The sequence below is a fragment of the Pseudonocardia nematodicida genome (genome assembly GCF_040105385.1).
In the GTDB taxonomy this organism is placed as follows: domain Bacteria; phylum Actinomycetota; class Actinomycetes; order Mycobacteriales; family Pseudonocardiaceae; genus Pseudonocardia; species Pseudonocardia nematodicida.
The window spans coordinates 285345-395808 of sequence record NZ_JBEDNQ010000007.1 but is presented as its reverse complement, the minus strand read 5'-3'; the positions used below and the strand labels follow the sequence as shown (position 1 = coordinate 395808).

Below are 110464 nucleotides of genomic sequence, written 5' to 3'. Positions count from 1 at the left end.
AAAAACCCTGACAAACAAACAACTGCGATCCGCCAACCCGACGGGGCCGGGCAACGAACCGTCAAACAATCTGGCATAAAAACGCCAAACATAGCTCGACACACTGTTGAGTTCTCAAAGGACACCCGCGCTCGGAGACCGGGCCGAGTGGCCGTCGCTCCGGGGCGTCTGAGTTGCTCCGGCTCGGAGGCAACTTTCTTATGTTACGTCTCCCTGAGGGCGAGGTCAACCCCTACCTCAGGCGGCCTGATCCCCACCGGAGTGGACATCGGGACCGTCGCCCTCGGTCCGGCTCGGGGGAACCGGCCTGTCGGCCGTCTCCGCTCTCGTCCGTCCCGTCCTGGCGACAAAGAGAAAGTTACAGCACGGGGTCGGGGGGCTCGGAACCGGGGGGTCGGTTCACCCGTCGTCGCAGGTCAACGGTCCTTCGCTCACGCTACGAGGTGTGCAGCCCCGGGGCCGGTGTCAGACTCCGCGCCGGGCACGGGTCCCGGCCCGGTAGGCGCTCACGGCCGGGGAACCGGCGACCCAGTAGCGCCAGGGGCGCTCGGCGGCGTCGGCAACGCCGACCCGGGGCCCCGTCCGTACCTCGTCGGCGACCACTCGCTCCCCCGCCCGCAACCGGACCCGCGACGACGGAGCCGTCAGGTCGAGCCCGTTGTCGTCGCGCCCCAGTCCCAGCAGTGCGGCGAGCCGGGCCGGGCCGCGGGCCAGATCGACGTCGCGACGGGCGGTCGGTCGGCGGGCCCGGGCCACCTCCGGGTCGGAGAGCAGCTCCCCCGCGCGCAGCAGCACTGCGCCGGGTTCCCCGTCGGTCAGGCAAACCACGTTCGCGCAGAAGTGCATGCCGTAGACGAAGTAGACGTAGAGGTGCCCGGCGGGACCGAACATCACGGCGTTGCGCGGTGTCGGACCGCGGTAGCAGTGCGACGCCGGGTCGTCCCGCCCCCGGTAGGCCTCCACCTCGACGAGCCGGACGGCCACCGTGCCCTCGGGGGTGTCGGCCTCCAGCACGCAGCCGAGCAGCCGCTCGGCCACCGGGAGCACGTCGCGGGCGAGCTCGGACCGGTCCAGTGACGCGCCGGGGCCCGGCCGGACGAACCGGCCGGGCCCCGGAGACGAGGACTCGGTGCTCACTCAGCGGCGGGACAGTGCGAGCTGTACGCAGGTGACGACGCCCGCCATGGCCCGCTCGATCTCGTCGAGCGGCGGCAGGGTCGGCGCGAGCCGGATCGTCGCGTCCTGCGGGTCCTTGCCGTACGGGTGGGTCGCCCCGGCCGGGGTCAGCGCGATCCCGGCCTCCTTGGCCAGCCGCACGACCTCGGAGGCGAGCCCGTCGGGCACGGTGAGGCTGACGAAGTAGCCGCCCTTCGGGTTCGTCCAGCTCACGCCCTCGGTGTCGGCGAACGCCTCGGTCAGGAGGCGGTCGACGGCGGCGAACTTGGGCGCGATCAGCTCCCGGTGCGCGGCCATGTGCGCCCGCAGGCCGGCGGTGTCGCGCAGGAAGAGCGCGTGCCGCAGGTGGTTGACCTTGTCCGGGCCGATCGTCTTCTTCGAGGTGAGCTTCACCCACCAGTCGACGTTGGCCTGCGACGCCCCGAAGAACGAGACACCCGCACCGGCGAGGGTGATCTTCGAGGTGGAGCCGAACACCAGCGGGCGGTCCGGGTTGCCGGACTCGGCGGCGAGCGTCAGCACGTCCGCGATCTCCACCTCGTCGGTGGTCAAGTGGTGCACCGCGTAGGCGTTGTCCCACATGATCCGGAAGTCCGGCGCCGCGGTCGGCATCGACGCGAGCCGGCGCACGACCTCGTCGGAGTAGACGACGCCGTCCGGGTTCGAATACTTCGGCACGCACCAGATGCCCTTGATCGACGGGTCGTCGGCGACGAGCCGCTCGACCTCGTCCGTGTCCGGACCGTCCGCCGTCATCGGCACCGTGACCAGGTCGATGCCGAGGCGCTCGCAGACGCCGTAGTGCCGGTCGTAGCCGGGGACGGGCGCGATGAAGGCGACCCGGCCGGCTTCCACCCAGCGGGTGGGGGCGCCGGGGACCGGGGACAGCAGGGCGTGCACGAGCATGTCGTGCATCAGCTCGAGGCTCGCGTTGTTGCTCGCGACCAGCTGTCCGACCGGGACCTGCAGGGCGGGCGCGAAGATCTCCCGCAGCTCGGGCAGGCCCATCAGTCCGCCGTAGTTGCGGGTGTCGGTGTCGTCCGCGGCGCGGTACTCGCCCGCGCCCGGGAGACCGAGCAACGCCTGCGACAGGTCGAGCTGCTCGGACGACGGCTTGCCCCGCGTCAGGTCGAGCGTGAGGCCTGCGGCCTTGAGCTCCTCGTACGCGGTTGCCGGGTCGGTCATGCGGTTCCTCCGGTGAACTCTCTCGCTGCGGCGACGTCGGCGCGCAGAACGTCCAGCTGCTCGGCGACCCGGTCCCCGGCCGTGCCACCCCGCGCGTTCCGCGACGCGATGGAGCCTTCCACGGTCAGGACCTCACGGACACGCGGGTCCAGTGCGGGGTGGACGGCGGCCAGCTCGTCGTCGGTCAGATCCTCCAGACCGACCCCGCGGGCCTCCGCCACCCGGACGCACCCGCCGGCGGCCTCGTGCGCGACCCGGAACGGGACGCCCTCGCGGACCAGCCACTCGGCGACGTCGGTGGCCAGGGTGAAACCGGCCGGAGCCAGCTCGGCGAGCCGGTCGGTGTGGAAGGTCAGGGTCGCCACCATGCCGGCCACCGCGGGGAGCAGGAGCTCCAGCTGGGCGACCGAGTCGAACAGCGGCTCCTTGTCCTCCTGCAGGTCCCGGTTGTAGGCCAGCGGCAGGCCCTTGAGCGTGGTCATCAGGCCGGCCAGGTTCCCGACCAGCCGGCCCGACTTGCCCCGGGCCAGCTCCGCGACGTCCGGGTTCTTCTTCTGCGGCATGATCGAGCTGCCGGTGGAGAACGCGTCGTCGAGGGTGACGTAGCCGAACTCGGCGGTCGCCCAGAGGATGATCTCCTCGGACAGCCGGGACAGGTCGACGCCGATCATCGCGAGTACGAACGCGGCCTCGGCCGCGAAGTCCCGCGACGCGGTCCCGTCGATCGAGTTCGCCGACGACCCGGTGAAGCCGAGCTCGGCGGCGACGGCCTCCGGGTCGAGCCCGAGCGAGGAGCCGGCCAGCGCGCCCGAGCCGTACGGCGAGTACGCGGTGCGCCGGTCCCAGTCCTGCAACCGGTCGACGTCGCGCAGCAGTGCCTGGGCGTGCGCGGCCAGCTGGTGGCCGAGCAGCACCGGCTGCGCGTGCTGCAGGTGGGTGCGGCCGGGCATCGCGGCACCGGGATGTGCCTGCGCCTGGGCGACCAACGCGTCGACGACGTCGAGCACCCCGTCGGCGACCCGGCGGCTCGCCTCACGCAGCCACATCCGGAACTGGGTGGCGACCTGGTCGTTGCGGGACCGGCCGGCGCGCAGCTTGCCGCCCAGGTCGGCGCCCGCGCGCTCGATGAGGCCGCGCTCGAGCGCGGTGTGCACGTCCTCGTCGCCGGGGTCGGGTCCGAACGCACCGGACTCCACGTCGGCAGCGAGCTCGTCGAGCGCCTTGTGCATGCCGGCCAGCTCGTCGTCGGACAGCAGCCCGGCCCGGTGCAGGACCCGGGCGTGCGCCTTCGAGCCACGGATGTCGTAGGGCGCCAGCGCCCAGTCGAAGTGGGTGGACTTGCTCAGCGCGGCGAGCGCGTCGGCGGGGCCGGAGGCGAACCGGCCGCCCCAGAGCGCGGCGCTCACGACGACGCCCCGACGTGACCGGCCACGCCCGGATCCCGGCGCGCGGCGCGCCGGCCGATCGTCACCGAGATGTCCGGACCACCGGAGCTGGCCGGTACGACCCGGTCCGCCATGTCAGTTCTCCTTCGTCACATCGACCGGCACGGCGCCGCCCGGAGGGGCGATGGCCGCCGTGCCCGCCGCATTCGGCAGTTCCTGCAGCCGTCGCGCGAGCTCCGCCCCGGTGCGGGGCTCGCGGGCGACGACGATGATCGTGTCGTCGCCGGCGATGGTGCCGACGACGTCGTGCAGAGCGGCCCGGTCGAGCGCGCTGGCCAGGTAGTGCGCCGCTCCCGGAGGCGTCCGCAGCACCGCAAGGTTCCCACTCGCGTCCGCGGACACCAGCAGCTCCCCCAGCAGGCGGCCGAGCCGGGTGGTGCCGCCCTCGACGCCGCGCACCGGATGACCGCCGTCCTCCGGGATCCGGTAGACCGGGGAGCCCCCGTCGGGGCCGCGCAGCTTCACCGCGCCCAGCTCGTCGAGGTCACGCGACAGCGTCGCCTGGGTGGTCTCGATCCCGTGCAGCTGGTCGAGCAGGACGATCAGCTCGGGCTGGCTGCGCACCGCCCGGTGCCACAGCACGTCCATGATCCTCGCCTGCCGGGTGACCCGGCTGGCGTTTCCCGGGCGCCGTCCACGCTCGCCATCGCTCATGCCTGCTCGGCCCGCAGCAGCCAGGTCAGCAGCGCCTTCTGCGCGTGCAGCCGGTTCTCCGCCTCGTCCCAGACCGCGCTCGCCGGACCGTCGATGACCTCGTCGGTGATCTCGTCGCCGCGGTGGGCGGGCAGGCAGTGCAGCACGATCGCGCCCGGTTCGGCGCGCCCGAGCAGCTCGGCGTTCACCTGGTAGGGCCGGAACGGGGCGACCCGGTCGAGACCGTCCTCCTCCTGACCCATCGACGTCCAGGTGTCGGTGACCAGCACGTCGGCCCCGGCGACGGCCGCGTGCGGGTCGGCGATCAGCTCCACCGATCCGCCGGTGGCCTCGCCCCGGGCCTTGGCGTCCCGCACGACGGCCGGGTCGGGCGTGAATCCGGCCGGAGCCGAGATCCGCACGTTCAGGCCGGCGGTGGTCCCGCCGAGCAGCAGCGAGTGTGCGACGTTGTTGGCGCCGTCCCCGAGGTAGGTCAGCGTCAGCCCGGCGAGCGTGCCGAAGCGTTCCCGGATCGTCTGCAGGTCGGCGAGGACCTGACAGGGGTGGAACTCGTCGGTGAGCGCGTTGACCACCGGCACGGTCGCGGCCGCGGCCATCTCCTCGATCCGCTGCTGCCCGGTGGTGCGCCAGACGATCGCGTCCACGTAGCGGGACAGCACCCGCGAGGTGTCCGAGATCGTCTCACCGCGGCCGAGCTGGCTGGTCGTACCGTCGAGGATCACCGCGGTACCGCCGAGCTGGGTGATCCCCGCCTCGAACGACACCCGGGTGCGGGTGGAGGACTTGTCGAACACGACGGCGACCGCCTTCGGCCCCTCGAGCGGGCGCTCGGCGAACCGGTCGGCCTTGAGCCGGTCGGCGAGGTCGAGGATCGCGGTCTGCTCGGCGGGGGTGAGGTCGTCGTCGCGCAGCAGGTGGCGGACCATCAGTTTCCCTGGCCTTCCTGCGCGGCCGCGGCGGCGTCGAGGATCGACGGCAGCGCGCCGAGGAACTCGTCGGCCTCGGCGTCGGAGAGGGTCAGCGGCGGCGCCAGCCGCAGCCGCTCCGGGGTGGCGTTGTTGACCAGGTAGCCGGCCTCCCGGGCGGCGACGGCGGCCTGGGCGGCGACCGGGCTGCGCAGCCCGACGCCGATGTGCAGCCCGGCCCCGGTCACGCCGCCGACCAGCGGGTGGCCCAGCCCGTCGATCCGGCTGCGGATCTCCTTGCCGAGCCGGTCGACGTGCCCCAGCAGCCCGTCCGTGGCGATCGTGTCGAGGACGGCGAGCGCGGCCGCGCAGGCGATCGGGTTACCGCCGAAGGTGGTGCCGTGCTGACCGGGCTCGAGCAGCGCCGCGGCGTCGCCGATCCCGACGCAGGCGCCGATCGGCAGGCCGCCGCCGAGCCCCTTGGCCAGGGTGACCACGTCCGGGACGACCCCGTGCGCCTGGTGGGCGAACCAGTGCCCGGTGCGCCCGATCCCCGTCTGCACCTCGTCGAGCACCAGCAGCGCGCCACGCTCGGCGGTGATCCGGCGGGCCTCGGCCAGGTAGCCCTCCGGCGGCACGATCACGCCGGCCTCGCCGAGGATCGGCTCCAGGAACACCGCCGCCGTGTCGGAGGTGACCGCGGCATCCAGCGCGGCAAGGTCACCGAACGGGATGTGCGTGACCCCGGGCGGCATCGGCTCGAACGGCGTGCGCTTCGCCGGCTGCCCGGTGAGCGCGAGCGCGCCCATCGTGCGGCCGTGGAAGGCCTCCTCGCAGGCGACGATCCCCGGCCGGCCGGTCCGCCGCGCCATCTTGAACGCGGCCTCGTTGGCCTCGGTACCGGAGTTGCACAGCAGGGTGCGGGCGTCGTCACGGCCGAGCAGCCCCTGCAGGCGCTCGGCGAGCTGCAGCGCCGGATCGGTGATGAAGAAGTTCGAGGTGTGGCCCAGCGTGCGGACCTGCTCGGACACCGCCTCGACGATCGCGGGGTGCGCGTGGCCGAGCGCGTTCACGGCGATGCCGGCGTAGAGGTCGAGGTAGCGGCGGCCCTCGGCATCCCACACGTGGGCGCCCTCGCCGCGGACCAGGGTCAGCGGAGGGGTGCCGTAGTTGTTCATCAGCGCGGTCTGCCACCGCTGTCCGTACGTGCTCATGACCCACTCCCTGCGGCTGCCCCGGTGTCTGCGCCGGGCAGCACCATCGTGCCGACGCCTTCGTGCGTGAAGACCTCGAGCAGCACCGAGTGCGGCACCCGCCCGTCGATCACGTGCGCCTGCCCGACGCCCGAGCGCACCGCGCGCAGGCAGGCCTCCATCTTCGGTGCCATCCCGCTCTCCAGCCGGGGCAGCATCGGCTCCAGCTGGTCGGCGGTCAGCGAGGTGATGATCGAGTCCGGGTCGGGGTAGTTCGCGTAGAGCCCCTCGACGTCGGTGAGCACCACGAGCTTCGCCGCGTCCAGCGCGCCGGCCAGCGCCGCGGCGGCGCTGTCGGCGTTGATGTTGTGCACCTGGCCGTCGGCGTCCGGGGCGATGCCGGCGACGACCGGGATCCGGCCGGCGGCGATGATGTCGAGCACCGCGTCCGGGTTGACCCGCGTCACGTCGCCGACCAGCCCGATGTCCACCGCCTCGCCGCCGACCAGGGCGGTCCGCTTCTCCGCGGTGAACAGCCCGGCGTCCTCACCGGACAGCCCGACCGCGAGCGGCCCGTGCGCGTTGATCAGCCCGACGAGCTCCCGGCCGACCTGGCCGAACAGCACCATCCGGACGATCTCCATCGTCTCCGGGGTGGTGACCCGCAGCCCACCGCGGAACTCGCCGGACATGCCGAGCCGGCCGAGCATGGCGCTGATCTGCGGCCCGCCGCCGTGCACGACGACCGGGTGGATCCCGGCCAGCCGCAGGAACACCATGTCCCGGGCGAAGGCCTGCTTCAGCTCGTCGTCGATCATGGCGTTGCCGCCGTACTTCACCACGACGATCCGGCCGTGGAAGCGCTGCAGCCAGGGCAGCGCCTCGGCCAGCACCGCGGCCTTCTCCCCCGCCCGCTTCAGGCGCTCGGGGGTCTCCGGGCTCGGCGCAACCTGCGGCTGCGGCTCAGGAGGAGTAGGCACTGTTCTCCTCCACATAGGCGTGCGACAGGTCGGTGGTCCGGATCTCGGCGACGTGCCCCTCGGCCCCGCCCGAGAGGCCGAGCTCGACCTCGATCAGGACGTCCCGGCCGGACAGGTCGCAGTCGGCACGGTCCCCGGCGACGACGGCGCCCTTGCACAGCAGCACCCCGTTGATCGTCACGTCGAGCCGCTCCGGGTCGAGCTCGGCGTCGGCGTAACCCGCGGCCGCGGCGACCCGGCCCCAGTTCGGGTCGGAACCGAACATCGCCGTCTTGACCAGGGCATCGCGCGCGATCGTGCGGGCAACGGTCACCGCGTCGTCCTCGGAGGCCGCGCCGGTGACCCGGACGGTGATCCGCTTGCTGACCCCCTCGGCGTCGGCCTGCATCTGCTCGGCCAGGTCGCGACAGACCCGGGTGAGCGCCGCCGTGAACACCGCCGGGTCGGCCTCGACGCCCGAGGCACCGGAGGACAGCACCAGCACGGTGTCGTTGGTGGACATCGAGCCGTCGACGTCCAGCCGGTCGAAGCTGTACTTCACGGCCTCGCGCAGCGCCGCGTCCAGCACCGGCCGGGAGACCACCGCGTCGGTGGTGAGCACGCTGAGCATGGTGGCCATCGACGGGGCGATCATCCCCGCGCCCTTGGTGGTGCCGCCGACCGTCCAGCCGGCCGGGTCGGTGACGGCGGCCTGCTTCGGCACGGTGTCAGTGGTCATGATCGCGCCGGCCACCGCGTCCCCGGCCTCCGGCGTACCCGCCAGCGCGCCGGCCGCCTTCTCCACCCCGGCCAGCAGTGCCGGACGCGGCAGTTGCTCGCCGATCAGGCCGGTGGAGCAGACCGCGACCTCGACCGCGCCACAGCCGAGCACCTCGGCCGCCTTCTCCGCGGTGGCGTGCGCGGTCTGGAAGCCCTCCGGGCCGGTGCAGGCGTTCGCGCCGCCGGAGTTGAGCACGACCACGCGCAGCGCGCCGGTGGTGAGCACCTGCCGTGACCAGAGCACCGGGGCGGCCTTCACCTTGTTCCGGGTGAACACCCCCGCGGCCTCGTTCCGGGGTCCCTCGTTGACGACCAGCGCCAGGTCGGCATTGCCCGACTTCTTGATCCCCGCGGCGATCCCGGCGGCCCGGAATCCCGCGGCTGCGGTCACGCTCACGGTGCCACTCCCGTCGTCGGCAGGCCGGTGGTCTCGGGCAGGCCGAGGGCGAGGTTCATGCACTGGACGGCACCGCCGGCGGTGCCCTTGGTCAGGTTGTCGATCGCGGAGACCGCGACCAGGCGCCGCGCGTCGGGGTCGACGGTGACCTGCAGCGCGACCAGGTTGGAGCCGAGCGTCTGAGCGGTGGTCGGCCACTGGCCCTCGGGCAGGATCCGGACGAACGGCTCCCCGGCGTAGGCCTTCTCGTAGGCCTGCCGGATCGTGGCGGCGTCGGTGGCCGGGTCGGCCAGCGGTGCCGAGCAGGACGCGAGGATGCCGCGAGGGAGCGGGGCGAGGACCGGGGTGAAGCTCACCGAGACCGGCGAGCCCGTCGCGGCGGTCAGGTTCTGCGCGATCTCCGGGGTGTGCCGGTGCGAGCCGCCCACGCCGTAGGCCGACAGCGACCCCATGACCTCGGCACCGAGCAGGTGCGGCTTCAGCGACTTGCCGGCCCCTGAGGTCCCGGTGACGGCGGTGATCACGACGTCGGACTCGACCAGGCCCGCGGCCAGGGCCGGGAACAGCGCCAGGCTGGTCCCGGTGGGGTAACAGCCCGGGACGGCGACCCGGCGGGCACCGACGAGGGACTCGCGGGCGCCGGGCAGCTCGGGCAGGCCGTAGGGCCAGTGCCCGGCGTGCTCGCCGCCGTACCAGCGGTCCCAGGCGTCGGCGTCGGTCAGCCGGTGGTCGGCACCGCAGTCGATCACCAGGGTGTCCTCGCCGAGGGCCGCGGCCAGCTCGGCGGACTTGCCGTGCGGCAGGGCGAGGAACACCGCGTCGTGTCCGGCGAGGATCTCCGGGGTGCTCTCGGCGAGCACGCGGTCGGCGAGCGGGGCCAGATGCGGCTGGTGCTCGCCCAGACGCGTACCGGCGTTCCCGCCGGCCGTCAGGGCTCCGATCTCGACGTCCGGGTGGGCCAGGAGGAGCCGGAGCAGCTCTCCCCCGGCGTACCCGCTGGCTCCCGCCACTGCGATGCGTACCACGATGGATGATTATGCACGATGGCGGAATTCCATGCAATCCGGTTTCCGCCGGCCGGCCGGATCTGCCCGCCACCCCGGCGCTGCCGCACCCTGTGGCCGCGCGCCGCGACCGTCGCGGAGGTCGCGGCGGCGGGCGATGGGTCGCGGCACCCGGCGTCACCCCGCGGGCCCGTTCGCGATCGCGACGCTCCGCGCCGGAAAACCCGGGGCCGTACGGGACCGGACCCTAGCCTCCCGCCGGTGCGCACGACCGGATGGTGGGTCCCGCGAGGCGGGGTGGTGGGGGCGGGGCCGGCCGCGGCCCTGACCCTGACGGTGCTGTTGGCGCTGCCGGCCTGCGGAGCGCGGATCGAGGGGACGGCGTGGCCGGAGGGGCAGGGGCCTGCGGTCCCACCCGGCGCGGCGACGACGGCGGCGCCCGCGCCGGAGGGGCCGCCTACGTCGTTCCGCGTTCCTGGCGCACCGGCCGCCGGGAGCCCGGAGCTCGGCGGCCCGGCCACGGGGGACCCGGAGTCCGGCCCTGGTCCGACCGGCGCACCGGACGGCCCCTCCCCGCGCGACGGGGCCCAGCGCGACGGGGCCCAGGACACCGGGGACACCGGTCCCGCGGACGGCGAACCAGCCGGCGACGAGGCCGCCGACGGCGGGGAGCGCGCCGACGACCCGTCGTCCGGTGGGCGGGGACCGGATTCATCGACGGGCACGCCGGCGCCGGAACGGTCTCCGGCCGGTCCTGCCGCACCGGACCCGCCCGCCCCGGGAACGTCCGGGGAGCCGACCCGCGTCGTCCCGCCGATCCCGGTCGGGTCCTCGCCGGGTAAGGCTCCCGCACCGCGGACCCCGACCGCTCCGGCGACCCCGCCACCACTGACCGCCGACGTCGTCGACGACGAGTGCCTGCTCGACGACGCGGCCCTCACCGGGCTGCTCGGTGCGGCGCCGGACGCGCCCGCGGCGAACGGCGTCGTCGCACGCCCGGACGGGACCCGGATCCGGGCCTGCTTCGCCGCGGGCGGGCCGGCGACGGTCTCGGTGAACGTCTACGCGGCCAACCGGGGCACCCCGGCCGAGCGCGTCCGCGCCGCGGCCGGGGCCCGGCCGCTGTCCGGCACCGCGGACGGCACCGTCGCGGCGCTGCTGGACACGGTCGCCGGCACGGCGCTGCAGGTCGGCACCGCCCGCCACCTGATCACCGTCGCGGTGGACGGGCACGCCCCGTCCGACGAGGCGTGGCGGACTGCGGCCCGCGCCGCCGTCGCACGCCTGGCCGGGCGCTGAACGCCGGCCGGGCCGGGACCGCCGCGGCGGCGGTCAGCGCAGGACGGCTCCGTGCCGGCCGGTGGCCTCGGCGACCGCGGCGTCCCGGGCGGCGTTGGCCTCCTCGCCGGTCAGCGTCCGGTCCGCGGCGCGCATCCGCAGCGAGAACGCCAGCGAGCGCTTCCCCTCGCCGACCTGGTCACCGGTGTAGACGTCGAACAGCCGCACCGACTCGAGCAGCTCGCCGGCGCCCGCGGTGAGCGCGTCGGCCAGGTCGGACGCGGCCACCGTCTCGTCGGCGACCAGCGCGACGTCGACGGCGACCGGCGGGAACGGCGACACCCGCGGCACCGGCAGGTTCTCGCGCAGCGGGATCGCGTCCAGGTCGAGCTCGGCGGCCGCGGTGCGTGCCGGCAGGCCGAGGGCCTCGACGACCTTGGGGTGCAGCTCCCCGGCGTAGCCGACGACGGTGTCCGTCCCGGTCACGACCAGCTCCGCGCACCGGCCGGGGTGCCACGGCGCCCGCTCGCCCCGCCGCGGGCGCAGCTCCACGCCCGCCGCGGCGCCGGTCAGCCGGGCCGCCTCGACGGCGTCCTCCCAGGACGCGGTCCGGCCGGTCCCCCACCAGCCGCGCGGCACGCGGTGACCGGCCAGCACGACGGCCACGTGCGTGGGCTGCGCGGGCAGCGCGGCGGTGATCGCCGCGTACTCCTCGTCGGACGGCCGCGCGGTGACGGCCGGGTCCGGCATCGCCGACGGGGTCGCGGCGGGCTGCACGACCTGCCCGACGGTGGAGAGCGCCACGTCCTCCGCGCCCCGGGAGCGGTTGCGGACCAGCATGTCGAGCAGCCCCGGGAGGAGCGTGGTGGACAGCCGGGAGCGCTCCGCGTCCAGCGGGTTGGTGACGGCGACGGTGCGGCGGCGCTCGTCGTCGGCGTCCAGCCCGAACTGGTCCCACACGCCGTCGGAGACGAACGGGAACGGCAGCACCTCGACGAGCCCGGCCTCGGCCAGCGCCCGCGAGACCGCGCGGCGGCGCCGCTGCGCGGCGGTCAGCCCGCGCCCGGGCGGGGCCGCGGGCAGCTCGGACGGGATCGTGTCATAGCCCTCCAGGCGCAGCACCTCCTCGACCAGGTCGGCGGCCTGCGCAAGGTCCGGCCGCCAGGTCGGCGGGGTCGCGACGATCTGGCCCTGCCCGTCGGGGCCGGTGTCCAGGTCGACGGTGCAGCCGACCTGGCCGAGCCGCCGCGCGGTGGCGCCGCGCGGATAGGTGACGCCGGCGACGCGGTCGGGCAGCGACAGCGGCATCCGCACCGGCGCGACGGCGGGCACGCCGCCGGAGTCGGTGCGGCCGTCGGCGAGGGTGCCGCCGCCCAGCTCGACGAGCAGCTGTGCGGCCCGCTCGGCGGCGACCGGCGGCAGCGCCGGGTCGACGACCCGCTCGAACCGCTTGGACGCCTCGCTGGGCAGCTTGTGCCGGCGGGCGGCGCGGGCGATCACGGTCGGCGAGAAGTGCGCGGCCTCCAGCAGGACGTCGACGCGCCCACCGGGCTCCAGGTCGCCGGGCGCCGGGATCTCGGTCGAGGCACCACCCATCACGCCGGCGAGCCCGATCGGGCCGGACTCGTCGGTGATCAGCAGGTCGTCCGGGTCGAGGGCCCGGGTGTGGCCGTCGAGGGTCTCCAGCTTCTCCCCCGCCTCGGCCCGGCGGACCTCGATCGTGCCGGTGACCCGGGCGGCGTCGTAACCGTGCAGCGGCTGGCCGAGGTCGAGCATCACGAAGTTGGTGACGTCGACGATCAGCGAGATCGGGCGCATCCCGGCCGACAGCAGGGCCCGCTGCATCCACCAGGGGCTCGGCGCGGCCGGATCCACGCCGTCGACCCGACGGACGACGAACCGTGGGCAGCCGGTCTCATCGGTGATCCGGACCGGCCAGGCGTCGCCCTCGGTGTCCGGAACGGCGACCCGGGCGGCCGGGTCGGCGTAGCCGGCGTCCAGCGCGGTGGCGAGCTCGCGGGCCAGCCCGCGCACGGCGAAGCAGTAGCCGCGGTCCGGCGTGACGGCCAGCTCGATCACCGGCTCGGTCAGGCCGAGGACGGCGAGCGCGTCGTCGCCGGGCTCGGCCGTCCCGGGCGGCAGCACGAGGATGCCGGCGTGGTCGGCGCCCAGGCCGAGCTCCTTCGCCGAGGCGATCATCCCGTCCGAGGTGCGGCCGTAGGTCTCGCGCCGCGCGATGGCGAACCCGCCCGGCAGCACCGCGCCCGGCTCGGTGACGACGACGAGGTCGCCCACCGCGAAGTTCTGCGCACCGCAGATCACGTACCGGTGCCGGTCACCGGAGAAGTCCACCCGGCAGTACCGGATGGGCTTCTTGAACTCGGTGAGCTCGGAGATCTCCGCGACGCGCGCGACCGTCACCGGGCCGGTGATCTCCGGGGCCGGGTGGATGTCCTCGACCTCGAGCCCGACCCGGACGAACGCCTCGCCGATCTCGTCGGGCGACGACGGCAGGTCCGCCGGGTCGATGTGCCGGGCGAGCCAGGAGGCGGACACTCGCACTGCTCAGAACTCCTTGGAGAGTGGTGACTGGGTCGGACGTCAGACGCCGAAGGCGGTGGAGAAACGCACGTCGCCCTCGACCATGTCGCGCATGTCGGGGATGCCGTTGCGGAACATCAGGGTCCGCTCGATGCCCATCCCGAAGGCGAAGCCGGAGTGCACCTCCGGGTCGATGCCGCAGGCGCGCAGCACGTTCGGGTTGACCATGCCGCACCCGCCCCACTCGACCCAGCCGGCCCCGCCCTTCTTCTGCGGGAACCAGAGGTCCACCTCGGCGGACGGCTCGGTGAAGGGGAAGTACGACGGCCGCATCCGCGTCCCCGACTCCGGCCCGAACACCGCGCGGGCGAACGCGTCCAGGGTGCCCTTGAGGTGGGCCATCGTGAGGTCCTGGTCGACCGCGAGGCCCTCGACCTGGTGGAACACCGGGGTGTGCGTGGCGTCGAGCTCGTCGGTGCGGAACGTCCGCCCCGGGCACACGACGTACACGGGCAGCTCGCGCTCGAGCAGCGACCGGACCTGCACCGGCGACGTGTGCGTGCGCAGCACCGTGCCCGAGTCCTGACCACGCTCCGGGTCACCCAGGTAGAAGGTGTCCTGCATGGTGCGGGCCGGGTGGTCCTTCCCGAAGTTCAGCGCGTCGAAGTTCAGCCAGGACGCCTCGACCTCCGGGCCCTCGGCGACCTCCCAGCCCATCCCGACGAAGATGTCGGCGATCCGCTCGGACAGCTGCGTGATGGGGTGCCGGGCGCCGCGCGGGCGGCGGTCGGTGGGCAGCGTGACGTCGACGCTCTCCTCGGCGAGCACCCGGGCGTCGCGCTCGTCGACCAGGACGGCGCGGCGCTCGTCGAACGCGGCCTGCACCTCCTGGCGGGCGGCGTTGACCCGCTTGCCCGCGTCGGCGCGTTCCGGGCCGGGCAGCTGCCCGAGCGAACGGCGGGCCATCGGGATCGGGGCCCGGTCGCCGAGGTGCGCGGGCTTGACCGCCGCGAGCATGTCCAGGTCGGCGGCGCCGTCGAACCCCGCGCGCGCGGCCTCGACCGCAGCCTTCAGCACGTCCGCGTCCAGCGGGCTCGTCACGTCGTTCCCGGGGGCGTCCGTGTTCACGGCAGCGTCGTCCTTCGCAGCGGCGTCGTCACTCATGGTGCCTTCGATCGTAGAGGGACCCCACGAGGAGGTTTCCGAACAGGTCGGCCCGGTCGGGGCGGGTCACGCGCCGGTGTGCAGCCGTGGGGCGACGCCGGCCCGGGCGCCAACCGTGCCGTACAGGCAGATCGCCGCGGCGGTCGCGAGGTTCAGCGATTCGGCGCGGCCGTGGATCGGGATCCGGATGCGGTGGTCGGCCGCGGCCAGCAGCTCGTCGCCCGGGCCGTGTGCCTCGCTGCCGAGCACCCAGGCGACCGGGCCGGCGAGCAGCGGGGTCGTCTCCGGGTCGTGCAGGTCGCGTTCGCCGCCGCCGTCGGCCACCAGGACGGTCAACCCGGCGGCCCGGCACGCCGCGAGCACACCGGCCGCGTCCCGGTCCCGGGCCAGCGGCAGGTGGAACACGCTGCCGGTGGAGGCGCGGACGGCCTTGCCGTTGTGCGGGTCGACGGTGTCGCCGGCGAGCAGGACGGCGTCGCAGCCGGCGGCGTCGGCCACCCGGATCACGGTGCCGACGTTGCCGGGGTCGGAGATCCCGGCGCAGACGGTCACGAAGCCGGGGATGCCGGACAGCGCCGTCGCGACCGGCACGTCCAGCAGGTCGCAGACGGCGACCAGCCCCTGCGGCGTGACGGTCTCCGACAGCGCGGCGGCGGCCCGCTCGGTCACGGTGAGCACCCGGACGCCGCCGGTGCGGGCGGCGGTGACGAGCTCGGGGTGGCGCTGCGCCGCGGCCTCGGTCACGAACAGCTCGTGCACCGGGCCCGCGTCGAGGGCCTCGCGGACGGCCTGGGCGCCCTCGACGAGGAAACGCCCGGCCCGATCGCGTCCGGCGCGGCGCAGCAGCTTGCGGGCGGCTGCGACGCGCGGGGTGCGTTCGGTGCCGAGCGTCTCGGTGGTGCTCGGGGTCACCTCAGGCCGCGGAGCCCTGCTCGTCACCGACGGGCAGGTTCTCCTTGGCGACCTTCACCAGCGCGGCGAAGGCGGCCGGGTCGCTGACGGCGAGCTCGGCCAGGATCTTGCGGTCGACCTCGACACCGGCGGCCTTGAGGCCCTGGATGAAGCGGTTGTAGGTCATGTCGTTGGCGCGGGCCGCGGCGTTGATGCGCGTGATCCACAGCTGCCGGAAGTCGCCCTTGCGCGCGCGACGGTCCCGGTAGGCGTAGTTCATGGAGTGGAGCATCTGCTCCTTGGCCTTGCGGTACAGCCGGGAGCGCTGCCCGCGGTAGCCGGCGGCCGACTCCAGCGTGGTGCGGCGCTTCTTCTGGGCGTTCACCGCGCGCTTCACGCGTGCCATGGGTATCTCCTGGGGTGGTGCGGCGGCCTCATGCGGGGGCGGAGGCCGTCGGGTGGTGAAAGGGGCGGAAGGTCAGCGACCGAGGAGCTTCTTGACGCGCTTGACGTCCGGCTTGGCGACGTCGACGACACCCGACAGGTCGCGCTTCTCCTTGCGGGACTTGACCTCCAGCCGGTGGCGCAGGCCGGCCTGCTGGCGCTGGAGCTTGCCGCTGCCGGTGATGCGGACCCGCTTCGCGGTCCCCTTGTGCGTCTTGTTCTTGGGCATGACGTATCCGTTCGGTGTCGGCCCCCGGCCGGACCGGGGGTCGTTCGGGTACTGCGTCCGGGCTCGCCCGCGCGAAGCGGGCGAGCCGGTTGCTCACGCCTCGGCTTCCACCGGGGCGTCGGAGGTGGCGGCGGCCGCGGGCTTCCGGCCGACCGGCTTCTTGGTCGGAGCCAGCACCATCGTCATGTTGCGGCCGTCCTGCTTGGGAGCGGCCTCGACGACGGCGATGTCCCCGATGTCCTCCGCGAGCCGCTGGAGCAGGCGGTAACCGAGCTCGGGGCGGGACTGCTCCCGGCCGCGGAACATGATCGTGACCTTGACCTTGTTGCCGCCCTCGAGGAAGCGGCGGACGTGCCCGCGCTTCGTCTCGTAGTCGTGCTTGTCGATCTTCGGCCGGAGCTTCTGCTCCTTGATCACGGTGAGCTGCTGGTTGCGCCGGGACTCGCGGGCCTTCTGCGCGCTCTCGTACTTGAACTTGCCGTAGTCCATGAGCTTGCAGACCGGCGGGCGGGCCTGGGCGGCCACCTCGACCAGGTCGAGATCGGCGTCCTGGGCCAGCTTGAGGGCGTCCTCGACGCGCACGATCCCGACCTGCTCCCCGTTCGGGCCCACGAGGCGGACCTCGGGCACGCGGATGCGGTCGTTGATGCGGGGCTCTGTGCTGATGGGGTCTCCTGAGTAATTCGCTGTTTCGCTACAACCTGGTGTGCCGGCGACGACAAGCGAAGACCCGTGGATCGACCCACGGCACGAACGTGCCGTCAGGCCGGACCATGAACCCGGACGCCGCTACGATCACGGCGCGGGTGGGAGCGGGGCTCCACTTGACGCCCGGAACATGCGGGTCAACGCATGACCGGGTGGTCGCATTCCCGAGAGTAACAGCCCCGCCGGGCCCCTCGGCACCGGGGCAGGGGCAGTATGTGACGATCTCGGGTGGTCAGAACCTACCGTTGATCGTCCGCGCCTGGCAGGTTGCAGGTCGTCCGATTCCGAGAGGAGCTCCACGGTGTCCGCCGAACCACCCGCACCGGCCGTGTCGGTGTGCATCCCGGTCTACCAGGGCGCGGAGTACCTGGACCGGACCATCCGCAGCATCCTCGACCAGGACGCCGACCTCGAGGTCGTCGTCCGCGACAACGGCAGCACCGACGGTTCGTCGGAGGTCGTGGAGAAGTTCGACGACCCGCGGGTCCGGCTGGTCCGGGTCGAGAACACGGTGCCGATGGCGGCCAACTGGGCCGCGACGGTAGACCTGGCCCGTGGCGAGCTGGTGAAGATCGTCTGTGCGGACGACCTCATCGCGCCAGGCTCGTTGAGCCGGCAGGTGCAGACGCTCAGCGCGGATCCCTCGCTCGCGATCGCCGCGGGCCGCACCGACATGATCGACGGGGCGGGCCGGATCCTGTTCCCGAACCGGCACCTGCCCAAGAGCCTGCTCGGCACCCGGTCCGCGCTCGACGTGCTGCGGACCGTCGTCCGGCACGGCGGCAACCCGATCGGACCGTCGGCGGCGCTGACGTTCCGGCGGGCCGACTACCACGCGGTCGGCGGCCTCGACGGCGGTCTGCTCTTCACGATGGACCTCGACCTGTGGGTCCGGCTGCTGCGGCACGGCGGGATGCACGGCGACGCCCGGTCCGCGGCCTCGTTCCGGATCCACGGCGGGTCGGCCTCGGCGGCCGCGTCGCGCGACGAGTTCGGCATGCAGCGCGAGTTCACCAAGCGGCTCATCGAGGACATCGAGCCGGGGATCCGGCGCCGTGACCGCGTCATCGGCATGGCGGGCAGCTACGCCGCGCTGGTGAAGCGGTACGGCCTGTTCGTGCTCGGGACGGTCCGCGAGCAGATGGACACCCGCCGGGCCTGACCGAGCTCGACCGGCCTGACCGGGCCTGACCGGCCGTCCGGGCCGGACAGCGGGCCGACGCCGGGCCCGAGCGGGCGCCCGGCCCACCCGAAGATCGCGAGACGGGTTCCGGTCGGTGCCGGAGATGGCACCTGCGGGAACCCGGAGGACGATCACTCCCCGGCTCGGGGCTCACCGCGCCCACCCCGGTCCGATGATCATCGGACCGGTTCCGGTTCGTGCCGCAGAAGGCACCTACCGGAACCCGGACGACGATCATCGCGGCCGGCCCGGTGGCACACCGCATGCTCGGCAGCAAGGCGGCAGGGTCCCGACCATCATCCCGGAGCGCGGCGGCCCCGTGCGGCCCACCGCGCGCCTCCGGCCCGGTGCCGACCGTCGCAGCGCGGCGGTGCAGCCGTGGTCACGACTTCCGGCGCCGGTCCCCGCGGAGCACAGAGCCCGAGTGTGGGTAGCAGAAGGGACCGGCCCGTCGGCAGGTGCGGCCTCCGCCGGGACGGCCCGACGGGAGCCGCAGCGCAGGCAGTGGAGTCCTGCCGGTCAGCCGGCCGCCTTCGCCGTCGTCCGCCGGCGGGAGGTCCCCGCGCCGGAGCCGGATCCGTTCGAGGACGCGCGGCGCCGTGGGCGGGCCGCCGGGCGCTCGTCCGGGACCACCAGGTCCCGTAGGAACTTCCCGGTGTGGCTCTCCGGGTGGGCCGCGATCTGCTCCGGGGTGCCCTGCGCGACGACCGTTCCGCCGCCGGAGCCACCCTCCGGCCCCATGTCGATGACCCAGTCCGAGGTCTTGATGACGTCGAGGTTGTGCTCGATGACGATCACCGAGTTGCCCTTGTCCACCAGGCCCTGGATCACGGCGAGCAGCTTGCGGATGTCCTCGAAGTGCAGCCCGGTGGTCGGCTCGTCGAGGATGTAGACCGTCCGGCCGTTGCTGCGCTTCTGCAGCTCGCTGGCCAGCTTGACCCGCTGCGCCTCACCGCCGGACAGCGTCGGCGCCGGCTGACCGAGCCGCACGTAGCCCAGACCGACGTCGACCAGCGTCCGCAGGTACCGGCTGATCGAGGTGATCGGGTCGAAGAACTCGGCAGCCTCCTCGATCGGCATGTCGAGGACGTCGGCGACGGTCTTGCCCTTGTAGTGGACCTCGAGGGTCTCCCGGTTGTACCGGGCGCCCTTGCAGACCTCGCAGGGGACGTAGACGTCCGGCAGGAAGTTCATCTCGATCTTGATCGTGCCGTCGCCGGTGCACGCCTCGCAGCGGCCGCCCTTGACGTTGAAGGAGAACCGGCCCTCGGTGTAGCCGCGGACCTTCGCCTCGGTGGTGGCCGCGAAGAGTTTGCGCACCTTGTCCCAGACCCCGGTGTAGGTGGCCGGGTTGGACCGCGGGGTCCGCCCGATCGGCGACTGGTCGACCCGGACGAGCTTGTCCAGCTGGTCGACACCGGTGATCCGGGTGTGCCGGCCCGGGACCTGGCGGGCGCCGTTGAGCCGGTTCGCCAGCACCGTGGCCAGGATGTCGTTGATCAGCGTCGACTTGCCGGAGCCGGACACTCCGGTGATCGAGACCAGCCCGCCGAGCGGGACGTCGACGTCGATCCCGCGCAGGTTGTGCTCGCGGGCACCGACGATCGTCAGCTTCCGGGCCGGGTCGAGCTCCCGGCGCTGCGGCAGCGGGATCGACTTGCGCCCGGACAGGTAGGCACCGGTCAGCGAGGTGTCGTGCGACTCCAGCTCGGCCACCGGGCCGGAGTGCACGATGTGCCCGCCGTGCTCACCGGCGCCCGGGCCGATGTCGACCGCCCAGTCCGAGTGCCGGATGGTGTCCTCGTCGTGCTCGACGACGATCAGCGTGTTCCCCAGGTCCCGCAGCCGGGTCAGGGTGTCGATCAGGCGCCGGTTGTCCCGCTGGTGCAGGCCGATCGACGGCTCGTCGAGCACGTACAGCACGCCGACCAGGCCGGAGCCGATCTGGGTGGCCAGCCGGATCCGCTGCGCCTCACCGCCGGACAGCGTGCCCGCCGCCCGGTCCAGCGACAGGTAGTCCAGGCCGACGTCGAGCAGGAAGCCGAGCCGGGCCTGGACCTCCTTGAGCACCGCACCGGCGATCATGGCCTGGCGGTCGTCGAGCACCATCCCGTTCAGGAACCGGGAGCACTCGAAGACCGACATGTTCGAGACCTGGGCGATCGACCGCTCCCCCAGCTCCTCGTGCGGCAGGGTCACCGACAGGACCTCGGGCCGCAGCCGGGCGCCGCCACAGGCCGGGCACGGGATGTCCCGCATGTAGCCCTCGTAGCGCTCGCGCTGCGACTCGGACTCGGTCTGCTCGAGACGCCGCTCCAGGAACGGCATGACGCCCTCGAAGTTGGCGTAGTACGAGCGCTCGCGGCCGTACCGGTTGCGGTAGCGGACGTGCACCTGGTCGTTGCTGCCGTTCAGCACCGCCTTCTGCGCGGTGGCCGGGAGCTTGCGCCACGGGGTGTCCATCCGGAAGCCGATCGCCGTCGACAGCCCGGACAGCAGCCGGCCGAAGTACTCGGCGTTGTGCCCGCTCGACCAGGGCGCGATCGCACCGTCGCCCAGCGAGAGGTCCGGGTCCGGCACGACGAGCTCCGGGTCGACCTCCTTCTTGATCCCGATACCGGTGCAGGCCGGGCAGGCACCGTAGGGCGAGTTGAACGAGAAGGTCCGCGGCTCGAGGTCGTCGACGGCGAGGGTGTGCCCGTTCGGGCAGGCCATCCGCTCGGAGAACCGGCGCTCGCGGCCCGGGTCGTCGTCGGGCAGGTCGACGAAGTCGAGCACGACCAGCCCGTCGGCCAGGCGCAGCGCGGTCTCGACCGAGTCGGTGAGCCGCTGCTTGGCGGTCGCCTTCACCGACAGCCGGTCGACGACGACGGCGATGTCGTGCTTCTCCTGCTTCTTCAGCTTCGGCGGGTCGGACAGCTGGTGCACGGTGCCGTCGACGAGGACGCGGGAGTAGCCCTGCGACTGCAGGGTGGAGAACAGGTCGACGAACTCGCCCTTGCGGGTGCGCACGACCGGGGCCAGGACCTGGAACCGGCTGCCCTGCTCCATGTCGAGGACCTGGTCGACGATCTGCTGCGGGGTCTGCTTGGCGATCCGCTCGCTGCACTCCGGACAGTGCGGGATGCCGGCCCGGGCGTAGAGCAGCCGCAGGTAGTCGTGGATCTCGGTGATCGTGCCGACCGTGGACCGCGGGTTGCGGTTGGTCGACTTCTGGTCGATCGAGACCGCCGGGGACAGGCCCTCGATGAAGTCGACGTCGGGCTTGTCCATCTGGCCGAGGAACTGGCGGGCGTAGGCCGACAGCGACTCGACGTACCGGCGCTGGCCCTCGGCGAAGATCGTGTCGAACGCGAGGCTCGACTTGCCCGAGCCGGACAGCCCGGTGAACACGATCATGCTGTCCCGGGGCAGGTCGATGTCGATGCCCTGCAGGTTGTGCTCGCGCGCGCCGCGCACGACCAGCCGGGGACCGTCGGGGACCGGCGACGCGCCCGGGGACAGCGCGCGGCCGACGTCTCGGCGATCGGTGCTCTGGTCGCTCACGTGCGCGCCTCCTGGCCTGGGGCGGGGTCGTCTGTTCGGGTGGCAACCCTGGTACGACGCTCCCGGCGGTCCGGACATTCCCGCGACCGGGCTCCGGCGACCGGCGAGCGTGGTGTCCACGTGCGGTCCCGATGCTAGGTCGACCCACCGACAACGACCCGGCGGGCCGGGTCCGGAGCGGGGTCCGGAGCGGTGGATGCACAGCGACACGCGCCGGTCGGTACGCCGTGCACGGTACTCGTACGCATGTTCGACGGTGCACCGGGGCCGGGGTAGCGGGTTCGCCCCACCGCGGATGTCGGTCCCGGCCGCTACTGTTCGCGCCGTGGACGTCCTGGAGAACTACACCGGTCACACCGACGCCGGCGGCGCCGCCATCCGCCGCGATCTGCCGAAGCTCAGCATCAGCAAGATCTCGGTCGGCGAGATGGACAACAACGCCTATCTCCTGGTGTGCAAGGAGAGCAACGAGGCGCTGCTGATCGACGCGGCCGCCGAGCCGAGCCGGATCGCCGACCTGATCGGCGCGGCCGACGAGCGCCCCGACCTGCGGCACCTGGTGACCACGCACCGGCACGCCGACCACTGGCAGGCCCTCGGGGCGATCGCCGGCATGTTCGAGCCGCGGCTGATCGCGCACCCGCTGGACGCGCCCGAGCTGCCCGCCCCGATGGACGAGTTCGTCGAGCACGGCGACCACATCACCTTCGGCGGCATCGATCTCGAGGTGATCCATCTGCGCGGCCACACCCCGGGCGCGATCGCGCTGCTCTACCGCGGCGACGACCGGCCGCACCTGTTCACCGGGGACAGCCTGTTCCCCGGTGGGCCGGGCAAGACGTGGTCGGCGGAGGACAATGCGCAGCTGATCGCCGACCTCGAGGAGCGGGTGTTCGACCGGCTCACCGACGACACCTGGTTCTACCCGGGGCACGGGGACGACTCGACGCTCGGCGCCGAGCGGCCGAGCCTGCCGGAGTGGAGGTCGCGCGGCTGGTAGCAGTCGCGCCACCGTCTGCGACCGGGGCCGCCCACGCCATGTGGGCGGCCCCGTCGTCTGTCGTCACAGCTCCGCGACGTCGCTCAGGCGAGAGGCGGGCCACCGCGGCGGGCCCGCCGCAGGCCGCTCCGGTGACAACGTGTCGCAAGGACGCGATACTGGTCATACCGGCCAGAGGGGTGACGTCGTGACCAACTACGAGCGTCTCTACCGGCTGGGGATCACGCCGTGGGAGCGCTATGGACGCGCCACCGCGGAGAGCACGCGAGCCCGCCTGGATCGCGAAGCGGCCGACCGCGGGCGTCCGCTCGGCCGTGCGCTCGATCTCGGGTGCGGCCGCGGGCTGCTCACCCCGGAACTGGCCCGGTGTGGCTGGGAGGCCGTCGGCATCGACTACGTCCCGGGCGCCGTCGAGGCCGCGCGCCGCAACAGCGGCGCCGGCGTCACCTACGTCGTGGGGGACGTGACCGACCTGAACTCGGCCGAGCTGGGCACGTTCGACTTCTTCCTCGACGTCGGCTGCTTCCAGGGGTTCGACGGCGAGCAGCGTCGCGCCGAGGGCCGGGGGGTGACCGCCCTCGCCGACCCCGGTGCGACCGTCCTGCTCCTCGCCTTCGGGGCGACCCGGCTGCGGCGGATGGTCGGCGGGGTGGCCCGGGGCGACGTCCAGGAGGCGTTCGCGGCGTGGGACCTCGTCGCCGTCGAACCGGCGGAGACGGATGGTCTGGGCTGGCCGATGAACCGGACGGCGCCGGCCTGGTACCGGTTCCGTCTGCGCGGATGACGGTCGGCTGCGCTACAGCTCGGCCCGTCGCCGGAACCGGATCGACTCGGTCCGCTCACGCGCCGTCACGGTCATCAGAGCTGAGGATTCGGCCGTTCGGCGGCTCATGGTGGCCCGCGAGGGCCGATGAACCCGGCGAACGGCCGCGTGGTGCGGCCCGAGCCGCGGGAGCACCGGACATGAACGGCCGCCGACACGTCCTCGCCGCTGTGCCCGTGGCGCTCCTCGCCGCGATGGGTGTCACGGCCGGGCTGGCCATGACGGCGCCGGCGAGCGCCGCACCCGCCGTCGCCGCGTCGGCGGAGAGGACGGCGCCGTCCCTGCGCCCGCTCGTCCCTCCGCCGCCCGTTCCGGACCGGTTCGGCCCGGAACCGCCCCTTCCGCGTGCCGTCGCGGCGAGGGCGGCCGCGCCGCGTGTGGTCTACACCTGCGAGCCGCATGCGGCGGCGCGGATGGACGACCCGACCCAGCCGGACGTCATCACGAACAAGGACTGCCCGGACCTCATCGCGGCGAAGGAACAGGCGCAACGCGAGTACCTCGCGCAGCTGGACTCCGAGGTGGGCACGGACCCCCGCGAGTACACCTGCTCCGACCCCACGAGTGCCGACTACGGCACGGCCGCCTGCGGCACCGACGCGGACGGTGACGGGCTGATGGACGACGTCGTCGGGTTCGGCGGCTGACCGCGACCGAACTCGCAGAATTCTCGGCGACCTCGCAGCAGCCACAGCAGCTGCGAGGTCGCCGAAGGATCTGCGAGGTGCCTGCCATGGGGCACACACCGATGAGCCCGACAGCCCGGTAGGGTCACGAACAGGAGCACCGCACCGACCCCGGAACCACCCATGTGAAACGGAGACCGGCATCGCGATGCGCGACGTCGAGGTGACGGCCTACGAGATCGCGAGCAGCCGCCCACCGTTCTGAGCGGGGCGCTGTCAGCCGGGCCCCCGAGCCCGGCGTCCCGGGCCTGGGCGACGGCCGCCGACCGGCTCCCGACCCTCAGCTTGCCGAACACGGCACTGACGTCGTTGCGCACGGTCTTCTCCGACAGCGACAGCCGTCGCGCGATGGCCGTGCTGGTGAGGCCGCGCGCCACCAGGTCGAGCACCTCACGCTCGCGGGCCGTGAGATCTCCGAACGGGACGGCGGGGCCGTCGGCCACCCGCCGTCGCACCCGCTCGGCCGCACCGTGGCCGACCACCATCGCCCCCTCGGCGAGTGCTGGCGCTGCTGTGCCTGCCGGCCACCCGGCGTCACGTCGTTGCGTGATCCATTTCTGACACCGAATCGTCACGGTCCCTGGCGGTGACAGCGACGAACGGTGGTCAACCGCTCCCGCGTGCGTGCCGACGAGCAACGAGGTGGACCGCACCCGGCGGTCCGTGATGAGCGGGAGCAGTACTCGTGAACGTCGACCGCAACGCCCTCCGCACCGTCGTCCCCGTCACCGCGATCTACCTGATGTGGACCACGGCCGCCGCGCTGGGCGTGCAGCACCCGGCGGACGACGTCGCGACCGTCCCGCTTCTCCCGGCCCCGACGACCGTGCCCGCCCTGCGCCCGCTCGTCCCACCGCCGCCGGTGCCCGAGAGGTTCGGCCCGGAGCTCCTGCCCGGAGCCCGGCGCTGATCAGCGCGGGAGGCCCGGCGGGAGGTCGGCGCCGGCGTCGCCGTACAGCTCCCGCCAGCGCCCGGCGGGCAACCGGTCGAGCGGGCGGTCGGCGAGGCCCCACGCCGCGGGGACCGCGGACGCCAGGAGCTCCGGTCCGATCAGCCCGGCGTCGTCGAGCTCGGCGAGCAGCTGGGGCACCCGGGGCGGCCCGACCCGGGCGACGGCGGCGTCCCACCCGGCCGGGGTGAGCGCGCGGTCCCGGTCCAGCAGCGCGTTCACCGTGATCTCGTAGAGGGCCTGGCTCACGACGACCAGGATGCCCGTTCGGCCGACGCCCTCGCCGCGGGGCCGGATCCGGTCGCGGACCGTGTCATCGGGGCCTCCCGGGACGCGCAGCATCGTTGCATTTTGCAAGATAGTCGCGTTCGGCAACCGGCACCCGGCGCGCGGTGTACGGATCACGGGACCCTGTTTCCTGCCCGGCGCCGCGAGCCGCTCGTCGTTGATCACCGACGGTCACCGTGACAGGGCGACCGGCCGTCGCGACTGCTCCGAAAGGCCGCTGTGCGGGGCGCGACGCGGACCTAGCGTGCCGGACCGATGAGCGCTCCCCACTCCGACGACCGCGACGACCGCGCCGCCGACCCGGCCACCGACCACGGGGCCGGGCCCGGCCGGGCGGACGGCACCGCACGTGACGGCCGGGGGCCGGCGCGTCCCGAGGAACGGCGCAACGGGCACACCGCCGCGGCGGTGATCGACGGCGCGGCGCTCGTCGAGGGCGCGGCCGTGCCGCTCCCCCGGCCGGTGCCGCCGTCGACGACCGGGCCTCCGCGTCCGCAGCACGCCGGGGCCGGACCGGGGTTCCCGGGCCCCGGTGCCGGACCGCCGGCGATGGCGCCGACCGGCCCCGTGCACGGGATGCCTCCCGGCCCGCGCACCCCGCCCATGCCCTGGCCCGCGGTCGGGCAGCCGGACGCGGGCCCGGCGCCGGTGCCGTCGGTCTACCCCGGTGGACGCCCGCCGGAGCAGCACGAGGGTCCCGCCTGGCGCCGGACGATCGCCGGGATCGGCACCGCCGGGGTCACCGGGCTCGCCGAGTCGGTGCGCGAGGCCGTCCCGCACCGGGCGGCGGCCGTGGCCGTCGGTGCGACGTTCGCGCTCGCCGTCGGCATCCTCGTCGCCGCCTACGCCGGCACGCCCGGTCCGGAGCCCGAGGAGGGGACCCTGCAGTCGGCCGCCGTCGAGACCCCGGCCCCGGTGCCGGCGGACCTGGTCGAGGGGACGTCCGCGGCCGATCCGGCCGCCTTCGGTGCCGTGCCCACGTTCAGCTCCCCCACCGGCAACATCGCCTGCCGGATGGACGAGGGCGGCGCGCGCTGCGACGTCGAGAACCGGACCTGGACCCCGCCGGACGCGAACTGTGCCGACCCCGGGCTGGCCATCGGCGGCCCGGCCGGGCCGCGGTCGTCCTGCGACGGCGGCGCGCCCGACCCGGAGCGGGGCGCGATCCTCGAGTACGGCACGCACGTCACCCACGGCGCGGTCACCTGCGTCAGCCGCCGCTCCGGCGTCGAGTGCCGGGACGGCGGCACCGGGCACGGCTTCGCGGTCGCGCGGGCGTCGTACCGGATGTACTGAGTGCCGGACGTGCCGGTGCCGGATGTACTGGGCGCGCGGAGCGTTGGGATAGCGTCACCGGACGTGACGGCGGTCGTGGAGATCTTCACCGACGGTGCCTGCGTCCCGAACCCGGGGCCCGGCGGGTGGGGTGCGGTGCTGCGCTGGGGCGAGCACGAGCGCGACCTGTACGGCGGCGAGCCCGGGACCACGACGAACAACCGGATGGAGCTCACCGCCCCGATCCGCGCGCTCGGGTTGCTGACCCGCCGCAGCGTCGTGCACCTGCACACCGACAGCACCTACGTGCGCAACGGGATCACCCAGTGGCTGCCGCGCTGGCGCTCGCGGGGGTGGCGGACCGCCGCCGGCGAGCCGGTGAAGAACGACGACCTGTGGCGCGAGCTCGCCGACGCCGTCGCCCGGCACGACGTCACCTGGTACTGGGTGAAGGGCCACTCCGGGCACCCGGAGAACGAGCGCGCCGACCGCCTCGCCGCGAAGGGCTGCGAGGAGGCCGGCGGGCGCGCTGCGCCGGCCCGTCCCCGCGCACCACGCAGCCGCCGACGCGCGACGACGTGATCGCCAGGATCGTGACGCGGCCCCGCTGGGCGGCGTTCTCGTCACGATCCCGGCGATCACCACCGGCTCGGGGGGGCAGGGGCGTCGGATAGCGTCCGGACCCGTGTCCGACAGCGCCGATTCGTTCCCCCGCATGCACGCCCGCACCCGCCGGTTCACCCTCGGCGTCCCGCGCGGGTTCACCGTCGCCCCGGACGGCTCCCGCGCACTGTTCCTGCGCAGCCGCTCCGGCACCGACCCGGTGACCTGCCTGTGGTCGGTCGACGCGGCCACCGGCGAGGAACGCCTCGTGGTGGACCCGGCCGAGGTGCCCGGCCTGCCCGGCGAGGAGGACCTGCCGGCCGCGGAGCGGGCCCGCCGAGAACGGGTGCGGGAGCAGGCCGGCGGCGTCGTCGGCTACGCGTGCGACGCCGCCGTCGAGCGGGCGGTGTTCGCGCTCTCCGGGCGGCCCTTCACCGTCAGGCTGACCGGGGAGCCGGACGTCCGGCCGCTGGAGATCGGCGGCCTCGAGGCCGTCGTCGACCCGCGGATCGACCCGACCGGGCGGCGGGTCGCCTTCGTCGCCGACCGGGCCCTGCACCTGCACGATCTCGGCGCCGGCACGACGACCCGGCTGGTCGGCCCGGCCGACGACGAGCCGGACGTCTCCTACGGGCTCGCGGACTTCGCCGCCGCGGAGGAGATGGGGCGCTACCGCGGGTTCTGGTGGGCGCCGGACGGCGAGGCGCTGCTCGTCGCGCGGGTGGACGAGTCCGGGGTGGACCGCTGGCACATCGCCGACCCCGCGCACCCGGACCGCACCCCGGTGGAGGTCCGCTACCCGGCGGCGGGCACGCCGAACGCCGTCGTCGGGCTGGAGGTCGTCGGCGTCGGCGGGGACCGCACCGCCGTCGAGCGGGACACGACCGGCTACGAGTACCTCGCCACGGCCGGGTGGGACTCGCACGGCCCGCTGATCTCGGTGCAGCCGCGGGACCAGCGCGAGGTGCTGACCCTCGCGGTCGACCCGGCCACCGGCGCGACGACGGCGCTGCACTCCCAGACCGACCCGGTGTGGGTGGAGAACGTGCCCGGCGTCCCGGCCCGCACGGCGTCGGGCGTGCTGGTGCGGGTGGCCGACGAGGGCGGCGCCCGGCGGCTGTACGCCGGCGAGGACGACCTCACCGGCCCGGACCTGCAGGTCCGCGAGGTGCTCGGGATCGACGGCGAGACAGTGCTGTTCCGCGCCTCGCCCGAGCCGACCTCGGTGCAGCTGCTGTCGGTGACCCCGGGCGAGGAGCCGCGGCCGCTGTCGGCGGCCGGGGGCGTGCACTCCGGCGTCGCGGCCGGCGGCACCCTGGTCCGGGTCTCCCAGGATCTCGACACCGCGACGCACGCGGTCCTGGTGACCGCGGACGGCGTCGAGCACCCGGTCGCCGGGCACGCGGCGGACCCGGGGTTCGCCCCCGCGGTCACGCTGCACGGGTTCGGCGAGCGGGAGCTGCGCACCGCGGTGCTGCTGCCGTCCGGGCACGTGCCGGGGACGCCGCTGCCGGTGCTGCTGGACCCCTACGGCGGCCCGCACTCCCAGCGCGTCCTGCGGTCGCGCAACGCCCACCTGACCAGCCGCTGGTTCGCCGACCAGGGCTTCGCCGTGCTGGTCACCGACGGGCGCGGCTCGCCCGGCCGGGGCCCGGAGTTCGAGCGCGCGATACACGGCGACCTGGCCGGACCGGTCCTGGAGGACCAGATCGCTGCCCTGCACGCGGCGGCCGAGGAGTACCCGGACCTGGACCTGACCCGGGTCGGCATCCGCGGCTGGTCGTTCGGCGGGTACCTGGCCGCGCTGGCGGTGCTGCGCCGCCCGGACGTCTTCCACGCCGCGATCGCCGGGGCGCCGGTGACCGACTGGGCGCTCTACGACACCCACTACACCGAGCGCTACCTCGGCATGCCCGGCGGCGAGTCCTACACCCGGTCCTCGATCGTCGAGGACGCGGCAGTCCCGCCGACCGAGGACGCCCCGCACCGGCCGCTGATGATCGTGCACGGGCTGGCCGACGACAACGTCGTCGCCGCGCACACCCTGCGGCTGTCCTCGGCGCTGCTGGCCGCGGGGCGCCCGCACCAGGTGCTGCCGCTGTCCGGGGTCACGCACATGACGCCGCAGGAGGTCGTCGCGGAGAACCTGCTGCGGCTGCAGGTCCGGTTCCTCACCGATGCGCTGGGTGCCTGAGACGGCCTGATCATCGCTAGGCTCGCGCGGTGCCGACCCCGCCGGAACCGCACGACCCCGCCCACGTCGGGCGCTATCGCATCACCGGGGTCCTCGGGGCCGGCGGGATGGGCCGGGTGCTGCTCGGCGAGGCTCCCGACGGGCGGCGGGCCGCGATCAAGCTGGTGCACCCCGAGCTGGTCGACGCCGACGGCTTCCGGGCCCGGTTCCGGCGCGAGGTGACCCTGGCGGCCCGGGCCCCCGCCGGCTGGACGGCGGCGTTCCTCGACGCCGACCCGGACGCCGATCGGCCCTGGATGGCGACCGCCTACCTGGAGGCGCCGTCGCTGCACGACGAGATCGTCCACACCGGGCCGATGTCGCCGTACCGGGCCGCCGACCTGGGCGTGGGGCTGGCCTCGGCCCTGCATGCGCTGCACGCGCGCGGGCTGGTGCACCGCGACCTCAAGCCGTCGAACGTGCTGCTGACCGGCGGCGGACCGCGACTGATCGACTTCGGGATCTCCCGGGCGGTCGACGGGACGGCGCTCACCGCGACCGGGCAGATCATCGGGACGCCCGAGTACCTGTCCCCGGAGCAGGTCACCGGCGCGCCGCGGGCCGGGACCGCGGCGGACCTGTTCGCGCTCGGTTCGCTGCTGACGTTCGTGGTCTCCGGGCGGACCCCGTTCGGCGGGGGCACGACGGCGGTGGTGCTGTCCCGGGTGGTGCACGGCGAGCCCGACCTGCCCGCCGAGCTGGGTCCGCTGGAACCGGTGGTGCGGACCCTGCTGGACAAGGACCCGGCCCGGCGTCCGGACGCCGGACGGGTCGCCGAGCTGCTGGCCGGCGGGGTGCCGGGGGCGGCCCCGGCCGGGGAGGCCGCGACGGTCGTGCTGCCGCGCGGTGCGGATCCCGGCGCACCCCCGCCCACCCTCGTCGGCGGTCCGCCGACCTCGGCCGCTCCGTCCGGGCCGGACCGGCCGCGGCCGGGCGAGCGATGGCCGGGCGAGCCGTGGCCCCCGGACCGGCCGTGGCACCGTCGCCGGTGGCCGGTCGCCGCGGCCGGTGCGCTGGTCGCGGTGGCGGCCGCGGTCGTCGTCGCGCTGGTGGTGGGGAGTGGTTCCGGATCGACCGGCACCGCGGCCGGACCGGCGTCCGGCCCGGCATCGAGCGCGCCGCCGCCGACCACCGCACCGGCACCGACCACGACCCCGGCCCCCGCGGGCGACGCCGACCTGCTGGCCGGGGCCGCCGTCGTCGACACCTCGGAGGACGCACGGTTCGGCGCCGCCGCGGACGTCCTGCGCTTCCGCTCCCCCAGCGGCAACATCGCCTGCGCGCAGGAGCCGTTCGCGGTCCGCTGCGACGTGCTCGAACGCACCTGGGAGGTGCCCCCGGTGCCGGCGTCGTGCGCGCAGGCCTACGGCACCGGGGCGCAGCTGGCCGGCGCCGCCCCCGGCTCGCTGACCTGCGTCGGTGACACGATCGCCGATCCGGCGCTGCCGGTGCTGGAGTTCGACCGGGCGTTGCGCACCGGCGAGGTGACCTGTGTCAGCCGCAGCACCGGCGTGGAGTGCCGCAACACGACGACCGGGCACGGTATCGCGGTGGCCCGCGCGTCCTACCGCCTCTACTGAGACGTCTGCCTCGACCGAGACGTCTACCCGGCCTGGACGAACCGCAGGACCGCACCCTCGGCGACGTAGAGCGCGCGACCGTCCGGCGCCACGGCGAGGCCGGCCGCGGCCCCGGCTCCGGGTATCTCGGCGACCGTGGCCAGGGTGCCGGCGTCCACGGCGGTCACCGTCCCGGCCGTCGCGTCGAGCGCGTACACGAGCCCCGGTGCGACGGCGAGCCGGGTGGCCGGGAGGTCCGGCCGGCTCGCCCGGAGCGCGCCGTCCGGTCCGGTCAGCCGCAGGCCGGGTGTCCCGTCGCCGGTGCCGGTCACGGCGAGCACGACGTCGCCGCCGGGAAGCGCGGCGAGATCGGCGACGTCGTCGGGTCCCGGCACCCCGGACGTCGTCCCGGTCCACGGTGGACCGACGGTCTGCACCCGGTTCCCACCCTCCGGGGAGGCACCGGTGACGAGCACGACGTCGTCGCCGGCGGCGTCGAGCGCGACCGGCCGGGTCGCCGGGGTCGCGGTGGCCAGGACGTCCAGAGAGTCCGGGTCCAGCGCCACCACCCGGGACGTGCGCGGATCACCGACCACGACGGCGCCGGACGACCAGGCGAGGTCCGGGGACCACACGATCTCCGCGCCCGCCGCGCCGTCCCCGACCTCGGCGGCGGCGACGACGCTCCGGTCCGCGGTGTCGACCGCGACCACCCTGGTCGGTGTGCTGGTGAGCGCGGCGTACAGCCGGGTGCCGTCCGGGGAGAGCGCGAGCGCGGCCGGGAAGTTCCCGACCTCGACCGTGCCCAGGACCCGTCCGGTGGTGTCGAGCGCGGTCACCGCGCCACCGTCCGGGTCGGCGACGTACACCCGGCCCTCCCCGGCCACGACCGCGCCGGCCCGGTGCGCCAGCGCGACCACCGGGCCCGGCGAGCTCGGGGGCGGGACCGGCGCCGTCGCGGGCGGACCGTTCCCGGGCCGCCCGGGGTCGGGCGCGACCGGGCCGGCACCCGCGTCCGCCGCCACGTCGGACGGGACCGGTCCCGGGGAATCCGCCGGGGACGCCGGCAGGAGGGCGACGACCCCGGCGACCAGCGCGGCGACCGCCGCGGCCGCGATCCCGCACCGCGTACCGACGCCCCGCCGGCGCCGGGCGAGCAGGTCCGCCGCCGACGGCCGTCGTGCCGGGTCGCGTTCCAGGCAGGCCGCCGCGACCGTGCGCCACGGCTCGGGCGTCGCGCCCGGGTCGGGCGCGCCGTGCAGGAGCCGGTAGAGCACCGCGGGGACGGTGTCGCCGGGGTAGGGCGGTGCGCCGGTCGCGGCGAACACCAGCACCGCCCCGAGAGCGTGCACGTCCGCGGCGGGCCCCGGTTCGCCGGCCTCGACCACCTGCTCCGGCGCGAGGTACGCCGGGGTGCCCGGGGTGGCACCGGTGCGGGTCATCCGGGTGTCGCCGGCCGTGTGCGCGATCCCGAAGTCGACCACGCGCGGCCCACCCCGGGTCAGGACGACGTTGGCGGGCTTGAGGTCACGGTGCACCAGCCCGGCACGGTGCATCGCGGCGACCGCCCGCAACAGCCCGGACGCGAGCCGGGCCAGCTCGCGGCCGTGCAGCGGACCGCCGTCGCGCACCCGGCGGTCCAGCGTCGGGCCCTCCAGCAGCGTCGTCGCCACCCACGGCGGGTCGCCGTCCGGGTCGGCGTCCACCACCGGCGCGGTCCAGCGGGCCGGCATCCGCCGCGCCGCCGCCACCTCGCGGCGGAACCGGGTCCGGAAGCCGTCGGCGGCGGCCCGCTCGCGGTGGACCAGCTTGAGCGCGACCCGCCGCCCCCGGGCGTCGACGGCGAGGTGCACCCGCCCCGAGGCCCCGGCGCCCAGGACCGGGCCCAACCGGTAGGGACCCACCGTCGTCGGGGAGGGCGGGTCAGGAGCGGCCATGCGGCAGAGCCTCGCACGCGATCATCCGGCACGGTCACCGTCCGGCAACACGTGTTTCCGGTTCGCCTTGCGGTCCGGTGTGCGGTGTGGCTACCTGGGGTGGTGGGGACCACATCACCCACCCACCCCGCCCAGCCGGGAGTTCCATGACCAGCGTCGACACCCAGGCCGCCCCGGGAACGGGGTTCTGGCTCTGCGAGCCCTGCGGCTTCATCTACGACCCCGCCGAGGGCGACCCGGACGGCGGCGTGCCCCCCGGAACGCCCTTCGAGGACATCCCGGACGACTGGATGTGCCCGATCTGCGGCGCCACCAAGGCGGACTTCCGCGAGCTGGAGCCGGGCGAGCTCGGGTTCTGACGCGGGTCGAGACATGAGGAGCGTACGGCCATGATCACCGGATACGACCACTTCGTGCAGCTCGCCGAGTCGCTGCAGTGGGACGAGACCGATCTCGACTTCACCGCCGACCGGAGGGCCTGGCCGCAGCTGACCGAGGACGAACGCTCCCGGCTGCTCGGCCTGATCGCCGGGTTCGTCCTCGCCGAGACCGCGGTGTCCTCCGAGCTCGGCTCCTACCAGGCCGCCGCGTCCGACGCCTCCATGCAGGCCACCTTCCGCGCCCAGGCCCGGGACGAGGCCCGGCACGCCCGCTTCTTCGACCTCGTCGCGGCCGAGGTCGTCGGCGTCGAGGGCGACAACCCGGCGCAACGGCGGGACGTCCTGCGTACCCACGTCAGCGCCGAGCTCGTCGACCTGTTCGAGTCGCGGCTGCCGGACACCGCCCGCCGGCTCGCCGAGGACCACACCGGCCTGACGTCCGCGGTCGGGCTCTACCACATGGTGATCGAGGGCGTCGTCCTGCTCGCCGGGCAGAACGCGATGCTCGACGCGCTGGAGGGTCTGTCGGTCGACCTGCCCGGCCTGCGCCGGGGCATGGAGCTGGTGCTGCGCGACGAGCGCTGGCACATCGGGTTCGGCTCGCGGGTCGTGCAGAGCGCCGACATCGGGCAGGACGAGGCCGACGTCGTGCTGGAGCAGGGCGAGACGGCCGCCAAGGTGTGGGGCGACCTCATCACCCCCGCGGCGATCGAGGCCGCGGTGAAGCAGCACCGGCGGCGGCTCAAGGCCGCCGGCATCAAGTTCTGGTGACACCCGCCCGGCCGCGGGAAACACGTGTTTCATTCTCGGCCGGGCCGCCCGGCGGCCCCACGGGAATGTCCGGCCCCGGCGACCGTCGTCGTGTCCACAGTGAACAGACCGGACCCTGCTGGTGATCATCGATGATGATCCTTCGCACGTCACGCCACATGTCGATCCGCAACCTCGGGTGACGGAACGATCACGGAAGCGCCGGAACGGTGCGGTGTCGAGCAATTCGCACCACCCCGAAATCGGTCCACAAAATCGCGACCCCGCGCCGGGACGGGCCGCATCGACCAGACCCTGAATCGCCACGGAATTGTCGGTGTAAACGGGATGTCGATCATGCGTGTCGCCGCCACCCGGCCGGCGCCCACGACCCGCCCGGCGGGCGAACGCACAGGTCGGAGTTGTGCGAGGAGCCGTCGCCCGGCACCGGCCGCGCGCGACGGGCACCTCCGGTCGAGCGGCGCCCGACCCACGGCCGACACCGGGATTCGCGCATTGCGCGCACCCCGCCCGACTCGGTGATCGTTTTCTCGAAATGACACGCTCCCGGACTTGACGCCTCTCCCGGATGATGTGAGGGTGATCACGTACCCCGCCGACAATTCGCGTTCGAAGAGGATGTGCCAATGACGACGACTGCAGGTGATCGAGCCAGCGAGTTGGCCGAGGCGGGCCTGGACGGCCAGAACCGGGCCGCGCTGGGCAAGGTGCTCGGGACCGGGACCATCGGCTACGCCGAGGAGGGTTCCGACGGCGTCCTGCGCGCCACGGTCCGGATTCCCGAGGACAAGCTCTGTTACGAGCCCGGGATCCTCATCCTCCCGCACGGCGGGGACATCGAGCTCACGCTCATCAACGACGACAAGAACACCCACTGTGCCGTGCTGCCCAGCAACGGCGACCCCATGTTCATCTGGCTGGTGAACCACGCGAAGGGGACGGCGAAGCTCAACCTGGACGGCCCGGGCACCTACTACTACGGCTCCGCGAGCGGGAACGACGAAGGCCGCGGGCTGACCGGGGCGATCGTCATCAGCGGCGAGGTACCCGATCACGCCAAGCTCGACCGTCCCCCGCAGCCGCGTCCGTGAGGAGGAGCGACACATGACCGACTACGTCGACGCGGGCGAGGCGATCCCGCACGCACAGCTCACCGCGGTCAAGGGTGAGGCGCCGGCCACGAGCAACGTGGACTACGAGCGCATCCGGAACGCACGCTCGGAGCCGCAGAACTGGCTCACCTACTACGGCACCTACGACGGCCAGCGCTACGCCGAGCTGGACCAGATCAACACCGAGACCGTCCGGCGCCTCTCCCCCGCGTGGGTCTTCCAGGCCGGTGCGGTGGGCATGCAGTCCGGGGCGTCGACCTACTCATTCGAGGCGTCACCGATCGTCGTCGAGGGCGTCATGTACGTCTCCGGCCCGGACGGCCGCTGCTGGGCGATCGACGCGAAGACCGGCGAGGAGCTCTGGCGCTACAAGCACGCGTCCCCCTACGACGTGTCGCTGTGCTGCGGCAACGTCAACCGCGGCGTCGCGGTGGGTCACGGCAAGGTCTACATGGCGACGCTGAACGCGCACGTCATCGCGCTCGACGCGACGACCGGCAAGAAGGTCTGGGACGTCACCGCCGGCGACGTCCGCGCGGGCGAGAGCCGCACCACCGCGCCGCTGCTGGTCAAGGACATGGTCCTGGTCGGCAGCTCCGGTGGCGAGTTCGGCAGCCGCGGCCACCTGGACGCGTTCGACGCGCACACCGGTGAGCGGCGCTGGCGCACGTACATGGTCCCGAAGCCCGGCGAGCCCGGTTCGGAGACCTGGCCGGACGACGGCGAGGCGTGGCAGCGCGGCGGCGGGAACTGCTGGGTGACGCCCACCTACGACCCCGAGCTGGAGATGATCTACCAGGGCACCGGCAACCCGGCCCCGGACTTCGACGGGGACATCCGCCCCGGCGACAACCTCTACACCGACAGCGTCGTCGCGATGGACGTGAACACCGGTGAGATCCGGTGGCACTACCAGTTCACGCCGCACGACCTGTGGGACTACGACTCCACGATGGAGAACCTGCTGTTCGACGCCCCGGACGGGCGCAAGCTGCTCGCCCACGCGGACAAGAACGGCTACTTCTTCGTGCTCGACCGCACCGACGGCGAGCTCGTGCGGGTGTTCCCCTTCGTCGACCGCATCACCTGGGGCGAGATCACCCCGGAGGGCAAGGTCACGCCGAAGGTGTACCCGGACGAGGAGGGCGTCCCCGTGCACTTCTGGCCGGGACCGGCCGGGGGCAAGGAATGGACGCACATGTCCTACAACCCCCAGACCGGGCTGATCTACATCCCGGTCCAGGAGGTCGGGGCCACGGCGACCCGCCGGCGTCGCGAGTTCAAGGAGTCGATCCCCTACTGGGGCGCGGGCGTCGCGGTGGACATCGAGGACTTCTACGGCTTCGTGTCCGCGGTCGACCCGCTGACCGGCGAGGAGAAGTGGCGCTGGCGCAACGAGTACCCGATGTGCGCCTCCACGCTGACCACCTCGGGCGGGCTGGTCTTCCAGGGCACACCGACCGGCGAGCTCGTGGCGCTCGACGCCGCGACCGGCGAGAAGCTGTGGCAGTTCCAGTGCGGCAGTGGGCACCACTCGAGCCCCTCCACCTACGAGGTCGACGGCCGGCAGTACGTCGCCGTCCCGACCGGCTGGGGCGGCTGGGTCGAGGGCTTCCTGCCCGGGCTGCTGGGCGCCGCCGCGGGTGACGCGCTGTTCGTCTTCGCGCTGCCGGAGAGCTGACGCTGCTGTCGGGTCGATCCAGTCGCACACTCGAGGGGAATGCGGCACACCGCGGAAGGGAGGTGAACGCACGTGGAGTCCACCACCGAGTGGGAGGCACCCGAGTTCGAGGAGATCGGGTGCGCGCCCGAGGTGACGATGTACATCGCCCGTACCGAGGCGTGACGAGATGACGTCCAGGGGCGCCGGACCATGGTTCCGGCGCCCCTGTGGCGTGCGATCAGGAGGTGAGCATGCGGATCCGGGTCCTGGGGTCGGCGGCCGGTGGCGGTTTCCCGCAGTGGAACTGCGGCTGCCCGGGCTGCCGCGCCGTGCGCGACGGGAGCCGGCCGGCGACGCCGCGGACCCAGTCGTCGATCGCGGTGAGTGCCGGCGGCGACGACGGGTGGTGGCTGGTCAACGCCTCGCCCGACGTCCGTTCCCAGCTGGCCGACGCCCCCGAGCTGCGCCCCACCGGGGACCGCGGCACCCCGCTGCGGGGCGTGCTGCTCACCGACGCCGAGATCGACCACAGCCTCGGCCTGCTGCTGCTGCGCGAGGGCGGCGGGGTGGCGCTGCACGCGACCGCCGCGACCCATCGCACGCTGCGCGACGGCACCGGACTGCTCGGCACCCTGGAGAAGTTCTGCCCGGTGACCTGGACCGAGGTCGTCCTCGGTGCACCGCACGACCTGGGTGGGCTGACCTGCACCGCGTTCGACGCGCCGTCGGGCAAGCACGACCGGTTCGGCGTCCTCGGCGATGATCCGGCGGGCCGGGTCGTCGGGTACCGGTTCACCGACACCACCACCGGCGCCGTCGCCGTGTACCTGCCCGGGGTGCAGGACCTGACCGCGGACGTCCTCGGCGAGATCGAGGGCGCCGACCTGCTGCTCGTCGACGGCACCACCTGGCACGACGACGAGATGATCCGGCTCGGGCTCGCCCGCAGGACCGCGCACGACATGGGACACCTGCACGTCGGCGGCCCCGGTGGCAGCCTGGAGGTGCTGTCCCGGCTCGGCCTGCCACGGATCGTGTACGTCCACATCAACAACACGAACCCGATACTGCTCGACGACTCGGACGAACGCGCCGAGGTCGAGAAGGCCGGCGTCACGGTCGGGACCGACGGACTGGACCTGGAGGTCTGATGAGCGACGCCGTTCCCGAGAGTCCGCTGGTCGACCGGCTCCGGTCGCACGCCCGGCAGTACCACAGCGCGCACCCGTTCCACCTGCGGATGAACGAGGGCACGCTGTCCCCCGACCAGATCCGCGGCTGGGTCGCGAACCGGTTCGCCTACCAGGAGGCCATCCCGGTCAAGGACGCCGCGATCCTCTCGAACTGCCCGGACGTCGAGGTGCGGCGACGCTGGATCCGCCGGATCACCGACCACGACGGCACCCTCGAGGACGGGCCGGAGAGCGGCGGTATCGAGGCGTGGCTACGGCTCGGCGAGGCGTGCGGGCTGAGCCGCATCGAGATCCTCGACCACCGGCACGTCCAGCCCGGTGTCCGGTTCGCCGTCGACGCCTACGTCACCTTCGCCCGCACGAAGCCGTGGGTGGAGGCGGTCGCGTCGTCGCTGACCGAGCTGTTCGCCCCGGACCTGATGGCCGAGCGGCTCGCCGCGTTCGAGAAGTACTACAGCTGGATCGAACCGGACGGCCTGCAGTACTTCCGCAACCGGCTGTTCCAGGCGCCGCGCGACTCCGAGCACGCGCTCGAGGTCGTCCTGGCGCACTGCCACTCGCCGGCGCAGCAGGACGCCGCCGAGGCCGCGCTGTCGTTCAAGTGCGACGTCCTGTGGTCCATGATGGACGCGATCGACCATGCCTACGCGTGACACGGCGGCGGGCGCGGTCCCGGCGCCACGGCGGTCACCGGACCGCGCCGTGAGCGACGCGGAGATCCCCGGGAACGCGCGGCCACGGCTCGGCGCGCACGTCCGGATGCGTCCGGACCGCGCGACCGGCGGGTATGTGCTGCTCGGCCCGGAGACCGTCGTCGTGCTGAACCAGACCGGGCACGCGGTGCTGCGGCTGTGCGACGGCGAGCGGACCGTCGACCAGATCGTCGCCTCCCTGGTCGAGGGGTACGACGGGGCCGACACCGACGTCGTCGGCGAGCAGGTGCGGGACTACCTGTCCCGGCTGGCCGCCCGCAACCTCGTCGCGTTCACGAGGACCCGGCGATGACCGCGCCTCGCCCCTTCGGGCTGCTCGCCGAGCTCACCTACCGCTGCCCGCTGGCCTGCGCCTACTGCTCCAACCCGGTCGAGATGGACCGCTACGCCGAGGAGCTGTCCACCGCCGACTGGCAGCGGGTGTTCACCGAGGCCGCCGACCTCGGCGTGCTGCAGTGCCACCTGTCCGGCGGGGAACCGCTGCTGCGCCGCGACCTGCCCGACCTGGTGCGCACCGCGAACGACCTCGGGATGTACACCAACCTCGTCACCAGCGCCATGGGGCTCAACCGGCGACGCGCGGAGGAGCTGCGCGCGGCCGGGCTCGATCATGTGCAGGTCAGCGTGCAGGCCGACGAACCCGCCACCGCCGACCGGATCGCCGGCATCCCCTCGTTCGACCGCAAGCTCGAGGCCTGCCGGCTGGTGCGCGAGCTCGGCTGGCCGCTGACGGTCAACGTGGTGCTGCACCGGCAGAACATCGACCGGGTCGGCGCGATCCTCGAGCTCGTCGAGGACCTGCACGCCGACCGGGTCGAGCTGGCCAACACCCAGTACTACGGCTGGGCCTGGCGGAACCGGACCGCGCTGCTGCCCTCGCGCGAGCAGCTGGACCGGGCCGAGGAGATCGTCGTCGCCGCGCGGGAGCGCCTCGCCGGGCGGATGGAGGTCGTGCACGTCCTGCCCGACTACTACAGCCGCTACCCCAAGCCGTGCATGGGCGGCTGGGCGCAGCGCCAGCTCACCGTCGCCCCGAACGGCGACGCCCTGCCCTGCCCGGCCGCGCAGACCCTGCCGCTGCCGCGGGCCTCGGTCCGCGACGCCGGCCTGGGCGAGATCTGGACCTCGGCGCCGCTGTTCACCGCGTTCCGCGGAACCGACTGGATGCAGGACCCGTGCCGGTCCTGCGAGCGCCGGGAGCTCGACCACGGCGGCTGCCGCTGCCAGGCCTTCCAGCTCACCGGCGACGCCGCGGCCACCGACCCGGTCTGCCACCTCTCCCCCGAGCACCACCTCGTCGACGCCGCGGTGGCCGACGCGAACTCGGCCGCACCGGTCGACCTCGAGCTGGTGCCACGGGGGCGGCTCCGCCGCCCGTAGCGCCTGTCAGTCCTCGTCGACCGGCACGATGCCGAACACGGCGAAGCTGACGATCCAGTAGAGGACGTAGGCGACCAGCAGCACGACGCCGTGCCAGCGGCGCAGCCGCCCGGTCCACAGCGCGTAGGTGGAGAACCCGATCATCGCGACGAGCGCCGGCAGGTGCCAGACGAACACGTCCGGGGTCACCTCGACCTCGCCGCCGGCCAGCACGATGATCCCGAGCTTGGCGGTGACCGAGAAGACCACCGAGCCGATCACGTTGCCGATGCCGATCAGCGGCGCGCCGCGGCGGGCCGGCTCGACGGTGAGGAAGATGTCCTCCAGCGTGAGCACCAGGGTGGCGATCGTCGCGCCGAACACGGTGCCGGCGATGTTGAACTCGTCCAGGATCCCCTCGGTGCCCTCGGTCATCACCCAGGCACCGATGATCAGGCCCACCAGCGAGAGGAACGCCAGCCCCATCAGCGCCCAGCCCGGCAGGTTCCGCTTCGACGTGATCGGGATGTCGCTGGTGTACGAGTGGTCGACCGACGACGAGCCGCCCCCGCCGGCACCCGCCGTCTCCAGCACCTCGCTGTCCCGGAACATCGGCACGGCGCGGGACCGTTCACGGACCGCGACGTAGGCCACGAACGCGACGAACAGCGCGATCAGCAGGATCGCCACCGCCGTGCCGATGTCGCCGACGAACGCCAGCGCGACCAGCACCAGCGGTGACACCGCGAACAGCACCAGGTAGTCCCGCGGCACCTGCACCGCGCACGGCACCAGCAGGGCGGCCAGGGCCAGCACCACGCCGACCATCGAGATCACGGTGCCGAAGACGATGCCGAGCGCCACGTCGTCGAGGCCCTCGAGGTTCAGCGCGACACCGAAGACGAGGTCGTCGAACTCGATTCCGGTGAAGATCACCGCGAGCAGGAACACCGAGATCGCGAGACCCCGTGCGGCGCCGACCAGATACGTGATCAGCTTTTCCGCGCTGTAGATCAAGAGCGCGGCACCGGCCGCGAAGATCAGGATCGACATCATCGGTGATCGATTCCTCCGCCTCGTCACACCTCCAGGTCCGGGGACGATGCGCCCGGGCGGCCACGACCGCCCGGACACACCGCCCCGGCATTTCCTGTTACGCAGCACGAATCCGGGTCACCCACGAGGATTCGGTGCGCCAGGGATGCTCGCAAAGATGTGATCGGGACAACAGAGTTGATTTTCACCGCGGATGAGTGCACCATTTGCGACCGTCCTGTGACCGACGGTCAGCGAAGGTCCTTCCGGTCCCAGAACACGAACGGATCCCCCGCCTTGCGCGGTTCCGGGGGCGGCGGCAACGCCGACCCGGCGAGCCGGCGCAGGTAGTCGGCGACGCCGGTGCCCACCCGGCGGCGCTCGTCCTCGTCGGGCCCGGCGACGATCAGCTGGCCGGCCGCCCCGCCCGCCTCCGGCACGGTGTCGACGGCGATGGAGTTCCCACCTCCGTCGGTGGCCAGCGGCCACCACCCCGGGTCCCAGTACCGGGCGCGGACCGGGTCGTCGTCACGGACGGTGATGTGGTCGTCGAAGTCCGGTTTCGAGTCCCCGGGCCCGACGACCTCGATCCAGTTGCGGTACTCGGCGATCGCCTGCTGCAGCGGGAGCAGCGCGTACGTCGCCGGGAAGAGGCTGGTCGTCGCGCTCGGGTGCGGGCCGGGGCCGCGGGGGAAGTCGGGTCGCTGGCCGTCGGAGAGCGCGTAGAAGGCGCGCAGCTCGTCCGGGAACGGGCGCCCGAACACCGCCTCGGCCGCGGCGACCTCCGCCGGCGCGGCGGGTGGGCGGACCATGGTGGTGCCCGGGTAGCCCGCGGCGTCGAGCACGGCGAGCCAGGCCGACCAGGCGGCGGAGACGTCCTCTGTGGAACGCGTATCGGTCATGCCGCGCAGCCTGGCACGAACCGCCCCCGTGCACGGCCGTTCCGGCCGACGTCCCGGCGGAGCCGGGCTCCCCGGGCTCTGGCAGGGTCGTTCCCCGACAGCCGGCCCCGGCCGGACCCGCCCGCGAGGAGCACCCGAAGTGACCGCACCCCAGAAGCCCGCCGTCGACATCGTCGACGGACCGCTGCCGACCGACCTGGTGACCGAGGACCTGACGGTCGGCGAGGGCGCCGAGGCCAAGCCGGGCGACAACGTCGCCGTGCACTACGTCGGCGTCTCCCAGTCCACCGCGGCCGAGTTCGACAACTCCTACGACCGCGGGCAGCCGCTGCGCTTCGGGCTCGGCGCCGGTCAGGTCATCGCCGGCTGGGACAGCGGCGTCACCGGGATGCGGGTCGGCGGCCGCCGCCGGCTGGTCATCCCGCCGCACCTGGGCTACGGCGCGCGCGGCGCGGGCGGGGTCATCGCCCCGAACGAGACGCTCGTCTTCGTCTGCGACCTCGTGGCCGTCGGCTGAGCTCGCTCGTCCTCATCTCCGACACGCACGCTCCGGCCCGGGGCGGCGCCCACCCCGGTGGTCTCCCCGAGCCGGTGTGGGACGCGGTCGACGCCGCCGACGTCGTCGTGCACGCCGGCGACTGGTGCACCGTGGACCTGCTGGACCGGCTCGCGTCGCGCGCGTCGCGGTTGCTGGCGTGCTGGGGCAACAACGACGGCGACGACCTGCGCGCCCGGCTGCCGGAGACCGCGCGGGACGAGATCGGCGGCGTCCGGATCGCGGTCACCCACGAGACCGGTGCGAAGCAGGGCCGGGAACGGCGCGCCGCGGACGCCTTCGGCGACACCGACCTGCTGGTGTTCGGGCATTCGCACATCCCGTGGGACTCCGCCGCCGTCCGGGCCGACGGCGGCACGCTGCGGCTGCTCAACCCGGGCTCGCCGACCGACCGGCGCCGCCGGCCCACGCACACCTGGATGACGCTGAGCCTGGCCGGCGGCCGGATCGGCGACGTCGTGCTGCACCATCTGGAGGGCGCCGGGCCCGCACCGGACGGCGACCGGTAGTCCCGCCTCATGCGCTGCGGGTGAGGCCGCGCCGGCCGCGCGGGCCCAGGATCGGTCCGTGCGCCCGACGACCGCGACACCCGGCACCGACGACGAGGACGACGTCGCGGACGCGCGCCGCGGCTTCGTCGGCACCCGGTCACCCGCCGTGGTGCACGCCGCCGACGGGCGGGTGGTGTGGGACGCGGACGCCTGGACCCCGCTGCTCGACGGGCCCCGCCCGGACACGGTCCACCCGAGCCTGTGGCGGCAGGCCCGGCTCGTCGCGCTGCACGGGCTCTACCAGGTCACCGAGGGGATCTACCAGGTCCGCGGGTTCGACCTGTCGAACATGACGCTGATCGAGGGCGACCGCGGCGTCGTCGTGGTCGACCCGCTGATCTCCACCGAGACCGCGGCCGCGGCGCTGGAGCTGTACCGCGCGCACCGCGGCGACCGGCCCGTCACCGGGCTGATCTACACGCACTGCCACGTCGACCACTTCGGCGGCGCCCGCGGCGTGCTGACCGGGGACGACCCGGCCCACGGCGTCCCGGTCGTCGCCCCCGCGGGCTTCGTCGAGCACGCGGTGGCCGAGAACGTCTACGCCGGGACCGGGATGGGACGGCGGGCGACGTACATGTACGGCGCGGCGCTGCCGATCGGCCCGACCGGCCAGGTGGGGGCCGGGCTGGGCATGACCACCTCCACCGGGACCGTCACCATGGTCCCGCCGACCGTCGACGTCGTCCATACCGGCCAGGAGGAGGTCGTCGACGGCGTCCGGATGGTCTTCCAGCTGACCCCGGGCACCGAGGCGCCCGCCGAGATGAACTTCCTGCTGCCGACGCACCGGGCGCTGTGCATGGCCGAGAACGCCACACACACCCTGCACAACCTGCTCACGCTGCGCGGCGCCGTGGTCCGCGACCCGCACCTGTGGGCTCGGTACCTCACCGAGGCGATCGCGTTGTTCGCCGACCGGGCCGACGTCGAGTTCGCCTCGCACCACTGGCCCACCTGGGGCGCCGACCGCATCGAGCGGCTGCTGTCCGAGCAGCGTGACCTCTACGCCTACCTGCACGACCAGACGCTGCGGCTGATCAACCAGGGCTGCACCGGCATCGAGATCGCCGAGCTGCTCACCCCGCCACCGGCGCTCGACGCGGCCTGGCACACGCACGGCTACTACGGCTCGTTCAGCCACAACGTCAAGGCGGTCTACCAGCGCTACATGGGCTGGTTCGACGGCAACCCCGCGCACCTCTGGCAGCACCCGCCGGAGGCGGCGGGACGCCGCTACGTCGACGCGATCGGCGGGCCGGAGAAGCTGATCGCCGTCGCCCGCCGGGCGTACGACGACCGTGACCTGCGCTGGGCGGCCGAGCTGCTCGGCCACCTCGTCTTCGCCGACCCCGGGAACGCGGAAGCCCGCGAGCTGCAGGCGGCGACGTTCGACCAGCTCGCGTTCGGCGCCGAGAACGCCACCTGGCGCAACTTCTATCTCAGCGGGGCGGCCGAGCTGCGCGGCGGGTCCGCCGGGACCGCGACGGTCACCGCGTCGCCCGACCTGCTCGCGGGCCTCGGGCTCGGCGAGCTGTTCGACAGCCTCGCCGTCCGGGTCGACGGACCGCGCGCGGCGGCGGCGCGCAGCGCGATCGACTGGACCGTCACCGGGCCCGCGGGCGAGCAGCGGTACTGGACCCGGCTCCGCAACGGGGTGCTCGTGCACGGCCCGGGCACCGGCCGCGACGTCCCGGACGCCCGCATCCGGATCAGCCGGGCGGACCTCCTGGCGCTCGTCGGCGGTGCGCCCCGCGCGGACGGACCGGTGATCGACGGCGACGCCGGCGCCCTGGACACGCTGCGCGGTGCGCTCGACGAACCGGATCCGGAATTCGCGATCGTCACACCCTGACCGGACGTGGAGCGGACCTGACCGGAAGTGGAGGTGGCACGTGGACCCGACCGGACTCGGGGTACTGGTCGTCGGGCTGGTGCTGTGCCTCGCGGGCGGCCGTTCGGTGGACCTGGCGCTGCTGGCGTCCGGGTTCGCGGTGGGCTGGCTGCTGACCGAGCCGTACGACGCGTCGTTCGGCACCGCGGTGCTCGTCGGGGTCGCCGTGGCGGCCGGGTCGTGGCTGCTCGCCCGGGTGGTCTTCAAGGTCGCGCTGCTCGCGATCGGCGGGCTGGCCGGCGCGGTGGTCGGCGCGAAGATCTTCGGGCTGCTGCAGCCGGTGGACCGCAGCGTGCTGCTGGTGCTCCTCTTCGTGGCCGCCACCGCGGTCATCGGCGCCCTGGTGACCCGCCGCTTCCGCCGTACCGCGCCGGCCGCCGTGTGCGCGCTCGCCGGTGCCGCACTGACGCTCAGCGGGCTGGCCCGGACGTTCCCGGCGGCACTGGACTTCCTCCGGCAGCCGCTGCCGGGATGGCAGGTGGCCGTCACCGCGGTGGTCTGGGTCGTCCTGGCCGCCGCCGGGTGGGCGGTCCAGCGCCGGCCGCGGCGGCCGGTCCGGGCGCGAGGGGCCTGACCGGGCGCGCTACTCCCGCTCGGGCGGGACGTCGGCGCGCGCGTCGTCGGTCACGAGCCGCTCCGCCTCCTGCCTGCTGCGCGCCAGCGACGGCGGGGTGATCCCGCTGCCCCGCTCGGCCAGCTCCGGCCGGAGGCGGACCGCGATCAGGCTCGCGGCCGTCGTCACCACCAGCACGCCGACGATCACCGTCAGGGACAGCGCGATCCCCACGGTCGGCACCGGGACCGGTTCGCCGCCGTTGACGAAGGGCAGCTCGTTGGCGTGCAACGCCTCCAGCGCCAGCTTCACGCCGATGAAGGCGAGCAGCACCGCGAGCCCGTAGGACAGGAACACCAGCTTGCGCAGCAGCCCGCCGAGCAGGAAGTAGAGCTGGCGCAGTCCCATCAGCGCGAACGCGTTCGCGGTGAAGACCAGGTAGGCCTCCTGGGTGAGCCCGAAGATCGCCGGGATCGAGTCGAGGGCGAACATCACGTCGGTCGTCCCGATCGCGATCATCACGACGAGCATCGGGGTGAGCATCCGCCTGCCGTCGATCCGGACGACGGTCTTCGCGCCGTGGTAGGAGTCGGTGACCGGGAAGACCTTCCGGACCCAGCGCAGGACCCGGCCCTCCTCCCACTGCTCGTCGTCGCCGGAGACCGCCCCGCGCACCAGCGAGACCGCGGTGTAGACCAGGAACGCGGCGAACAGGTAGAAGACCCAGCTGAACCGCTCGATCACCGCCGCGCCGGCCGCGATGAAGGCGCCGCGCAGCACCAGCGCGATCACGATGCCGACCAGCAGCACCCGGTGCTGGTGCGCGAGCGGCACCTTGAACGCCGACATGATGATCAGGAAGACGAACAGGTTGTCCACCGACAGCGAGTACTCGGTGAGGTAGCCGGCGTAGAACTCACCGGCGTAGCCGGCCCCGGCGAGCAGCCAGACAGCGCCGCCGAACGCCACCGCGAGTCCGATGTAGAAGATCACCCAGCGGGTGACCTCGCCGAGCGTGGGGGCGTGCGGACGGCGGTCGCTGAGGAACAGGTCGACGCCGATGACCGCGACCAGGCCGCCGATCGTGAGGAGCCAGACCCACGGCGGGACGTTCACACACTTCCTCCAGACCGGGCCGCGGCGATCGGCCCGGGTTCCCTCCCGTGCGGTTCACGAGCAGTGTCCCCCCGCAACCGTTTCACGGCGAGCCGGAGCGCGGACCGGTACCCGATCGATGGGGTCCCCGTCACGGAGGGCGCGGCGGCGCGGATCGGCCGCGCTGCGTAGTTTCGGAACCGTGCACCTCCCCCTCGCCCGCCGGGCCGCCGGCCCGCTGATCGCGCTGCTCGTCACCGGGCTGCTGGTCTCGCTCGCGCCCGCCGCGGCCGCGGCCACCGGCGACGACGGCGGCGCGGTCGCCGTCACCGAGGAGCGGGTCGCGGTGCCCGCCGGTCCGGGCGACCCGGGCACGCTGGAGCTGGACACGAGCCTGTACGTGCCGGCGTCGGCGACCCCGGAGACGCCCGCGCCGGCGCTGCTCGTCGCGCACGGGTTCGGGGGCAGCAAGCAGAGTGTCGACGGCGACGCCCGCGAGCTCGCCGCCCGCGGCTACGTCGTGCAGACCTGGACCGCGCGCGGCTTCGGCGCCTCCGGCGGTGACATCGGGCTCGACGACCCGGACCGCGAGGTCGCCGACGCGTCCCGGCTGATCGACCGGCTGGGCCGGCTGCCGGAGGTGCAGCGCGACGGTCCCGACGACCCGCGGGTCGGGGTCACCGGCGCCTCCTACGGCGGTGCGCTGGCCCTGCTCGTCGCGGGGTACGACCAGCGGGTCGACACGATCGCGCCGGTGATCACCTGGAACGACCTGGGGCAGGCGCTGTTCCCGAACAACGCGGTCCCGGCGGGGACCGCGCTCCCGGACGACACCCCGGCCCGCGCGGCGGACGCACCGGACGGGGTCTTCAAGCGGGGCTGGGCGGGGGTCTTCTTCGGGTCCGGCGGCAGCGTCGCCGGCGAGGGCGGCCCCACCCCGGGCGACGACGGCGGCGCGGCCGGTGCGGGCGGCGGGGCCGGCGGGTTCGGTGGGGGCGGTGCGGGCTCCGGAGACGCCGGGACCGGGGGCGCCGGCGACTCCTCGCTCGAGGGCGGCGGGGCCCAGGGCGCCGGACCCGACGGCGGCACGCCCGGCGGCACGGGGCCCGACGGCGCCCGCGGAGACGCCGGGACCGGCGGCACCACGAACGGCGGTGCCGGGACGGCCGCCACCGCCTCGGTGGGCGTCGGCGCCGCCACGGGTCAGGAGCTGCGGGCACCCGGCGCACCCGGCGGGCAGCCGGACGTCGCCGCCCCCGGCGCCCCGGCCGTCCAGGACCCGGCGGCCCCGGCGGCCCCGCTGACCTGCGGCCGGTTCTCCACCGAGATCTGCGCGGCCTACACCGAGGCCGCCACCACCGGCCGGGTCTCCCCCGACCTGGCCGAGCTGCTGCGCCGCTCCTCCCCGTCGACGGTCACCGACCGGATCACCGCCCCGACCCTGCTCGTGCAGGGTGAGCAGGACACGCTGTTCGGGCTCGACCAGGCCGACGCGAACGCCCGCGAGATCGCCGCGAACGGCACCCCGGTCTCGGTGCTGTGGTTCGCCGGCGGGCACGACGGGGGTGCACCCGACTCCGGAGTCCGGGCCCGGATCGGCGACTGGTTCGACCAGCACCTGCGGGGCACGCCCGCCGCGGACGGCACCACCGGTGCGCTGGCCGAGGCCCCGTTCTCCTACCAGGTGCGCAGCAACGTCCGCACCCGCGGCGACACCCCCACCGGCCGCACCGTGCTCGCCGACTCCTACCCCGGGCTCGGCGCCGCCGACGGGAGCGCGGGCGCGTCGGCGACCGGCGGCACCGCCGGGACCCCCACGACCCCGGTGCCGCTGGCCGGGCCGGAACAGGTCGTCGTGCACCCGGCCGGCGGGAACCCGTCGGCCATCACCTCGCTGCCCGGACTCGGCTCCGCGCTGGGTTCGCTGGGGTCCCTCGGCTCGCTGTCCGCCCTCGCCGCGCCGGGTCAGTCGGCCCGGTTCGTCTCGGAGCCGGTGGCCGAGCCGATGCAGCCCTCGGGCGCGTCCCGGATCACCGTGCAGGTCGCGCGGGTGCCGGGCCAGCCGGCGCCGGACGACGCGGTGCTGTTCGCGTCGCTCACCGCGCTGTCCTCCGACGGGCGCGCCACCCTGCTCGGCAACGCCGTGGCCCCGATCCGGGTCGCCGTCCCGGGGGACGGGAGTCCGGCCGAGGTCACCGTGACGCTGCCGGCCGTGGTGGCCCCGGTGACGGCCGGCAGCCGGCTGGCGGTCCAGCTCGCCACCACCGACCAGGGTTTCGACTCCGGCACCGAGCCGGCCGTGTGGCGGGTCGGGCTGGCCGGCGGGGCCGGAGCGGGCGAGGGTGTGCTGAGCGTCCCGCAGGTCCCGGGCAGCAGCGAGACCGCGGGCACGGTGCCGCTGTGGCCGGTCCTGGGCACCGCCGGGGTGCTGGCCGCGGCGCTGCTGCTGTGGCTGCTCGCCCGGGCCCGGTCGCGCCGGGCCGACCCGGACGCGGTGACCGGGGCGACCGCGGCACCTCCGGACGGCGGCGGCGACGAGCCACCGCTCGTCGTGGCGGGCCTCGCCAAGACCTACCGGGGCGGGTTCCGCGCGGTGTCCGAGGTGTCCTTCACCGTGCCGCGCGGCGCCGTGCTGGGGCTGCTGGGGCCGAACGGGGCCGGGAAGACCACCGTGCTGCGGATGCTGATGGGGCTGATCGCGCCGACGTCCGGGGAGCTGCGGGCCTTCGGCCGGCCGATCCGGCCCGGCGCCGCGGTGCTGTCCCGGATCGGAGCCTTCGTCGAGGGACCAGGGTTCCTGCCGCACCTGTCCGGCGCCGAGAACCTGCGGCTCTACTGGCAGGCCACCGGCCGGCCGATGGAGCAGGCCCGGATGGACGAGGCACTGGAGATCGCCGGGCTCGGCGAGTCGTTGCACCGCAAGGTCGGCACCTACTCGCAGGGTATGCGGCAGCGGCTGGCGATCGCCCAGGCGATGCTGGGCCTGCCGGAGCTGCTGATCCTCGACGAGCCGACCAACGGGCTCGACCCGCCGCAGATCCATGCGATGCGGGAGCTGCTGCGCCGCTACGCCTCCGGTGGGCGGACCGTGCTGGTGTCCAGCCACCTGCTGGCGGAGGTCGAGCAGACCTGCACCGACGTCGTCGTGATGCACCGCGGCACGGTCGTCGCGTCCGGCACGGTGGCCGAGCTGACCGCGTCCGGCGGCGGGTCGTCGTTCACCGTCGACTCCCCCGGCCGCGCGGCCGAGGTGCTGGCCGCGCTGGACGGCGTGACGGACGTCGTGACCTCCGACGAGCCCGGCGTGGTGCACGCGCACCTGGACGGCACCGCCCGGGCCGACGCGGTCGCCGCGCTGGTCGGTGCGGGGGTCGCGGTCAGTGCGGCCGGGGCCCGCGGACGGCTGGAGGACGCCTTCCTGGAACTGGTGGGCCCGGAGGGCCGGGACGTGAGCTCCGGCCCGGGCGTGAGCGGAGGATCGCAGTGAGCACCCAGGACCGCCAGCTCTCGACCCGGCGCGGGCACGTCGGCGCGCTCGTCGACGGCGGCGCTGCTCCCCCGGCCGTCCCCGGCCGGACGCTGCCGCTGCGCACCGAGCTGGTGCGCCAGCTCCGGCGCCGCCGCACCCAGGTGGCGTTCGCGCTGGTCGCCGCGATGCCGGTGATCCTCTGGGCGGCGTTCTCGCTGGGCGGCGGCGACGACGGCGGCTCCAGCGGCCCGAGCCTGGTCGACCTCGCGTCGGGCAGCGCCGCCAACTTCGCGGTGTTCACGTTGTTCGCCTCGGCGAACTTCCTGCTCGTCGTGCTGGTGGCGCTGTTCTTCGGCGACACGGTGGCGTCCGAGGCGTCCTGGTCGTCGTTGCGCTACCTGCTCGCCGTCCCGGTGCCGCGGGCCCGGCTGCTGCGGCAGAAGGCGATCGTCGCCTCCGCGCTGGCCGCGGCCGCGCTGCTGCTGCTCCCGGTCGTGGCGTTGCTGGTCGGTGCGCTCGCCTACGGCACCGGGGACCTGGTGTCCCCGATCGGCGAGTCGCTGCCGTTCTGGTCGGCGGCGGGCCGGGTGATGCTCGGCGCGGTCTACGTGATCGTGCAGCTGAGCTGGGTGGCCGCGCTGGCGCTGCTGCTCTCGGTCAGCACCGACGCCCCGCTGGGGGCCGTCGGTGGCGCGGTCATGGCCTCGATCGTCTCGCAGATCCTGGACCAGATCACCGAGCTCGGCGTCATCCGGGACTTCCTGCCCACCCACTACTCCGACGCCTGGTCGGCGCTGCTCGCCACCGACGTCGACTGGGCGGACATGACCTACGGCGTGTTCTCGGCGGTCTGCTACGCGACGGTCTTCGGCGCCGCCGCGGCGTGGCGGTTCACCCGCAAGGACATCACGAGCTGACCCGGGGCCGGGATCAGACCATCACGACGCCGCCGTCGATGAGGGCGGCCTGACCGGTCATGTAGTCGGAGTCCGGCCCGGCGAGGTAGGAGACGAAGGCCGCGACGTCGTCGGGCGTCTGCACCCGGCCGAGCGGGATGGACTCGACGTAGCGCTTCAGGGTCTCGCCCTTCGCGGCTCCGGTGCGGGCGCCCATCTGCTCGTCGATGAGCTCCCACATGTCGGTGCCGACGATCCCCGGGCAGTAGGCGTTGACGGTGATCCGGTGCGGGGCGAGCTCCTTCGCCGCGGCCTGGGTGATCGCGCGGACGGCGAACTTCGTCGCCGAGTAGTGCCCGAGCAGCTCGAATCCGGAGTGCGCGGCGGTCCCACCGACCCGGGTCGTCCCGGGTCGTCTCGCACGGTGCTCCCGGCGACCGATCCGGACAACCGTTGCAGCCGCGTTGCGACACGCCGGGCCCCAGGCGCACGCCCCGGCGGAGTCATGGGTCTCCGGGGGCCGCCCGCTGAGACGCATCCCGGCGGTGTGCGATCGAGCCGGCCGGCGCGGCGAGGGTGAGGTACGCCCGGGTCAGGCGCCGCGGAGGGCGGCGACGCCCGGCGCCGCGGAGTCCCGCACGATCCGGCTGCTCCCGAGCCCGGCCATGTCGATCTCCACGTCGGGGGCGATGCGGTAGGGGCGGGCCAGCAGGATCCCGCCGAGACGGCGGCGCAACCGGGACATCTCGGCGCGGACCGTGACCAGGTGGTCGCGGTCGCCGTACAGCCCGGTCGAGAGCGCGGCGGCGTCCAGGCCGGCCTCCCCGGCGCGAGCGAGCAGCACCAGGACCTCGGCGTGCCGGGTGGAGAGCGGGTGCACCCACCGGGTGCTGCCGTCGACGATCGCCCGCGGCGGGCGGCCGTCGAGGTCGAGGCCCAGCCGCATCCGGACCCGCCCGCCGGCGTCGGCGGGTCTCAGCAGCCAGCCGCCCGGGACCGGCTCGGGCCGGCAGGCCCCGAGACCGTGCACGGCCAGCAGCCGGTCCGCCGACGGGGCGCCGACCCGCTCCACCGGCGGCAGACCGCTGGCGGCAGCGACCCAGCCGTGGTCGTCGACGACGAGTCCGGGGCCGGGCGAGCCGGCGAGCATCGGCGCGCCGATGGTGCGCAGCGCGTCGAGGCGTGCCTCGTGCCGCCGCCACAGTCCGGCCTCGGCGAGCCGGACTGCGGTGTGCACCAGGGCGACGGTGGTCGGGTGGATCGTCTCGGCCGGCCCGGACAGGTCGACGACGCCGAGCAGCTCCCCGCTGCGGGGGTCGTGCACCGGGGAGGCGGTGCAGGTCCAGTGGTGGTGGCTGCGGACGAAGTGCTCGGCGGAGAAGATCTGGACGGGTCCGTCCTCGGCGAGGGCGGTGCCGATCGCGTTGGTGCCGACCGACGCCTCGGACCAGTCCGCCCCCTCGGTGAACCCGAGCCCGTCGGCCCGCCGGCGCACCGCGGTCGCCCCTTCCCGCCAGAGCAGGACGCCGTCGGCATCGGAGACGACCATGACGTGCCGGGCGTCCTCGGCCACCGACGTCAGCGCCGACCGGAGCGTCGGCAGCACGGCCGCGAGCGGGGACCCGGCGCGCCGCTTCTCGACCTCGGCGACGCCCAGCGGGCCGCGCGGGTCGGCCGCGTCGGGATCGACGCCCTGGGCGCGCGCCCGCCACCAGGAGCGGGTGACCAGCCGCCGTGCCTGGGCGGGGGCCGGGTCGCCGGAGAGGTGCGCGTCGTGCACCCGGGCCAGCATGCGGGCGTGTCGGCCGAGGTCGGTGCCGGGCCGGACCGCGCAGACACCCGCCTGCTCCCGGCCGTCGCGCACACCGTCGGCGCTGTCGGACGACTCCACGGCACCTCCCGTGGATCAGGTTAGGCGCTGCTCCGTGAGCAGCGCCACGCCCTGCCTCAGCCGCCGACGCGCAGCCGGCCGGGTTCGGGCGCCCGCGGCCCGCCGGGGCGTCCCGCGCCGCGGGTGACGTACCAGCAGCCGAGGGCGAGAGCGAGGGTGCCGGGGATGACGTAGCTGGCGCCGAGGAACTGCTCGAACAGGCTCCAGCGCACCTCGACGCCCCACACGTTCGGCATCCACCGGAACGGCGCGACGAAGAAGATCGTCGCGATCACGGCACCGACCGCCGCCCAGGCGATCGACCGGTACCGCGCCGCGTGCGCCGCGATGCCGATCAGCGCCGGCACCACCCACACCCAGTGGTGCGACCAGGCGGTGGGAGTGGCCAGCAGGCACACCGCGGCCGTCGCCGACAGCGCGATCACCGGCTCGCTGCGCCGGATCAGCGGCACCGCGAGCGCCAGCAGCACCGCGACGATCACCAGCCACAGCACGGTGAACCAGGGCTCCGGGACCTCCTGGCGGGCCAGCACGGCCTGCACGGTCGCGTTCGAGAAGAACGTCGACCCGCTGACCCCGGCCGCCGGACCGCCCACGAACCAGTACCGGTAGGACGACGCCGGGTCGACCACGAAGCCGATGCCGGTGGCGACGACCCCGGTGATGACGGCGACCACCGCCGCCTTCCAGTCCCGGCGAACCAGGAAGAACAGCACGAACCCGGCGGGGGTCAGCTTGATCGCCGCGGCGAGGCCGAGCAGCATCCCGCGCGGCCACAGCGTCCGCGGGGCCAGGCAGTCGACGAGCACCAGCAGCATCAGCACCAGGTTGATCTGGCCGAAGGCGAAGGTCTGCGCGACGGGTTCCATCAGCAATGCCGCGGCGACCACGGGCACCGTCAGCACGACGACGCCGCGCGCTCCCCCGGCCGGCCAGGCGACCCGGATCGCGAGCACGACGCACACCACGAGCGAGCCGACCGACGCGACGAACTGGGCGAGGAACGCCGCCGGGTAGGACACGACGGCCAGCGGCACCATCGTGATCGCCGCGAACACCGGGTAGATGAAGGGCAGCACCGGGCCGTGCAGCGGCGGCGGCAGCTCGCCGTACATGTCGCCGCCGGCCAGCCAGACGTCGACGCCGATCCGGTAGATGTCGAGGTCCAGCGCGTAGCCGCGCAACCGGAACCAGGACCAGTACAGCGACATCAGCAGCAGCGGGACCGTCAGCACCAGCGTCGCGTAGGACGTCGCGACCGACCGGAGCCGGGGCACCAGGCCGGTGCCGGCGGGCACGTCCGGGTCGGGCGTCGTGCGGATGGCGGTCACGCGGGCTCCTTCGCTGCGCGTCGGGCCCGGGGCCGGGCAGGATCGGACTGCGCCCGCCGGGGTGCGGCGGGCGGAACGGTGGACAACCGTAGCGGGACCGGAGCACCGCGCCGCGCACGGCCCGGGCTGCACCCCGGGCCGCGACACCGGCTAGGAGACGCCGGCCGCGTCCATCCCCCGCAGCTCCTTCTTGAGGTCGGAGATCTCGTCGCGCAGCCGCGCCGCCAGCTCGAACTGCAGGTCGCGGGCGGCGGTCAGCATCTGGTCGTTGAGCTGCTGAATCAGGTCGGCGAGCTCGGCGCGCGGCATCCCGGCGGTGTCCTTGCCCGCGGCCACACCGGAGCTGCCCGACCGTCCTGCCTCACCCGCGGCCCGCTTTCCGCGCGAGGCGTTGCGGCCGGACCCGCCGACCGGCACCGACTCGGTGTCCTCGGCCTCCCGGTAGACCTGGTCGAGGATGTCGGCGATGCGCCGGCGCAGCGGCTGCGGGTCGATCCCGCGCTCGGTGTTGTAGGCGACCTGCTTGGCGCGGCGCCGGTCGGTCTCGTCGATCGCGTACCGCATCGAGTCGGTGACCTTGTCGGCGTACATGTGCACCTGCCCGGACACGTTCCGCGCCGCGCGGCCGATCGTCTGGATCAGCGAGGTCCCCGAGCGCAGGAAGCCCTCCTTGTCCGCGTCGAGGATCGCGACCAGCGACACCTCGGGCAGGTCGAGGCCCTCGCGCAGCAGGTTGATGCCGACCAGCACGTCGTACTCACCGGAACGCAGCTGGCGCAGCAGCTCGACCCGGCGCAGGGTGTCGACCTCGGAGTGCAGGTAGCGGACCTTGATCCCGAGCTCGAGCAGGTAGTCGGTGAGGTCCTCGGCCATCTTCTTGGTCAGCGTGGTGACCAGGACCCGCTCGTCCTTGTCGGTCCGCTCGCGGATCTCGGCGACCAGGTCGTCGATCTGGCCCTTGGTCGGCTTCACGACGACCTCGGGGTCGACCAGCCCGGTCGGACGGATGACCTGCTCCACGAACTCGCCGCCGGTGCGGTTGAGCTCGTAGGGTCCCGGGGTCGCCGACAGGTACACGGTCTGCCCGATCCGGTCGGCGAACTCCTCCCAGGTCAGCGGCCGGTTGTCCACCGCGGACGGCAGCCGGAACCCGTACTCGACGAGGTTGCGCTTGCGGGACATGTCGCCCTCGTACATGCCGCCGATCTGCGGCACCGTCACGTGCGACTCGTCGATGACCAGCAGGAAGTCGTCCGGGAAGTAGTCGATCAGCGTCGCCGGGGCGGTACCGCCAGCGCGGCCGTCGATGTGCCGGGAGTAGTTCTCGATGCCCGAGCAGAACCCGACCTGGCGGATCATCTCGACGTCGTACTGGGTGCGCATCCGCAGCCGCTGGGCCTCCAGCAGCTTGCCCTGGTTCTCCAGCTGCTCGAGCCGGGTCTCCAGCTCGGCCTCGATGTCCCGGACGGCGCGTTCCATCCGGTCCGGGCCGGCGACGTAGTGCGTCGCGGGGAAGATCCGGATCTCGTCGACCTGCTCGACCGTGTCCCCGGTGAGCGGGTTGAGGTGGTAGAGCGCCTCGATCTCGTCGCCGAAGAACTCGATCCGCAGCGCCAGCTCCTCGTACGCCGGGATGATCTCGACGGTGTCCCCGCGGACCCGGAAGGTGCCCCGGGTGAACGAGACGTCGTTACGGGTGTACTGGATGTCGACGAGCAGCCGGAGCAGCCGGTCGCGCTCGACCTCCTCGCCGACCTTCAACGCCACCGACCGGTCCAGGTAGGACTGCGGCGTGCCCAGGCCGTAGATGCAGGACACCGAGGCGACCACGACGACGTCGCGCCGGGACAGCAGGTTCATCGTGGCCGAGTGCCGGAGCCGCTCGACGTCGTCGTTGATCGAGCTGTCCTTCTCGATGTAGGTGTCGGTCTGCGCGATGTAGGCCTCGGGCTGGTAGTAGTCGTAGTACGAGACGAAGTACTCGACCGCGTTGTGCGGCAGCATCTCCCGCAGCTCGTTGGCCAGCTGCGCGGCCAGGGTCTTGTTCGGCGCCATCACCAGTGTCGGCCGCTGCTGCTGCTCGATCAGCCACGCCGTCGTCGCCGACTTACCGGTACCCGTGGCACCCATCAGCACGATGTCCTGCTCACCCTTGCGGAGCCGGGTGTCGAGATCGGCGATGGCGGTCGGCTGGTCACCGGCCGGCTGGTGGTCGCTGACGACCCGGAACGTGCCGTCCCGGCGCTCGATCTCGCCGACCGGGCGGTGCTCGGAGTGCGCGAGCGGGGTGTCCGTCGGCGTCGTACCCGCATCCGGGTGCGTGTGCTCGTCCGCCGCGGAGCCCGGGACCTCGGTCGCGAATGCCATGACACCAGGGTACGAGCGACCCCCGACAGTTTCCCGTCGCACGGGTGCCGGCAGGGCAGGATGGCCGGCGTGCACCCACCCAAGACGCAGATCTTCGACCCCGGCGCGCGCGTCCAGATCGACACCAAGGGCACCCGCCGCGAGGTGGTGGCGCTCCGCGAGGAGCCGTGGGGGCTCTACCTGTCCCGGCCGGTCGTCGGCCGGCCGAACGCCTGGTGGATCGAGGTGTGGGTGCTGCCCGAGCTGGGGGTCTGCCTGTCCGACTGGCGCTGGCGACCGGGCCACGAGCGGGACCAGGACATGTACGTCGACATCGCCGCGATCGAGCGGGACGGCCGGGTGCTGCGGATGACCGACCTCTACCTGGACCTGGTGGTGCGCACCGGCCGGGAGACCGAGCTGCTCGACGCCGACGAGTTCGTCGCCGCCGTCGGGCAGGGCCTGCTGGAACCGCGCCTCGCCGAGTACGCGCTGGAGCGCTCGCACGCCGTGCTGGACGGGCTCGCCCGGCACGGCCACGACCACCTCGCCTGGCTGGACTCGCTCGGGATCGACCCGGGCCCCCGGGCGGAGCCGGCCCCGCCGGCCGACCTCACCGGGCCCCGCTGAGCGCGGTCACGGGTTCCGAGGGGCACACGAGGGCTGCCGGGACAGGATCGAACAGCGCTGGGCTGCCCCTCACCGGGGCGCCGCGGGGTGGGCGGCGGAGCGGGTCAGAGAGCCTGGTGCTTGCTCGGGCCGTTCCCGACGGCGCTCGACGACGGCGAGGCCGACTCGCTCGAGCTGGGCGGGTCCGCCGGGGTGGACGACGTGGGGGTCGTCGACGAGGTCGGGGGCGCGGCCGAGTTGCTGGTCGACGGAGGCGTCGACGGGTCCTCGGACCCCTCGCCCCCACCGGGCGTCGAGGTCTCCGGCGGGTCGGTGGTCTCCGGCGGGTCCGTCGTCTCCGGCGGCTCGGTCGTCGTCGGCGGGTCGGTCGGCTTCGGTGGGGTCGTCGGGTCCGGCGTCCCCTCGCCGCCTCCCGGATTCGTCGGGGAGGTGCCGCCACCGCCACCGCCACCGTTGCCCGGCGACGAGGTGGGCGGGGCCGTCGGGGGGACCCCGCCGCCACCGCCGGCCGGCGGCGGGAGCGCCGGACCGCCCGGGGCTCCCGGGGTGCCCGGTGCCGGCGCGGACCCGTCGGCCGCACCGCCCACCGCGCCGCCCTCGGACGCCGCGGTACTCGGGTCGAACGCCGGCGGCAGCCCGTCCCCGGCCGGCTCGGTGCTGCCCGGCGCACCGGGGACGACGTGCTCGGGGGCCGGGGTCGCCGACCCCGGGGAGGCGATCGCGAACGGCGGGCCGACGAAGCTGCCGTCCGGCGCGGCCGCGGTCGCCACCGCGGTGATGCCGCCCAGCGAGCCGACGGTCAGCACGGCGGCCGCGGCCGCGGAGGTGGCGCGCCGGGCGCCGGCCGCACGGCCGATCACGTCGTCCACGGCCGGCAGCGGTACCGCCGCGGCCAGCACGTCGTCCAGCCGGTGGAACTCCCGGTCGATGTCCTCGAAGCGTGTCATGCCCGTCCCCCCTCGACGGTGCGGTCCCCCGGCAGCTCGTGGCCACCGTCCGGGTACGGACCACCGTCCCAGGCCGCCGGACCCCCCGGCGGACCCACGATCTCCTCCAGCACCTCGGCCATGCCCTCGGTGACGATCTCCCGCCCCCGGGTCAGCCGCTGGCGCACGACCTGCTCGGCGACGCCTTCCAGCGCGGCGACCTCGCCGGTGCTCAGGCCCGCCATGTGGTGCAGCACGACGGCCCGCCGGTCGGCCGGGCCCAGCCGGCCCAGCGCCTCGAGCAGCGCGCCGGTGCGCGGGTCGGTCTCCTCCGGGGCCGGGCGGCGCCGCCGTCCGAACCGCCACATCCGGCCCCGCATCGAGGTCCGGATCGCGACCCGGCGCACCCAGCCGACCACGGCGTCCTCGCGGTCGTCGACCCGGCGCCGCAGGTCGGCCCACCGGCGCCAGGCCCGCGAGTAGGCGTCCTGCACCGCATCGTGCGCGTCCTGCGGGTGCAGGGTGATGGCGTAGAGCTGGGCGACGAGTCGCGGGTAGTGCCGCTCCAGGTGCGCACCGAAGTCGGCCCGCAGCTCGCCGTGCGGCAGCGTCCGGTGCTGCTGCACCATCGCGCCGCTGATCGGCGGGGCCTCCTCGTCGGCTCGGTCGTCGCCGGCACGCCCCGGGTATCCGTAGGCCCCATAGTCCGTGTGGGGGACTTCGGCCGCGCGACCGGACTCGGCGTGGTCGCCGTCCGCTCCGTATCGCTGCGTCACCGTGCTCAACCCCGTGTCCTCTCGTCGCCGTACCCCGGGTGCCGGAGAGATCGCGCCGGCCGTGCCGCGACCGGTGGACACCCGCCCGTACCTCGGCGGAGCCGGAGCATCGGTGCTCCCTCTCCCGCCTGATCGACCAACGAGCGGAGGGCGTTACAGAAACGGGTGGATCTTCACCGGGACGTGACGGAGAGCGTGACGCTCACGACTCGGTTACCCCGGACGGGTCACCCCGCCAGGCCGCCGTGTGCGCCGAGTAGCGGCCGGCGTCCGGATCATCGTCGTAGAGCGCCTCCCCGGCGCGCTTGCGCTCGGCGTAACCGTCGCGCGCGCGGGCGTCGGCCCGCAACCGGTCCCGGAACTCCAGCGCGTGCCGCCAGGCCGGTGAACCGGGCACCCGCAGCACGACGACCGCGGGTCGTCCGGGGTCGGCCGACCGGTGCACCCGCAGTGTCCCGGCCCGGTCGTCGGCGTCCGCGGCCGGGTCCGCGGGGAACCCGGCGGCAGCGAGCGCACCGGCCACCGCCGCGGCGTCCGCGCCGGACTCCACACCGAGCTGCAGGTCGAGCACGTCCCGGGCGGCCAGCCCCGGCACCGCGGTCGACCCGATGTGCTCGGTGCCCCGCCCGAGGCTCCCGGCGGCCGCGTCGACCCGCGCGGTCAGCCGCAGGCCGGCCGCCGCCCAGCCGGGGTCGGGACCGACGAGCGACGGTGGCCCGTCCGGGACCGGCAGGCCGGCCCGCAGGTTCTGCTCGAACGGCACCAGCCGCTCGTCCCACAGCGCGTCGACCTGCAGGAGGGTGGCGTCCTCGGCACCGGAGTTGTCCAGCCAGACGTCGGCCGCGGCCCGGCGGTCCTCGTCGGTCGCCTGTGCGGCGATCCGGGCCCGCGCGTCCGCCTCCGCCATCCCCCGGCTCGCGACGAGTCGGCGGACCCGCTCCTCCGCGTCCACCCCCACGACGACGACCAGCGGGAACGACGGCGCCATCCGCCCCTCGACGAGCAGCGGGACGTCCTGCACGACGATCGCGTCCGGCGGTGCGGCGGCGACCAGCTCGCCCGAGCGGGCACGCACGAGCGGGTGAACGATGCCGTCGAGGGTGGCGCGGGCGTCCGGGTCGCCGAACACGATCGCGGCCAGCGCCGGACGGTCCAGCCCGCCGTCCGCTCCGAGTACCCGCTCGCCGAACGCCCCGGCCACGGCCGCGAGCCCCTCGGTGCCGGGCGCGACGACCTCGCGCGCGATCCGGTCGGAGTCGACGAGTACCGCACCCCGCTCCACGAGACGGCGCGCGACCGTCGACTTGCCCGCGCCGATTCCTCCGGTCAGCCCTGTCCGCAGCACCCGCTCACCGTAGCCGCGCCGGCGACCGGTCAGGTGGTGCCGGGTGCCCCGGCCCGGCCCCGGTCGGCCTGCGGAGCGGGTTCCGCCGGTCCCGGGGTGGAGGACGGCACCGCGCTCGGCTCCGACGGCTGCGCGGAGGCAGGCTGGGTCGGCGTGAGTGCCGGGATGATCCGCTGGGCCAGGTCCGGCAGGGTCTCCCCCGCCGGACGGCTCTGTCCGGGCGCGCCGGCCGGCAGCACGAAGGTCAGCGTGTCGACCCCGTAGACCAGTGCCAGCGTGGTCTCGTCCGGCCGCTCGATGAGCACACCCGCAACGGAGCCGACCGTGACGTCCCGCGAGCCGATGGCGTTCGCGCGCTCGGCGTTGGTGTTGAGCTGCCACTGCCGGGTGGCGGACGCGGTGTCGCCGTACCGGCCGATGTTGAGCTGGTAGAGGACGGGGCCACTGTTGCGGGCACCGGGCGCGCCGGCGTCCTGCATGCCGCCCGCGCGGTAGGTGCAGGCCGTGCGCTCGGTCCGGTTCACCGCGGGCTCGGCGACGCCGCGGACCGACTGGACCGAGACCGACCCGAGCACCTGGCCGAACAGCGCGCCGGCCTGCTCGGGGTCCATCAGGTCCGCGCAGTCGGTGGGCAGCGCGATCGCGATCGGCTCGGCGTCCGCGCCGGCCGAACCGGGGTCCTCGGTGGCGAAGGTCGGGACGGCGATCCCGGGCTCCCCGGAGGCGATGCCGCAACCGGCCAGCAGGCTCGTGACCAGGGCGATCCCGGCGAACAGGGCGCCGCGCGCGGGAAGGCTGCGGGGGACGACGGTGCGCCCGGCCCGTTCCGACGGCGTCCGGCGCGCGCGGGTGTCCGTTCCGCTGACGCTGCTCTCGACGCGGCCGACCATGCTTCCAATCTAGAAGCATCTGAAGATCGAATCACCGGACGCCACCCGACCGTCACCGACCGCAGCCGATTCGTGACCTCCCCGCGGCGCGTTCGGACCGACACGCCGGACCCGGGCCGGCCGGTGCTCACCCGGTCGTGGAATCCCGGTGCGCGGCAACCGATCGATCACCGAGCCGCGCGGGCCCCGGCGTCGCCGCCGTCGGCGCTCGCCCCGGAACGCGCCGGACCCCGGCGACCGAGTGGTCGCCGGGGTCCGGTGTGATGCGGTTCCGGCCGGAGAACCGGCCGGCGCGGAGATCAGGCTCCGCCGGAGAGCTTCTCCCGCAGCGCGGCGAGCTGCTCGTCGCTCGCCAGCGAGCCGCCGCTGTCGGCCTGCCCGCCGCCCGAGGAGGACGAGGACGAGGAGGCGCGCTCCTCACCGCCGCCGGACGAGTAGTTCGCCGGCGCGGCGTCGTCGCCACCCTCCGCCTCGGCCTCGGCGGCCTTGCGGATCTGGCCGATGTGCTGCTCGTAACGGGCGTGCGCCTCGGCGTACTGCTTCTCCCAGGCCGAGCGGGCCTCGTCGTAGCCTTCCTTCCACTCGCCGGAGTCGACGTCGAAGCCCTCGGGGTAGATGTAGTTCCCCTGGTCGTCGTACTCGGCGGCCATGCCGTACCGGGTCGGGTCGAACTCGGTCTCGGTCGTCATGCCCTCGTTCGCCTGCTTCAACGAGAGGGAGATGCGGCGCCGGTCGAGGTCGATGTCGATGACCTTGACCATCGCGTCGTCGCCGACCTGGACGACCTGCTCCGGAACCTCGACGTGGCGCTCGGCCAGCTCGGAGATGTGGACCAGGCCCTCGATGCCCTCCTCGACGCGGACGAACGCGCCGAACGGCACCAGCTTGGTGACCTTGCCCGGCACGATCTGGCCGATCGCGTGGGTCCGGGCGTAGAGCCGCCACGGGTCCTCCTGGGTCGCCTTCAGCGACAGGGAGACACGCTCACGGTCCAGGTCGACGTCGAGCACCTCGACGGTGACCTCCTGGCCGACCTCGACGACCTCGCTCGGGTGGTCGATGTGCTTCCAGGACAGCTCGGAGACGTGCACCAGGCCGTCGACACCGCCGAGGTCGACGAACGCACCGAAGTTGACCACCGACGAGACGACGCCCTTGCGGACCTGCCCGCGCTGCAGCTGGTTGAGGAACTCGCTGCGGACCTCGGACTGGGTCTGCTCCAGCCAGGCGCGGCGGGACAGGACCACGTTGTTGCGGTTCTTGTCCAGCTCGATGATCTTGGCCTCGATCTTGCGGCCGACGTACGGCTGCAGGTCGCGCACGCGGCGCATCTCGACCAGCGAGGCAGGGAGGAAGCCCCGGAGCCCGATGTCCAGGATCAGGCCGCCCTTGACGACCTCGATCACGGTGCCCTCGACCGGCTCGTCGGCCTCCTTGAGGGCCTCGATCGTGCCCCAGGCGCGCTCGTACTGGGCGCGCTTCTTGGACAGGATCAGCCGGCCCTCCTTGTCCTCCTTCTGGAGAACAAGGGCCTCGACGAACTCGCCGACCTCGACGACCTCCGCGGGGTCGACGTCGTGCTTGATCGACAGCTCCCGCGAGGGGATGACGCCCTCGGTCTTGTAGCCGATGTCGAGCAGTACCTCGTCACGGTCGACCTTGACGATGGTGCCTTCGACGATGTCGCCATCGTTGAAGTACTTGATCGTCAGGTCGATGGCGGCGAGGAAGTCCTCCTCCGACCCGATGTCGTTGATAGCGACCTGCGGGATGGTCGGGGCGGCGGTGGTGTCGGTGGACATGTAGTGGGGTGCTCCGTTGGATTTCTCTGGCGGTCTCGGTGCGGCTGCTGCAGCAACCGCTTCTGGTGTGTGTAGCTGTGACTGTGTGGAACTCCTTCTGCAACAGTCACCAGGTGGCGTCGATTCCCGTGGTCCACGGAAGCGGCTCCGACGGAGCCCGGCCACGTTGACCACAGTGCGCGAATCATGCTACGCGGGGCCGGATCACCGGGGCAACGCGGGTCCGGTAAAAGGACCAACCGCCCGCGCTGCGACGATCGGGTGGTCATGAGCAGCCGCGACGAGTACGTCTCCGCCGAGCTCGCCCTCGGCACCGCGGGTCTCGCCCGCCGGGCCGTCGGCAGCGCCGAGTCCGAGACCGCCGGGCGCCGCTGGTGGGACGCCGACGCGGACGACTACCTGGCCGAGCACGGCGCCGACATCGGCGACGCCGAGTTCGTCTGGTGCCCGGAGCGCCTGCACGAGGCCGACGCCCGGCTGCTCGCCCCGGCCGGGGAGCTCGCCGGGCGGCGGGTGCTCGAGGTCGGCGCCGGGTCGGCGCCGTGCAGCCGGTGGCTCGCCGCGCAGGGCGCGCACCCGGTGGCGCTCGACGTCTCCGGCGGGATGCTCCGGCACGCGGCGGCGCAGAACCGCACCACCGGCATCGACGTGCCGCTCGTGCAGGCCGGCGCCGAGCACCTGCCGTTCGGCGACGCCACGTTCGACCTGGCCTGCTCGGCGTTCGGGGCGATCCCGTTCGTGGCCGAGCCGGAGCGGGTCATGCGCGAGGTGCACCGGGTGCTGCGGCCCGGCGGCCGCTGGGTGTTCGCGGTCAACCACCCGATGCGCTGGGCGTTCCCGGACGACCCCGGCCCGGCCGGGCTGACCGTGACCCAGTCCTACTTCGACCGCACCCCGTACCTGGAGGTCGACGCCGAGGGCCGGGCCACCTACGTCGAGCACCACCGGACGATCGGCGACCGGATCCGCGACGTCGTCGCCGCCGGGCTGGTGCTCGACGACCTGGTGGAGCCCGAGTGGCCCGAGGGCCACGACCGCGTCTGGGGCCAGTGGTCGCCGCTGCGCGGCGAGCTCTTCCCCGGCACCGCGATCTTCGTGACGCACAAGCGCGGCGCCTAGACCTGTACGACCCCGCCGGTCTCCAGGTCGTAGCGCGCGCCGACGATCGTCAGCCGGCCGTCCGCGACGGCCTCGGCGAGGCCGGGCTGGTCGGTCAGCTGCGCGACGATCCGCCGGACGTTGGCGTCCACCGCGGTCGGCAGGTCGGCACCCTCGCAGACCGGAACGATCGCGCCGACCAGCGAGGCCAGCGCCGGCGGGAACGGCTCCTCACCACCGGCGGCGACCCCGAGCGCGGCCTTGACCGCGCCGCAGTGCGAGTGCCCGAGCACCACCAGCAGCCCGATCCCGAGCGCACCCGAGCCGTAGGCGAGCGTCCCGGCCACCGCGTCGTCGACGACCTGGCCGGCCGTCCGGGTCACGAACAGGTCGCCGACGCCCTGGTCGAACAGGAGCTCGGCGGGTACCCGCGAGTCCGCACAGGACAGGATCATCGCCGCCGGGGCCTGCCCGGCGACCGCCGCCTCGCGCGCCGAGGCCGAGCAGTGCGGCGACTCCCGCTCGTCGCGCTGCCAGCGCCCGTTCCCCTCGAGGAGCTCGGCCCACACCTGCTCCGCCGCCGGCCTGCCGCTGTCGTTCGCCATCCGCGTTCCCGTCCGTTGGTCCTGCTGCTCTCCGACCCCGACAAGATCGTGGCATCGGGCGGGCCGGGCAAGTGCGCACGCCGCGATGTGTCGAGCGACGCGCCCCATGGGGTGACCGGTCGGCCCCGGCGGGCCGTGACCGGGGCCGCCGTAGGGTCCGCCGGGTGCCGATCGATCCCGCGCAGCTACCGGAGCTGCAGACCGCCCCCGAGCAGCTCGTGGCCCGGATGGGCATCGAGCTGATCACCCTCACCCACGACGAGGTCGTCGGCCGGCTGCCGGTCGAGGGCAACCGGCAGCCGTACGGGCTGCTGCACGGCGGCGCGAGCGCCGTGCTCGCCGAGACCCTGGGGTCGACGCTCTCGGCGCTGCACGCGCTGCCCGACCGCTTCCCGGTCGGCCTGGAGCTGGCCTGCACCCACCACCGGTCCGCCACCACCGGACACGTCACCGGAACCGCCCGTCCGATCCACATCGGACGGTCCACCTCGACGACGGAGATCGTCGTGCGGGACGACGAGAACCGTCGTGTGTGCACCGCGAAACTGACGTGTCTGCACCGCGACACACGACCGCTCGTACCCTGACGATCGCGCAGCGCTACTCGCGGGTTACGTCTCGGCTACGTCCGGCCCCGAGCCGTTCGAATGCGTTCACGCCTCGGCTAGGTTCGCTCCGGCCACCCACCCGGGCCGGCCCCTTATCTGCCCCACGAGGACGGACGTACGTTGCCACCACCCCGCTTCCCGCGCCGCGGGCGCGCCGACCGCGCGGGTGCCGTCCGCGCACGCGTCCCGCGAGCCCCGATACCCGCCGCAGCGCGCTGGCTCGTCGGCCTGCTGATCGTCATGATCAGCGGGCTCGCGCTGTCCGGGACCGCGCTGGCCGCCACGGGCACACCCCCGCCCGCCGCGGCGCCGGTCGCCGGCGCACCCGCCCAGCAGACCGACGGCATCGACGTCAGCGGCACGCTGCGCGACCAGAACGGCGAGCCGCTGGACGGCGTCGTGATCATCGCCGAGCAGAACGGCGCCCAGGTCGCCGAGGGTGTCTCGGAGGCCACCGGCCGCTGGCAGATCACCGTCCCCGGTGAGGGCAGCTACACCTTCCGGCTGGACTCCGAGACCCTCCCCCAGGGCACCGAGGTGCTGCAGGGCGAGACCACCCGTGACGTCAGCTCCGGGTCGCTGAACACCGTCGTCTTCCGGTTCGGCGAGGAGCAGGCGGGGCTGGGCGCCTCCGGGTTCGCGACGTTCCTGCGGCTGCTCGTCGACGGTATCCGGTTCGGTCTGGTCATCGGCATCTCCGCGGTCGGCCTGTCGCTGATCTTCGGTACGACCGGCCTCACCAACTTCGCGCACGGCGAGATGGTGACCATCGGCGCCGTCGTCGCGTGGTTCATCAACGTCCTGGGTGGCGTGCACCTGATCCCCGCCACGATCATCGCGATGATCGTCGGCGCGGCGCTGGGAGCGGCCAACGAGCTCGGCATCTGGCGCCGGCTGCGCCGGCGCGGCGCCGGCCTGATCGCCCAGCTGGTCGTCTCGATCGGCCTGTCGATCGCGCTGCGCTACCTGGTGCTGATCATCTTCGGCGGCCGGTCCGAGTCGTTCGCCGACTACACCGCGCAGACCGTGCGGAACTACGGACCGATCGCACTCACCGACAAGGACCTGTCGGCGATCATCATCTCGATCGTGGTGCTGATCGGGGTCGCGCTGCTGCTGCAGAAGACCCGGATCGGCAAGGCGATGCGCGCGGTCTCGGACAACCGGGACCTCGCCGCGTCGTCGGGCATCAACGTCGACCGCGTCGTGCTGTTCGTCTGGATGATGGGCGGCGCGCTCGCCACCCTCGGCGGCGTGCTGTTCGCGCTCTCGGAGCTCTCCAGCACGGTGCAGTACGAGATGGGCTTCCGCCTGCTGCTGCTGATGTTCGCCGGCGTCATCCTGGGCGGCCTCGGCACGGCCTACGGCGCGCTGCTCGGCTGCCTCATCGTCGGCGTCCTGGTCCAGCTGTCCACGCTCGTGCTGCCGCTGGACCTCAAGTACCTCGGCGGCCTGGCGGTACTCATCGTGATCCTGGTGTTCCGACCGCAGGGCCTGCTCGGGTCCAAGGCACGGATCGGCTGAGGGGCGGAGCATCATGATCGATGTCGGAACACTCCTGTCCGTCGGCTTCTACCAGCTGATCGGGCCCTCGGCCATCTTCTTCGCGCTGCTGGCGCTGGGCCTCAACATCCACTTCGGCTACGCCGGACTGCTGAACTTCGGTCAGATCGGGTTCGCCCTGGTCGGCGCGTACGGCATGGGCATCTCGGTGGCCAACTACGGCGCCCCGCTGTGGCTGGGCGTACTGATCGGCATGGGCTGCGGCGTCGCGCTGGCACTCGTGCTGGGCATCCCGACGCTGCGGCTGCGCGCCGACTACCTCGCGATCGTGACGATCGCGGCCTCGGAGATCCTGCGCCTGATCACCCGGTCGACCTCGCAGACCGAGTTCACCGGCGGTACCCAGGGCCTCACCGGCTTCGGCGGCGCGTTCGCCGCGGCCAACCCGTTCACCCAGCCCACCTACTCGATCCTCGGGCTGACCCTGCGCGGGCCGGACCTGTGGGCGATCGTCATGGGCTGGACCGTGGTCCTGCTGTGCACGCTGCTCACCTGGCTGCTCGTGCGCAGCCCGTGGGGCCGGGTGCTCAAGGCGATCCGGGAGGACGAGGACGCCGCCCGCGCGCTGGGCAAGAACGTCTTCGCCTACAAGATGCAGGCGCTGGCCCTCGGCGGTGTCTTCGGCGCCCTCGGCGGCATCGTGTTCGCCCTGGCGACCCAGTCGCTGACGCCGGACTTCTACTCCCCGCCGCAGACGTTCTTCGCCTACGCCGCGCTCATCCTGGGCGGGGCCGGCCGGGTGTTCGGCCCGGTCGTCGGCGCGATGATCTTCTGGTTCCTGCTGTCGATCGCCGACGCGTTCCTGCGCCAGGCCACCGCCGGCGAGAACCCGCTGCTGCCCTTCATCGACTCGCAGGACGTCGGCGCGATCCGCTTCGTCCTGGTAGGCCTGTTCCTGGGCCTGATGATGGTCTTCCGGCCACAAGGCATCTTCGGACGCAAGAGGGAGGTGCTCAGCGATGGCCGCTGAGAACGAGACGGGTGCCCCGGTGCTTCCGGAGCGTGCCCTCGCCGGGGTCGCCCCGGAGGTCGGGGTGGCCAAGCCGGACACCGTGCTCACCGTGGACGGCGTCACCCGCACCTTCGGCGGCCTGAAGGCCGTGGACGTCGCGCACCTGGAGTTCCAGCGCGGCGCGATCACCGGCCTGATCGGCCCGAACGGGGCCGGGAAGACCACCCTGTTCAACCTGCTCACCGGGTTCGACAAGGCCGACACCGGCTCCTGGGTCTACGACGGGACGCCGCTGCAGAAGCTGCCCCCGCACCGGGTCGCCCGCAAGGGCGTGGTCCGCACGTTCCAGCTGACCAAGGCCCTGGCCGGGATGACGGTGCTGGAGAACATGCGGCTCGGCGCGACCGGCCAGCGCGGCGAGAGCTTCCTCGGCGCGCTGTTCACCGGCTGGGGGGCGCAGGAGAAGCAGATCACCGAGCGGGCCTACGAGCTGCTCACCCGGTTCAAGCTGGACGCCAAGGCCGAGGACATGGCCGGCTCGCTGTCCGGCGGTCAGCGCAAGCTGCTCGAGATGGCCCGGGCTCTGATGATGGATCCGAAGGTCGTCATGCTCGACGAGCCGATGGCCGGGGTGAACCCGGCGCTGACGCAGAGCCTGCTCGGCCACGTCAAGTCGCTGCGCGACGAGGGTATGAGCGTGGTGTTCGTCGAGCACGACATGGACGTCATCCGCGACATCAGCGACTGGGTCGTCGTGATGGCCCAGGGCCAGGTGATCGCCGAGGGGCCGCCGGAGGCACTGTCGTCCAACCAGGCCGTCGTGGACGCCTACCTGGGCGCCCACCACGACCAGGTGCTGGAGTTCGACGCCGACGGCAACCCGGTCGGCGAGACCGCCGAGCTGGTCGCCGAGATGGAGGCCGAGGAGATCGAGGCCGCCGAGCAGGGACGCGCGCCGGGTGAACCCCCGGCCGCGGCCGGCAGCACGACGACGGACGGCGGCACGACGGCGTCCGACGGCGCGACCGCGTCCGACGAGGAGAAGCGCACATGAGCGAGAACGCGGCCGGGGCCCCGCAGGCGACCGAGCTGACCGAGGCCGAGCGCGCGGCCACCCCGGAGGTGCACCGGGAGCGGGCCGAGGGCGCGCTGCTGCGGGTGGACACCCTCGTCGCCGGCTACGTTCCCGGCGTCAACATCCTCAACGACAGCGACTTCTTCCTCCGCGACGGCGAGATCGTCGGCATCATCGGACCGAACGGGGCCGGGAAGTCGACGCTGCTCAAGGCGATGTTCGGGCTCATCCCGGTGCGGTCGGGCACGGTCCGGCTGCGGGACGCCGACATCACCGGCGCGAAGGCGCACGTCCTGGTCACCAAGGGCGTCGGCTACGTGCCCCAGCGGGACAACGTGTTCCCCTCGCTCTCGATCGAGGAGAACATGCAGATGGGCGTGTTCCTGCGCCCCAAGTCGTTCGCGAAGCGGTTCGACGAGGTCGCCGACCTGTTCCCGATGCTGGGGCAGCGCCGCAGGACCAAGGCGGGCTCGCTGTCCGGTGGTGAGCGGCAGATGGTCGCGATGGGCCGGGCGCTGATGATGGAGCCCTCGGTGCTGCTGCTCGACGAGCCCTCGGCGGGCCTGTCGCCGATGCTGCAGGACGAGGTCTTCGTGCGCTGCAAGCGGATCAACGCCAGCGGCGTCTCGGTGATCATGGTCGAGCAGAACGCCCGCCGGTGCCTGCAGATCTGCGACCGGGGCTACGTGCTCGACCAGGGCCGGTCGGCCTACTCCGCCGGCGGCGGGGAGCTGCTGAACGACCCGAAGGTCATCGAGCTGTACCTGGGCACCCTGGCCGGGAGCAGCGAGAAGAAGTAGCGGTCCCACGACGACGGCCCCGCTCCCCCACACCGGGGGCGGGGCCGTTCCGCATCCGGCGACGGGTCGCCCCGGACCGTCGAACGGCCGCTGCACACCCCCGGACCGCGCTTCACACCCGATGCAGCAGGCGTGCGGCCGCGCCACGGGGGGTGGAGGAGGTGCGTGTGTCGGGGGCGGACGCCACGACGCCGCCGGGCCGACCTGTGACACCCCGGCTGCTGCTCCGTGGCCCGGACACGACGGAGGGGCGGGCCGTGGCGGCCCGCCCCTCCGGTGGTGGTGCGTGGTGGTGCGTCCCTACGTCAGGCCTGCTCGCCGACCGTGATGTAGGTGATGTCGTCGCTCAGGGTGTTGTCCGGCTGGAAGGACAGCACGCCGTAGGAACCCGAGCCGGGCTCACCGGCGTCGACGAAGTCCAGCGTACCGGTGACACCGTCGAAGTCGATGTCGCCGCCACCGTCGAGGATCGCCTTGCAGTCCGCGAAGGTGGTGCACTTCTCGCCGTCGCGGGTGACCCCGTTGATCTCGGACGCGATGTCGACGCCGTTGGTCGACTGGGCCGCCTCGGCCGCCAGCGCGGAGATCATCACCGCGTCGTAGGACTCACCGGCGTAGTTGACGTCGGTCAGGCCCGGGTCCTGGGTCCGCAGCCGCTGCTCGAAGTCTCCGGAGAGCTCGGTCAGCGGGGTGGTGCCCTTCATGCCCTCGAGCAGACCGGCCGGCAGGCCCTCGCCGAGCGCGTTGCCCATGTTGCCGTCGGTGCCGTAGACGTTCTTCTCGCCCGGGCCGATGTTGACCTCGCTCATGCGGGTGATGATCCGCTTCGACTCGTCGAAGCCGATCACCGCGACCGAGTCGGGGTTGAACTGCGCGACCTGGTCGATCTCCGGGTTGAACGACGCCGCGTTGGGGTCGTAGATGATCTTCTGGATCGCGTCCTGCGGGATGCCGGCGGAGAGCAGGTTCTGCTCGGTGTTGTCCGCGAGACCGGCGCCGTAGGGGTCGTTACGGGCCAGGATGCTGACCCGCTGCGCGCCGTCGGACGCCATCAGCTCGGACAGCGCCTGCGCCTGCAGGACGTCCGCCGGGGCGGTCCGGAAGTAGAGACCGGCGTCCTCCCAGCAGGTGAACTCGTCGGAGGTGTTCGCCGGCGAGAACTGGACCACGCCGGCACCGGTGATCTTGTCGATCACCAGCTTGGAGACGCCGGACGCCGCGGCGCCGACGATCACCTGGGTGCCGGACGCCAGGTGCCGGTCCACGGTCTGGTTGGCGATGTCGGTGGTGTCGTCGCCGGAGTCACCGCGCAGGTGCTCGATCGGGTTGCCCAGCACACCGCCGGCTTCGTTGATCTCGTTGATCGCCACGTCGACACCGGCGAACTCGGGCGGGCCGAGGAAGGCGAGGCTGCCGGTCTCCGGCAGCAGCGAACCGATCTTCAGCGGCTCCGTGCTGGGGTTGCCGGACGCCTGGGCCTGCGGCGGCGTGCAGTCCGCGCCGGCAGCCGAGGGCGCCTCGCCACCCGTCTCCCCGCCGGCGTCCCCGGCGTCGCCGCCACCGCCGCCACATCCGGCCAGTACCAGCGACGCCACCCCGGCCAGGGCGGCGAGTCGCCACGTTGATCGCGTCATTCAAGTTCCCCTTCGACCGCCTCCCGCCGCCGGGTGGCGCGGGAGGATGGCCGGAAAACTAGTACGAAACCGGGGGTAAATGGGCGCCGATCACCGCTCGTGACAAGAATGTGATGGTTCGTCCCACCGGCAACATCGACGACACTTTCGCGGCGTCGATCACGCGACGCGCCGTGACCGGCCTGTTTCCCTGTGGCGTCGCGGAACGGAATCGGAACGGTTCCGGAACCGTCGGAACCGTAACGAATCGGAACCACAGGCGATGGCCGACGCAGAACGGCCCCGCCGGTTCGGACGAGCGGGCGGGGCCGTGTGCCTGCAGCGGGGCCGGGCCGGGACCCGGCCCCGGCCGTCAGGAGGACTTGGCGGGAGCGAGGCCCTCGACGACGGCCTCGGCGACCGCCTTCATCGTGGTGCGCCGGTCCATCGCAGTGCGCTGGATCCAGCGGAATGCCTCCGGCTCGGACATCTTCTGCGCGGTCATCAGCAGGCCCTTGGCCCGGTCGACGACCTTCCGGGTCTCGAAGCGCTCGTTGAGCGAGGCGACCTCGTCCTCGAGCGCCCGCTTCTCGGCGAACCGGGAGACGGCGAGCTCGATGGCCGGGACCAGCTCGTGGCGGGCGAACGGCTTGACCAGGTAGGCCATCGCGCCGGCGTCGCGGGCGCGCTCGATCAGGTCACGCTGGCTGAACGCGGTCAGCATGACGACCGGCGCGATCTTCTCGTCGACGATCACCGAGGCCGCCTCGATGCCGTCCTTCTTCGGCATCTTGACGTCCATGATGACCAGGTCGGGGCGCAGCTCACGGGCCTGGGTGATGGCCGCCTCGCCGTCGCCGGCCTCACCGGCGACCTGGTAGCCCTCCTCGGCGAGCATCTCGGCGAGGTCCATCCGGATGAGCGCCTCGTCCTCGACGACCAGCACTCGCCACCCGGGCTGCGGGCCGTCCTCGGCCGGCGTGTCTGCGGGAACGTTGTCGGTCACGAAGGATCTCCTTCGGGCTGGATCGGGAGCTCGGGCTGGGTCCGGAACTGTGTGCCCGGAAGTCCCACACGCTACCGGCGACGGCGCTGCCCGACCGCATTCCTTCGGCCCTTCGTGTGCGGAAACACGTCGCGCCCGCGCCTTTCCTCCCCTTCCGGCGGGGCCTCCCTTCCGGTCGGGTCGCTACTGCCGGGTCATGACTTCGGCCCGATCGCCGCGTCCAGTGCCGCGACGGCGTCCCGCCGGGCCACCGACAGCGAGGTGGGACGGTTGCGGCGGTGGGCGATGCCGAGCCTGTCCAGCGCCGCCTCGGCCAGACGCATGATGTCGTCGGAGGTGTTGGAGAGGAACCATCACCGAGCGAGGCTTGCCGAGCGAGAAGACGGCACCGGTAGGTGTACTCGCGGACCGATCCGTCGGGACGGGTGCTCCGGATGCGGTTCGTCGCGCGGCAGCCGTCGGAGTGGAACAGTCCCTTGAGGAACTGCGCCGGCTCTGCGTCGACGATCTCCTGCTGCCACTCCTCGAGCCGGATCTCGCGGGTGTGTTTCATCCCCGGACCGTGCTGGGAGAACAGGCAGACCCCGTGCTTCGAGTAGCTCTTGACGGCGGTGCAGCCCGTCTTACCTACCCTGCAGACGGCACCTCCGAGAGTGGAGCCCAGGGTCGCGGCCGCCTCCTCCAGGATCCCCGGCCAGGAGTCGTCGCAGAAGAGCGACAGGGACTGGACTCCACGCCGTCCGACGACGATGTGGCCGTCACCGAGGTACATCCCGAGCAGGTAGGCGTCACCGCCGGGCACCGGGAGGGGCCGGCACCGGAAGCAGGTGACCTCCGGCGGCCGGGCGCGACGGCTGCCGCGTTTCCAGTGCCCCACCGTGGTCAGCGCGTGATCGACGGTCTCCTGCGGATGCATGGCGGAAGTGTCGACCGCACCACCGACAGAATCGGCGGGAAATGTGCCCCCGGTGGGACTCGAACCCACACTGTATGGATTTTGAATCCACTGCCTGCTGCCAATTGGGCTACGGGGGCTACTGCATTCAGTCGATTAAGTTGTCTGCTCCACCTTAGCGCGCAGCCCAGCCCCGACGAGCGTGGGGCCGTCACCCCACCCGTTCCAGCAACGCCACCGCCTCCAGGTGGTGGGTCATCGGGAACGCGTCGAACGCGCGCAGCCCCGCGACCCGGTACCCGTACTCGGCGAACAGCGCGAGGTCCCGCCCGAGCGCCGCCGGGTCGCAGGCCACGTGCACCACCCGCTGCGGCCCGCGGCCGGTGAGCGCGCGCACGGCCGCCCGGCCCAGGCCGGTGCGCGGCGGGTCGGTCACCACGACGTCCGGGTCCGGCCGCAGCCGGGCGATCTCCCGCTCGGCCCGTCCCTGCACGAACTCGACCTGCGGCAGGTCCGCGAGCGCGGCAGCGCCGTCGGCCACCGCGGAGGGTGCGGACTCCACCACCAGGACCGTCCCGTCCGGCCCGGCCTGGCCGGCCAGCACCGACGCGAGCAGCCCGACGCCGCCGTAGAGGTCCCAGGCGACGCCCCCGGCCGGGACGTCGGCCCACTCCCCCACCACCGCGGCGAGGGTGTCCGGCAGGGCGGGGTGCACCTGCCAGAAGGTGCCCGCCGACAGCTCCCAGGTCCGTCCCGCGGCATGTGCGGTGGCGCCGGAGCCGACCCGGGCGGCGCCGTCGTCGTGCACCGTCACGTCGACCTCGGAACCGGGCCGGAACCGCCGCTCGAGGACCTCGGCGAGCGCCCCGCCGGGCACCAGTGGGCAGTCGCCGATCTCGCAGACGTCGTGACTGCGGTGCGCCCGCAGGCCGGGGACGCCGGCGTCGTCGACGGCCAGGCGCACCCGGGTCCGCCAGCCGAGCGGCCCGCCCGGCAGCTCCTCGACCTCGACGGCGTCGAACGGGACCGTGGACAGCGGGGCGGCCGGTGCGGCGAGCCGGGCGAGCTGCTCGCGCAGCACCGCGGTCTTGAGCCGGCGCTGGGCCTCCGGGGTGGCGTGCTGGAAGTCGCAGCCGCCGCAGCCACCTGGCCCGGCCCAGGAGCACGGCGGCTCGACCCGGTCCGGTGAGGCCTCCAGCACGGCGACGGCGTCGGCGCGGCAGTACGACCCGCCCGCGTCCTCGGTGACGACGGCGCGGACCCGCTCGCCGGGCAGCGCGTGCCGGACGAACACGACCCGGCCGGTCGGGTCGTCGGCCCTGTCGTCGCCCACCCGCCCCACGCAGTGCCCGCCGTGCGCGACCGGCCCGACGGTGAACTCCAGCATCCGGTCGGTCCAGTCCGTCACCGGCCGAGCGTCGTCCGGTCCTGCCGTGCGCACCGGTCGTGCAGAGCTCACCGGTCTCCCTTCGTCCCGCGGGCCGCGCCCGCACTCGGTCTCGTCCCCGGCGTGGCCACGCCGTTCCCGTCGCGCCGGTCGCCGGGCAGCGGTTCCAGACCCGGATAGCCGCGCCGGCTCGCCCCGGGGGCGGCGAGCGGCGACAGGCCCCGGGTGCGCGACGACGACGGCAGCTGCCACGGCACGCTCGTCACCATCACTCCCGGCTGGAACAGCAGCCGCGACTTCAGCCGCAGCGCGCTCTGGTTGTGCAGGATCTGCTCCCACCAGTGCCCGACGACGTACTCCGGGATGTAGACGGTCACGACGTCGCGCGGGGAGTCGGTGCGGATCCGCTTCACATAGTCCAGCACGGGCCGCGTGATCTCCCGGTACGGGGACTCCACGACCTTGAGCGGCACCGGGATCCCGCGCCGGTGCCACAGGTCGACCAGCTTCTTGGTGTCGGCGTCGTCGACGTTGACGGTGACGGCCTCGAGGATGTCCGGGCGGGTCGCGCGGGCGTAGGCCAGCGCGCGCAGGGTCGGCTTGTGCAGCGTCGAGACCAGGACGACGGCGTGGTTGCGCGAGGGCAGCACGTCGTCGGTCTCGTCGGCGACCAGCGCGGCGGCGACGCGGTCGTAGTGCCGCCGGATGGCCAGCATCAGCACGAAGAACCCGGCCATCGCGACGATCGCGATCCACGCCCCCAGGGTGAACTTGGTGATCAACACGGTGATCAGCACGAGCCCGGTCATGCATGCGCCGAAGCCGTTGATGGTCTGGCTGCGCCGCATCCGCCGCCGCTCGGGCGCGGACGGGCCCCGGGCCAGCTCGCGGTTCCAGTGCCGCACCATCCCGGCCTGGGACAGCGTGAACGACACGAACACCCCGACGGTGTAGAGCGGGATCAGCTTGGTGACCTCGGCCTCGAACCCGACGACCAGCAGGATCGCGAACAGCGCGAGCAGCACGATCCCGTTGGAGAACGCGAGCCGGTCGCCGCGGGTGTGCAGCTGGCGGGGCAGGTAGCGGTCCTGGGACAGGATCGAGCCCAGCACCGGGAAGCCGTTGAACGCGGTGTTCGCGGCCAGCACCAGGATCAGCGCGGTCATCACGATCACGAACAGGAAGCCGGGCCGGAAGTTCGCGAAGACGGCGTCGGCCAGCTGGGCGATCATCGTCTGCTGCTGGTAGCCGGGCGGCGCGTCCGGGAACTGCCGGGCCGGGTCCTCGGCGATCTTGACTCCGGTCAGCTGGGCCAGCGCGATCAGCCCCATGAACAGCGACACCGAGATCGCGCCGAGCATGAGGAGCGTGGTGGCGGCGTTGCGCGACTTGGGCTTGCGGAACGCCGGGACGCCGTTGGAGATCGCCTCGACGCCGGTCAGCGCGGCGGCACCCTGGGTGAAGGAACGCAGCACGAGCAGCATCAGCGCGAGCCCGGTGAACTGGTCGCCCTCGGCGACGAGGTGCAGGTCCGCGCTCGCCGCGCGGACCTCGTCGCCGAACAGCAGGATCCGGGTGAGCCCCCAGACGATCATGGTGCCGACGCCGAGGATGAACGCGTACACCGGGATCGCGAAGGTGATGCCGGACTCCCGGATGCCGCGCAGGTTGATCGCGGTGAGCACCACGATCGCCGAGACCGCGAACAGCACCTTGTGCTCGGCCACGAACGGCACCAGCGCACCGATGTTCGCCGCCGCGGCCGAGATCGACACCGCGACGGTGAGCGTGTAGTCGACGAGCAGGGCGCTCGCCACGGTCAGCCCGGCGTGCCGGCCGAGGTTGGTCGTCGCCACCTCGTAGTCGCCGCCCCCGGACGGGTAGGCGTGCACGTTCTGCCGGTAGCTCGCCACCACCGTCAGCATCACCACGACGACGGCGAGCCCGATCCAGGGCGACATCACGTACGAGGCGACGCCGGCCACCGACAGGGTCAGGAAGATCTCCTCGGGGGCGTAGGCCACCGAGGACATGGCGTCCGAGGCGAACACCGGGAGCGCGACACGTTTCGGGAGCAGCGTGCTGGTCAGGCGGTCACTGCGCTGCGGTCGTCCGACCACGAGCCGCTTGGCGGCGACGGCGAGCTTGCCCAACACGATGCGAGCCTATGCCTCTGGGTTGCGGGATGACGCGCTAGCGTGCGCACCAGGCACCCGGATCCGCCGAAGGGACGACGACCGTGCACGTCGTGATCATGGGATGCGGCCGGGTCGGCGCGTCCCTGGCCTCGAGCCTGGAACGGCTGGGCCACGAGGTCTCGGTCATCGACCGCGACCCGCAGGCGTTCCGCCGGCTCGGCCCGGACTTCAAGGGCCGCCAGGTCGTCGGGTACGGGTTCCACCGCGCCGTGCTCGACGAGGCCGAGGTCGGTTCCGCCGACGCCTTCGCCGCCGTCTCCTCCGGCGACAACTCGAACATCATCGCGGCCCGGGTGGCGCGCGAGACCTACGGCGTCGACCACGTCGTCGCCCGGATCTACGACGCCAAGCGGGCCGCCGTCTACGAGCGGCTCGGCATCCCGACCGTCGCCACCGTGCCGTGGACCACCGACCGGCTGCTGCGGATGCTGCTGCCCGACGGCGTCGCCAGCGCCTGGCGGGAGCCGACCGGCACCGTCGCGGTGCTGCCGCTGCCGCTGCACGAGGACTGGATCGGGCACTCGATCCGCGGCCTGGAACGCGCCACCGGCGCCCGTGTCGCCTTCATCGTCCGGTTCGGGCGCGGGATCCTGCCGGAGAAGGAGACCACCGTGCAGGCCGAGGACACCGTCTACGTGGCGGCGGTCTCGGGCACCGTCAGCGAGGTGACCGCGGCCGCCGCCGTGCCGCCGGAGGAGGACTGATGCGGGTCGCGATCGCCGGGGCCGGCGCGGTCGGCCGCTCCATCGCCCTCGAGCTGGTGGAGTCCGACCACCAGGTGATGCTGATCGAGCGGGAGCTGTCGAACGTCGACCCGCACACCGTTCCGGAGGCCGAGTGGGTGCACGCCGACGCCTGCGAGCTGGCCTCGCTGGAGGACGCCGGGATCGAGGGGTGCGACGTGGTGATCGCCGCGACCGGCGACGACAAGGTCAACCTGGTGGTGTCGCTGCTGGCCAAGACCGAGTTCGCGGTGCGGCGGGTGGTGGCGCGGGTGAACGACCCGCGCAACGAGTGGCTCTTCGGTGAGAACTGGGGCGTCGACGTCGCGGTGTCCACCCCGCGGCTGCTGGCGGCACTGGTCGAGGAGGCCGTGGCCGTCGGGGACCTGGTCCGGTTGATGACCCTCCGCCAGGGACAGGCGAACCTGGTCGAGGTCACGTTGCCGGACGACACCCCGCTGGCCGGACGCCCGGTACGGGCGGTGACGCTGCCCCCGGACTCGGCCCTGGTGACGATCCTGCGCGGCGGCCGGGTGATCGTGCCGCAGCCCGACGACGCCCTCGAGCCCGGCGACGAGCTGCTGTTCGTCGCGACGACCGCGGTCGAGGAGCAGATCCGGGAGGCGCTGAAGAGCTCGTGAGTGGTTGTCGCGGTCAGGACCGCGACAACCACTCACGAGCGCGGAACGCCGCCTTCGGCCCGCCGCACGATGAGGACGGTCGCCAGGATCGCGACGGCGAGCAGCGGGTAGCCCATCGCGAGGCGGGCGATGCCCAGCCAGGTCTCGGCGTTGGCGTCGTAGAGCAGTCCCTGGACGATCACCCGGGACACGAACACCACCGCCAGGATCCCGGTCGCGAGGGTGTAGGCGCGCAGCAGCGCCCGGTTCTGCCGCCACTCCATCCCGCGCGAGTTGATCCCGTTCCAGATCACCCCGGCCAGCGGCCAGCGCGCGATCATCGACACGATCGCGGCGAGCGCGAAGAACGCGCTGGTCAGCAGGCCCGGCAGGTAGAAGCCGCGGGCCTCGCCGGTCTGGCGCGCGACCAGCGCCGCGATGCCGACGCCGAGCAGCCCGGAGATCGCGGGCTGGATCGGGTCGCGGCGGGCCAGCCGCCAGACCAGCACCAGGGCACCGGCGCCGAGCGCCGCCCACAGCGCCGGTCCCAGCCCGGCGATCAGGTTGACGACGACGAACACGGCGACCGGCACCGACGAGGCGATGATCCCGGGGACCCCGCCCATCTGCTCGAGCAGCGTCGGCGTGCGATCCCCCTCGGTTCCCGCCGGCGGGGTGCGGTCCCCCGGCGGGACGGGCGCGTCCGCGGGGCCCGGCGCGCCGGGTGCGTCGATCCGCGGGAGCCGGGTCGTCGGGGCATCCTGCTGGTGGCGGGGGTCGTTCACTCGCGTCCGATCGCTCGCGGGGGTCCGGCGGCCGCCGGACCCGGTCGTGTCACTGCGCTTGTCTTGTCACTGCGCCTGTCGTGTCACTGCGCCTGTCGTGTCACTGCGCCTGGCAGATCTCGTAGTACGGGTTGTAGAGGATCTTCTTCCCGTCCCGGACGGAGACCCGGCCGCGGACCCGCATCGTGCGCCCGGCCTCGATGCCCGGGATCCGGCGCCGGCCCATCCAGACCAGGGTGACACCGTCGGTGCCGTCGAACAGCTCGGCCTTGAGGGTCGCCTCGGCGCTCTGCGGGCAGTGTTCGACACTCCGGATCCGGCCGAGCATCGTGACCTCCTCGCCGCACGCGCAGTCCTTGGCGGGGCGGGCGCCGGACTCCTCGACGTCCTCGGCGAGATCGCGTGCGTCGAGCTCGTCGACGTCGCTGGTGAGTGTGCGGAGCATCCGGCGGAACGCACCGCCATCCGTGCTGCCCATGTCTCTCCTCGGCCCGCGCGGACCCCGGTCCGTCCGGTGTCCCGCACTGTGCGTGGCACGAGCCGTGCGCACGCGTGTGGCGACCCGACGGGTGTCGTGTTACCGCGCATCAAGCGTAACGCGTGGGGGTCCCGGAATGTGCCCGGGCGGTCCCCCACCCGGGCACGGTGTGTCCGGACACCGATCCTCAGTCCCGGCGGTGCTTGCCGAGGTCGTACGGGTCGCCCGCCGCACCGCGGCGACCGGCCGACCAGCGTCCGGTCAGCCCGGACCCACCGGCGGCCCGGCCGGGGTCGTCGTCCGGCTCGTCGCCGGTCCCGGTGGCACGGTGACCGAGGTTCAGGCCGGAGCGGAAGCCGGCGTCGTGGCCCGCCCGGTCGCCCGGGTCCTCCGTGGTGACCGCGGCCCGCCGGCTGCGGCGGTAGTCGGCCAGCCCGGTGACGCCGGAGCGGTCGTCCTCGTCGCGGTCGCCGTCCGCCCGGCCGTTCCGGGGCCGGGCCTGGCCGGTCTCGTGGGCCGGCCACCGGTCCGACGATGCGCTCCGCAGCAGGTCCTGCAGGGCGCTGCGGGCCTCGTCGGGGGTGACGGGCGGGTCGCCCCGGTACCGGTCGACGACGTCGGCCGACGCGCGGAACAGCTCCTCCCCGCCCGGGCCGTCGTCCTGCCACCCACGGTCCGCATCCCGCGCCCCGCCGTTCCGGCGACGTCCGCCGGCCGGTTCGGCGCCGTTCGACGCCCGAGCGCCGTTCGACGCCCGGGGGCCGGTCCCCGCAGCCCGCGGCGACGCCGGCTCCGGCGTCCCGGCGGACGACGCCAGGATGTCGGCCACCGACCAGCCGGCGCCGCCCGACCCGTGCCGGCCCGGACGACGGCTCGCGGCGATCTCGGCCGAGAGCCAGTCCTCGGCGTCGGACCGTTCGTCGCGCGCGGCCGGGCGCTCCCGGCGGCGCCGCGGGAGCGCTTCCGCCGCCGGAGCGGGTGCGGACCACGGCTCGGGTTCGGGCTCGGGATCGGGTTCCCGGTCGAGCGTCGCCTCCATCAACGGCACGTCGGAGAGCGGGATGTCCTCGATCGCCAACGGGCCGGCCGGGGCACCGCTGTCGCGGCGGCGCCCGGTCGTCCGGTCGGGTCGCGGGGTGTCGGCGTCCTCGCCGGTACGGCCGACGAGCAGGTCCTCGTCGTCGGAGGCGCGTTCCGCGGAACGCCGCCGCCGCGGCTCGGTGCCCGCGGCGGTGGCGCGGCGCGCGCCGGTGCGGCCCTCGGCGTCGTCCGGTCCACCGTCCCGGCTCACGTCCGGGCGGGCGGCCGGTCCGCCGTCCCGACGACGACCGGCCGGCGCGGTGCGCTCCCGGTCCGTCCGGCCGGCGCCGTAGCGCGGGTCCGCGGGCGTCCCGGCCAGCAGGTCGGCGACCGAGAGCGCGGTCACCGCGGGGTCGCGACGGACCGGAGGCTCGGTCATCTCCGGCTCGGCAGCGGCGATCTCGGGAACGACCGGCTCGGGAACGACCGGCTCGGCGACGGCCCGCTCGGGCACGGAACGCTCGGGCACGGAACGCTCGGGCACGGCCGGCTCGCGGGTCGGGGCCGCGGCGGCCCGGCCCGGCACCGGGCGCCCGGTCCGTCCGCCCCCCGGCCGCCGGTCGGCGCGCGGAGCCCGGACCCGTCCGGACCCGGTCGCGGACCGGTCGCGCGACGCGGCGGCGTCCTCGTCCGTCCCGACCTCGGCCGCCGGCCGCCCGGAGCCCCGACGGGCGGAACTGCGGTCCGGGCGGTCCGGCCGGCCGACCCTGCGCCCGTAGTGCGGGCCCGGGGCGTCGGCGCCGTCCTGATCCGCGCCGGACGGCACCGGAGTCCCGGCGGCTCCGACCGGCACCGGCGGCGTGCCGGCCACGGTGGTGCGCTCGGCCGGCGGCTCGGGAGCCGGGCGGGGCGGGGCGACCGCGGTCCGCTCGGCCGGAGCCTCCGGCGGTGCCGCGGCGCGCGCGGCCGGCCGGCGGGGCACCTGCGGGAGCGCGCGGGTCTCCGGCTCCGGCGCGGGCTGCGCGTCCGGCCGGCGACGCACCTCGCCCGCCCGTCCGGACGCAGCCGGACGCGCGGGAGTAGCGGGGCGGGCCGGCGCGGCCGGGCGGGCGTCCTCCCGCGCGGAAGGAGCGCGACCGGCGGCCGGACGCCGGGGCGCCTCGTCGGCCTCGTCGTCGTCCCGCTCGGGGGCCGGTGCCGGCACCGAGACGGTGATGCTGGCCTTCTGCGGCTGCGCGGCCTCGGGCTGCTCGGAGCGCATGTGCTCGGGGAGCTCGAGCGGCAGCACCGTCCGCGGCGGGTACGGCGACTTCCCGCGCACGACGATGATCCCGCGCAGCACCCGGCGCAGCTCGACGTCGAGGGCCTCGACGGTCTCCAGCGACGCGGTGGCGACGCCGTAGACCATCCACCGCGGCCCGTCGCAGCCGACGAACACCGAGGCGGCGTTCTCGGTGCGGGCGTGCAGCTCACGGCCCCAGTCGCCGCGCCCGGCACGGACCCGCGCCCCGCCGTTGCGCAGCGAGGTCTCGATCTCCGCACCCAGGTCGCCCCACAGCCCGGCCGAACGGGGCGCGGCCAGCGCGCTGACCGCGATCCGGCCCTCGGGCAGCATGAGGTGGACCGCCTGCGGGCGCGCGGCGCCGGCCGGCTCCAGCTTCAGCTCGGCGCCGTAGGGCACCGGGACGTGGATCGACCCGAGGTCGACGCGGGCGAGCGCGTCGGTCATGGACGGGTCGAGCTCCTCGACATCGGCCGGACCGAGCGGCCGGCCGCCGCTGCCGGGCGGCGGGACCGAGAGCGGGGCGTCCCCGACGCCGTACTCGTCCTCGTCGTAGTCCCCGGCGTCCTCGTCGTGCACGTCCTGCTCGTCGTCGTACTCGTCGTACTCGTCGTCGGCGTACCCGTCGTCGGAGTACCCGTCGTCGTACCCGGCGGGGCCGCGGCCCCAGCCCGGGTCGTCGGGGTCGCCCCCGTCGAAGCCCTGCGGCGTGCGGTCGCGGGCGTAGGCGGGTTCCTCCGGGGACACGGGCCGGTGGCTGAGCAGCGGCGGCTCGTCCTCGTCCCAGCGGCCGTCCGGGGCGACCCGCTCGTCGTACTCCCCGGATCCGGTGGGGAACCGGCCGGACGCGCCCGGTGCCGGGGCGCGCCCGGGGTCACGGCCGACGGCCCGGACGGCGGTGGTCGCCACCGCCCCGCCGGGCGCTCCGTCCGGCCCGGGACCGCCACGCGGAGCCCCGGGCGGGGTCGCGCCGTTCCGGCCCGCGTCGGCGGACCCGTTGCGGTGCGGCCCGGGTGCTCCGTTGCGGCCCGGCCCTCCGGGGCTGCCGTTCGGCGCACCGTTCCGGGGGACGCCGCCCTGGCCGCGGCCGGCGGGCGGGCCACCGTTGCGACCGGGCGCTGCGGGGCCACCACCGGGCGCCCGGCCGTTCCCGGCCTGCTGCGGTACGCCCGGACCGGGCGGGCCCCAGCCGTCGTCCGGGCCCGCGTACCCGTCGGCGCCGTACCCGTCGTAGTCGTCGTAGCCGTCGTACTCGTCGTCGAAGTCGCCGTATCCCGGGTACGCGGGGTAGGTCCCCGTGCCGGTGTCCTCCATGCCGTGCTCGGGCCGGATGTCGAACATCCGCCCGCGTGATCGTCCTGGCATCAGCCGGCGCCCTCCCCGGGCGCGAGTACCGCGCTCCCCCCGGTCGAACCGTGGCCGGCCGTGCCGCGCACCGACTCCGGCAGCGCGTCGACCTCGACGAACCGTGCCGTCTCGACACGCTGGACGACCAGCTGCGCGATCCGGTCCCCCCGGTGCAGCGCCACCGGCTCGTGGTGGTCGGTGTTGACCAGGCACACCTTGATCTCGCCCCGGTAGCCCGCGTCCACGGTCCCGGGGGCATTGACGATCGACAGGCCGCTGCGGGCGGCCAGCCCGGACCGCGGGTGGACGAACCCCGCGTAGCCCCGCGGCAGCGCCACCGCGACGCCGGTGCCCACGAGCCGGCGTTCACCGGGCGCGAGCACGACGTCGGAGGTGGTCACCAGATCGGCTCCGGCGTCTCCGGGCCGCGCGTAGACGGGCAGCGGGACGCCGGGGTCGAGGCGGGTCAGCAACACGTCGATCGACGGCGCGACCTGCGTCTCGTCCGGGGGAGCGGGGACGGAACCGGGCACGGTCGGCGACGCTACCCTGGGAGCCGTGAGCGATCGGCTTCCGGAAACGGACTCTGCGACGTCCGGCCCCACTGCGTTCGACGAGCGGTTGTCGGTGCCGGTGTGGTGGTACCTGCTCGCGCTCGGGATGGGTGTCCTGCTGGGGGCGCAGATCCACATGGGCTATCCGGGACTGCGGTCCTGGATCGGTTACGTGACGATGGTCCCGCTGTGCCTCGGCGTGCTGTGGTGGATGGGCCGCAGCCGCACGGTCGTCCGTGGCGGGGCCGGTGGCGGGACGCTCGTCTCGAACGGCCGCACGGTGCCGCTGTCGGCGGTCGGGGTCACCGACACCGTGGCCCGCGGGGACAAGCAGGCCGCGATGGGCCCGGACCTGGACCCGACGGCCTACGTCCTGCACCGGGCGTGGATCGGCCCGCTGGTCCGGGTGGAGATCACCGACCCGTCGGTCGGCGAGCCGTACTGGGTGCTGAGCAGCCGCCGTCCCGAGGAGCTGCGCGGCGCGATCGCCGCCCAGCAGCAGGCCCCCACCGGCTGAGGCTCCGCTCCCCCGGCACGACCGGACCCCCGACACGACGAGACCCCGGCGGTGAACCGCCGGGGTCGCTGTCGTATCGGTCGGGCCGCGGCGCCGTCAGGCGCAGTCGCGGCAGATGAACTGGCCGCCGCTGGCGCTGGCGAGCCGGCTCCGGTGGTGCACCAGGAAACAGCTCGCGCAGGTGAACTCGTCCGCCTGCTTCGGCAGGACGTTCACCGTCAGCTCCTCGCCGGACAGGTCCGCCCCCGGGAGCTCGAAACTCTCCGCGGTGTCGGTCTCGTCGACGTCGACGACCGCGGACTGTGCCTCGTTACGACGCTGCTTGAGCTCGTCGAGCGAGTCCTCGGCCATCTCGTCGGCCTCGTTGCGACGCGGGGCGTCGTAGTCGGTCGCCATGGGTCTCACCCTTGCCATTCACTCCGTGCTGCTCACGGCGCGGGTGAGCAGCAGATCCTTCGCATCGGTCGATCGTCGCGTGCCGGTGGTGAACGTCGCGGCGACCAGGTTTGTGCCCGGCGGCGGAAGTGACACCGGTCTCACCCGGGGGACGAACCCCCGAAGATCGACGCGGCTCCGGTCCCGGCGACCGGTCCGGCACCGGCGGCCGGGAGGGTAGCCCAACGCCCGGTGCCCGCTGCAGCACGGTCGGTGTCGGGTGGGCCACAGACGGCCGGAGCGACCGTTCGACCCGGGCGGGAGGGTGTCGCGACACCCCCCGGACGCGGCTCCGCACTAGGGTCTGCGGATGTGACGACGAGCAGCCGCACGCCCACGCCCGGTGCCGATGCCGACGTGGTCGGCGGATGGCTCGCCACGGAGCTCGGCGACGACCGGTGGCGGGAGGCCACGCTGGCCCCGATCGGCGCCGGACGCTCGAACCTGACCTACCGGGTGGACAGCCCGGCCGGAGCCGTCGTCCTGCGCCGGCCGCCGGTCGGCTCGGTCGCCGCGACCGCCCACGACATGGGCCGCGAGCAGCGGGTGATCTCGGCGCTGGCCGGCTCGGCCGTACCGGTTCCCGCCGTGCTGGCGGCCTCGGACGGAGAGGGACCGGACGCCCCGACCGACGCGCCCTGCTTCGTGATGGAACTCGTCGACGGCGTCGTCCCGCTGGACGACCTGCCCGCGGACTGGGCTCCCGCGGACGACGACCGGCGGCGGGCGGGCGAGGCGCTGGTCGACGTGCTCGCGGCACTGCACGCCGTGGACCCGGCCGAGGTCGGGCTGGCCGACTTCGGGCGCCCGGACGGCTTCATGGAGCGCCAGATCCGGCGCTGGGGGAAGCAGTGGGCCGCCGCCCGCGACTCGGACGACGAGTCGGTCCCGGTCGACGCGGAGACCGAGCGGGAGCTGACCCGGCTCTCGGAGCGGCTCGCCGCGGACGTCCCCGCCGCCCAGCGGCACACGATCGTGCACGGCGACTACCGGCCGGACAACTGCGTCTACGACGCCGGGGACCCGGGCCGGATCCTGGCGGTGCTGGACTGGGAGATGTCCACCCTCGGTGACCCGCTCGCCGACGTGGGCCTGCTGCTCGTCTACTGGAAGCAGGCCGGCGACGACGGCGTGTGGGCCGCCGCACAGCCGCTGCCGGGCCCCACCGACCGGCCCGGCTTCCCCACCCGGCGCGAGATCGTCGAGCTCTACGCCGCCCGGACCGGCCTCGACACGACCCCGCTGCCCTGGTATGTGGCCTTCGGCACGTTCAAGCTGGCGGTGGTGCTGGCCGGGATCCTCGCCCGGGTCCGGGCCGGCTCGGTACCGGCGGAGATGGCCGACGGGCTGGACGGCACCGTCGGCCCGATCGTCGCGCTGGGCCACCACGTGCTCGACGGGGGGGCGTTCTAGATGCTCCCGGAGTCGACCCGCTCCACCCGCCCCTACGAGCGCCGCCGCACCCGGCCGATCCTGGTCACCACCGCGGTGCTGGCCGTGCTCGCCGTCGCCACCTGGGTGGTCGTGCTGAGCGCCGTCACCGACGGCCCGTCGTCGACGGTCTGCTCCACCCCGGCAACCGGCCCGGTCGCCGGCACCGAGCTGGACCGCGAGGCGCTCGCCGGGATCACCCCGGCCGCCCCCCGCGACGTCCGCTTCCAGGTGCTCAACGCGGGCGGGCAGCGCGGCCAGGGCACGCTGGTCTCCGCGGAGCTCACCGACCTGGAGTTCGGCGAGGCCGCCGCGCCGGGCAACGACCCCGCGCATCCCGACGGCGACCTCGACTGCATCGGGCAGATGCGGTTCGGGCCCGACGGCGAGGCAGGCGCGGCCACCCTGGCGCTCGCGCTGCCGTGCGTGGAGCTGATCCGCGACGACCGGGGCGGTGCGGTCGTCGACGTCGTGGTCGGCGGCGCCTTCACCGACGTCGCCCCGGGCCGCGCGGCCCGGGACGCGCTGGAGCAGCTGTCCTCGCCGGGGAGCGAGGACGGCGCGCAGGCCGACCCGGCCCGGCTGACCGAGGCGCGGGACGGGGTCTGCTGACCCGGTCAGACGAGGGACGCGCCGGACCGCAGGGCCAGGCCGGCCAGCTCGTGCGCGATCCCGGGGGTGGCGGCCAGCGAGACGTCCGCACCGAGCCGGTCGCCGGCCACTCCCAGGTCCGCGAACACCCCCGGCGGGGCCGCGATGTGCACCAGGGCGCCCGCCTCGCGGGCGATCAGCGCGCCGGCCGCCCAGTCCCACCAGTTGGCGCCGTGCTCGAGGTAGCCGTCCAGCCAGCCGGCCGCGACCGCGCACAGGTCCAGCGCCGCGGCGCCGGCCCGGCGGACGTCGCGCACCTCCGGCAGCATCTCGGCGACCATGCGGGCCTGCCGGGCCCGGCGCTCGGCCCGGTAGGCGAAGCCGGTGCCGACCAGCGACTGCCCGAGCTCGGTGGCCCGTGTGACCGCCAGCGGCCGCCCGTCGCAGGTGGAACCGAGCCCGCGACCGGCCGACCACAGCCGTCCCGCGGCGGGCTCGGCGACCGCCCCGGCGAGGGTCTCGCCGGCCTCGACGGCCGCCACCGAGATCGCGTACCAGGGCAGGCCGTAGAGGTAGTTGACGGTCCCGTCGATCGGGTCGACCACCCAGCGGGCCGTGGCCGCGTCGCCCGCGCCCTCCTCGCCGTAGACCGGTTCACCCGGGCGGAGCTCGGCGAGCCGGGCCCGGACGAAGCGCTCCACCGAGGCGTCGGAGGCGGTCACGACGTCGGTCGGCGAGCTCTTGGTCGTGACCGCCTGCCCGTTCACCTCGCCCGCCGCGTCCCGGGGGCTGGGCAGGCCGCGCAGGTGCTCGGCGGCCTCGGAGGCGACCTGCTCGGCGACGGCGCGCAGGGTGGCGGGATCGGTGCCGGTGGTGGCACGTTCGTGCGGGCTCACCACCCCATCCGACCACGCCGGGAAGGCCCCGGACGCGCGGGGCGGCGTGAGGTGCGTCCCCTGCTGCAGGACGCGGTTACAATGGAACGCGTATCCCGCCTCCGGGACGCGCGGCGACCACCAATGACGCCGGCGACCGAGGTGGAGCCAGGACAGAACATCCCGGCCGGTCCGCGACCTCGTCCCCCCCGACGGGTGCGCCGCGCTCCGCCGGCAGTAACGACTCCAGCGCACGTAGCGAGAGGGCCCAGGTGGCAGCCGCAGACTCCGCAGCACGCAGCGACTCGACCGTCGAGACGACGGCGGGCACCGCATCCCGCAGCCGCCGTCCGTCCGGTGCGACCGCGTCCGCCGCCACGGCGACCGGCACCGCCAAGAAGCCGGCGACGCGGACCCGCAAGGCCGCCGCGCCGAAGACCGGCCCCGCCAAGAAGGCGTCGCCCAAGAAGGCGTCCACGAAGAAGGCCGACGGCGAGGACGCCGACTCCGAGGACGAGGTCGTCCTCGAGGACGGCGAGGACGGTGCCGACATCGAGGCGGACCTCGCCGAGGCCGCCGCGGACGTCGAGGACGTCGTCGAGGACTCCGACGACGAGGACGACTCCGACGACGACACCAACACCGGCAAGAACCGGGTGGCGCCGACCACCCGCGCCTCCCAGCAGAAGTCGGCCGACTTCGTCTGGGACGAGGAGGAGTCCGAGGCCCTGCGCCAGGCGCGCAAGGACGCCGAGCTCACCGCCTCGGCCGACTCGGTCCGCGCCTACCTGAAGCAGATCGGCAAGGTGGCGCTGCTCAACGCCGAGGAGGAGGTCGAGCTCGCCAAGCGGATCGAGGCCGGCCTCTACGGCGCCGAGCGCATCCGCAAGGTGTTCGAATCGAACGAGAAGCTCTCCCCGCAGATGCGGCGCGACCTGCGCTGGATCGTCCGGGACGGCGAGCGCGCCAAGAACCACCTGCTCGAGGCGAACCTCCGGCTCGTGGTCTCGCTGGCCAAGCGCTACACCGGCCGCGGCATGGCGTTCCTGGACCTGATCCAGGAGGGCAACCTGGGTCTGATCCGTGCGGTCGAGAAGTTCGACTACACCAAGGGCTACAAGTTCTCGACCTACGCCACCTGGTGGATCCGGCAGGCGATCACCCGGGCGATGGCCGACCAGGCCCGCACCATCCGCATCCCGGTGCACATGGTGGAGGTCATCAACAAGCTCGGCCGCATACAGCGTGAGCTGCTCCAGGATCTCGGGCGCGAGCCCACTCCCGAGGAGCTCGCCAAGGAGATGGACATCACCCCGGAGAAGGTGCTGGAGATCCAGCAGTACGCCCGGGAACCCATCTCCCTGGACCAGACCATCGGCGACGAGGGCGACTCCCAGCTCGGTGACTTCATCGAGGACTCCGAGGCCGTCGTCGCGGTCGACGCGGTGAGCTTCACGCTGCTGCAGGACCAGCTCCAGTCGGTGCTGGCGACGTTGTCCGAGCGCGAGGCGGGCGTCGTGCGGCTGCGGTTCGGCCTCACCGACGGCCAGCCGCGCACCCTCGACGAGATCGGCCAGGTCTACGGCGTGACCCGCGAGCGGATCCGCCAGATCGAGTCGAAGACGATGTCGAAGCTGCGCCACCCGTCGCGGTCGCAGGTGCTGCGCGACTACCTGGACTGACGCACGTTCCACCCGACAGGCCCCGCCGGTGCGTCCGGCGGGGCCTGTCGCGTTCCGCGGGACGTGCGCAGCGCAACGTTGCAGCAGCCCTGCAGCCCCCAGGGTCGTCGTCGGCCTCCTCGTCCTCCTGCTGGTGCATCCTGATGCGGAGATGCGACGATGGGATCGTGCGGACTACGATCGACCTTCCCGATGACCTGCACCAGCAGGCGATATCGATCGCGCGGGACACCTCCCGGACGCTGAGCGACATCGTCGCCGAGCTGATGCGCCGAGGGCTGGAGCAGGCCCCGCCCACTGCTGTGCATCGAAGCGAGCGAACCGGCCTCCCTGTCATCACCCTCGGTCGAACCGTCACCACCGAGGACGTCCGGTCCCTGCACGACGACCGGTGACGGTGCTGCTCGACGCCAATGTCCTGATCGCCCTGACGATCACCGATCATGTGCACCACGGCGCCGCCGAGGAGTGGTTCGGTGCCACCGACACCGGGTTCGCGACCTGCCCGATCACCGAGGGCGCGCTGGTGCGGCTGCTGATCCGCGACGGCCGCGACGCCGGAGAGGCACACGCCGCCCTGCACGGCCTGCACTCGTCGCGACGCCACGAGTTCTGGTCCGACGACATCGCCTACACCGAGGTCCGGCTGACCGGCGTCGTCGGGCACCGGCAGGTCACGGACGCCTACCTCGCGCAGCTCGCCCGCGCGCACGACGCACGCCTAGCGACGTTCGACCGGGGCCTGGCCGCACAGCACGCCGACGTCGCCGATCTCGTACCGGTCGGCTGAGCCCTCACCCCCGCAGCAGCCGGTTCAGCCCCGGCGCGACGTCCCGGTGCGTCCGCACTGCGGCCATCCGTCCTCCCCCGAGCCGCGCGATCTCCCGCCCCAGCACGGCGTCGTGCTCGCCGTCGGTCTCCAGCAGCACGTGCAGCTCGCCGAACCGCCGGGCGACCGTGCGCGGGTCCGGGCCGGCGTTGTGCACGGCGTCGCTGAGCAGCACCGCGACCCGCCGCCGTTCCCGGGCCCGGGCCCGGGCCAGCTCGGTGTGCGCGACGGACAGCCCGAACCCGACGTCGGTCAGCCCGCGGGCCGGGATCCGCAGCAGCCGGTCGAGCAGCACACCGGGCGTCGCGGGTTCGTCGAGTGTGGACAGCACCGCGGCGTCGGACCAGAACGCGACCAGCGCCAGCCGGTCCCCCGCCCCGCCCGGGTCGCCGGACAGCGCCGCGACCGTCGCCGCGGCGATCCGGACCTTCTCCCCGCGCATCGAGCCCGAGACGTCGACGATCAGCGTGATGGCTCGTGGTGACCCGGTCCGTTCCCGGACGACGATGTCGGTGTCCTCGGGCACCGGCCGCTCGGTGAGCACCTCCAGGGTGCGGTCCAGGTCGATGTCGTCGGAGCGGTAGCGGTAGGGCTGCGGCGAGGGCGCGCCGCGGCCCCGGGAGGCCCGCGGGTCACGGGGCCGCCGCAGGGCCAGCCGGCGGGCGATCCGGCGGGCCATCGCCGTCACCTCGCGGTCGGGCGGGCGGTCCTCCAGCAGTTCGGCGAGGCCGCGGGCCCGCGCCACGTGCGAGGTCGTGAGCGAGCCCTGGCCGCCGACCGGGCCGTGGCCGGGATCTGCCCGGTCCCCGCTCGACCGCTCGACGACGACCGGGGCGCCCGGTCCGCTACGGAACAGATCCGGCGCGGCGGTGAGCTGCTTCGGCCGCCGGCGCAGCGGGGCTAGGCCACGCCGCGACCCGGCGGCGGGCAGCTCTACGGCGTTGTCGACGTCGAGGACATGGGGACCCGGCGCCGCACGCCGGGGCCGGAGAAAAAATGGTCCTGCCAGATCCTGGTGATCACCTCCTCCGGGGTGGTGTCGACGGCGTCGTCCACCGCGATCCGGGCGGACAGCGCGAGCAGCGCGGCGTCGAGGACGAGCCGGGGACGGTCGCCGTCGTGGCTGCCGAGCCGTCCGAGCTCGACGGCGACCGCGGTCAGGTCGATCGCGCCGCGCACGCTGGACCCGCGGCGCAGGTCCGGGTGCGACCGGGTGGCCCGGGTGAGCGCGACGGCGTCGGTGACCAGCTCGGCGTCGTCGCACCCGGTCCGGGCCCGCACGATCGCCTCCTCCTCCCCCGTGTCCTGGTAGCCGACCACCAGCCGGCACCAGCGGTCGTAGACCGAGTCGGAGATCCGGGCGGTGCCGACGTCGTCGAACGGGTTCATCGACGCGAGCACCCGGAAGGTCGGCGCCGCGCTGATCGCGCCGACCCGGGGCACCGTCACCTCGCGCTCGGCCATCGCGCCGAGCAGCACGTTGAGCGTGTCCTCGGGCGCCCGGTTGAGCTCCTCGATGTAGAGGAACCCACCCTCGCGCATCGCCGCGACCAGCGGGCCGGGCACGAAGTTCTCCGGTGAGTAGTCCTCGCGCAGCACCCGGGCCGGGTTGTGGTGCCCGACCAGCCGGGCCGGGGTCAGCTCGGCGTTGCCCTCGACCAGCACGAACGGCACGCCCCAGTGACCGGTGATCGCCCGCAGCATCGTCGACTTCGACACCCCCGGCGGGCCCTCCAGCATCACGTCCCGCCCGGCGGACACCGCCGCGAGCACCAGGTCGAGCTCGCGGCGGCGGCCGATCACGACGCGGGAGATCGCGTCCCGCGCGGACGGCGCACTCACTTCTGCAGGAACCCGCCGTCGACCGGCAGCATCGTCCCGGTGACGTAGCGCCCCTCGTCGGAGGCGAGGTAGACGATCGCGTTCGAGATGTCGACCGGCTCGACCATCTCGACCGGCAGCATGTTCTGCAGGTTCTCGCCGAACGACGGGTCGCCGGAGATGATCCCGCCGATGTAGTCGTTGGTGACCATCGGCGTGTTCACCCCGGTGGGGTGCACGGTGTTGACCCGGATCGAGTACGGCGCCAGCTCGGTGGCCAGGTTGCGCATCAGCCCGACGACGCCGTGCTTGGCGGCGACGTAGTGGCCGGTGCGGGCCATGCCCTTCACCCCGGCCGTCGAGCTGGTGAGCACGATCGCGCCGCCGTTGCCGGCGTCGATCATCGCCGGGACCGCGGCGCGGACGGTCTTCCAGACCCCGGTGAGGTTGACCCCGATCATCTCCTCCCACTCGTCGTCGGTGATCGACCAGGTGTTGTCGGCGAACCCGGCGATGCCGGCGTTGCCGCACACGATGTCGAGCCGGCCGAACTCGGCCACGCCGGCCTCCACGACGGACTGCACGGCCGCGGTGTCGCGGACGTCGGCCTCGCGGGCGACGATCCGCCGGTCGAGCTCCTCGACCAGCTTCACCGTCTCGGCCAGGTCCTCGGGCCGGGACAGCGGGTAGTGCACCGAGTCGAGCCGGCCGCAGAGGTCGAACGCGATGACGTCGGCCCCCTCCTCGGCCAGCCGCACCGCGTGCGACCGGCCCTGTCCGCGCGCGGCCCCGGAGACCAGCGCGACCTTTCCCTCCAGGCGTCCAGGCATGATCGTGTCCTCTCCGAGTCAGGCGGCGTTGTTCGCGTTCATGCCGGCGGCGACCGCGATGGTCTCGCCGGTGATGAATCGGGCCTCGTCGGAGGCGAGGAAGAGCATCGTGTTCGAGATGTCGACCGGCTCGATCCACGGGACGGGCACCGGGTTCAGCGACTGGAACGCCGGTGCGGCATCGTCACGGGTCGGGTTCGCGACGCCGGGCAGGAACAGCTCGTAGGCCGCCGGGTTCTGGATCATCCCGGTGTCCACGCTCGTCGGGCAGATCGCGTTGACGGTGATCCCGTTGCTCGCGACCTCGATCGCGGTGGACTTGACCAGCCCGATCACGCCCCACTTGGCGGCGACGTAGTGGGCGATGTTGCCCATGCCGACCTTTCCCGCCATCGACGAGGTCGCGACGATCCGCCCGTGCCCCTGCTCGATCATCGTCGGCAGCACGGCCCGGAACGCGTGGAAGACGCCGGTCAGGTTGACCGCGATCATCTCCTGCCACATGTCCCCGGACATCTCCGCGACCGTGCCGAACGAGAAGATCCCGGCGTTGGCCAGCAGGACGTCGATCCGGCCCAGCTCGGTGCGGGCCCGGTCGGCGAAGTCCTGGACCTGGTCCCGGTCGCGGACGTCGGCCCGGACCGCGACGCAGCGGCGGTCCAGCTCCTCGACGAGCTTGACCGTCTCGTCGAGCTCGGCCTGCCGGCCCGTCGGGTACGGGACGGTGCCCATCTGGTCGGTGATGTCGCAGAACGCGATGTCCGCGCCCTCCCGGGCGAAGGCCAGGGCGTGCGACCGCCCCTGCCCCCGGGCTCCTCCCGTGATCAGGACGACCTTGCCGTCGTACCGTCCCATCGTTCCTCCTTCTCGGCCGAACTCCGTTGTTCTCCGTGGATCAGTGCTGTCTTCAACGCGCGAGGGCGCCGCCGTCGACCGCGAGGCAGTGCCCCGTGACGCGGCGCGCGTCGTCGCCGAGCAGCCACAGCAGGGCCCCGGTGATCTCGTCCGGCGAGATCACCTCGGCGAGCAGCTGGTCGTGCAGCCACCGTTTGTGCACCTCGTCGGGGGCGAGGCCGAGCTCGTCGGCGAGCCCGGCGACCATCGGGGAGTCGACGGCGCCGGGCAGGATCGCGTTGACCGTGACGCCGTCGGGCGCGAGCTCGACGGCCATCGCGCGGGTCAGCCCGACGACGCCGTGCTTGGCGGCGACGTAGTGCGCGAACTCGGGGACCGCCCGGGCTCCCCCGGTCGAGGCGATGTTCACGACGCGGCCGCGCGGCGAGCGGCGCACGTGCGGGGCGGCCGCGCGGGACACCCGCCACACCCCGGACAGGCCGGTGTCGACGACGGCGTCCCACTCGGCGTCGGACAGCTCCCAGAACGGGGCGCTGGTGACGACGGCGGCGTTGTTGACCACCACGTCCACCCGGCCGAAGCCGGCGGTCAGGGTGTCGACGGCGGCGGTCACCTCGGCGGTGTCCCGGACGTCGGCGACCAGCGGGACCGCGCGTCCCCCGGCGGCCGTGATCTCGGCGACGACGGCATCGAGCTCGTCGCGCGTCGCGAGCGGGTAGGCGGGCACGTCCTGGACCCGGCACACGTCCAGGGCTCCGACGGCGGCGCCGGCGGCGGCGAGGCAGTGCGAGCGGCCCTGCCCGCGGGCCGCGCCGGTGACGAGGGCGACCTGGCCGGTGAGATCGGGCAGTTCCATCCCACCTCCGGGCGTCGGAGAACCCGGCGGAACCGTCCGGATCCGGCTCACGGTCATCGTCGACAGCGGCCGTCTGTGAGGTGTAGCACTAGGCAAGAAACCCGTACAAACCGTTCCCGGACGGTTCCGCACGGATCGGGGGTGCCTGGTGAGCTCCGAGGGCTGGTTCACGACGGGTGAGGCGTGTGCGGTGCTCGGGATCAGCCGCACGACCCTTCTGGCGGCGGAAACGGCGGGCGTCCTCGCCGCGGTCCGTACCCCGGGTGGGCACCGGCGCTACCCGGCTGCGGAGCTGCAGCGCTACCTCGGTGTGCCGGTCCCGCCGCGCCCCCGCCCGGTGGAGGACCGGCCCCGCGCCGTCGTCATCGATGCCGGGGTGGCCCGGACGGTCAGTGACGCGGTCCGGCCGCTCGCCCGTGCCCTGGACGCCGAGTGCGCGGGCCTGTATCTGACCGGCCCGGACGGCTGGAGCTTCGCTGGTGCCGCGGGTATCCCACGCTGGCTCGCCGCGCGGCTCACCGACGAACCCCCGCCGGAGCAGGTGGTCGCCTCGCTGGAGGCGACGTCGGCGCAGCTGTTCGAGCCGGCTGCCGTGGGGTTTCCAGACGGACGCTCGGCCGGCCACGGGATCGTCGCCGGCGTAGGTGCCGGTGACCGCCGGTACGGGACACTGTTCCTGGTGACCCGCCCCGGCAACCTCCCCCTACCGGCCGAGCTGCGCATGGTGGAGGCGGCCGCCGAACTGCTGGGGCTGCTGGTGGCGCAGCTCGCGGAGGTGTCGGCGCTGCGCGGGCGGCTCCGCCGGATCGCCACGCTCTGCGACAACGGCGGGGCGCTGGGGGACGGCCGGGCGCCGGAAGATCGGCGGCACCCCGGCAGCCCGGGCTGATGTCTGCTCGGCGCCCCGGGTTCTGTTATCCGGAGTGGACAGTACGGCGGTAGATGTCAGTCGGGCAGCATCGTCGTTCCTGCGGCAGCACGCCGGAGGAGGTCGGACCGGAGGACGCGGACCCGCCCACGCCCCGTCTCGACCACGCCGGCGGACCGAAGACGCGCGAGCGCCTTCACGGTCGCCTCCCGTGATGCCCCGACTGCCTCCCCCATCTCGGTCTGGGTGAGGCCGATCCACTCCCCGTCGTCCATGGAGACGAGGAGGACGGCCACCCTGCTCGTGGTGTCGAGCGAGCCGAACTCGAGCCGTCGGAGGTCTGCCTCACGGAGGCGCGACACAAGCAGACGCAACAACATGACGGCGTCGTCCGGTCGCGCCGTCAGGCGGGCTCGGAACTGGGAGGCCGGCACGACCCACCCGTCGGCATCGGTGAGGGCCACGACTCCGGCCGAGCGCGGCAACTCGTCGAGCGCACCGAACTCACCCAGAACATCGCCCGGCCCCCGTAGCGCCAGCACGACCTGCTTTCCCACCGGCGAATGCGCCAGGACCTTCACCGAACCCGAGCGCAGCAGCACCACGGAGTCGGACCGTTCGCCCTGACGGATGACATGGGCACCGGCGCTCCAGGACCGGATCCGACCGGCATCACGGATCCAGGTCGTCAGTGATCGGTCGGCGTCGACGTCGACCTCCTCGGGTGGGATCGCTGTTTGTGCGTCGGAGTACGCAGACCGGCGGGGTCGATCCATCGTGTCATCGGAGCATGACCGGTGACACGGCTTCTCCCGACACGGCTCCGGCGCTGGAGCGCGACCTCGACATCGGACTGTCCGTCGCGGCGGAGGTGAACCGCGTCGTCGTCGCGATGGACACCAAAGCCGGCTTCCTCCTGGCCACGCAGGGAGTGGTCCTCGCCGCGACGGCGTCAGCGCTGCGGCCCGGCGCCGAGATGTCCACCGCTCGGGGTGGCGGGATCGCCGTCCTGCTCCTCGCGGTGGGCGCGATGGCTCTGGTGCTGGCTGTGCTCTGGCCGCGTACCCACGGGCCGGCACCCCGTTGGGTCACATTCGCCGGCTTCGCATCCGGCGCAGCGGTCCCGGCGAGACCGAACGCTGCGGTCCTCGCCGACCAGGCCTGGTTGCAGGTCTCGAGCCTCGCGGAGATCGCGCGGCGGAAGCTGCGGTGGTTCCGCGCCGCGCTGATCGTCGCGTCGGCGGAGCTCGCCGGTTTCGTCCTGTGGCTAACGCTCGGTGCCGACCTGGCGAGCACAACGTGATCGACGATGGACGAGATGTGATGGGGTGCTCAGTCTCGATGACCGCCGTTCCGACCCATGACCTTCCGCCCTACCGGGCGATGCTGGCCGTTGATGTGAAGGACTTCAGCTCCCGGCCCGGCCGAGATCATCACGACCTGACCGAAGAGATCCCCGGCATTCTGCGGGCGGCGTTCGCACGAGGCGGCAGGGAGAGCGCCTGGGTCGACGACAGATGCTTCCACCGTTCGGATGGCGATGGGTACGTTGCGGGATTCCGTCCAGCGATCTTGCCCTTCCTGATCACCACCTTCCTGTCCGAACTGCAGAACGAGCTTGCAGAACGGGACGGCGTCGGCAGAGGCGACCATCGCGATCCGATCCGGATGCGGGTGAGCATCAACGTCGGACCGGTCGCGAGTTCGGGTGGGAACACCATCGCTGACGGCAGCGGCAGAGCACGCATCGAGCTTCACCGGTTCCTCGACTGCGCGGCAGTCCGACAAGCGCTCGATCGCTCCGATCCCGCAACGCACGTGGCCGCGATCATCTCCCGGCACGCCTTCGACGACGCCGTGCTGACCGGGTATGCGGGAGAGGGGGCGCACGCCTACTTCACTCCGGTGCCGGTCGACATCCCCGAGAAGAAGTTCCGCGGTGAGGCTTATCTGCGGGTGCCGAACGCGACGGGCGATCTCGTGGCCAGGGGTCTGCAACCGGAGCGGTCCCGCTCATCGGGCACGGCGACCGACGCCGTCGACGCCGACGGACCGACGCCGCAGGTACGGACCACCATCACGAACAACGACGGCGTCGTGCACTCCGGCATCGGCAACCTCTACACGAGGCGGCAGCGTCGTGACCGCTGAGGACTCGGAGTCTCCCGGCGAAGGGCCGGAACAGCCCCCGGACATCGGCGCGCAGGCGCACACCGCCATCACCGCCAACCGAGGCGCGGTCAATTCCGGGGCTGGCGACCAGACCGTGTACATCACGCAGATCGCCGAGGCGGTCATTCAAGAACGCCGGCGGCTCGGTCCGCTCTCGATCGACGAGCATACGGAGCAACGGCTGACCACTGTCTTCGTCGCGCCCGAGGGATACGACGAGGCGCGGGCGGTCCTCCGTGAACGTCGCGTCGTCGTCCTGTGCGGGGACCCCGGTAGCGGGTTGCGCACCAGTGCGGTGAATCTCCTGGCCGAGCACCGAGTGCACCACGGCGGCGGCATCCGCGATCTTCATGCCTCGGACGGCGAGGACGACGACTTCTTCCATTCCGACGACATCACCACCTCGGCGTCGTTGCTCGCCGATTTCTCGGGGACCGGGGACGCGACCCGGCGTCTGGCGCGACTCGAGACGCTGCTCACCGTGGTCCGCGACAAGCGAGCCGCACTCGCTGTCGTTCTGCGCGGACCCGGCACAGCGTCGATTCCCGACGAACTCGGACGAGCGAGGTGCGCCATCGCCCGCCCCGACGGGGTAGCGGCCCTGCTGAAGAACCTCGAGTACGAAGGCGTCGCCGGAGGAAGCTCGCCGGAGTGGCCTCCCGGTCTGCACGAGTTCGTCGGCCGATCCCCTTTGTCGGACATCGGCGAGCTCGCACGGAAGGTCGTCCGGGCGCGGGCTACTGAGCCGACGAGCGACTTCGGAGCCTGGGTGGGAACGGCGTTAAATGCCGTCAGGGCCGGTGAGTCCCAGGCCGTTCAGAAACTCGGCGCGACGCAGGACGGACGGACCCGCGCACTCGCCTTCGCCGCCGCGATGTTCGAGGGATGCTCCGTCGACACCGTGTTTGCTGCCGAGTCCCGATTGCTCCACGCCGTCGGACTGACCATGGACGATCATGACCTCGCCCGGCCGGACTTTCACCGCCGCCTCGACACGGTCGGCGTTCGTGTCGTTGACGGGTGTGTCCATTTCGAAGGCTTCGACGCAGCGAACTCCGTCCGCCACTATTTCTGGGAACGGTTCCCGGGCCAGCGCCGAGCCTTTCACGACTGGTTGGTGGACGCGCCGGCGTTCCCTCGAAACAGCCGGATCGCTCCACACGAGTACGTCGGCCGTTACGTCGACCACGCGCTGGAAGTCGACCGCACCCAGCTCGTTGCGGACGCGATCGAGACCTGGACCGACAGCCCGTCGAGCCACGTCCTCGCCGGACTCGCCTTGACCCAGGGAGTGCTCCACCGTCGGCACGGCGCATTCTTTCGACGTCGTTGTTACGACTGGGCGACGACCGATCGCACTACCGCCGGCCTCCTCCATCTGGTGGCGACGGTCTCCGCAGAGGTGATCGCACCGGAATGGCCCGGCCAGGCCATCGTCCGGTTGCACCACCTGACGCAGCGGTCCGACCGCACCGTCGCCGCCGCGGCCAGGGACAACCTGAAGGACGTCACGCGGACCGATATCGGCCTGCGTCACTTCGTGCACCGGATCGACGAGCGCAGGTCAGCGGGCGGTGCCGCGGATCACGACCTATTCCTCGACATCGTCGATCCCGCCCGGCTCGCCGCAGCGCCCTCGACCGCACAGGATCTCTCGGCGCGACTCGTTTCGTGCTGGGCGGCTGTGTTCCGAGGGCGGTCGAAGGAGACGTTCTCGGCTCCGGTCCGGCAGTGGCTGACGGCGGAGAGCGCGACCGTGGACGGCGCCGGGCTCGCCGAGGTCCTGGGTCGGGCGGCCAACGCCCCCGGCCGGGGCGCCGCTCTGCACGCACTCGTGCACGACTGGCTCGCCGAACCCGCGAGCGAACACCCCACCCAACGTCGTGCAGCTGCACGACGCCTGCTTGCCGCGCTCGACCGCCGGCCCCCGGCGGCAGATCACTGATGGAGGTCGACGGTTCCCCCATGAACGACTACCGCATCCAGGTCGGCGGGCTCACCGGAGGATCGATCCTCCTGCCCCTGCTCCTCCTGCCGGCCGGGCTCTCGATCGTGACGTCCCTGGTCATCACGGTGATCCTGCTGGTGAGCGTCATCGTGTACAGCGTCGTCAGGAAGCCCCCACCGGAGCCGGCCCGCACATTGTGGCCCGACCCGCCACAGCCTCCGCGGGAGCCCGCGCCGCCGCCCCGCCCGCCGGCGCCGACGACGTTCCCGGCGACCGTGAGCCTCCCCAGCTCCCGACCGGACTACCGCTTCGCCGTCTCGGCCACCGTCGCCTGGGAACCGATGGGCGACCGCACCGACCACGACGACCGCGACGCCCTCGCCCACACCACCTTCGTCGCGCGCGCAGCATCGATCACCGCGCGCTTCTCGCTCGTCGACTGGGAGGAGGCCGAGCAGGCGCTCCGAGCCGAGCTCGGCGCCCCGAAGCAGGACGAGAGCCACACCGTCCACGTCTCCGCCTCGGACATCTCGCTCAGCACCGACGAGAAGGACGTCGATCGGGTCCGGAGCATCGAGACCCTGCGCAAGCAGAAGGAGCATTTCGAGTACCGGCGCGAGCACGAGAAGGCGGTCCGTACTTACCTCGGCGGCGACGCACTGATCTCCCCCGGCAGCACGCTGATCTGGTGGTTGACAAGGAACCTCGATCGTCCGGGTGACGCCGTGCAGCAGGCTGTGGAGCGGATCCCGACGTTCGCCCGCATCAGTGCCGCCGCCCAGGACAGCGACGACCCGTCGGCCTACCCGCCGCCCGTCGACCCACGAGACGACGATGCGGGCCGTGTCCTGTTCGAGGAGGCGCTGCCCGATGATGACGAAGACCGTTTCCTCGCCCAGTACCTCGCGCGAACTGCCGACGAGCACGGCCGGTCCGACTTCGGCGACCGTATCCGTCGCGCCTACCGGTTACAGGACCTCGACGATGTCGCGGACAGCACGCAATCGGTTACCTCGGCCCGTGACGGAGCCGGCGAAGAGACCGTGGGACAGGAGGATCCGGAAGCGATGGAACCGGAAGAGCGCGGGGCGCCTTCCGACGAGCACGGCGGCGTAGGGAGGCGCTGGGAACGAACCGAGTCACCGATCGACGAGCCGGACGATGCCCCTCCGCCGGAGGGCGCCGGCTGACGGCGACGCTCGCCGTGTGCCGTCGTTGTCGTGCCGGCTGTCTTGGCGACGCGACACCGGGAGAGCGACGGGGCGGGGCGCTGAGATCGTCGCCCATCGCCGGTCCGGAGTGCGCGCGCTGATCGGATACTCGCGCGTGTCGGGTCGTCCGCGTTGGGTCGATCAGCAGGTATCCGGTCGACCGGCACGCGTTCGGCGCACGTCCCGGGCCGACCACCGGCGCGAAAACCGGGCGAATCCTGTCGGAGGTCCGGGCTAGCGTCGACTCCGGACCGACCACCCCGGAGATCCCGGGCCTGTTCGAGGGTCCGATCTCCGGGGGGTGCGGACGTGCGCGCGCAGGCGTTGTCCTGGCGGCGGCTCAGCGGGCCGGCGGCCGTGGTCGCGGTGGTCGCCGCCGTCGTCGCCGCGGCGGCCGAGGCGGTCTCGGCGACCGTCGTCGGCCGGGTCGCGGCCGGACCGACCACGGCGCTGGTCGTCACCCTCGGCCTGCTGCTGGTCGGCGCGGCGGTGCTGGACACGATCGGCCGGGTCGCGTTCTCGGGCGTCGTGACCCGCGCCGAGGGCCGGTTGCGCGCCGACCTGGTCGACGCCGCGCTCGCCCAGCCACTGGTCCGGCTCGAGGACCAGGCCGTCGGCGAGCTGCTCGACCGGGTCGACGACGACTCCCGCCAGCTCGCGACGCTGGTGCGCCGGGTCGGCTGGGAGACCGGCCGCGCGCTGCTGCGCTCGGTGCTCGCCTGGATCGTCGCCGGGCTTGTGTTCTGGCCGGCCTGGATCGCGTTCCCCCTGGTCGGGGCGCTGATCGTGCTCGTGGCGCGCCCGCTCACGCCGGTGATCGCCCGTGCCAAGGCCGCCGAGGAGGCCGCCTGGTCGGACCACTCGGCGCAGCTGGAGGAGACCGTCGCCGGGCAGGACGACGTCCGCACGTCCCTCGGGCAGGCCCACGTCGTCCGCGCCTACACCGAGCGTGCCGCCGCGGTGCTGGTGCGGGTGTGGGCGGTGTCGACGGCCGCGACCCGGGTCGGGCTGCGCACCGGGTTCGTCGCGCACGCCCTGCTCGGTGCGGTCGCGATCGGCGGTGTGTGGCTGGTCGCCGGCGACCCCGGCGGGATCGCCGCGCTGATCACGCTGTGGGTGCTGGTCACCGCGTTCGTGTCCCAGGTGGACGCGGTCGTCGACCGGATGCCGGACATCCAGGCCGGGCTGGGCGCGCTGACCCGGATCCGGTCGCTGCTCGCCGCCGAGCGGGAGCCGGACGGCGGCGCACCGGTCCCGGGCGGTCTGCTCGGCGTGGAGCTGCGGGGCCTGACCGCCGGCTACGACGGCGGGTTCCACCTCCGGGGCGTCGACCTGACGGTCCGGCCCGGGACCACCTGCGCGCTGGTCGGGCGCACCGGGTCCGGGAAGTCCACCGTGGCCAAGGTGCTCTCCCGGGCACTCGAACCGCCGCGCGGACAGGTACGGCTCGGCGGGCGCGACGTCCGGGACATCGCCCTGCACGACCTGCGGCGCGCGGTCGGCGTGGTCACCCAGCGGACCGAGATCCTCGCGACCACGCTCGCCGGCAACATCACCCTGCTCGACCCGGCCGTGCCGCGTTCCGCGGTCGCGGCCGCGGTCTCCGCACTGGATCTCGACGGATGGGTCGCGGCACTGCCCGACGGTCTCGACACCCGGCTGGGCCGGGGCGGGGTCACGCTCTCGGCCGGTGAGGAGCAGCTCGTCGCGTTCGCCCGGCTGCTGGTGCGCGACGTCGCCGTCGTCGTGCTCGACGAGGCCACCGCCCGGATGGACCCGCGCACCGAGCAGCGGGTGGTCCGGGCCTCCCGGGCGCTGCTGTCCGGGCGGACCGGGATCGTCGTCGCGCACCGGCTCTCGACGGTGCGGCGGGCCGAGACCGTCTGTGTGCTGGAGGACGGTCGGGTACTGCAGCACGGGGACCGCGAGCAGCTGGAGCGTGAGCCCGGGCGCTACGCGGAGCTGCTGGCCGAGAGCGGCACTCCCGGCGACCCGCCCACCGCCGGAGACGGGCTGCTGCGCCGGGGGCCGCGGCGCCCGGTCCCGAGCCCGGCTCCCGCCGCCGCTCCCCCGCTGTGGCGGGTGGTGCTGCGGCTGGCCCTCGCCCACAAGCGCTGGGGCGTCACCGGAGCCCTGATGTTCTTCCTGGCCACGCTGGCCGGGGCGGGCGGTGTCGTCACCGCCTGGCTGTGGGGGCAGGTCGCCGGCGCGCTGCAGGCCGGCGGCGAGCCGTGGGGCCCGGCGGTCGCGCTGACCGGGCTGCTGCTGCTGTATCCGGTCTGGATCGCGGTCGCGTTCCGGGTCTACCCGCGCTGGTGGTCCGCGGTGACCCTGCGGCTGCGGCTGGCCGTGCTGCGCGGGCAGACCATGCAGGAGCGCCCGTCCCGGGCGCCCGCCGGGGAGGTTGTGGCTCGCACCCTGGACTCGGACCGGTTGCTGCTCTACGTCGACCGGTGGATCGACGTCGTCAACGCCGGCGTCGTCGCGCTGATCGCCGGGCTGGTCTCCGGCGACGTCCGGGTGGCGGCCGTGATCGCCGGGTTCCTCCTGCTGTGCGCGGGGGCCGCGGCGGTCGGGGCGCCGTACGCCGGGCGCGCCGGGCGGATCGCCGCCGACGCGCGGGCGCGGTTCGGCACCTCGCTGGGATCGTCGCTGGAAGCCGCGCGGACGGTGAAGCTGGCCGCCGCGACCGGCGCGGTGCGGGCACACCTGGACGACGTCGACGCCCACCGGGTCCGGTCGACCGTGCGCGAGCAGCGGATCCGGACCCTGCTCGACGGCGTACCGGGCGTGCTCGCGCAGTCGGCCGTGGTGCTCACCTGGGCGCTCTACCTGACGGGCACCTGGAACCTGGCGATAGCGCTGCTGGTGTCGACGACGCTGGGTGGAGCCGGGTTCCTCGGCCAGGTCTGTGCGGCGGCGGTCGTCGAGACACCGATCGCGCGCCGCTGGCTCGCTGCGATCGCGCCGTTCGCCGGGGCCGCCGACCCGACCCGGCTGCCGCCCGGCGTCGACCTGGTCGCGGGGACCGCGCCGGAACCCGAGCCCGCGACCCGGGAGCCGCTGCGGCGGCTGACCCTGGAGAAGGTGACCGCGGTGCACGACGACGGCACCGTCGGCGTCGAGGGAGTGGACCTCCACGTGGACGCCGGGTCGCTGGTGCTGGTCACCGGCCAGGTCGGGTCCGGGAAGTCCAGCCTGCTCGCCGGGCTGGCCGGCCTGGTCGAGCACGAGGGCGAGATCCGGTGGAACGGCCGGACGGTCGACGACCCGCAGCGGTTCCTGCGGCCCGGCCAGGTCGCGTACGTGTCCCAGGTGCCGCGGGTGCTGTCCGGCACGTTCGACGACAACATCGCGCTCGGCCACCACCGCCCGGTGTCGAACGCGGTCGCGGACGCCCGGCTGGACCGCGACGTCGCCGACGCCGGGGGCCCGGACGCCGTCGTCGGGCACCGCGGGATCCGGCTGTCCGGCGGGCAGGTGCAGCGGCTGGCGATGGCCAGGGCGCTCGCCACCCGGGCCGAGCTGATCGTGGCCGACGACGTGTCGTCGGCGCTCGACGTCCGCACCGAGATCGAGCTGTGGTCGGCGTTGCGGCACCGCGGCAGCACCGTCGTGGGGGCGAGCACCAAGCACGCCGCGCTGGCCCGGGCCGACCGGGTGCTGGTGCTCGACGGCGGCCGGGTCGCCGACGAGGGGCCGTGGGACGACCTGGCGGCGCGGTGGTCGCACCTGGCCGGGTGAGTCCCTCCATCACCCGCAGTGGTTCTCGTGGGTCACGTGCGCCCCGTGCTCCACCTGCAGCGTCGTGTGGTCCAGGCCGAACCGCTCACGCAGCGCGTGCGCGGCCCGGTCGAGCACCGAGTCGTCGCCGCAGTGCGCGGAGACGGCCTCGTCGACCACGAGGTGCGCCGACATCGCGGGGGTCCGGTCGTTGATCGCCCAGAGGTGCAGGTCGTGCACGTCGGTCACCCCGGGCACGCGGAGCAGGGTCGCCCGGACCTCGGCCGCGTCGATCCCCTTCGGAGCGCCCTCCAGCAGCACGTGCGACGCCTCGCGCAGCAGCTGCACCGCGCGCGGCACGATGATCGCGACGATGAACAGCGACGCGATCGTGTCCGCATAGGCCCAGCCGGTCGTCATCAGCACCACGGCGGCGGCGAGGACGCCGACCGAACCGAGTGCGTCGCCGAGGACGTGCAGCATCGCCCCGCGCATGTTCATGTTGCGCCGGTCGCCGCCGGACAGCACGTACAGCGCGACGACGTTGCCGACCAGCCCGAGCACGCCGACGACCAGCATCGGGGTCCCGGGGACCTCGACCGGCTCGTAGAGCCGCTGGACGGCCTCGACCGCGACCCAGCCGACGACGGCGATGAGGGTCAGCGCGTTCACCGCGGCCACCAGGACCTCGGCGCGGCCCATCCCGTAGGTGCGGTGGTTCGTCGCGGGGCGGGCCGCGAGGATCGCCGCGATCAGCGCCGCGACCAGCGCGCCGGCGTCGGTCAGGAGGTGACCGAGGTCGGCGAGCAGTGCCAGCGACCCGGTGAGCGCGACGCCGACGACCCCGATGACGAAGGTGACCAGCGTGATGCCCAGCGCGGTCGCGAGCCGCCGCCGGTCGGTGCCGGCGCCGGCGTGTCCGTGCCCCCCGGCGCCATGGCCGTGTCCGTGCCCCATGCCGGCCACCTTATCCATGCATGTATTCGCATGTCTAAACGGATGGGCCTCCGGTGCGGCCCGGCGGCCGTCAGAGGGTCGCGGGCTCGGCGGACTCGATGGTCAGCTCCCCGTCCCGGACGCCGACGCGGACCGTGCCGCCGGGCTCGATCCGGCCGTCGAGCAGCATCGACGAGAGCGGGTTGTCCAGCTCCCGCCGGATCGTCCGCCGCAGCGGGCGGGCCCCGAAGTCCGGCTGGTAGCCGTGCTCGGCGAGCAGCCGCACGGCGTCGTCGGCGATCTCCAGGGTGATGTCGCGGCGCGCGAGCCGGTCACGGGTGTCGGCCAGCAGCAGCCGGGTGATCTCGGCGAGCTGGTCGGTGTCGAGCCGCCGGAAGACGATCGTCTCGTCGATCCGGTTGAGGAACTCGGGCCGGAACACCTCGCGCAGCCGCGGCAGCAGGCGGTCGCGCAGCACCGCGTCCTCGCGCTCCTCGGCCGATGCCGACGACGAGGCGGAGGCCGGCGAGCCGAAGCCCAGCGTCATCCCGTGCCCGGTGATCAGCTCGGACCCGACGTTCGAGGTCATGATGATCACCGTGTGCCGGAAGTCGACGGTGCGGCCCTGGCCGTCGGTGAGGCGGCCGTCGTCGAGCACCTGGAGCAGGGCGTTGAACACGTCCGGGTGCGCCTTCTCGATCTCGTCGAGCAGCAGCACCGAGTACGGCCGCCGGCGCACCGCCTCGGTGAGCTCGCCGGACTCGCCGTAGCCGACGTAGCCGGGCGGGGCGCCGACCATCCGGGCCACGGTGTGCCGCTCGCCGTACTCGCTCATGTCGAGCCGGACCATCCGGTCCTCGTCGCCGAACAGCGCCACCGCCAGCGCCCGCGCGAGCTCGGTCTTCCCGACCCCGGTGGGGCCGAGGAACAGGAAGCTGCCGACCGGGCGGTCGGTGTCGCCGAGCCCGGAGCGGGACCGCCGGATGGCCTCGGCGACCGCGGTCACGGCGGCGTCCTGCCCGACGACGCGGTGGTGCAGCTCGTCCTCCAGCCGCAGCAACCGGTCCCGCTCGGCCTCGGTGAGCTGGGCGGCCGGGATGCCGGTGGAGCGGGACACGACCTCGGCGATGTCCTCGACGCCGACCACCGGTGCCTTGCCGGACGGATCGGCCGGGTCCGCGGCGAGCTGCACGCGGGCCTCGGTGATCTCGTCGCGCAGCTGGGAGGCCTTCTCGTAGTCCTCGTGCGCGACGGCCTGGTCCTTGTCCCGGGTCAGCTGGTCGATCCGCTGCTCGATCTCCCGGCGGTCCACCGTGGGCGTCCGGGTACGCAGCCGGACCCGGGCCCCGGCCTGGTCGAGCAGGTCGATCGCCTTGTCCGGCAGGAAACGCTCGGTGACGTAGCGGTCGGACAGCTCGACGGCCGCGCGCAGCGCCTCGGGTGTGTAGCTCACCTGGTGGTGGGCCTCGTACCGGTCGGCCAGCCCGCGCAGGATCGCCACGGTGTCCTCGACCGAGGGCTCGGGCACCAGCACCGGCTGGAACCTGCGGGCCAGCGCGGCGTCGGACTCGATGTGCCGGCGGTACTCGTCGAGCGTGGTGGCGCCGATGACGTGCAGCTCCCCGCGGGCCAGCGCCGGCTTGAGGAGGTTGCCGGCGTCCAGCGCGCCGCCGCCCTCGCCGCCTCCCCCGCCGGCCCCGGCGCCGACCATGGTGTGCAGCTCGTCGATGAAGACGATCAGGTCGTTCGTGTGCTCGCGGATCTCCTCGATCAGCGTCCGCATCCGCTCCTCGAAGTCACCCCGGTAGCGGGTGCCGGCGACGACGCCGGACAGGTCGAGCTGTACCACCCGGCGTCCGCGCAGGGTGTCGGGGACCTCGCCGTCGGCGATCCGCTGGGCGATGCCCTCGACCACCGCGGTCTTGCCGACGCCGGCCTCGCCGATCAGCACCGGGTTGTTCTTGGTGCGGCGCGAGAGCACCTCGACGGTCTGCTCGATCTCGTCCTCGCGGCCGATCACCGGGTCGAGGTTCCCGTCGCGCGCGGAGGCCGTGAGGTCCTGGCCGTAGCGGTCGAGGGTGGGTGTGGCCGACGGGGGCTCGGCATCGGCGACGGGCCCGGGCTGCGGTCCGGCGCCGGTCATCGAGCCCGGCGTGAAGCGGGAGCGGGCCAGCAGCCGTCCGGCCGCGGACTCCTCGTTCCCGGCGAGCGCCAGGAGCAGGTGCTCCGGTCCGATGTAGGACGAGCCGAGCGACCGCGAGATCTGGTGGGCGTCGAGCAGCGCCCGCTTCGCCGACGGGGTCAGCGACGGCGGGCGGGCGTCCTCGGTGTCGGTGCGGGGCAGGCGCTCCTCCAGCGTGCGCGCGATGACGTCCGGGTCACCGCCCGCCCTGGTGATCCACTGCCGGGTGCTCTCGCTGCGCGCGCACGCCAGCAGGATGTGCGTGGCGTCGAGGTCGGCGTCACCGCGCTGCATCGCCTCCTGGGCGGCCCGCGCCATGATCTCCCGTGCGCCCGCGCTCATCAGCCGGGTCAGGTCGATCCGGTGCACCGGTCCGCGAGGGTCGCCGGGTCCACCGGAGGAGAAGAAGCCGGTCATCACTCGCCTCTCGTCGGGGACGGCCGACGAGAGACCTTCCCGGGCCACCCCCGGGCGAAACGGCCGACGCCCGGCTCAGCGACGGCGGGCGACCACGGCAGGGATCACCGCGAGTCGGCGGCCAGCACGTCGTCGGCGACGTCCCGGCAGACACCCCAGCCGTAGTCGACCCCGCGGTCGTCGGGATAGGTGGTGAGCACGGCGAGCGCGCGGTCGTCGTCGGCCAGCACACAGTTGACGTTCCAGAACCCGCGGCCGTGCTGCGTCCAGCCGTTCTTCTCCGAGACGTCCGGCCCGAACCGGGTGTGCACCCCGGACCGGCCGTCCGGGGTGATCGCGCGCAGGTCGACCAGCAGTTCCTCCCCGCCAGGCCACTCGGTGGCCCGCTCCCGCACGCAGGCCAGGATCGCGGCGGCGTCGACCGCGGAGAGCTGGGTGAACGACCACCACCCCGGACGGGAGGTCGCGACGTCCACCCCGCACTCGGGCTGCAGCCGGGCGAGCGCGGCCTCCCGGCCGTTCGCCCGGTACATCCGTTCGGTGGCCGAGTTGTCGCTGGCGCGGACCGCCGCGGAGATGTCGGCGCGCTCGGCGGGGGTGACCGCCCGGCCGGCCTCGGCGGCGGCGCGCAGGGTGTCCATGGACAGCCACGCCTTGATCGTGGACTCGGACTCGGTGCGGTGCGTGGCGGCGTTCGCCGAGCCGGTCCAGCGCGGCGTCCCGCCGGCCGGGTCCTCGCCGGTGGTGTCGAGCAGCGCCCAGGACATCTGCAGCCCGTCCTCACCCTCCCGGGCCACCGGCAGCGACCCGGCCGGCTGGTCGAGCAGCTCGGGGGCCGCGGGAGCCGGCGCGGCTTCCGGCACGCCCGCCGGGACCGGCCGGGTCAGCTCGGCGAGCAGGTCCGGGGCGGCCGCGGGCGCGGCGGCACCGCGCAGTGGGGTCGCGGAGTCGGTCGTGAGGCTCGCCCGCGTCGCGGTCGGCGCGTCGGCCCCGGCCGGCGGATCACCCACCAGGACGGCACCGGTCGCCGCCAGCACCGCGCCGACGGCCACCGTGACCCACACGGCGGTGCTGTGGCGCGCGCCTCGCTCCCCCACTGCTCCCCCGTCCGCGGCCGGCCGGCGGCGGAACACCGCGCGGAACACCGACACTCACCCGAGAGTGGTCGATCCGGACCCGTTTCGGGCAAGTATGACGGAACGTTCACACAGGATTATCAGGAAGGTTCACCGAGCGTGTTCGACACCGCGCAGGAGAGTGGTGTCAGGACGAGCCGGTGATGGCACCGACCGGATCGATCTCGCCCCGCCGCAGCGCCCTGCGCACCCGCCGAGCCAGTGTCAGCTGCCGCCGGACCTGGCGGACCGGTTCGATCTGGGTGACCTCGTGCAGCCGCCGGTGCAGTGGGCCCTGGTCACCGCGGCGGTCCAGCAGCGACCAGGAGAAGTCGACGGCCCCCGCACCCTCGAGGCGCTCGGGCACGGCCTCGAACCACTCCATGCTGCGCCGCGCCATGTCCTGGATCGGGGCCATGGCGGTGCGGCGGCGGGCGTCGTACGCGGCGAGCGCGGCCTCGACGTCGGTGACGGCGACCGGGGCGTCCGAATCGCCGGGTTCCGGGTCCGGGAAGAGCTCCTCGGCCAGGGCGATCGCGTCGGCGACGGCCAGCACGGTGCCGGACCCGATGGCGAAGTGCGTGGTGTGCGCGGCGTCGCCGGCGAGCACGACGTGGCCGTCCCGCCAGGAGGTGTTGCGGACCTCGCGGAACTGCAACCACGGCGAGGAGCCCATGCCGGGCGGGGCGACCAGCTCGTGCCCCTCCAGAGCCCGCCCGAAGATCATTTCGAGGGTGCGCATGGCCTCGTCGCCCGGCATGCCGTCCAGGCCGAGGCCGCGCCACGTCTCAGGGGCGCACTCGACGATGCAGGTGCTCAGGCAGTCGGCCGCAGGGTAGGCGTGGAACCAGATCCAGCCGGCGTGCGTGCGTTCGAAGGCGAAGGTGAAGGCCTCGAAGGGCTTCGTGGTGCCGAACCAGACGTAGCGGTTCGCACCGTGCGCGATCCGGGTCCCGAAGGCGTCGGCGCGGGCCGACCGGATCGCGCTGTTGATCCCGTCCGCGGCGACGACGACGTCCGCGCCGGCGGTCAGCGGGTCGGCCTCGAGATCACCGTCCGCGGCGACGGTCGTGTCGAACCGCAGGTCGACGCCGACCTGCCGGGCGCGCGCGGTCAGCACCTCGAGCAGCCGGGCCCGGCCGATCGCGTAGCCGTACCGGCCGCCCAGGTGCACGGTCTCGTCGCCGACCTCGACGACCTGGTCCCCCCAGACGTGCGCGGCGGCCCGGACGCCCTCGGCGCCGACCGGGTCGGTCCGGTAGAGCTCGTCGAGGATGTCCTCGCCGAGGGTGACCGCGAAGCCGGGCGCGGTGCCGGGGGCGTTCCGCTCGGCGACGACGACCTCCGCCCGTCCGCCCGAGCGCAACCGCGCGAGGATCCCGAGGTAGAGCCCCGCCGGGCCGCCCCCCACGCAGACGATCTTCACGCTGGTGTCCCTCCCGGACCGC

The 110464-nt window shown here is 73.8% G+C and carries 98 protein-coding genes, 1 tRNA gene and 1 pseudogene; 46 read left to right on the top strand and 54 right to left on the bottom strand.

The features are described 5' to 3' along the window. Positions 1-465: 465 nt before the first annotated feature. The 9 genes from WIS52_RS19045 to argC all read right to left on the bottom strand — a co-directional run bounded on the left by WIS52_RS19045 (position 466) and on the right by argC (position 9722). Complete coding sequence (locus WIS52_RS19045; protein ID WP_349299652.1) at positions 466-1074, bottom strand: DNA-3-methyladenine glycosylase; 609 nt, start codon at positions 1072-1074, stop codon at positions 466-468. 63 nt (positions 1075-1137) lie between these two features. Next, positions 1138-2361 (bottom strand): aminotransferase class I/II-fold pyridoxal phosphate-dependent enzyme, encoded by a 1224-nt coding sequence (locus tag WIS52_RS19040; protein ID WP_349299625.1) that lies wholly within the window; start codon positions 2359-2361, stop codon positions 1138-1140. Continuing rightward, positions 2358-3767, bottom strand: coding sequence for an argininosuccinate lyase (argH, locus tag WIS52_RS19035; protein ID WP_349299624.1), 1410 nt, complete (start codon positions 3765-3767; stop codon positions 2358-2360). Before argH ends, WIS52_RS19040 begins: the two co-directional genes overlap by 4 nt. 114 nt (positions 3768-3881) lie before the next feature. Next, on the bottom strand, positions 3882-4460 hold the full coding sequence (locus WIS52_RS19030; RefSeq protein ID WP_349299623.1) for an arginine repressor: 579 nt from the start codon (positions 4458-4460) through the stop codon (positions 3882-3884). Then, the gene (gene argF / locus WIS52_RS19025) at positions 4457-5386 is read right to left on the bottom strand and encodes an ornithine carbamoyltransferase (RefSeq protein WP_349299622.1); all 930 of its coding nucleotides are present in this window, start codon (positions 5384-5386) and stop codon (positions 4457-4459) included. The genes WIS52_RS19030 and argF overlap by 4 nt, the downstream gene beginning before the upstream one ends. Continuing rightward, positions 5386-6579 carry an acetylornithine transaminase gene (locus WIS52_RS19020; RefSeq protein ID WP_349299621.1) on the bottom strand — a complete coding sequence of 398 codons (1194 nt, stop codon included), beginning with the start codon at positions 6577-6579 and terminating at the stop codon, positions 5386-5388. Before WIS52_RS19020 ends, argF begins: the two co-directional genes overlap by 1 nt. Then, complete coding sequence (argB, locus tag WIS52_RS19015; RefSeq protein WP_349299620.1) at positions 6576-7538, bottom strand: acetylglutamate kinase; 963 nt, start codon at positions 7536-7538, stop codon at positions 6576-6578. The genes WIS52_RS19020 and argB overlap by 4 nt, the downstream gene beginning before the upstream one ends. Then, on the bottom strand, positions 7522-8694 hold the full coding sequence (gene argJ / locus WIS52_RS19010; RefSeq protein WP_349299619.1) for a bifunctional glutamate N-acetyltransferase/amino-acid acetyltransferase ArgJ: 1173 nt from the start codon (positions 8692-8694) through the stop codon (positions 7522-7524). Before argJ ends, argB begins: the two co-directional genes overlap by 17 nt. Next, positions 8691-9722, bottom strand: a complete 1032-nt coding sequence (argC, locus tag WIS52_RS19005) for an N-acetyl-gamma-glutamyl-phosphate reductase (protein WP_349299651.1) — start codon at positions 9720-9722, stop codon at positions 8691-8693. The genes argJ and argC overlap by 4 nt, the downstream gene beginning before the upstream one ends. A 237-nt stretch (positions 9723-9959) precedes the next feature. On the opposite strand from argC, the gene WIS52_RS19000 reads away from it, so the two are divergent. Further along, positions 9960-10997, top strand: a complete 1038-nt coding sequence (locus WIS52_RS19000) for a hypothetical protein (protein ID WP_349299618.1) — start codon at positions 9960-9962, stop codon at positions 10995-10997. Between the two features lie 33 nt (positions 10998-11030). On the opposite strand, the gene pheT is transcribed toward WIS52_RS19000, so the two are convergent. From pheT to infC, 6 genes are all read right to left on the bottom strand, one after another. Continuing rightward, complete coding sequence (gene pheT / locus WIS52_RS18995) at positions 11031-13538, bottom strand: phenylalanine--tRNA ligase subunit beta (protein ID WP_349299617.1); 2508 nt, start codon at positions 13536-13538, stop codon at positions 11031-11033. A gap of 39 nt (positions 13539-13577) precedes the next feature. After that, positions 13578-14681 carry a phenylalanine--tRNA ligase subunit alpha gene (gene pheS, locus WIS52_RS18990; protein ID WP_349299616.1) on the bottom strand — a complete coding sequence of 368 codons (1104 nt, stop codon included), beginning with the start codon at positions 14679-14681 and terminating at the stop codon, positions 13578-13580. Positions 14682-14747: 66 nt separating this feature from the next. Next, positions 14748-15593: a TrmH family RNA methyltransferase gene (locus tag WIS52_RS18985; RefSeq protein WP_349299615.1), complete on the bottom strand. Its 846-nt coding sequence runs from the start codon at positions 15591-15593 to the stop codon at positions 14748-14750. A gap of 1 nt (position 15594) precedes the next feature. After that, a complete protein-coding gene (gene rplT, locus WIS52_RS18980; protein WP_349299614.1) occupies positions 15595-15978 on the bottom strand; it encodes a 50S ribosomal protein L20 in 384 nt (127 codons plus the stop codon). Between the two features lie 72 nt (positions 15979-16050). Continuing rightward, positions 16051-16245, bottom strand: coding sequence for a 50S ribosomal protein L35 (gene rpmI / locus WIS52_RS18975; protein WP_349299613.1), 195 nt, complete (start codon positions 16243-16245; stop codon positions 16051-16053). Between the two features lie 93 nt (positions 16246-16338). Continuing rightward, positions 16339-16911, bottom strand: a complete 573-nt coding sequence (gene infC, locus WIS52_RS18970) for a translation initiation factor IF-3 (protein WP_349299650.1) — start codon at positions 16909-16911, stop codon at positions 16339-16341. 343 nt (positions 16912-17254) lie between these two features. On the opposite strand from infC, the gene WIS52_RS18965 reads away from it, so the two are divergent. Further along, positions 17255-18115, top strand: a complete 861-nt coding sequence (locus WIS52_RS18965) for a glycosyltransferase (RefSeq protein ID WP_349299612.1) — start codon at positions 17255-17257, stop codon at positions 18113-18115. A 540-nt stretch (positions 18116-18655) separates the two neighbouring features. Here the strand turns inward: WIS52_RS18965 and uvrA are convergent. Beyond that, positions 18656-21640, bottom strand: a complete 2985-nt coding sequence (uvrA, locus tag WIS52_RS18960) for an excinuclease ABC subunit UvrA (protein WP_349299649.1) — start codon at positions 21638-21640, stop codon at positions 18656-18658. Positions 21641-22007: 367 nt separating this feature from the next. Here uvrA and WIS52_RS18955 point away from each other — a divergent pair, with 367 nt between their 5' ends. From WIS52_RS18955 to WIS52_RS18945, 3 genes are all read left to right on the top strand, one after another. Further along, positions 22008-22682 carry an MBL fold metallo-hydrolase gene (locus tag WIS52_RS18955; protein ID WP_349299611.1) on the top strand — a complete coding sequence of 225 codons (675 nt, stop codon included), beginning with the start codon at positions 22008-22010 and terminating at the stop codon, positions 22680-22682. A 187-nt stretch (positions 22683-22869) separates the two neighbouring features. Next, on the top strand, positions 22870-23466 hold the full coding sequence (locus WIS52_RS18950) for a class I SAM-dependent methyltransferase (protein WP_349299610.1): 597 nt from the start codon (positions 22870-22872) through the stop codon (positions 23464-23466). A gap of 179 nt (positions 23467-23645) precedes the next feature. After that, positions 23646-24152: a hypothetical protein gene (locus tag WIS52_RS18945; protein WP_349299609.1), complete on the top strand. Its 507-nt coding sequence runs from the start codon at positions 23646-23648 to the stop codon at positions 24150-24152. Here the strand turns inward: WIS52_RS18945 and WIS52_RS18940 are convergent. After that, positions 24077-24676 (bottom strand): response regulator transcription factor, encoded by a 600-nt coding sequence (locus WIS52_RS18940; RefSeq protein ID WP_349299608.1) that lies wholly within the window; start codon positions 24674-24676, stop codon positions 24077-24079. The genes WIS52_RS18945 and WIS52_RS18940 overlap by 76 nt on opposite strands. Positions 24677-24876: 200 nt before the next feature. Here WIS52_RS18940 and WIS52_RS18935 point away from each other — a divergent pair, with 200 nt between their 5' ends. Beyond that, positions 24877-25101, top strand: coding sequence for a hypothetical protein (locus tag WIS52_RS18935; RefSeq protein ID WP_349299607.1), 225 nt, complete (start codon positions 24877-24879; stop codon positions 25099-25101). Here the strand turns inward: WIS52_RS18935 and WIS52_RS18930 are convergent, their stop codons facing one another. Next, positions 25102-25482 carry a hypothetical protein gene (locus WIS52_RS18930; protein ID WP_349299606.1) on the bottom strand — a complete coding sequence of 127 codons (381 nt, stop codon included), beginning with the start codon at positions 25480-25482 and terminating at the stop codon, positions 25102-25104. A gap of 201 nt (positions 25483-25683) precedes the next feature. Here WIS52_RS18930 and WIS52_RS18925 point away from each other — a divergent pair, with 201 nt between their 5' ends. From WIS52_RS18925 to WIS52_RS18910, 4 genes are all read left to right on the top strand, one after another. Continuing rightward, positions 25684-26724 carry a hypothetical protein gene (locus tag WIS52_RS18925; RefSeq protein ID WP_349299605.1) on the top strand — a complete coding sequence of 347 codons (1041 nt, stop codon included), beginning with the start codon at positions 25684-25686 and terminating at the stop codon, positions 26722-26724. A 63-nt stretch (positions 26725-26787) separates the two neighbouring features. Beyond that, positions 26788-27285, top strand: a complete 498-nt coding sequence (gene rnhA / locus WIS52_RS18920; protein ID WP_349299604.1) for a ribonuclease HI — start codon at positions 26788-26790, stop codon at positions 27283-27285. A 133-nt stretch (positions 27286-27418) separates the two neighbouring features. Further along, positions 27419-29500, top strand: a complete 2082-nt coding sequence (locus WIS52_RS18915) for a prolyl oligopeptidase family serine peptidase (RefSeq protein ID WP_349299648.1) — start codon at positions 27419-27421, stop codon at positions 29498-29500. Positions 29501-29529: 29 nt separating this feature from the next. Continuing rightward, positions 29530-31119, top strand: coding sequence for a serine/threonine-protein kinase (locus WIS52_RS18910; protein WP_349299603.1), 1590 nt, complete (start codon positions 29530-29532; stop codon positions 31117-31119). Between the two features lie 23 nt (positions 31120-31142). Here the strand turns inward: WIS52_RS18910 and WIS52_RS18905 are convergent, their stop codons facing one another. Beyond that, a complete protein-coding gene (locus tag WIS52_RS18905; protein WP_349299602.1) occupies positions 31143-33035 on the bottom strand; it encodes a serine/threonine-protein kinase in 1893 nt (630 codons plus the stop codon). A gap of 146 nt (positions 33036-33181) precedes the next feature. Here WIS52_RS18905 and WIS52_RS18900 point away from each other — a divergent pair, with 146 nt between their 5' ends. From WIS52_RS18900 to pqqE, 9 genes are all read left to right on the top strand, one after another. Beyond that, entirely contained in the window at positions 33182-33394 is a 213-nt protein-coding gene (locus tag WIS52_RS18900) for a rubredoxin (protein WP_349299601.1), read from the top strand. 30 nt (positions 33395-33424) lie between these two features. Beyond that, a complete protein-coding gene (locus WIS52_RS18895; protein ID WP_349299600.1) occupies positions 33425-34186 on the top strand; it encodes a ribonucleotide-diphosphate reductase subunit beta in 762 nt (253 codons plus the stop codon). 626 nt (positions 34187-34812) lie between these two features. Beyond that, entirely contained in the window at positions 34813-35277 is a 465-nt protein-coding gene (locus WIS52_RS18890) for an MSMEG_3727 family PQQ-associated protein (protein WP_349299599.1), read from the top strand. A gap of 13 nt (positions 35278-35290) precedes the next feature. After that, on the top strand, positions 35291-36979 hold the full coding sequence (locus WIS52_RS18885; protein ID WP_349299598.1) for a PQQ-dependent dehydrogenase, methanol/ethanol family: 1689 nt from the start codon (positions 35291-35293) through the stop codon (positions 36977-36979). A 72-nt stretch (positions 36980-37051) separates the two neighbouring features. Continuing rightward, positions 37052-37144, top strand: a complete 93-nt coding sequence (gene pqqA, locus WIS52_RS18880) for a pyrroloquinoline quinone precursor peptide PqqA (protein WP_060712366.1) — start codon at positions 37052-37054, stop codon at positions 37142-37144. A gap of 68 nt (positions 37145-37212) precedes the next feature. Continuing rightward, entirely contained in the window at positions 37213-38112 is a 900-nt protein-coding gene (gene pqqB, locus WIS52_RS18875) for a pyrroloquinoline quinone biosynthesis protein PqqB (RefSeq protein ID WP_349299597.1), read from the top strand. Beyond that, positions 38112-38807 (top strand): pyrroloquinoline-quinone synthase PqqC, encoded by a 696-nt coding sequence (gene pqqC / locus WIS52_RS18870; protein ID WP_349299596.1) that lies wholly within the window; start codon positions 38112-38114, stop codon positions 38805-38807. Before pqqB ends, pqqC begins: the two co-directional genes overlap by 1 nt. A gap of 49 nt (positions 38808-38856) precedes the next feature. After that, the gene (pqqD, locus tag WIS52_RS18865; RefSeq protein WP_349299595.1) at positions 38857-39159 is read left to right on the top strand and encodes a pyrroloquinoline quinone biosynthesis peptide chaperone PqqD; all 303 of its coding nucleotides are present in this window, start codon (positions 38857-38859) and stop codon (positions 39157-39159) included. Further along, positions 39156-40247 (top strand): pyrroloquinoline quinone biosynthesis protein PqqE, encoded by a 1092-nt coding sequence (pqqE, locus tag WIS52_RS18860; protein WP_349299594.1) that lies wholly within the window; start codon positions 39156-39158, stop codon positions 40245-40247. The genes pqqD and pqqE overlap by 4 nt, the downstream gene beginning before the upstream one ends. A 6-nt stretch (positions 40248-40253) precedes the next feature. On the opposite strand, the gene WIS52_RS18855 is transcribed toward pqqE, so the two are convergent. Together WIS52_RS18855 and WIS52_RS18850 are read right to left on the bottom strand one after the other, a co-directional pair. Continuing rightward, positions 40254-41282 carry a sodium:calcium antiporter gene (locus WIS52_RS18855; protein ID WP_349299593.1) on the bottom strand — a complete coding sequence of 343 codons (1029 nt, stop codon included), beginning with the start codon at positions 41280-41282 and terminating at the stop codon, positions 40254-40256. A 230-nt stretch (positions 41283-41512) separates the two neighbouring features. Further along, a complete protein-coding gene (locus tag WIS52_RS18850; RefSeq protein ID WP_349299592.1) occupies positions 41513-42163 on the bottom strand; it encodes an SMI1/KNR4 family protein in 651 nt (216 codons plus the stop codon). Positions 42164-42302: 139 nt separating this feature from the next. On the opposite strand from WIS52_RS18850, the gene WIS52_RS18845 reads away from it, so the two are divergent. Genes WIS52_RS18845 through WIS52_RS18830 form a run of 4 tightly spaced genes read left to right on the top strand, consistent with a single transcriptional unit; the run spans position 42303 to position 45738 of the window. Next, positions 42303-42680, top strand: coding sequence for an FKBP-type peptidyl-prolyl cis-trans isomerase (locus WIS52_RS18845; RefSeq protein ID WP_349299591.1), 378 nt, complete (start codon positions 42303-42305; stop codon positions 42678-42680). Beyond that, on the top strand, positions 42677-43228 hold the full coding sequence (locus WIS52_RS18840; protein ID WP_349299647.1) for a metallophosphoesterase family protein: 552 nt from the start codon (positions 42677-42679) through the stop codon (positions 43226-43228). Before WIS52_RS18845 ends, WIS52_RS18840 begins: the two co-directional genes overlap by 4 nt. A gap of 58 nt (positions 43229-43286) precedes the next feature. Beyond that, on the top strand, positions 43287-45125 hold the full coding sequence (locus WIS52_RS18835; protein WP_349299590.1) for an alkyl/aryl-sulfatase: 1839 nt from the start codon (positions 43287-43289) through the stop codon (positions 45123-45125). 40 nt (positions 45126-45165) lie between these two features. Then, complete coding sequence (locus WIS52_RS18830; RefSeq protein WP_349299589.1) at positions 45166-45738, top strand: hypothetical protein; 573 nt, start codon at positions 45166-45168, stop codon at positions 45736-45738. 9 nt (positions 45739-45747) lie between these two features. On the opposite strand, the gene WIS52_RS18825 is transcribed toward WIS52_RS18830, so the two are convergent. Beyond that, the gene (locus tag WIS52_RS18825; RefSeq protein WP_349299588.1) at positions 45748-46833 is read right to left on the bottom strand and encodes a TerC family protein; all 1086 of its coding nucleotides are present in this window, start codon (positions 46831-46833) and stop codon (positions 45748-45750) included. Positions 46834-47014: 181 nt separating this feature from the next. On the opposite strand from WIS52_RS18825, the gene WIS52_RS18820 reads away from it, so the two are divergent. Together WIS52_RS18820 and WIS52_RS18815 are read left to right on the top strand one after the other, a co-directional pair. Continuing rightward, complete coding sequence (locus tag WIS52_RS18820; RefSeq protein ID WP_349299587.1) at positions 47015-50299, top strand: ATP-binding cassette domain-containing protein; 3285 nt, start codon at positions 47015-47017, stop codon at positions 50297-50299. Continuing rightward, positions 50296-51198, top strand: coding sequence for an ABC transporter permease (locus WIS52_RS18815; protein ID WP_379610289.1), 903 nt, complete (start codon positions 50296-50298; stop codon positions 51196-51198). The genes WIS52_RS18820 and WIS52_RS18815 overlap by 4 nt, the downstream gene beginning before the upstream one ends. A gap of 13 nt (positions 51199-51211) precedes the next feature. Here the strand turns inward: WIS52_RS18815 and WIS52_RS18810 are convergent, their stop codons facing one another. The 4 genes from WIS52_RS18810 to uvrB form a co-directional block, all read right to left on the bottom strand. Further along, positions 51212-51715 (bottom strand): SDR family oxidoreductase, encoded by a 504-nt coding sequence (locus WIS52_RS18810; protein WP_349299586.1) that lies wholly within the window; start codon positions 51713-51715, stop codon positions 51212-51214. A 54-nt stretch (positions 51716-51769) separates the two neighbouring features. Further along, entirely contained in the window at positions 51770-53068 is a 1299-nt protein-coding gene (locus WIS52_RS18805; protein WP_349299585.1) for a GAF domain-containing protein, read from the bottom strand. Positions 53069-53124: 56 nt separating this feature from the next. After that, positions 53125-54399: a glycosyltransferase family 87 protein gene (locus tag WIS52_RS18800; protein ID WP_349299584.1), complete on the bottom strand. Its 1275-nt coding sequence runs from the start codon at positions 54397-54399 to the stop codon at positions 53125-53127. 150 nt (positions 54400-54549) lie between these two features. Then, complete coding sequence (gene uvrB, locus WIS52_RS18795) at positions 54550-56766, bottom strand: excinuclease ABC subunit UvrB (RefSeq protein ID WP_349299583.1); 2217 nt, start codon at positions 56764-56766, stop codon at positions 54550-54552. A 69-nt stretch (positions 56767-56835) separates the two neighbouring features. Here uvrB and WIS52_RS18790 point away from each other — a divergent pair, with 69 nt between their 5' ends. Next, positions 56836-57375 (top strand): ribonuclease FAU-1 family protein, encoded by a 540-nt coding sequence (locus tag WIS52_RS18790; RefSeq protein WP_379610292.1) that lies wholly within the window; start codon positions 56836-56838, stop codon positions 57373-57375. Positions 57376-57479: 104 nt separating this feature from the next. Here the strand turns inward: WIS52_RS18790 and WIS52_RS18785 are convergent, their stop codons facing one another. The 5 genes from WIS52_RS18785 to rpsA all read right to left on the bottom strand — a co-directional run bounded on the left by WIS52_RS18785 (position 57480) and on the right by rpsA (position 63114). Continuing rightward, positions 57480-58322 (bottom strand): hypothetical protein, encoded by an 843-nt coding sequence (locus WIS52_RS18785; protein ID WP_349299581.1) that lies wholly within the window; start codon positions 58320-58322, stop codon positions 57480-57482. Then, positions 58319-59077: an RNA polymerase sigma factor gene (locus tag WIS52_RS18780; RefSeq protein ID WP_349299580.1), complete on the bottom strand. Its 759-nt coding sequence runs from the start codon at positions 59075-59077 to the stop codon at positions 58319-58321. Before WIS52_RS18780 ends, WIS52_RS18785 begins: the two co-directional genes overlap by 4 nt. Positions 59078-59279: 202 nt before the next feature. Further along, positions 59280-60422, bottom strand: a complete 1143-nt coding sequence (gene coaE / locus WIS52_RS18775) for a dephospho-CoA kinase (protein WP_349299579.1) — start codon at positions 60420-60422, stop codon at positions 59280-59282. 29 nt (positions 60423-60451) lie between these two features. Next, positions 60452-61312 (bottom strand): hypothetical protein, encoded by an 861-nt coding sequence (locus tag WIS52_RS18770; RefSeq protein WP_349299578.1) that lies wholly within the window; start codon positions 61310-61312, stop codon positions 60452-60454. A 299-nt stretch (positions 61313-61611) separates the two neighbouring features. Continuing rightward, entirely contained in the window at positions 61612-63114 is a 1503-nt protein-coding gene (gene rpsA / locus WIS52_RS18765) for a 30S ribosomal protein S1 (protein ID WP_349299577.1), read from the bottom strand. 267 nt (positions 63115-63381) lie between these two features. Here rpsA and WIS52_RS18760 point away from each other — a divergent pair, with 267 nt between their 5' ends. Beyond that, positions 63382-64233, top strand: coding sequence for a class I SAM-dependent methyltransferase (locus tag WIS52_RS18760; RefSeq protein WP_349299576.1), 852 nt, complete (start codon positions 63382-63384; stop codon positions 64231-64233). On the opposite strand, the gene WIS52_RS18755 is transcribed toward WIS52_RS18760, so the two are convergent. Next, the gene (locus WIS52_RS18755; RefSeq protein WP_349299575.1) at positions 64230-64817 is read right to left on the bottom strand and encodes a carbonic anhydrase; all 588 of its coding nucleotides are present in this window, start codon (positions 64815-64817) and stop codon (positions 64230-64232) included. The two genes, WIS52_RS18760 and WIS52_RS18755, sit on opposite strands and share 4 nt — an antisense overlap. 164 nt (positions 64818-64981) lie before the next feature. Between WIS52_RS18755 and WIS52_RS18750 the strand changes: the two genes are divergently transcribed. From WIS52_RS18750 to WIS52_RS18730, 5 genes are all read left to right on the top strand, one after another. Further along, complete coding sequence (locus tag WIS52_RS18750; RefSeq protein ID WP_349299574.1) at positions 64982-65404, top strand: PaaI family thioesterase; 423 nt, start codon at positions 64982-64984, stop codon at positions 65402-65404. A 141-nt stretch (positions 65405-65545) separates the two neighbouring features. Next, positions 65546-66949 carry a branched-chain amino acid ABC transporter permease gene (locus WIS52_RS18745; protein WP_349299573.1) on the top strand — a complete coding sequence of 468 codons (1404 nt, stop codon included), beginning with the start codon at positions 65546-65548 and terminating at the stop codon, positions 66947-66949. Between the two features lie 13 nt (positions 66950-66962). Next, positions 66963-67958 (top strand): branched-chain amino acid ABC transporter permease, encoded by a 996-nt coding sequence (locus WIS52_RS18740; RefSeq protein WP_349299572.1) that lies wholly within the window; start codon positions 66963-66965, stop codon positions 67956-67958. Next, complete coding sequence (locus tag WIS52_RS18735; RefSeq protein WP_349299571.1) at positions 67948-68994, top strand: ABC transporter ATP-binding protein; 1047 nt, start codon at positions 67948-67950, stop codon at positions 68992-68994. Before WIS52_RS18740 ends, WIS52_RS18735 begins: the two co-directional genes overlap by 11 nt. Next, complete coding sequence (locus WIS52_RS18730) at positions 68991-69815, top strand: ABC transporter ATP-binding protein (protein WP_349299570.1); 825 nt, start codon at positions 68991-68993, stop codon at positions 69813-69815. The genes WIS52_RS18735 and WIS52_RS18730 overlap by 4 nt, the downstream gene beginning before the upstream one ends. 305 nt (positions 69816-70120) lie before the next feature. Here the strand turns inward: WIS52_RS18730 and WIS52_RS18725 are convergent, their stop codons facing one another. The 6 genes from WIS52_RS18725 to WIS52_RS18700 form a co-directional block, all read right to left on the bottom strand. Next, complete coding sequence (locus WIS52_RS18725; RefSeq protein ID WP_349299569.1) at positions 70121-71449, bottom strand: ABC transporter substrate-binding protein; 1329 nt, start codon at positions 71447-71449, stop codon at positions 70121-70123. Between the two features lie 352 nt (positions 71450-71801). Beyond that, entirely contained in the window at positions 71802-72434 is a 633-nt protein-coding gene (locus WIS52_RS18720) for an ANTAR domain-containing response regulator (RefSeq protein ID WP_349299568.1), read from the bottom strand. 194 nt (positions 72435-72628) lie between these two features. Further along, the gene (locus tag WIS52_RS18715; protein ID WP_349299567.1) at positions 72629-72757 is read right to left on the bottom strand and encodes a hypothetical protein; all 129 of its coding nucleotides are present in this window, start codon (positions 72755-72757) and stop codon (positions 72629-72631) included. 637 nt (positions 72758-73394) lie between these two features. Continuing rightward, positions 73395-73469: transfer RNA gene (locus WIS52_RS18710), tRNA-Leu, on the bottom strand. 71 nt (positions 73470-73540) lie between these two features. Further along, positions 73541-74737 carry a class I SAM-dependent RNA methyltransferase gene (locus WIS52_RS18705; RefSeq protein ID WP_379610298.1) on the bottom strand — a complete coding sequence of 399 codons (1197 nt, stop codon included), beginning with the start codon at positions 74735-74737 and terminating at the stop codon, positions 73541-73543. A gap of 47 nt (positions 74738-74784) precedes the next feature. After that, complete coding sequence (locus tag WIS52_RS18700; RefSeq protein WP_349299644.1) at positions 74785-76869, bottom strand: APC family permease; 2085 nt, start codon at positions 76867-76869, stop codon at positions 74785-74787. 68 nt (positions 76870-76937) lie between these two features. Between WIS52_RS18700 and WIS52_RS18695 the strand changes: the two are divergent. Together WIS52_RS18695 and WIS52_RS18690 are read left to right on the top strand one after the other, a co-directional pair. Then, positions 76938-77618 (top strand): annotated as a pseudogene (locus tag WIS52_RS18695) (potassium channel family protein); the annotation flags it as partial. Then, entirely contained in the window at positions 77618-78277 is a 660-nt protein-coding gene (locus tag WIS52_RS18690) for a potassium channel family protein (RefSeq protein WP_349299566.1), read from the top strand. The pseudogene WIS52_RS18695 and the gene WIS52_RS18690, both read left to right, overlap by 1 nt. A 32-nt stretch (positions 78278-78309) precedes the next feature. Here the strand turns inward: WIS52_RS18690 and WIS52_RS18685 are convergent, their stop codons facing one another. The 4 genes from WIS52_RS18685 to dut all read right to left on the bottom strand — a co-directional run bounded on the left by WIS52_RS18685 (position 78310) and on the right by dut (position 83701). Further along, positions 78310-79041, bottom strand: a complete 732-nt coding sequence (locus tag WIS52_RS18685) for a DUF3159 domain-containing protein (RefSeq protein ID WP_349299565.1) — start codon at positions 79039-79041, stop codon at positions 78310-78312. A gap of 100 nt (positions 79042-79141) precedes the next feature. Further along, complete coding sequence (locus tag WIS52_RS18680) at positions 79142-79519, bottom strand: OB-fold nucleic acid binding domain-containing protein (RefSeq protein WP_349299564.1); 378 nt, start codon at positions 79517-79519, stop codon at positions 79142-79144. Positions 79520-79706: 187 nt separating this feature from the next. Next, positions 79707-83186 carry a DUF3710 domain-containing protein gene (locus WIS52_RS18675; protein ID WP_349299563.1) on the bottom strand — a complete coding sequence of 1160 codons (3480 nt, stop codon included), beginning with the start codon at positions 83184-83186 and terminating at the stop codon, positions 79707-79709. Further along, positions 83186-83701, bottom strand: coding sequence for a dUTP diphosphatase (gene dut, locus WIS52_RS18670; protein WP_349299562.1), 516 nt, complete (start codon positions 83699-83701; stop codon positions 83186-83188). Before dut ends, WIS52_RS18675 begins: the two co-directional genes overlap by 1 nt. A gap of 25 nt (positions 83702-83726) precedes the next feature. Between dut and WIS52_RS18665 the strand changes: the two genes are divergently transcribed. Further along, positions 83727-84239, top strand: coding sequence for a DUF3093 domain-containing protein (locus WIS52_RS18665; RefSeq protein ID WP_349299561.1), 513 nt, complete (start codon positions 83727-83729; stop codon positions 84237-84239). A 96-nt stretch (positions 84240-84335) separates the two neighbouring features. Here WIS52_RS18665 and WIS52_RS18660 read toward each other — a convergent pair whose 3' ends face one another. Next, positions 84336-84635 carry a DUF4193 domain-containing protein gene (locus WIS52_RS18660; protein ID WP_349299560.1) on the bottom strand — a complete coding sequence of 100 codons (300 nt, stop codon included), beginning with the start codon at positions 84633-84635 and terminating at the stop codon, positions 84336-84338. A 351-nt stretch (positions 84636-84986) separates the two neighbouring features. Here WIS52_RS18660 and WIS52_RS18655 point away from each other — a divergent pair, with 351 nt between their 5' ends. Both WIS52_RS18655 and cei read left to right on the top strand, forming a co-directional pair. After that, the gene (locus WIS52_RS18655) at positions 84987-86087 is read left to right on the top strand and encodes a phosphotransferase family protein (RefSeq protein ID WP_349299559.1); all 1101 of its coding nucleotides are present in this window, start codon (positions 84987-84989) and stop codon (positions 86085-86087) included. Further along, positions 86088-86717 carry an envelope integrity protein Cei gene (gene cei, locus WIS52_RS18650; RefSeq protein ID WP_349299558.1) on the top strand — a complete coding sequence of 210 codons (630 nt, stop codon included), beginning with the start codon at positions 86088-86090 and terminating at the stop codon, positions 86715-86717. Positions 86718-86722: 5 nt separating this feature from the next. On the opposite strand, the gene WIS52_RS18645 is transcribed toward cei, so the two are convergent. Next, positions 86723-87592, bottom strand: coding sequence for an inositol monophosphatase family protein (locus WIS52_RS18645; RefSeq protein ID WP_349299557.1), 870 nt, complete (start codon positions 87590-87592; stop codon positions 86723-86725). A gap of 92 nt (positions 87593-87684) precedes the next feature. Between WIS52_RS18645 and WIS52_RS18640 the strand changes: the two genes are divergently transcribed. The 3 genes from WIS52_RS18640 to WIS52_RS18630 all read left to right on the top strand — a co-directional run bounded on the left by WIS52_RS18640 (position 87685) and on the right by WIS52_RS18630 (position 90043). Further along, a complete protein-coding gene (locus WIS52_RS18640) occupies positions 87685-89253 on the top strand; it encodes an RNA polymerase sigma factor (RefSeq protein WP_349299643.1) in 1569 nt (522 codons plus the stop codon). 167 nt (positions 89254-89420) lie between these two features. Next, the gene (locus WIS52_RS18635; RefSeq protein ID WP_349299556.1) at positions 89421-89648 is read left to right on the top strand and encodes an antitoxin; all 228 of its coding nucleotides are present in this window, start codon (positions 89421-89423) and stop codon (positions 89646-89648) included. Continuing rightward, entirely contained in the window at positions 89645-90043 is a 399-nt protein-coding gene (locus WIS52_RS18630; protein ID WP_349299555.1) for a TA system VapC family ribonuclease toxin, read from the top strand. Before WIS52_RS18635 ends, WIS52_RS18630 begins: the two co-directional genes overlap by 4 nt. Positions 90044-90047: 4 nt before the next feature. Here the strand turns inward: WIS52_RS18630 and WIS52_RS18625 are convergent, their stop codons facing one another. From WIS52_RS18625 to WIS52_RS18605, 5 genes are all read right to left on the bottom strand, one after another. Further along, positions 90048-90827: a vWA domain-containing protein gene (locus tag WIS52_RS18625; protein ID WP_349299554.1), complete on the bottom strand. Its 780-nt coding sequence runs from the start codon at positions 90825-90827 to the stop codon at positions 90048-90050. Between the two features lie 188 nt (positions 90828-91015). Next, complete coding sequence (locus WIS52_RS18620; protein WP_349299553.1) at positions 91016-91924, bottom strand: AAA family ATPase; 909 nt, start codon at positions 91922-91924, stop codon at positions 91016-91018. Then, entirely contained in the window at positions 91921-92733 is an 813-nt protein-coding gene (locus WIS52_RS18615) for a mycofactocin-coupled SDR family oxidoreductase (RefSeq protein WP_349299552.1), read from the bottom strand. Before WIS52_RS18615 ends, WIS52_RS18620 begins: the two co-directional genes overlap by 4 nt. 18 nt (positions 92734-92751) lie before the next feature. Next, entirely contained in the window at positions 92752-93588 is an 837-nt protein-coding gene (locus WIS52_RS18610) for a mycofactocin-coupled SDR family oxidoreductase (RefSeq protein WP_349299551.1), read from the bottom strand. A gap of 52 nt (positions 93589-93640) precedes the next feature. After that, positions 93641-94444 carry an SDR family oxidoreductase gene (locus tag WIS52_RS18605; RefSeq protein WP_349299550.1) on the bottom strand — a complete coding sequence of 268 codons (804 nt, stop codon included), beginning with the start codon at positions 94442-94444 and terminating at the stop codon, positions 93641-93643. Between the two features lie 148 nt (positions 94445-94592). Here WIS52_RS18605 and WIS52_RS18600 point away from each other — a divergent pair, with 148 nt between their 5' ends. Beyond that, positions 94593-95333 (top strand): helix-turn-helix domain-containing protein, encoded by a 741-nt coding sequence (locus tag WIS52_RS18600; protein ID WP_349299549.1) that lies wholly within the window; start codon positions 94593-94595, stop codon positions 95331-95333. 56 nt (positions 95334-95389) lie between these two features. Here WIS52_RS18600 and WIS52_RS18595 read toward each other — a convergent pair whose 3' ends face one another. Continuing rightward, a complete protein-coding gene (locus WIS52_RS18595; RefSeq protein WP_349299548.1) occupies positions 95390-96088 on the bottom strand; it encodes a Crp/Fnr family transcriptional regulator in 699 nt (232 codons plus the stop codon). Between the two features lie 14 nt (positions 96089-96102). On the opposite strand from WIS52_RS18595, the gene WIS52_RS18590 reads away from it, so the two are divergent. The 5 genes from WIS52_RS18590 to WIS52_RS18570 all read left to right on the top strand — a co-directional run bounded on the left by WIS52_RS18590 (position 96103) and on the right by WIS52_RS18570 (position 104387). Beyond that, the gene (locus WIS52_RS18590) at positions 96103-96615 is read left to right on the top strand and encodes a hypothetical protein (protein ID WP_349299547.1); all 513 of its coding nucleotides are present in this window, start codon (positions 96103-96105) and stop codon (positions 96613-96615) included. Positions 96616-96653: 38 nt separating this feature from the next. After that, entirely contained in the window at positions 96654-97463 is an 810-nt protein-coding gene (locus WIS52_RS18585; RefSeq protein WP_349299546.1) for a hypothetical protein, read from the top strand. Beyond that, on the top strand, positions 97453-99429 hold the full coding sequence (locus WIS52_RS18580) for a hypothetical protein (protein ID WP_349299545.1): 1977 nt from the start codon (positions 97453-97455) through the stop codon (positions 99427-99429). Before WIS52_RS18585 ends, WIS52_RS18580 begins: the two co-directional genes overlap by 11 nt. A gap of 20 nt (positions 99430-99449) precedes the next feature. Beyond that, on the top strand, positions 99450-100622 hold the full coding sequence (locus WIS52_RS18575) for a hypothetical protein (RefSeq protein WP_349299544.1): 1173 nt from the start codon (positions 99450-99452) through the stop codon (positions 100620-100622). 330 nt (positions 100623-100952) lie between these two features. Continuing rightward, the gene (locus tag WIS52_RS18570; RefSeq protein ID WP_349299543.1) at positions 100953-104387 is read left to right on the top strand and encodes an ABC transporter ATP-binding protein; all 3435 of its coding nucleotides are present in this window, start codon (positions 100953-100955) and stop codon (positions 104385-104387) included. A gap of 9 nt (positions 104388-104396) precedes the next feature. Here the strand turns inward: WIS52_RS18570 and WIS52_RS18565 are convergent, their stop codons facing one another. The 4 genes from WIS52_RS18565 to WIS52_RS18550 form a co-directional block, all read right to left on the bottom strand. After that, a complete protein-coding gene (locus WIS52_RS18565; protein WP_349299542.1) occupies positions 104397-105323 on the bottom strand; it encodes a cation diffusion facilitator family transporter in 927 nt (308 codons plus the stop codon). Positions 105324-105393: 70 nt separating this feature from the next. Further along, entirely contained in the window at positions 105394-107901 is a 2508-nt protein-coding gene (locus WIS52_RS18560; RefSeq protein WP_349299541.1) for an ATP-dependent Clp protease ATP-binding subunit, read from the bottom strand. A 104-nt stretch (positions 107902-108005) separates the two neighbouring features. Further along, the gene (locus WIS52_RS18555; RefSeq protein ID WP_349299540.1) at positions 108006-109052 is read right to left on the bottom strand and encodes a hypothetical protein; all 1047 of its coding nucleotides are present in this window, start codon (positions 109050-109052) and stop codon (positions 108006-108008) included. A gap of 112 nt (positions 109053-109164) precedes the next feature. After that, on the bottom strand, positions 109165-110442 hold the full coding sequence (locus tag WIS52_RS18550; RefSeq protein ID WP_349299539.1) for an FAD-dependent monooxygenase: 1278 nt from the start codon (positions 110440-110442) through the stop codon (positions 109165-109167). Positions 110443-110464: the final 22 nt, after the last annotated feature.

Bases quoted from the DNA above. Each gene is read 5' to 3' on its own strand.
- WIS52_RS19040 (WP_349299625.1), bottom strand. From the start codon at position 2,361: ATGACCGACCCGGCAACCGCGTACGAGGAGCTCAAGGCCGCAGGCCTC.
- WIS52_RS19030 (WP_349299623.1), bottom strand. From the start codon at position 4,460: ATGAGCGATGGCGAGCGTGGACGGCGCCCGGGAAACGCCAGCCGGGTC.
- argF (WP_349299622.1), bottom strand. From the start codon at position 5,386: ATGGTCCGCCACCTGCTGCGCGACGACGACCTCACCCCCGCCGAGCAG.
- WIS52_RS19020 (WP_349299621.1), bottom strand. From the start codon at position 6,579: ATGAGCACGTACGGACAGCGGTGGCAGACCGCGCTGATGAACAACTAC.
- pheS (WP_349299616.1), bottom strand. From the start codon at position 14,681: ATGAGTGACGACGCCGCTGCGAAGGACGACGCTGCCGTGAACACGGAC.
- rplT (WP_349299614.1), bottom strand. From the start codon at position 15,978: ATGGCACGCGTGAAGCGCGCGGTGAACGCCCAGAAGAAGCGCCGCACC.
- rpmI (WP_349299613.1), bottom strand. From the start codon at position 16,245: ATGCCCAAGAACAAGACGCACAAGGGGACCGCGAAGCGGGTCCGCATC.
- WIS52_RS18945 (WP_349299609.1), top strand. From the start codon at position 23,646: ATGAACGGCCGCCGACACGTCCTCGCCGCTGTGCCCGTGGCGCTCCTC.
- WIS52_RS18940 (WP_349299608.1), bottom strand. From the start codon at position 24,676: ATGGTGGTCGGCCACGGTGCGGCCGAGCGGGTGCGACGGCGGGTGGCC.
- WIS52_RS18930 (WP_349299606.1), bottom strand. From the start codon at position 25,482: ATGCTGCGCGTCCCGGGAGGCCCCGATGACACGGTCCGCGACCGGATC.
- WIS52_RS18925 (WP_349299605.1), top strand. From the start codon at position 25,684: ATGAGCGCTCCCCACTCCGACGACCGCGACGACCGCGCCGCCGACCCG.
- WIS52_RS18915 (WP_349299648.1), top strand. From the start codon at position 27,419: ATGCACGCCCGCACCCGCCGGTTCACCCTCGGCGTCCCGCGCGGGTTC.
- WIS52_RS18905 (WP_349299602.1), bottom strand. From the start codon at position 33,035: ATGGCCGCTCCTGACCCGCCCTCCCCGACGACGGTGGGTCCCTACCGG.
- WIS52_RS18900 (WP_349299601.1), top strand. From the start codon at position 33,182: ATGACCAGCGTCGACACCCAGGCCGCCCCGGGAACGGGGTTCTGGCTC.
- WIS52_RS18895 (WP_349299600.1), top strand. From the start codon at position 33,425: ATGATCACCGGATACGACCACTTCGTGCAGCTCGCCGAGTCGCTGCAG.
- WIS52_RS18890 (WP_349299599.1), top strand. From the start codon at position 34,813: ATGACGACGACTGCAGGTGATCGAGCCAGCGAGTTGGCCGAGGCGGGC.
- WIS52_RS18885 (WP_349299598.1), top strand. From the start codon at position 35,291: ATGACCGACTACGTCGACGCGGGCGAGGCGATCCCGCACGCACAGCTC.
- pqqB (WP_349299597.1), top strand. From the start codon at position 37,213: ATGCGGATCCGGGTCCTGGGGTCGGCGGCCGGTGGCGGTTTCCCGCAG.
- pqqC (WP_349299596.1), top strand. From the start codon at position 38,112: ATGAGCGACGCCGTTCCCGAGAGTCCGCTGGTCGACCGGCTCCGGTCG.
- pqqE (WP_349299594.1), top strand. From the start codon at position 39,156: ATGACCGCGCCTCGCCCCTTCGGGCTGCTCGCCGAGCTCACCTACCGC.
- WIS52_RS18855 (WP_349299593.1), bottom strand. From the start codon at position 41,282: ATGATGTCGATCCTGATCTTCGCGGCCGGTGCCGCGCTCTTGATCTAC.
- WIS52_RS18850 (WP_349299592.1), bottom strand. From the start codon at position 42,163: ATGACCGATACGCGTTCCACAGAGGACGTCTCCGCCGCCTGGTCGGCC.
- WIS52_RS18810 (WP_349299586.1), bottom strand. From the start codon at position 51,715: ATGCGTCTCAGCGGGCGGCCCCCGGAGACCCATGACTCCGCCGGGGCG.
- uvrB (WP_349299583.1), bottom strand. From the start codon at position 56,766: ATGGCATTCGCGACCGAGGTCCCGGGCTCCGCGGCGGACGAGCACACG.
- WIS52_RS18785 (WP_349299581.1), bottom strand. From the start codon at position 58,322: ATGACACGCTTCGAGGACATCGACCGGGAGTTCCACCGGCTGGACGAC.
- WIS52_RS18770 (WP_349299578.1), bottom strand. From the start codon at position 61,312: ATGGTCGGCCGCGTCGAGAGCAGCGTCAGCGGAACGGACACCCGCGCG.
- rpsA (WP_349299577.1), bottom strand. From the start codon at position 63,114: ATGTCCACCGACACCACCGCCGCCCCGACCATCCCGCAGGTCGCTATC.
- WIS52_RS18760 (WP_349299576.1), top strand. From the start codon at position 63,382: ATGAGCAGCCGCGACGAGTACGTCTCCGCCGAGCTCGCCCTCGGCACC.
- WIS52_RS18755 (WP_349299575.1), bottom strand. From the start codon at position 64,817: ATGGCGAACGACAGCGGCAGGCCGGCGGCGGAGCAGGTGTGGGCCGAG.
- WIS52_RS18740 (WP_349299572.1), top strand. From the start codon at position 66,963: ATGATCGATGTCGGAACACTCCTGTCCGTCGGCTTCTACCAGCTGATC.
- WIS52_RS18735 (WP_349299571.1), top strand. From the start codon at position 67,948: ATGGCCGCTGAGAACGAGACGGGTGCCCCGGTGCTTCCGGAGCGTGCC.
- WIS52_RS18730 (WP_349299570.1), top strand. From the start codon at position 68,991: ATGAGCGAGAACGCGGCCGGGGCCCCGCAGGCGACCGAGCTGACCGAG.
- WIS52_RS18725 (WP_349299569.1), bottom strand. From the start codon at position 71,449: ATGACGCGATCAACGTGGCGACTCGCCGCCCTGGCCGGGGTGGCGTCG.
- WIS52_RS18715 (WP_349299567.1), bottom strand. From the start codon at position 72,757: ATGCGTCTGGCCGAGGCGGCGCTGGACAGGCTCGGCATCGCCCACCGC.
- WIS52_RS18690 (WP_349299566.1), top strand. From the start codon at position 77,618: ATGCGGGTCGCGATCGCCGGGGCCGGCGCGGTCGGCCGCTCCATCGCC.
- WIS52_RS18680 (WP_349299564.1), bottom strand. From the start codon at position 79,519: ATGGGCAGCACGGATGGCGGTGCGTTCCGCCGGATGCTCCGCACACTC.
- WIS52_RS18675 (WP_349299563.1), bottom strand. From the start codon at position 83,186: ATGCCAGGACGATCACGCGGGCGGATGTTCGACATCCGGCCCGAGCAC.
- WIS52_RS18660 (WP_349299560.1), bottom strand. From the start codon at position 84,635: ATGGCGACCGACTACGACGCCCCGCGTCGCAACGAGGCCGACGAGATG.
- cei (WP_349299558.1), top strand. From the start codon at position 86,088: ATGCTCCCGGAGTCGACCCGCTCCACCCGCCCCTACGAGCGCCGCCGC.
- WIS52_RS18615 (WP_349299552.1), bottom strand. From the start codon at position 92,733: ATGCCTGGACGCCTGGAGGGAAAGGTCGCGCTGGTCTCCGGGGCCGCG.
- WIS52_RS18610 (WP_349299551.1), bottom strand. From the start codon at position 93,588: ATGGGACGGTACGACGGCAAGGTCGTCCTGATCACGGGAGGAGCCCGG.
- WIS52_RS18605 (WP_349299550.1), bottom strand. From the start codon at position 94,444: ATGGAACTGCCCGATCTCACCGGCCAGGTCGCCCTCGTCACCGGCGCG.
- WIS52_RS18595 (WP_349299548.1), bottom strand. From the start codon at position 96,088: ATGGATCGACCCCGCCGGTCTGCGTACTCCGACGCACAAACAGCGATC.
- WIS52_RS18590 (WP_349299547.1), top strand. From the start codon at position 96,103: ATGACCGGTGACACGGCTTCTCCCGACACGGCTCCGGCGCTGGAGCGC.
- WIS52_RS18585 (WP_349299546.1), top strand. From the start codon at position 96,654: ATGACCGCCGTTCCGACCCATGACCTTCCGCCCTACCGGGCGATGCTG.
- WIS52_RS18575 (WP_349299544.1), top strand. From the start codon at position 99,450: ATGAACGACTACCGCATCCAGGTCGGCGGGCTCACCGGAGGATCGATC.
- WIS52_RS18565 (WP_349299542.1), bottom strand. From the start codon at position 105,323: ATGGGGCACGGACACGGCCATGGCGCCGGGGGGCACGGACACGCCGGC.
- WIS52_RS18560 (WP_349299541.1), bottom strand. From the start codon at position 107,901: ATGACCGGCTTCTTCTCCTCCGGTGGACCCGGCGACCCTCGCGGACCG.